Source organism: Nonomuraea sp. NPDC002799, from assembly GCF_053592075.1.
Genome location: NZ_JBSFVA010000015.1, coordinates 56,631 through 171,973, shown reverse-complemented (window position 1 = coordinate 171,973; position 115,343 = coordinate 56,631). Strand labels below are relative to the sequence as shown.

The following is a 115,343-nucleotide window of genomic DNA, read 5'->3' as shown; positions in this document are numbered from 1 at the left end:
CTCGACCCTGGAGTCGCTGAAGCTGCTGGCCACGAAGAACCTGGGCATGGTCGGCGACGCCATCTCCTCCGACGCCATCGACAACACGAAGGTACGCGGTTTCGTCCGGGTGAATCCGCGGGTGAGCGAGCAGCTCACGCTGCTGGCCAAGTACGTCGGCGACGCGAAGCAGTGGCGCACCGCGACCCTCATCCACTCCGCCAAACCCGGCGACTTCTACGCCGACTCGCTGGCAGCGGGATTCAAGCAGCACGTACGGAAACTGTGGGACGCCGGTGGCAACATCGCTTACCCGTTCAGCGACCCACCGGGCAATCAGTGGCAGATCATCATGAGCAATCTCTGCGCCCGCAAGCCCGACCTGATCTTCTATGCCGGACGAGGGAGCGATCTCGGGGCCTTCGTCAGGTCGCTGAGCGAGACCGGTGAATGCCTGCGACCGGTCACGATAGTCACCGGCTCCGACACGGTACGGCTGAGCGCCGAACAGCTCCCGGCGGGCACCTTCGACGCGATCCAGCTCATCTACGTGCCCTTGGCCGAGCCGTCGCTGCTCGACTGCGCGGCGAACCAGTCGTACCAGCGGCTGCTGGAGACGTACCGGGGGCTGGGGTTCGACAAGGAGCATCTCGGCACCGGCTGGGGGATCATGGCGCACGACGCGGTGCTCGCCGCCGCGCAGGCGGTGCGGCGGGCCGCCGGCCCCTCGGGGAAGGATCCCGTCACCCCTGGCGACGTGGCGGGGATTCTGCGCCTGTTCGCCCAGCCGAACACGGCGGTGTCCGGGGCGAGCGGGCGCGTCATGTTCGACTCCGCGACGGGTAACCGGCTGGGGTTGCGGCTTCCCGTTCTGCGCTTCCGCCAAGGGGGCACGCCTGACGTGCTGTCCGACCCGCGCCGGCATGAGGACCATCCGTGCCACCGGGAGCAGGCCGCCGCCCCCTGATCAGTGACCGTCGGCGAAATAGCTGAGCAGACGGTGGTGCACGAAGTGATATTGGTGCGGTGCGAACTGGCGGAGCAGCCCGACCCGGGTCAGGTCCTCCAGCGCCTGCCGTACCTGCTGACCGACCTTGTCGCCCTGCCGGAAGAGGGCCCGGATCTCCCGGCTCTCGTTGTCGAAGGTCGTCTGCCCGCGAGAGAGCAGGTGCTGCGCGAGGTCGTGCAGGATCTTCCGCAGCATGAGCCCGTCATCGAGCGACGCCAGTGCGCGTTCCGCGTAGAGCTCGACCAGGTCGCCGCTCTCCGCCGGCACCTGGCTCAGCCACGACGACTCCGTCAGGTTGGCCAGCAGCGCCGGCGCGCCCGCGAGGTCCGCGAGGTCCACCCGTGTCCCCTTCCACGAGGCCAGCAGGCGCGCCGCCTCCGCCTCCGTGACCCCCTTCACCCGCACCTGGAGGAAGGCGGAATGAGCGGCCAGCGGATCGCGCGGGGAAAGGCTGCGATCGGTCACGGCGATCCTGGCCCCGGTCAGCTCGTGCCAGCGCAGCACCTCCTGGGCGATCTTGTCGCGGTCCGCCGCGTCGGGCACCTCGTCCAAGCCGTCGAGCACGTACACCAGCCGCTGCCGGTTGACCATGGCGACGGCTTCGGCGATCGGCGTGCGGTACTGCTGGACCAGCGCGTGCGTCATCCACAAGTCGAACCCGCGACGGCTGAGCTCCAGCGACCCCAGGCTAACGAAGACCGGAACGGAGCCGCTGTCCGCCATCCGCTCCAGCAGACGCAGCACGATCCGGGCCGCGAGCACGGTCTTGCCGGTGCCGGGCGCTCCGACCAGGACCATGCCCGCGTTCCAGCGGGTGAGGAGGTCGTCCAGCGTGATCGCCCGGCCGTCCACTTCGAGATCCGGTGCCAGCACGGCGCCCCGGTCCGGGAGCAGCAGCCTGACCTGCCGGTCCACCCGCTCGGCGAGCACCGCGAGACCTTCCTCCAGCTCGCCTCTGGCGGCGGCGACCAGCGGCGGCTCCACGGCGGGCACCATTCTGGACTCCTCTTCGCCGTGCTCCGCGAGGGGGGTGGATCGCACCAGGTCGATGTATCCGCTCACGTCCACGGGCACGGCCCGCCGTGACTCCAGGAAGCGGGAGACGAGCCGCAGCGGCAGCGGGCTCCAGGTGAGCTGCTGCCCCTCCTCGGCCGTGCCGAGATCCTCCTCGATCCGCTGCAGCAGGGTCGGGTTCTGGGCCAGCTCGGCGTAGAACGTACTGTCTCCCTCTCTGATCAGCAGGATCGCGGCCAGGATGGAGACGTCATAAGAGGCCAGGCCCCGGGCCTTGGCGATGCGGTCCTGCAGGATCAGCACGTTGAGGAAACGTTTGATCGCCCGGGGGTTGCGCGCCAGCGCGATGCTGAGCAGGTCGCGCGTGGGCTCGATCTCCTCCGGCAGCAGGCTCACCAGATAGTCGTCGAAGGCGGCGGCCGACAACCTCGGCATCTCGAACGGGAACTGAACGATCTTGTCTAGATAGTCGTCGACCTCCAGGTCCTTGTACTTCTCCCGTACCGCAGCGAACAACGGCTCCTTGGCGACGGCCAGGAAGAAGACGCAGTTGTCGCGGTTGAAGTGCAGCTTGAGCGCCTCCAGCAGCCCGGTCACCTGGTCGCCGGTGCAGCGGTCGAGGTCGTCGATGAACACCACGAGCCGCTTCTTGCCCGTCGCCGCCAGGGCCTGCGCGATGAGGTGGGTGAGGTGCTCGTCCAGCCGCACCCTTTCCGTACGAAGATGGAAATGTCGCTCGTCGTAGGCGTTGAGGCTGCTGCGCACGTCCGCCAGGTTCACCCGGACCGTCGAGGAGAGCACCAGCGACCCGAGCACCTCGGAGATGGTCCGCAGGGTACGCGCCACCTGCTGTTTCGTGGCCAGCCCGAGATCCGCGACGATGGTGTGCAGCATGGGGAGCACCGGGTTGTCGTCGTACTGGTGCCGCCAGGGGTCGAACCAGACGTGGGCGCAGTCGTCGTACTGCGTGTCGATCACCTGTCTGACCTGCTTCAGCAGGGAGGTCTTGCCGATCCCCCACTCGCCGAAGACCCCGATGACCATGGGCGGGGTGGCCGAGTCGGCCAGCAGCGCCAGCGCCTCCGCGTACTCCCGCCGCCCCAGGCTGTCAGCGGTCGCGGGCTCGTCGCTGTGCGTGAATCCGGCCCGCTGGGACTCCTCCCCCTGAACCGGACCGACCGCCTCGCCGCGAGACCGGCGCCGGCGGCGCCACACCACCCAGGCGACCAGCGCCAGCAGGACCAGCCCGCCCGCGATGAAGGGCCACAGGCGCAGGAGCAGATGACGTGGCACCACGCGCAACTCCCGCCGTGCTACTCCGGTGTCGGCATAAATGACCAACTGGCCGGTCGTCTCCCGCAGTCGCGGGCCGGGCACCAGGGTGACGGTCGCCGTCCCGCCCGCCGGCAGCCGCACGATCTCGCCACCCTGGACGCTCACCGCGCTCGCGGCGGGCCCGGCGACCTGCACGCGGGCCGTCACGGCCGCGCCCGGGTTCAGGACCGTGACCTTGACGGGCACACGCGGGAACGTCTCCAGCGAGATGGACAGCGCGGCATTGTCCAGGAACTGGGGAGCACCGAACCCCATGCCCATGGCCATGACCACCACGACGACTAACCGCGCGATCGGCATCCCCTGATTATTCCGGTTTTCCGCGCGCCGGCGCAGTGCGGTCGTCAGCGGGTGGGGGTCTCGGCCATGCTCAGCCGGTCGGCCTCGGCGGCCAGTCGCGGGGGAAGCAGCGGGCTGGTCGTGCTCTGCCGTGCCCGGCGGGCCAGCCGCGCCGCCTCGTCGTGGTCGCCGGCGGCCTCCATCACGCGAGCGGCGCGCAGCAACGTCGAGCCGTCCTGCACTGCCTCCATGGGCGGGATGGCCAGCACCGCCATCCGCACATCGCCGCTCAGCGCCAGCGCCAGCGCGTAGGCGGCCCGGGTCGAGGTCTGCTGGAGGGGGCGGACGCGTTCCAGATCACGCAGCGCGCGGTCGGGCCGTTGCAGGTCGGAGAGGATTTCGCCCCGGGCACGCAGGGCTTCGGGCGCGTTGCCGGTCAGCATCAGCGCGCCGTCCAGGATGTCCACGGCGCCGCTCTCGTGGCCGCCGTACCAGAGGGCCCAGGCCAGGTCGGTCTGGATGGCGGAATCGGACGGACTGCGCCGCGCGGCCGCCCGCAGCTCGCTGACGGCGGCGCTCGTTCTGCCCTGGCTGAGCAGGATCCGGCCCACGGCGGTGAGCGTGGTCGCCGCGAGCACCTCCGCACCCGGCTCGGCCACGTACAACTGAGCGGCCTTGCGGTAGTGGGTCAGCGCCTCGTCGAGGTCGTCGTTCAGGTAGGACACGTCGCCGAGCAGGGATTCGATCGCGGCGCTCAGCCGGCCGTCGTGCCGCGCCTCGCCTAACGCCAGGTGTGCGTGGCGGGCGGCCACCTCGAACTCGCCGTCCGCCAGCGCGGACTCGGCGCGACGCAACCGCGCGTCCGCGCCGGACGGGACGCGTACGCCGGTCGGCTCGCCGCCCTGGAGCAGCGGAGCGGCTAATCGTTGATGCCAGATCCGCCAGCTCGAACGGCCGGGCGTCTTCGCGAGCAGATAGCGGTCCGCCAGCCCCTTCAGCACCGGCGCGGGAAGCCCGGCGGTCTCCGCCGAGTCGTACGTCTCCCGCAACCGGGCGCGGAGCCCATCCGAGTCGGCCTGGAAGTAGTCGGCCGCGACCTCGTCCAGTTGCCGCCGGCAGTAGACGGCGATGGCCTCGTCGGGACTGCCGAGCTCGGTGATCAGCTCAGGCTGCGGCGGATTCAGCAGCGCCGCGCAGGCGATCTGCAACAGCAGCGGCTCCACTTGCCCGGTCGCGTCGGCCAGGTCGTCGACCAGTCGCTCGGCCACTCCGGGAGCGAAGGTGTGGCCCAGCTCCTCCATCGGTTTCCGGCAGACGGCGATGGCCTGCTCGCGCCCGAGCGGACCCAGCCGGTACGGCGGCGTGGTCACCCGGCCGCGCCGCACGACCTCGTCCACATGGTCGTCATCCACCACGATCAGCAAGCGGACGGGCAGGTCGTTGTCGAGTACGGCGAAGAGCTGCTCAAGCAGTTGCTCGCCATGCCGATCGTGGCCGGTGAACAGTTCCTCGGCCTGGTCCACGACCACCATGATCGGCACCGGCTCGCCCGAGGCGTCCAGCCGCAAGGGCCGTCTTCGCAGAAAAGTGCTGACCGTAAGTCCGGACAGGCTCGTCGGCGCCTCGCCCGGCGCCCACGAGGACAACAGGGTGAGCAGGAGCGGGTTCCGGCCGCCGTCGGCGAGCGCGGCGGGCACCGACGATCGGCGGGACACCCGGCCGATCGGCAACACGTCGGCGCTGTAGGAGTCGAGCAGCGGCAACACTCCGGCGGCGATCAGCGAGGAGGTGCCGACGCCACGACGGCCGTGCACGATCGTGACCGGATCGGCGCGCCAGCGGGCGGCGACCTCGGCCGCCTCAGCCTCGCGGCCGAAGAAACGGGCGTCGTCCTGCCTGGTGTAGGCACGCGTGCTGACGTACGGCCCCACGTCCTGGACCGGCCTGCCGCTGAAAGCCATCACGTGCCTCGCCCCATTGACGCGATTCTGCCAGGAATTCGCGTGCCATCCGATGGCAGATGGAGAATTTTCGCAATCGATACGATTATATGGCTGAGCTCCAACCGGCTACGGTGAGGTCATCCGGATCTTCGGCCAGCCGCAGGTAGGCTCTCCTGAGTGCGGGCGATCGCAGGCTCTTGAGCGCGTCGAGGTCGATGGCGCTGAGGTCGATAATCCCGGCCGAGCTCTCTTCGTCCATACATTCTCCCGGTTTTCGGACAGCCGTAATTAGTCGCCGTACGATTTGCTTCCTTACGGGATTCTGCGTCGGCATTTCGCCGGAATCAATCTATAAGATGTCGGTACTGAGCTTCATTGCCGGAGGATCACGTGAGCGAGCAGGTCAACGAGCACGGGCCGATTCGCATGCCCAATGTCTGGGGCAAGATCCCCGCGCGCAACCGGAACTTCACCGGCCGCGATCACCTGCTCGACCAGCTGAGAGCGAGCCTGCGCCTCTCGACCACCACCGCCGTCGTGGCGCACACGCCCACCCCGCAGGCGTTACACGGCCTGGGCGGAGTCGGCAAGACGCAGCTCGTCACGGAGTTCGCCTGGCGTTTCCGCGGATCGTACGACCTGGTGTGGTGGGTGTCGGCGGACCAGCCGGCGCTGGTGCCCGCCGCCCTCGCGGGGCTGGCCGCGGATCTCAGTTGCCCGCCCGCCAGCGCGGTGGGCATCGAGGAGGCGGCGACCTCGGTACGCAGGGCGTTGCAGCGCGGCGAGCCGTACAGCAGATGGTTGTTGATCTTCGACAACGCCGACGAGCCTGAGGCGATCAAGGACTTCCTGCCGGACGGCGGGCCTGGACACGTACTGATCACCTCGCGCAACGTGCGCTGGAGCGGGGCCAGCGAGAGCGTCGCGGTGGACGTCTTCGAGCGGCAGGAGAGCATCCACTTCCTCCGCAAACGCCTCGAACGCCCCATTCCGGACGCCGAAGCCGACAACCTCGCGCAGGCGCTCGGCGACCTGCCGCTGGCGCTGGAGCAGGCGGCGGCGCTGCAGCTCACGACCGGCCTGTCCACCGAGGAGTACATCGACGCCCTGCGCGAGCAGACGCGCCGGCTGCTGGCTCTGGGCAAGGCCACCGAATACCCGCACTCGATGACCGCGGCCTGGCAACTGTCGGTGCAGGCGATTGAAGAACGCCTGCCGGAAGCCGCCACCGTGCTGCGCTGCCTGGCCTTCTTCGGCCCTGAGCCGATCCCCCGCGACCTGTTCCGCCGCGGCAACAAGACCCAGGGCGCGGCGCGCATCGGCCCGATCCTGTCGGACCCGCTGCTGCTGAGCCGGGCCTTCGGCGAGCTCAACCGGTTCGCGCTGCTCAAGGTCGACTCCGCCGCCGGCACCGTCCAGGTGCACCGCCTCATCCAGGCCCTGCTGCGCGACTCGGTCGATGAGGAGGAACGCGGCGAGATCCGGCACGAGGTGCACCTGCTGCTGGCCGGCGGCGCCCCCGTCGATCCTGACGACACCGCCAGGTGGCAGGCGTTCCGCGAGTTGCTGCCCCACTCCGAGCCGTCCCTGCTGGTCGACTGCGCCGAGGCCGATCCCCGTACGTTCTGCATCACGCTCGTCCGCTTCCTCTACCGCGCCGGCGACTACCGCTCGGCCAAGAACCTCGCCGAACGTCTCCGCGACACCTGGACCGCGACTTCGGGCCCGGACAGCCCGGACGTGCTCCGCGTCCGCCGCCACCTGGCCAACGTGCTCTGGCAACTCGGCGAGTACGACGAGTCCCGCCTGCTCAACGCGGAAACCCTGACGATCATGCAGCGCGTACTCGGCCCCGACCACGAGGACACCCTCGGCGTGGCCAATTCCTACGGCGCCTCCCTGCGCGCCGCGGGCGACTTCGCCGCCGCGCAACAGCGGGACAAGGAGTCACTGGCGGCCTACGAACGTGTCTTCGGCCCGACCCACCCGGTGACGCTGCGCCTGCTCAACAACCTCGCCCTCGACCACGCCCTGCTCAGCGACTACATCACCGCGCGCGACCTGCAGAAGCTGGCCTACCTGGAAATGAGCGGCGCCACCCAGGGGATCGGCAAGTGGGACGTGCAGAACGCCTGGAACGGCCTGGCGCAGGTGCTGCGGCTCTGCGGCGCCTACGAGGAGGCGTGTGACCTGGGCGAAGAGGTGTACGCGTACGGGCTCAGGGAGCTGACCGCCGAGCATCCCACCGTGCTCAAGACGGCCAAGGACCTGTCCATCGCCAAGCGCGGCGCCGGTGACATCACCGCCTCGCTGGAGCTGGCCAAGGACACGTTCACCCGCCTGGAACGGCTCTTCGGCCGGGACAATCCCGACACCATGGCCACCGCCATCGCGCTGGCCAACAGCCTGCGCGAGGCCGGGAACCTGGACGAGGCGCTCGCCCTCATCAAGGACACCCTGCCCAGGTACCACGCGATCTACGGCTCGCGGCACCCGTACACCTTCGGCTGCCAGGGCGACCTCGCGCTCCTGCTCCGGCTGCGCGGCGACGCCGAACGGGCGCGGGATGAGAACATCCAGGCACACGAGGGCCTGATCGCCCGCCTCGGCACCGATCACGAGTACACGCTCATGGTGGCCGTCAACCTGGCCTCCGACTACGCGGCGCTCGGCGACAGCCACACCGCGCGCCACCTGGGCGAGGGGAGCCTGGCGCGGCTGCGCGGCTGCTTCGGCAAGGAGCACTTCCTCACCACGTTCGGCGCCGTCAACCTGGCCATCGACCTGCGCGACAGCGGAGCCGAGACGGAGGCGGAGGCGTTGCGGGCAGAGATTCTGACCAACGTTCAGCGCTTCTCCCGGATCGCTACGCCTGACATGGCGCGGGCGCTCAAGGGCGAGCGAATCGACTGGGACTTCGACCCGTTGTCGCTGTGACGCCGCCTTTTGCCGCGCCGTGCCTGGTTTCCCAGGTCGCCCGATGCTCGTCGGCTTCCCGCGCCGCCGCGATCGCCGCTGTTGGTGGCACCGGCTCCTCCATCCAGGCGGACAACGTACGACGAAGCCGTTCGGTGAAGCGCTCACCGGTGGGCGTCAGCTTTCCGCTGTCGAGCAGGGTTCCCGTCACCGCCAGCGCGGCCGATCGCCAGCGGGCGAACTCGATGTGTGGACGCAGGTCCCGCTCGAACTCGCGCTGCCGGCGCCAGAATCCGGCCAGGCCGAGGTGCGCGTACGCGCCGTGCAGCAGTCCGGACAGTGGGCGCGGGTCGCCACGCCAGGGTGCGTAGTAGTGCCGTTCGTCCGGAAGGGTCAGATCCACCAGGTCGAGGACGGCGTTGAGCTTGGCGTGCTGGAGTTCGTGGGCGAAGGTCGAGGCGAGCCAGACGTGGTCGGGCGGGGTGGACAGCGCCACGGTGCCGAACGTGCCGCGCGACGTCGCACTGTCGCGGCCGCTCTGTGCTGCCTTGATGGGGGTGAGGACCCGGGTCATCGCGCGAAGTTCGGCGGCGATCGTCCAGTGGTGCTCGCGCAGCAGTGCCCAGGCGGCGACGACGTGAGTCCGCCATCGGACCAGGTCGCCGGGTGATAAGCGGCCCTCGATCACGGTGGGGCCCGGCCAGCGGTACGGATCCAGGTCGTCGACCACCAGCTCGATCGCGCCATCGGCGGAGGCGATCCGCTGGAGCGGAGCCCAACCTGCGAGCTCCTCACTGCTGGTTTCCATGTCGACGAGCCGATCGCCGTCCGCTGCTGCTTCTGGCAGGGTGAGCTGTCCCAGCGAAGGCAGCGTGATCACTCCGCCCGGCGCGGGGACCGTGATTCGCCGCCGTAGCCCTGCCCGGTATGCCGCCGCTGCCGTGACCGCACCAAGCTGCGCCACGGCCGGCGGTTCCGCCCGTCCGGTGCCCAGGTCCCGCAGTGTTTTCTTCGCCCACGCGCCGACCGCGGGATAGCTGACCAGATATCGGACCGCCTCGGGTGCCTGGCGGGCGATCTCCGCGAGCTGGTCGTACGCCTCCTCAGCCTGCCCTTCTTCCGCCACCCCTCTGATGAGCAGCAGGTTCTTGCTGTATTGCGCCGCAGCCAGATACTCGGCGGCCTCCGCGCCGCCGCTCCCGCGCGCCAGCCTGTCAAGGAGAGCCTGCGAGATGACGTACGAGTCGAGCTGCATAGCGCTCCCCCTCAACGAGCCGGACCGCTGGGCGGTGCCTGTCCCGACTGACCCGACCCGCGAAGATCGGCGATGAGGCGCTCGCGAATGTGATCGATCAACCGATACAGATCATCGCAATAGACCGACGGATTCTTGAAGCCCTCACCCGACCGATACCGATGCGTGTAGAGCCCACCCCCACATACCCGCCCGAACCTGCACCCTTTACACGTGTCACTCAACGCCGCCCAGCCAAGTTGCCGCGCCACTATGCCGGGATGCCGGAGCGCCTCGTCGAAGGAGTGGTCCACGATGTTCAGGCCGGTCATGGGCGCGCCCTGCCGTACCGCCTTGAGCGAATCGGTCTGCTCGATAGTGCCGTCGGTTTCGATCACCACAACTGTAGACGGCGTCAGCCCGACTGACTCACTGGCCGACCCACCCCCGAGCAACCCACTCACGATTTCCTGAAATATCCGTACAACGCTCTCACTGCCGCTGTCGTACCACCGATCAAAAATCGGAATCAACCAGTCGGCGTACGGAGTTCCGGGCCGGCGCAACCCCGGCGGCGGCGTGTCCCAGGTCGCATGCGGCAACAGAAAATCCATGGTCGGCGGATCGAACGCGCTCAACGCCTCATAGGTCTCGATGGGATCGTTCATCAAATCCACCGTGCATAACAACCCACTGAACAGATGACGAAACCGCTCACCGGCAAGCCACGTCAGCCCCCGCACGACCGACTGATAGCTACCCCGCCCGTCGGCGAACCGCCTGTTGAGATCGTTCTCCCTCGGACCCCCATCCAGGCTCACCCCCACCCGCACATCCATCTCATCGAACGACGTCAGCGCGGCCTCGTCCAGCAACACCGCGTTCGTCTGCAGCACCGCCTCGACCCGCAACCCCGGCCCCACCTCCGACCGCACCACATCCACGATCTTCGCCAGGTAGCCGTGCCCCGCCAGCAACGGCTCACCCCCATGCAGAACCACCCGCACCGATGAAAGGTGATGATCAGCCGCATGCTCGGCGATCCGCTGAGCGGCGATGGAGACCAGCCGTGGATCCATCACCATCGGCCGGCCCCGCCAGCTCTGGTCGGCCAGCGTGTAGACATAGCAGTAGTCGCAAGCCAGGTTGCAGCGGCTATGGACCTTAAGCAGAAATTGCCGAAAAGGCCGCGCCCGCCACCCGCCGCGAAGCAGTCCGTCGACATCGAGCGCTGCGGGCCATTCCCCTGATTGATTCGCTGCGTTGGAGGCCAACCCGGAAACCACCCCGCTTCAAGCGTCGCCCAATTCTAGACGAACCGACCCCAAATCGGGGAGGCGTAACCCACCAACCCCAATAGGTCTGACTCGGCGGGTTGAACCCCCGATGACCTCGGGGGCTCCCCTACCTCTAGGAACTATCTTTCTTCAGTAACTGATCGATCATGGCCGCCAGGTGGAGCATGTCAGTCCGAAGAGCTTCGAATCCCGCATGGATCTGAGCCTGCGCACCCCTGAAGTGCTCGTCACCCTGCCAGCGAAGGCCCGCCACCTCGACAGCAATGGCCGCCAGGTCATCGGCCATCCCATTCTGAACGCCGGCAATCGAAACCTGCGCCTCATAGACGCCAATCAGCATCGCCGCAATGCAGCCACCGGAGTGCACAGCCTCTTCGAGAGCCTCCATACGGAGCTTCAAGCCGAGGATCTCCGCCTCTACGTCCACGAACCCTACCTCTGCGGTAGCTAGAAGGGGCCAGGTGCCCTTATCGCCCTGACCACCACGGACTGCAAGCACATGATGGCAAGACGGTCCAGCGCACCGCGATCCCCCAACGACCCGGGGGGCGGAATTTCCTACCGCCCGGTCGTATCGACCTTCCAAAGTACGTCCCCATGCATCCCTAACTAGCCCACCTTCTCCGGGAGAGAAAAACAACCCCGCGTGACCGGCAAGGCACAGTGGCACGGAGGATCGACCAAGACAGACGGTCTCCAGTAGACGAGTCGGCGACGGCCAGCTGGCCACACCCATACTCGGCTGAACGACATCCAGGCACTCGACCAGGCAGCAGAACTATCCAGCGAATCTCGGGTACACCCCGGCGAACTCCTGCGACCAGTGCGGAGAGTGGGTAAATGACGCGGAGCTCCCCGGTGGACAACGACTGCCGCGACTTCCTTGCGGCAGTTGCACGTTCAGGCGTCGGTCAGCCTCCGCCGCCTGCCGTGCCGCAACTGCTGGCCCAACGCCCTCAGCCGGTTCAGCTTGCGGTCCATCGGATCGCCTGCGGCCACCTCAAGCAGGTAAGACTTCAACAGCGCTTCCGTGTCGCGTGTCATGTGAAGCCGATCAAGCTTTTCCTTAAGAGAAAGTGCCAGCGACCGTGCACCGGCATCGTCGGTGGAAGCGGTCGTCCCCTTCTCCACCTCGTTCAGCAGCTTCCCAACGGCTTGATGTGACATACCCAGCAGGTAACCGATATCGCGGTGCACGTATCCTCTTCGCGCTAGATCAGCCACTGTTGCTTGCGTCGCTATGGCAGCCTTCTGTTTAACGAGGGTCGCCGCGAGGCGTGTCACAAGCGTGGCCTCCAGTTCTGTGGCCACTTCATCGTCGGCCACGGTCAAGTCGAAGTCGGCGTCAACCTGGGAGATGGCCACATCCAGCATGGTGGAGACCAGGTCACGAGCCATTTCCTCAGCTTGCTCCAAGCGCTTCACCTGTGTGTGGTAGCTGCGCTTCAGGCCGGGTCCAGAGATAGTCAAAGCCCACCAGTCGTCGCTCCTGCTGGCGGTGATGGTGTACGTGTCGCGCTTGCTCACTGCTCCTCCTGCTCCTTCACGACCTCAGCAAGAATGCTCTCCCAGTTATCCAAGATGCCTTTTGCTGTGCGTTCGTTGACCTCTGAGTGGCGAGGCACAGGCATCGCCTCCGAACCGGCATGCCACTTGGTGTGGCTCCCGCCTTCGGTGGAGTGAACGGGAACGCCGTACTCCTTGGCGAGCTTGCGCATCCGCCGCTCCAGATCACGCTTTCTCATCATCAGTGTAGGCTACCTAGGTTGCAGAGACTTAGGCAACTTAGGTTGCAGATTTAGGGACGAAGCGTGTCCCAATGCAGGACTCCTGTGCCCAGTGTGGTGAGTAGGTAGATGGGGCGAGGCCCTCCGGTGTACAACCAGTTCGGCAGCTCCCTCGCAGAAACCGATCGGCCGACTTCGTCTTCCCAAGGGGGAACGACATGCGACCCGCACCCTCGGCAGCCTGACCGTGCCCATCTTCGAGGAAAGCCCCGTCCGGTCGGTGGTGGCGCATGACCGCTCACTCGACCTGTTCGCGAACCGCTTCGAACTGACCCGGCACGAGGTGTCGCAGATCAACAATGATCCCCCGGCCGAGCAGATCCTCTACCTGTACGGCCTGGGCGGCAACGGCAAGTCCTTCCACGATCGAAGAGAACGTGATCATTCGGGCAGAGGCAGAGGATGTTGCTCGGCTCGTCGGGGCCGTTGTGCGGTTGGCCGACGGGGCGGATGTGGGCGCCCTCGGCGTACGAGCCGTTGGGGAGGAGAAGCCGCACACCGCAGATCTGGCAGTGTCGACGGAGATCGGAGAGTCCCACGGCGACAGCTTGTGCAGTGATTTGTCGCCCGAGCAGCCGCACAGGCTTCTCGGCGACCTCACCAGGAAGTACGGCCACTGCGACAAAATCCAGGCTGCCGCACTACAAGGCGGAGACCTACGGTGAGATCAGCCGAAGAGCTGGTGCAGTTCCTCGCTGATAGGGCCCGAGGTGGGAACCCGGTCCCACCACCAGGCCGTGCCGGTGAGGTCCTCGTTCAGCAGCAGGCCGATCACACGGCGACCGCCGGACCGGGTGGCCGCCAGGAACTTCTCGTCGGCGGCGGTCACCAGTTCACGCGCCCCCCACGGCACGCCGGGCTCGGCCAGCGCCCGCTCCACCCGGTCACGGATGTACAGCGCAGCAGGCAGATCGTGGGCGCCCCAGACGCGTCCGTCCGCGAGAACCGCAGGGTCGGCGTTCGACAGCGACCGCTCGGCGTCGATCTTGTCGACGTGCAGGCGCCACGCCTCCACTTCCCTGGCATCGTCGTCCGTCCACGTCATCGTGTGCCACCGATCTTGTACGCAGTGCTGCGAAAAGGCAGGTCCCGGTTGATGATGACCCGTACACCCTGATACTCGTACTTCACCGCATTCTGCCCCGGCAATTCAGTCGGCCGACCCTTGGTGAGCGTCTCAAGGATCTTGCCGGCGGCCGGCCGTCCCGCCACGTCGCCCGCTCCGGCGTGCTGGTAGACGATCTGCGCCATCTCCTCCCGGCTGAATCCGGTGCCCTCGAAGTTCTCGACGGGAGCCCCCTGCTCTCCCTCACCACCTTCCGAGGACTCCGGGCTCGCCTGCGACAAAACGATCCCCGTCAGCCCCAACGCTCCCAGCCCCACGAACCCGGCCGAAATCGTGGGCACCAGCGCAATACCTCCACCGGCCAACGCCACGGCGCCCACCGGCGGGAACCATAGGAACGCCAGCAACAGCAGCGCGAGCCCGCCGTACAGCAGGAGTTCGTCCAGAGCCTGCAGCACATGCGCGTTGGAGATGACCTGCTGGTCGGGACGGGCGCCGGTGACCCAGGCGGTGACGGCCACGGCGCCGAGGAGCAGTGTTCCCGCCCCGGTGAGCAGGCGTAACTGCACCCGGGTGGCACGCTCGGCCAGCGGTTCGCGCCAGGCCACGACCAGGGCGCGTACGGCGATGACCAGGCGCCACGCCATCAGCACCAGGCCAAGCCCGGACAGAGCCGACAGCACGAAGAACACCACCGGTCCCGCCAGCGCCTTCTGGATGGCGGCCAAGCCTGGGGTGGTGCCGAGCAGGAAGTACGCCAGCACGGGGAGGGTGAGAACCGCCCAGATCAGGAGCAACCACGGCCATCCCCGCCCACGACCGGACAAGCGCTGCGCCAGGCCGGCGCGGAGGCTGACCCCGTACCAGGACATGAAGGTGCGGCTCGCCGCCATCCTGGTCCGCACCGCGCCCGCCACCTCGCGCTCGGCGGCGCCGCCCGCGTACCAGGCAGTGCGGCGCAGCAGCAGATAGCGGTGGGCGACCATCGTGGTGTACGGCGGGCGGATCATGGCGTACCCGCCCAGAGCTGACAGGGCCGACAGACCGGTGGGGCGCTCGCCCGGCAGCAGGAGGCCCGGGTCGGCCGCTTTCGCCCGCCGTAACGCCCTGCCGTCGGACCAGACCGCGAAGGCGAGCGCGAGCAACGGCCAGAGCCCCAGCAGCGGCTCGGCCGTGACGAACGGTTGCGACAGTGCGGCGCCCAGGGTGTCGTGCTCGCCGAGCGGCGCGTCGTAGTTGTGCGCGGCGTGCGTGGCCGAGACGAGCACCAGCGGCAGGAGTCCGAGCAGCCGTACGGGGCCGCGCCAGCGCAGCAACATCCCGACGCCGATCCCCGCGAGTGCCGACCAGGCGATGTGGAAGCCGGTGTCGGGGCCGACGGGTGAGAGCTCGGACACCGAGTACGGTGCGGGCAGCCAGGAGGTGAGGGCCTGTTCGAGGCCGGGTATGTACGGGGGCTTGAGGCTGATCGGGATCACCCAGCCGTCGGGGAAGCGGAGTGCCTTGCCCGCCTCGCGGCCGTAGTAGAGCAACGCCTCCAGCAGTCCGAACCCGGCCCCGAGCGCCGCGCCGAGGAGCAGGTGATCCGTGAGCCGCCACTGAACCCTCGCCCGCCGGCGGCAGCCGATGAGCAGCAGTGGCGCGATCTTGATGATCTCTTCGAGGACGGGATCGACCGAGTGGCCGGCGGTCGTGACCACGTCGCTGAGGTTGTCGCCGGTAAGGGCGGACAGGGTGCGGGTGTAGGCGAGCTGCAGCAGGACGGCGATCATGGCGCAGCCGTACATGCCTGCCCCGATCGCGAGCGCGAGCGTGCCGAGCCGGACCGTGCGCGTTCCCCAGCCCAGCAGGGCGAGTTGGAGCACGCTGCAGCAGGTGGCGAACACCATGAGCAGGGCCAGCATCGCACCCCCAGGCGGATTAGGGCGGGCCTGACCCTACTTCGCCTCGGGCGGCGCGCGTGCGCAGGTGTGCCAAGCCGGTATGGCCCGCCATCGCGAGCCGTCCCGAGGTGTCAGTTCGGCGTGAGCCCAGCGCGGTCGAACCGTTCGATGAGGCTCGGTTTGCGGAGATGCCGGGTGCGCAGGCTCGTGACCCGTTCCGTGAACGCGGTGCTCGCGTCGGCGCCGTACGCCACCGCTTCGAGATCCTTGAGCAGCTCGACCGCCAGGTCATAGTCCTTGGGCCGCTTGGTCGCGATCAACGACTCCACCCGCTGCCACGCCCCTTCCTCATCCCGGGCCAGCTCCGCCAGCCGGCGCTCCCGGGCCAGGGCCCGCTCCCGTTCGCGACGGGCTTCCTCCTCGGCGCGCTCGGCAGCGGTCCGGCGCTCGCCTTCCGCACGTCGTACGGCGGTCGCGTCCAGCAGGGCGGCGACCGTACGGCGAGGGCCTTCCTGCGCCGGGGCCACCGGGGCGCGGAAGCGGCGCAGCAGCTCCATCCGCACCTGGGCGGCCTGGTCCTTGGCCACTCGCAGCAGCAGCTTGTTCTTCTCGGCCGCCGGGAGGGCGGCGATCCAGGCCGCCAGTGCCGCCGGATCGTCCTTGGCCGCGGTCGCCGGCGCGCTGCCCTCGGCCGCCACCGCCAGCAGGTCGGCGTCCAGACGGAGGAAGTCGGCGAGCGCCCGCTGGGAGCCCGTCAACGAGCCGAGCCCCGGCGGGACAGGGGGTTCGAGCTCGTCCTCCTCCTCGTAGTCGAAGGCGTCCTCGTCGTGCTCCCACATGCCGTACGCCGACAGCCAGGCCAGGTAGAGCGCCCGCAGATCACCGGCGGCCAGCTCGGCCCGGACCCCGACCATCGCTGCCAGGGAGAACTCCTCCCAGTACTCGTCCTCGGCTTCGCTGGACAGGTCGAGGATGAGATGTTTGCCGAAGGACCGGGCTGTGACTGGTCGCCCACGCAGTACTGCTGCGCGGTTTCCACGTTGAGAACCGTGCGCGGCAGGCGAAGCGTCAGCCGGCGCGTCCCCCAGTTCGCGAAATACAGGTGGGCGTCGTAGTAAAGCTCCACCAGCCGGGCCGGGTCGCCACGGAAGTCGCCCCACTCGTACTCGTTAGTGAAGCTTGTCGCGGTGATTTCGGCGCGCGTGGACAGGGCTCGCACCTGGGACTGCTGATCATCGTCCAGCGGGCGGTCGATGGCGAGGAACTCGTAATACTGGTACTCGCTCATTCCTCATCCCTCCCAGCGGCGGAATGCCTCGATCCACTCGGCGCCGGCGGGCGGCGGATCGGGCAGCGGGAGGTCGAGTATGCCGATCGCCTGCCGCTCTTTTCCTCGTACGCAGATCGCGACGATTCCCGACCCAGGACTCCAGTCGACCTTCCGTACGGTCACGTCTACACCGAGCACCTGCGTCTGGAACGGAACGGCCAGGTGGTTTTCGATGGCCGAGTGGAACCCGGCGAGCTGCTCATCCTCGTCATAGGCGTCGACCGTGGCCTGCTCGATGAGCGCGTCGAGGTCAGTGCGCTCGGGCTTGGACGGCATAGCCGGTCATGCTAGCGGCTGCGCCACGGACGATGAACGGGACCGTCTCAACGCCTTCCGAGAATCGTCAAGAGCGCTCAGCAAGCTACGAATCTTCAGTATTCGAACTCCCTGGCAAGCTGAACCAGCCTGTCAAGGTAGTCCAGGACTGCCTGTCGTCTATACACGCTGTCGGGAAGGGCGGCCGCCGCAGCAGGGATGAGGTCGTCGCGCAGCTTCTGAAGGACCGTTTCCCGCAGGGCCTCCGGGAGGAGACGGATGTTCAGAAAGCCGAAATTCTTCTGCAAGAGCTCGTCCACAGTCGCGGTCAACTCTGGGTCGTCCACTTCGCGCGCGATAAACCGCAGAGTCCAGTCGAAGAGCCAGCCGGCCGATGTCCAGATCCTGCCCGGGGACAGGCCGATGGCTCCGGCCATCATTCACCTACCAAAGAGAGGCCGGTTCGCGGCATAAATAGTCGCCATCCGGTGGCGAACAACGGTGGGCCAATCCTATGGGGAGCCGTCAGGCCAGGTAGAGGCGATTCTGGAAAGCGCCGCGTTCTTCACGCTTGACTTCCGCCGTCTTCTCGATCGTCTGCCAGTCGTGGCCATAGTTAGCGGCCAAGGCGCGAAGGACCTCGTACACGTCGGCGATTTCCCCGGCCACATCGGCCGGGGAGGCTTCCTTGAGCTCGGTCGCCTCCTCGAACAACTTCGCCATCAGGGCCGAGCGATAGTCGCTGTCGTCCAGGACCGTCACCACCGGTTCCCGGCCGTCCTGGCGAATGATGTCCGGAATCTTGTCCCGCACCAGCTTGCCCATGCCCAGACGTCCTCCATCCTGCGATCTTCCTGAGCCTACTTGGGCCGCAATAAACCACGTCGTCGAGCTAACAGGGCGGCCGGTACGCCAGCCCCGGCAGATAGCGCCCCCACTCCGCCTGCGTGATCGCCGGGAACACCAGCGCGCAGACGTCCCGGGCGGCCCGGCCCGGGTCGGTGTCCCAGAGGCGGACCGTCGAGTCCTCGCCGCCGGTGGCCAGGACCGCCTCGCCGGGCGCGAAGGCCACCGCGTTCACCGTGCCGGTATGGCCGGTGAGCGCGGCCGAGACGAGCGGCCGCGCCGGGTCGGCCACGTCCCACAGCCGGGCCGTGCCGTCGTGGCTCCCGGTCGCCAGCACGCGCCCGCCGGCCTGGAACGCCACCCCGGTCACGCTGTCGGTGTGCGCCCCGAGCGTCGCCTCGGGCGCCGGGCGGGACGTGTCGTCGACCCGCCACAGCCGGGCGGTGCGGTCGGCGCCGCCGGAGGCGAGGATTCGCCCATCGCCGCGGAACGCCAGCGCGAGCACGCTCTTGTCGTGGGCCCGCACGGTGGCGAGCGGGCGCGGGCGACCCGGGTCGGCCACGTCCCACAACCGCACCGTATGGTCGCCGCCGCCCGAGGCGAGCACCCGGCCGCCCGGGGCGAACGCCAGCGCGTTGACGGCGTCGCCGTGCCCGGTGGCGCGGGTGAGCAGCTGGGGACGGATCGGGTCGGCGATGTTCCACAGGCCGATGTCGAACTTCTCGCCCGCGACGGCGAGGGTGCGCCCGTCGGGGGCGAGCGCCACGGCGAACACGTTGCCGGTCCCGGCGTCCCACCGCTTGAGGAGTCGCGGCCGGGCAGGATCGTGCACGTTCCACAGGGCCACGGTGAAGTCGAGGCTTCCGGTGACCATGAGCCGGCCGTCCGGGGAGAAGGCGATCGCCGTGACGGTGTTCGGCTGGGCGGCCAGGACGGCGAGCGGGCGGGTGCCTCCCGCGCCGGAGACCTCCCACAGCCTGGTCTTGCGGTAGCTGCCGGTGGCGAGGACGCGGCCGTCGGGGCGGTAGGCGAGCGCGGCCACGTCGCCGTTCTGGCCGGCCAGGATCGGCCGGCGCAGATCCCACAGCCGGATGGCGTCGTCCCCGCCGCCGGTGACGAGGGACGCCCCGTCGGGGTGGAAGGCCACCGTGTAAACGGTGCCGGAGTGCCCGGTCAGCACGGCGGGGTTGCGGTCATCCGCGCCCTCGGGGTCGGATATGTCCCACAGCCGTACGGTGCGGTCGTAGCTGCCGGTGGCCAGCGTGCGCCCGTCGGGGCGGAACGCGATCGCGACGACGCCGTTCTCGTGCCCGGTCAGCGTGGCGAGGTGGCGGACATGCCGGGGGTCGCTGAAGTCCCACAGGCGCACGGCGTTGTCGAACCCGCCCGTCGCCAGCAGCCGCCCGTCGCGGCTGATCGCGGCGGCCAGCACGTTGCCGGTGTGGCCGGTCAGGTCGGGCAGGCGTCGCGGACGCCGCGGGTCGGCGACGTTCCAGACGGACACCCGCTCGGCGAAGGCGGTGACGACCATGCTCCGGCCGTCGGGGCTGAACGTCACCGCCGACAGGGGCGCGGGGCCGGCGTCCAGCGTGGCCAGCAGGCTGGGGCGGCGCGGGTCCGTGACGTCCCACAACCGGGCCGTACGGTCGTAACTTGCCGTCGCCACGGTCCGCCCGTCGGGGGTGAAGGCCACCCCGATGATGCCCTCCGTGTGCCCGGCCAAGGTCGCGACCTGCACCGGGCCGCCGGGTGCGGTCATGTCCCACAACCGGGCGGTCTTGTCGTTGCCGCCGGTGACGAAGGTCCGGCCGTCGGAGCTGTAGGCCGCCGCGGCGATGCCGGCCTGATCGCCGGTCGCCGTGGCCGGCGCGGACGGGCGGAGCCGGTCGGCGACGTCCCACAGCCGCAGCGTCCCGTCCAGGGCCACGCTGGCCAGGCGTCGCCCGTCGGGGCTGAACTCAGCGGCGTAGACGGCGTCGGTGTGCGCGCCGATCACCGTGGCGTACGGGCCGGCGAGCGCGCTGAGCAGGGCGCCGCGGGACTCGGGGGTCGGCATGGTCCGGTGGGCGACGAGGGCGAGCTGCGCGGCCAGCGCCGGGTTGCCGGCCCGCAGCGCGACGGCGTTGTCGACCGCCTTGCCCGACAGCACCATGTCGCGCTGCTCGCTCGCCAGCACTTGCTGGCGCACCGCGACCACGACCGCGGTGCCGGTGAGCACCAGCAGCACGGCCAGGACGGCGGCCAGTAAGCGCAGGCGGCGGACCCTGCGGCGCTCGGCGTCCGCCTCCGCGCGTTCCAGAGTGAGAGAGGCGTCCAGGAACTCGCGGGCCAGGCGGCCGGGCGCGGTGTGGCCGCCGACCCGCTCGGCCCAGTCGCGGGCGCGGGCCAGGCGCGTCCCCCGGTACAGGACGTCCGGCGTGCGCTTGGCCCGGTCCCAGGCGGACGCGGCGGCGGCGAGGTCGCGTCCGACGGCCAGGCCGATCCGGTCCTCCTCCAGCCAGGATCTCAGCTCGGGCCAGGCGGACAGCAGCGCCTCGTGGCTGATCCGCACGCTCTGCGCGTCGGCCGTGATCAGGCGTTCAGCGACGAACCGGTCGAGCACGTCCTCGATCTCGGCGGCCTGCGCGCCGTCATCCGCCCCCGGGAGCAGCTCGGCGAGCAGCTCAGCGAGCGGGAGGCGGCGGCGGGTGATCGCGGTGTCGGGCGCGATGTGGGCCAGCGTGAGGAACAGCCGCCGCGCCAGGACCTGTCGCGGCTCGGTCAGCGACCCGTAGACCTGGCCGGCGGTCTCGGCGACGGCGCCGTTGATGCCGCCGGCCTCGTTGTAGGCGGCGATGCTCAGCCTGCGTCCCTGGCTCTTGCGCCAGGTGGACCACAGGGCGTGGGACACCAGCGGGAGAGCGCCGGCTTCGTGCGCCTCGCCGTTGCCGCCGCCGGGCGGCGCGACCTCGCGCAGCATCAGCTCGACCAGGCCCTTTTCGAGCTCGACGCCGGCCTTGAGCGCCGGTTTCTCGATGGCGTCGCGTAGCTCGCGCTCGCTCATCGGGCCGATGCTGACCTGCCCCTCCTGCAGCGCGGCGAAGAGCGCCGGGTGGCGCATCGCGTGCTCGTAGAAGTCGGCGCGCAGGCTGAGCACCACCGGACCAGCGGCGGTGGCCGCGCACACCGCGTCGATGAACCGGCGCCGCTCCGCAGCGTCTTCGCAGAGAGTGAAGACCTCCTCGAACTGATCCACGATCAGCACGGCCGGGCGGGGATCCTGCGCGGAGGTGCGCGCGGCGAGGGCGTCGAGCGGGCGAGCGCCGGGGGTGAACGTCTCAACCCGCCGCCCGGTGCCGGCTAGCTCGGCCGCCACGCCCGCTTCGAGGAGCGAGGACTTGCCCGAACCCGAGGCGCCGACCACGATCAGCGGCCGGGCGGGCGCGGGTGATCGGGTCAGCTCGGCGACCAGCCGCGCGGTCACCGTCTCGCGTCCGAAGAACCACTCGGCGTGCGTGCGCTCGAAACCGTCCAGCCCCCGGTACGGCTCCGGGCCGGCCGGACGGGGCCCGGGCTGGCGGCGAACCCGTGACCAAGCCGCTGTCCACTGCTTCAGAGCGACGTCATCGGTGACCCCACACGCGCGCAGCACCTTGACCAGCAGCTTCTGTGAGGAGGCGCCGGGCAGGCCGCGGCCCGCGAACCAGTCGCCGATGGTGCCGCTCTGCCCGCCGACGGCCGTGGCGAGGGCGCGCACCGAGATGCCGGCGCGTTCGCGCAACCGGCTGAGCGCCGCGGCGAACTCCTCGCGGGTGGTGATGAGGGCGGGGCCGGGGGGTTCGTCGGGGGCGGGCGACCGCTGCTGCATCGAGCGTCTCCTGAAGTCCTTGCTAGGGGCCCTGTACGGAGTTGTACGGGTAATTCAACGCCGCCACACCAAGCGCCGGGTGCGATGTTGAATTTTGGCATGAAGACATTTCTCCGGGTTGCGGGGCGCGGTCGCCTGGGGGGCATCGCGGAACATCTTCCGGCGAATGCGTGAACGGACAAAAAACGGATCATCCGGAAATGTCGGTAAACGCGGTTATATGCCGCTTGGCATAGCGCGAAGAAAGCGGGTGGGGATGGACATGGAAGTGCTGACCCTCGCCGGGGCGGCGGCACAGGCGCTGGCGCAGGCGATGGTCTCGGACGGCTGGACAAGCGCGCGAACCAGGATCGCCCGGATCCTGAGCGGCGGCGATCCGGAGCGGGTGCCGGCGGAGGAGGCGGAGCTGGAGCGGTTCGGCCAGGCCCTGCGTGACAACGAGCTCCCCGCGTCCGTCATGGCGGGCCACTGGCAGGGACGGATCACCGAGCTGCTGACGAGGCGGCCGGAATGCGCGGGCGAGATCGCGGGCCTGCTCCGCGAGCTCCAGTGCGGCGCGACGAACGTACGAATCGGTGGCTACAACAACGGCGCTCTGATCATCGGCGATCACAACATCTCCCGCATCGTCCACCGATCGGAAGGGCGATGACGCTGCCCGGCGGTGCAAGGGAACCATCTGGTGGGGAAATCAGAGGAAAAGTGGTAACACGAAACGCCGTCCAGATAAGCGTCGGCGGCGACAATAACGGTGCCGTGTTCATCGGCGACCACAACCTGTTCCATTACACCGATAAGCGGACGATCGTCACCGAGCGCGAGGGCGGCCCGGTCCCGGTGCGCAAGCGGAAGCATCCCGACCCACGCTGGCTGCCGCGGAGCGCCGGGGACGTCGTCGGCCGGGACCGCGACCTGGCGCGGATCCGCGGCTGGCTCGCCGAGCGCAGCGCGCCCGTGCTGGTCTACGGGCCGCCGGGCATCGGCAAGTCAGCCGTGCTGAGCCAGATCGCACGCGACGCGGCGGACGCCGGCGAGGACGTCGTGTACCTGTCGGGCGACGGGCTGGAGACCGAGGACATCATCCAGGAGTTGTTCGAGGCATGCTACGACAGCCCCGGCTACCTGCCGCCGCCCAAACGGCTGCGCCGGCTGATGGGCAAGGTACGGGCGCTCGTCGTGATCGACGGCTACGAGGGCTCGGCCGAGTCGGTGGAGAAACTGCTCGACGCCACCCCCGGCGTCGGCCTGCTCCTCGCCTCGACACGGCGGCTGCTGGGCGCGGAGGGCTACGTCCTCCCGCTCGGCGGTCTGGCCGAGGCCGACGCCATCACCCTGACCACGGCCGAGGTGGCCAGCACCGACTCGGACCCGGCCGGCACTCTGACCAGGGAGGAGGCCGCCGCCGTTCAGGAGTTGTGCCGGGCCGCGAACGGTCATCCGAGGACGCTCCTCCAGGCGGCCGCCCTGATGCGCGCGTCCGGCGTACTGTCCGTTGCGGCCGACCCGGACACCGCCGCCCGCGCCCTGGTCGCGTCCCTGGACGGCGACTCGTCCGCGGCGGCCCGCGCGCTGGCCGCGCTGCCCGGCGTGCCGGTCTCCGCGCCGGTGCTCGCCGCGCTGGCCACCCTCCCCTCCCCTGCCGAGGCGGAGGCCGCGCTCGCCGAGCTACGACGACTGCGCCTCGCCGAACCCACCGGCCCCGGCCACGTCCTGGCGGATGGCACGTCTGTCCCACGCGGCAGGCAGGACGCGGCCGGCTACGCCACCCGGCTCACCGCCTGGGTCCGCGCAGCCACCCGCGCCGAGGTGGCGGCGAGCGCCGCCGTCGTCGTCACCGTGCTGCGAGCGGCGGTGGATGAGGAGGCGCACGGCCCCGCGCTGGTCCTGGCCCGGGCTGCCGCGCCGCTGCTCGGCCGCTCCCTGCGCTGGGGCGCCTGGGGCCAGGTCCTCGCCCTTGGCCTGACAGCGGCGACGAACGCCGGGGCGGCCGACGACGTGGCCTACTTCGAGGATGAGGAGAAGGCGCGTAAGCGCGCCCTCGGCTTGCTCCTGGGGCTCGGCGGCGGCGGGTTCGGCACCGCGGGCGCGATCGCGTTCCTGGGCAAGGGCGGATCCGTCTTCAGCGCGCAGACCACGGCGCTCGCGGTCGCCACCACTGTGGTGGTGACGGCGACCGCCATCATCGGCGTCCGCGTCGCCAACCCCGGCACCGCAGAACCGCCGGCCACGGTCTTCACCCCGATCGCGGCTCAGCCGCAGCCCCCTGTCACCGTCCGCCGCAGCCCGCTCGGCCCGGGGCAGAGCACCGCCCGCGACGACCCGGGGCAGGGCACCGTTCGCGATGACCCGGGGCAGGGCACTACGCGGAATCAGGACCGCGACCCCGTCGCACCGCGTCTCGGGATACCCCGGCTGACCCTCTCGGACGACGACATCGCCAGCGGTGGTTCGGTCGACGCACGCGCCACGAGGTTCGAGCCTGGCGAGCAGGTCACGTTCTCCTGGGCCAGGGCGGGCGGCGGCGGTGGCGATCTCGGTGTCCGGACCGCCGACGGCAAGGGCGTCGCGACGCTGGCCGATGCCGTCCCCGCCGGCATCACAGCCGGTGCGTACACGATCACGGCCCAGGGGAAGAGTCCCAGCCGGCGCGACAGCGCCACGCTCACCGTACGGGAGCGCCCCGCCCCCCGGATCCGGCTCTCCCGGGTGCCGTCGTCGGCGGAGGTCGGGGCGGCGTTCGAGGTGGTCGCGACGGGATTCGACGCGAACGAGACCGTGCGGCTCACGCTCGGGAACACCTCCGTCGCCACGGCCGCCGCCGGCGGAAGCGGCGAGGTGACGCTGCGCGGCAACGCACCCGCCGACCCGGGCCTGTACACCTTGACCGTCACCGGCCGGGCCGACGACCGCTTCGCGAGGGCCCAACTGCGCGTCACCCCGAAGCCGCCCCCCGACCTGTCCGGCAGTTGGGGTGGATACCTGAACCTCCGGGACCTGGGCGGCGGTTCCTACGAGGGCACCCGGTACGGGTCCGACTGGGTGGAGCCCAACAGCGGGTGCACCTATCCCGCGGGCGGCCCGGAGGTGCACCTGTCCGGGCGGCCGCCGACGTACGAGGGCGAGATCCGCTGGATCTACGGCGTCAACGGCCAGAACTGCGCGTTCGAGTGGGGCGCGGCCACCTTCACACCCAGCGCGGACGGCGACAGCTTGGTGGTGCGCTCGGAGAATCCGCGCGACCCGGGCAAGTGGATGTCCCAGACGTTGCGGAGGAACTGACCTCGGCCGACCGTGCGTCCTTCGTCGTGTTCTCGCCGGCCGCACAGGCCGGCGGGGATCGCTTCATCCAGAACGTGCGCGTTCCCGGCTGACGCGGGCTCCGAACGCGATGGATTCTGTCGGTCTCGCTGCTCATACTCGCCATCAACACCGGTCTTCGGGAGGGGTATCGATGGCGCGGCGATCCGGGCGAGGCGGTAGGAAACGACGGAAATCGAGCGGTAACGAGGAGTTGTGGGTGCTGGGGGTCGGGGGCGTGGCGGTCGCGATCGCGTTCGCAGCCAAGTTCGTCTCGGAGCATCCTGGGCTGGCGATGGCCATCGCCTCCCTCGCGGTGGCGGCCTTCGGGGGCGGGCTGCTGCTGCGCTACCGCTTCATCCAGGCTCGGCGGCTGCAGTTTCTCGCGGCCAACGCGGAGTTGGAGAAGGTCGATGTCCTGACGGGGACGCAGTTCGAGCATCTGGTCGCCGAGCGGATGATCGTCGAAGGGTTCCGGCGGGTGAAGGAGCGGGGGCGCAGCGGGGACGGGGGCGTGGACATCACCGCTGTGGCGCCCGGCGGGACGCCGTACGCCATTCAGTGCAAGCGATACAGCAGGACGGTCGGCGCGCCGGAGGTCCGCAACTTTCTCGGGGCGCTGGCCAACACCTTCGCGGGGCATACCGGGGTGCTCGTCACGTCGGGGCGGCTCACCAGGCAGGCTCGTACGGAGGCGTTGAACGCGCGCCAGGCTCTGGTCCTCGTCGAGCGCGAGCGACTGGCGGACTGGCTGACCGGCAGGTTCACACTGCTCCCCCGGCGGGCGCCGTTGGTGGCCGAAGGGGATGAGCTGGCCAGTTGAGCAGGGGCGGTTACAACCAGCGCTGGATGAGATCTGGGGAGACCGAGGCGTCGATGTGCCACATCTTCCGGCCGTTGTCCCAGGTGTACTTCACCCCGGCGGCACGCATCTCCTGCTTGAAGGTCTCCCTGTCGTCGTAGTGGACGCGGATGTAGCGGCGACCGTCCACCACGCCGCCGGACTCCACTCCCGCACCGTCCGGCGCTCCCTGCCGCCAGGGCCGGGCTGGACGCTCCATGCGGGCGCGCTCGACGATATGGCGTACGCGCTGGCAGGCCGTCGGGTCCGTGATCCGCATCATCAGGTCAGTGGGACCGATGTTGGCCAGGAGGTTGAGCGAGCCGTGCCAGAGCACATTCTCGTCGATGATGAGGACCTTCTCGTGCATACGATCCCGGACGGCCACCCGGCACCCGGCCGCCTCCAGATCTCGCACGAGGCCCTGCCGGCGCGGGTCTTCCGACTGGTCACGGGTATGGACGGTGACCGCCACCCCGGCCTGGATGCGCGGGGCGAGCCGGGCGAGCCATATCTTCACGGGCCGCGGGTCGAGGAAGGCGCAGAAGACGTCGATGGTGCGGCGGGCCCGGTCGATGTCCCATGCGACGGCTCTGGGCACCTCGTCCGCCGGAAAGAAGGCCGGGCGGGCGAGCTCGTCGTCAGGAAGGGCCGCCAGGTCACCTGCCGTGCGGAACGGCACGAGGTCGTCGACCGACAGCGGGCGGGCATGACGTTCCAAGTGGTCAAGCATGCGGCCGGCCTCACTGGCCGGGCTCAGCTTCGTGCGCAGGAACTGGGTGTCCGCGACGACGACAAGATGGTCCTGGGCCCGGCTGAGCGCGACGTTGAGCAGGCGGCACGTGTGCGAGGCCAGGCCCGTGTGCTCGTAGAAGTAGCCGAGCTTGGCGCCGGCCCCAGCCACCGTGTCGATCACCACGAGGGGGCGCTGGCTGCCCTGGAAACGGTGGACGGTGTCGACCAGGCCCTCGTATTCCTGGCCGAAGCGGTAGTTGAGGCTGCCTCGAAGAGCTCTCACCTGATCCTTGTATGGGGCGATAACGGCCATCCGATCGGTCGGCTGCTGGTCGGCCCACTTACGGGCCTGCAGAACGTCGTCGTACTGCAGGCCGCGGATGAGCTCGTGGATGACCGCCTCATGAACCGAGTTGGCGGTGTGCGTGCCGTACGTGAGTCGGCGCGAGGTCGTGTCGACGAGGATCAGCGGGCTGTCGAGCAGCGGTGACGACGGAAGTCTGCTGACGTCGTCGCGGCCGGCGCGGAGCGGGGCGTCCGGGTAGGCGACGACGTTGACGACGTCGCAGATGGCCGGACGCATGCGGTACTGGGTGTCCAGGCACACCATCCGGGGGTCGTCGCGGCGGGCCGAGCCTGCCGCGTCCACCAGGCCCGCTGTGGCGAAGGCGTCGCGATCCATCCAGAGTTTGGCGTAGTCCCTGTCCTCGGATGTGGCCTCCCGGTCGCCGGAGCCGCGGGTCACGGCGGGGAGCTGGCGGAAGTCGCCGGCGATGATCAGACGCCGGCTCGCGAGGCCGGCGGCGCACCAGGCCGCAGGCAGGTTCACCATGCCGGCCTCGTCGATGATCACGACGTCTGTCTCGTCGAGAAGTTTGCGGGAGTGCACGGCTTTGGCGACCGTGGTGCCCATGACGCGGCAGCTCTTCCGTACCGCCTCAGTGAGTTTGTGCAGCTTCTGCTCCAGTGCGGTGAGCTGCTGCCGCATCTGCTCGACCGCCTTGCGGACCGGTCCGGGCGGCGGAATCGCGCGGACTTGGTCGCGTAGGACGGCGGATGCCCGTTCCAGCTCGCCGGTCCTGACTGCGTGCTGCTGGTGGGCGGAACGGGCGTCGCTCAGTTGATGGTCGAGTGCCGACATGGCGTTGCGGTGGTCCCAGTGGGCGCGGCTCAGGTCGTCGAGTTTGGCCTGTTTCCTCTTCGTGAAAAGGCCGGAAGGGGGGCCGATGTCCCTGATCCGCTGCTCGATCTCGGCGGTGGCCGCCCGGCGTGCCTGGAACTGTCCCTGGAGGGTCGCGATGTGCCGGCCGGCGTCGTCGCGCTGGGCGGACGCGATACGCAGCTCTTCACTGACACGTTCGGCCTCAGCGTGTACGGCGAGGATCTTCTGATCGGCTTCCAGACGGTCGCGGACGGCGGCGATCTGTACGGTCACCGTCGCCGACAGCCGCTCGGCGATCTTCGCCGGATCGATCTGGTCGCCGAACTTGGCGGCCAGCGAGGGCAACTCGATCTCGCCCGCTCGCTGGACGAGTCCTTCGCCGAAGGTCTCCTCGCCGGACAGAAGGTCGCAGATGCGTTCCAGCGCCTGGTCCACGGCGACCTTGGTGGGAGCGAGGAACAGCACCCGCAGCTTCTGCCGATAGCAGCCTTCCGCGATGGCGGCGACCACGTCGGTCTTGCCGGTACCTGGCGGGCCCCAGATGAAGGTCAGGTCGCTGCCGAGGGCTTGTTCGATCGCCTGCCGCTGTCTGGCGTTCAGGCGCCGGTCCCGGTAGTTGCTGATGAGGTGGTCTGTGGTGGTGTAGTGGGACATACGCGGTCTGCCCTGGCCCAGCAGCCAGCCTGCGGTGGTGAGGTTGACGGGGCTGTTGTCGTTTCCGTTCGCGCCTTCGAGCCGGTCCAGTACGGATTCCAGCCCAACTGTCTCGTCCTTGCGCAACTGAGCATTGCCGGGATCATGCCCCAGGTCAGCCGTGGTGCGGACTTTGACCTTGCCGTCGGGCATTCGTGTCGCCTCGGCGCGCGCCCAAGGGTCCTTCGAGCGGGACAACCGGATGACGAGCTTCTCGGAGGAGAGCGCGTTCTTCCATGATCTGCACGAGAACAGGTACTCGCGGATTTCGCCGGCGCCGCCGGTGCGGCGTCCAGCGGACAAGGCGATCTTCTCGCCGTCACCGTCGGCGCGGAGCTCGGCGGCGATCTCCAGCCGGACGGCCCGCACCAGCTCATCGATGGGGAAGGGCTTCTGCCGAGGGCCATGGCCGTCCATCGCGCTCCCTGGGGGTTAAGGAGGTCGGTGTAGCTGTGCGGCTTAGGAAACGTACCCTCGCCGACTACTCTCCGCAACATTCGGCCACCGCTGGGATTTCTGCGGACGCGAGCTCCACCTGCCGAAGGCTGAGCCCTCTAAAGGCGGCGGCTTTTGACGGCATCGTTATGGTTCCAGATCAGCGGCCAGAGTTCTGCCGGTTCACCAGCAGCAGGGTTCGTGGCGGTGAGCACCTCGCTGCGGGAGACCTTGGCGACGGACACGCGCTGGTGGTAGTCGAGGAACGTCTGCACCTCGCCGTCCGCCCGGCACAACCCCCACTTCGACCCGTCGAGCGCGGTGTACGACATGCCTCCGTAGACATGGTCCGCCATCACCGTCACGGAGACGGCCCAGCGGCGGAGCAGGGCCGGCGCGGCTTGCAAGCTGAGCAGCCCGCCGAGCTGAGCCACCTCGGCACGCCGGAGGTCCACCTCAGGCCGCCACCAGGTGCCGTCGTCCCGTTGGGTGCGCCACTCGTCGAGCGCCAGGTCGAGGCCCCAGGTATGCCAGCGGACCGTGCCGGACGGCGGGCCGGGGACGGCGCTCAGATGGGCGAGGTGGCGGGCGGTGCGGGTCGGTAGATGGGTCAGGTCGGCGGGGACCAGGACGATGGGGTCACCTGGTTCGGCGTCGAAGGGGTTGGGGTCGATGAAGCGCCGGTCGATGAGGACGACGGTGCCGGGTTGGCGTTGGTAGGACAGGCCCCAGAGCAGGCGGCTGAGCAGAAGGGCGCCGTGCGGGTCGGAGAGGATGTGCCAGGTCTCGTGGTAGTGGTTGGTGGAGAATCTGGCGCGGGTTCCGGGGCGGAGGGTGATCACCTGGTAGTCGCGGCCGTCGGCGCGGAGGTGGTGGCGGTGAAGCTTGAGGCGGTCGCCGGTCTCGCGGGTGCTGGAGGGGCGCGGGTGCTTACGCAGCGGCACGGCGCACCAAGATTCTCATGGAGCTCATGAAAGCGTGCCGCGCACGCCCTTCTCAACGGGATTTCCGGCAGATGGGGAGAGCGTCACTTCTCCTTGCGGACGTATCACCATGTGAATCGTGGGGAAGTTTGCGATGATGATTTCGAGGGCCGTGCCACGATCGGAAGGCGGGGGAGGCGATGTCCTACAGTCCGAAGCTCGCGGCGGCGTTGTCGGGCGCCACCCTTCGCCAGCTCGCGCACTGGCGTCAGGCCAGCGCGGGTCGTGGGGCTGTGCTCGTTCCGGAAGTCTCCGGGACCCGTCCGATCCTGTACTCGTTCCGTGATCTTGTCGCGCTCAGGGCCTGCGTGAAGCTGCGCAACGATGCCTCGCTGCAGAAGATCCGGCGAGCGCTGGACACGCTCCGTGACGATCTGCGGGAGCACGAGCACTTGTCCGCCTATCGGCTGGTGGCCGATGGCTCGATCATCCCCGACCTCCTGCGGCCCCGTGAGCATGTCACGGTCGATCCGGCGGTCAGAGGTGGCATCCCGGTGATCGAAGGCACCAGAGTGCCGTACGACGAGGTCGCGGCGCTGCTGCGCGACGGGGTCCCGGCCGAGCGGATCGCCGACTACTTTCCCAGTGTGACGGCCTCCGCGGCGCTGGACGCCATGGACTTCGCCGACTACGTCGACAGCTATGAACCCCCCAGGGAGCCGCGTGAGGCTGCTGCTGGATGAGAACGTCCCGAAGCCGCTCCATCGGGTTCTCACCACTTCCGTCCACGGGTGTTGCATGCAGAGCCCCCGAGAGGTCGCTATGCCACCGAAGTTCTGGCCGTCGATCTTTTAGGCATGGGTCAGGGTTGGAGGCGGTGGGTGAGGAGAGCGGTGCCTGGGCCGGACAGGTGCTGGAGAACCTCGTGTACGGACCAGCCGGGGCATAAGGACGCCTTCGTCCAGTCGCCGTCGTCCAGTTTGTCCAGGAAGTCGGCCAGTCTGAGTCGTTCGGCCGTCGTGGCGGTGTAGATGTCGTCATCGTTCACAGCCCGCTCCGTGTGGATGTGTACGTGGCGCCCTGGCCAGGTGCCTTCGCCATGGTGGCCGGTGACGGGCTTCGGCATTTCTGTCGGGCAGCCCCGTTAGGGTTGGCGTTCTGTTCCAGCGCCCCCCACATTGTTCCTGCACCCCCCAAGGAACCGCCAGTGCTCCGCCATGCCCTCGGTCCGATCGTCGTCGCCGTCTTCGCGGCTCTGCTCGTCGTCTCCGGCGGCGTCGCCGTGGTGACCGGCGACGTCTGGCTCCTCAGGCTGCTCGTGCATCGCGTGCTCGGCGACCGCCCGGTCCGCTTTGATGTGGACTGGCTCCTGATGCTGCTCGCCATGGGACTGCTGCAGGTCTGGGCGCTGTGGCAGATTCTGGCCGGGCGGCGGGCCGCCGGGAAGCCGGACCGGGACGGCCGGCTGCTGCGGATCGCGCTGTACGTCTGGCTGCTGGCCGAGCTCGCCGACCGCCTCTGGTGGGCGGACATCCCGGAGGAGATCGCCCAGCTCGCGGCCGTGGTGCTGTTCTACCGGACGATGCGCGGGGGCTCGCGGAAGTTGCGGCTGGTGGCGCTGGTGGCCGGGCTGTACTCCTCCTTACGGGTGCTCGCCGCGCTGCTGCTCCACCTCGCCGGGATGGAGGCCGAGGTGTTGTCGCGGCCCTGGCTGGGCAGCCTGCCGTGGCTGGTCTGGATGGTGCTGACCCTGGTGGCGCAGGCCAGGGACGGGCGGTGGGGGCGGACCACGTTGTGGACGGGCGGGTTGGTGGCCGCCCGGCCGTTGCTGATGCCGTCCCTACTGCCGCCTTTCGCCGGCACCTACCTCTGGTACGCGAGCGTCGGGCTGGTCGCCGACGTACTGCTGCTGGTGTGGCTCGGCCGGTCCGCGCGCGAGGTCGGGAACCCGCCGTCCGTCCCCCGTCCGGCCACGCCTGAGGAACGGCCGCCGATGCGGTGGCGGGCTCTGCAGGTCGTGGCCGTGGTGCTGCCGCTGGTGCCCGTCGTGGTCAACGTCGCGAACGGCGTGTTCCTGTGGGTGGGGCCGCGTGGGGCGATCGCGTCCTGGTTCTTCTGGCACGGATCGTTCCTGATGCAGGTCTGGTTGCCGCTCGACGTTCTGGTCGGGATCGGCGGGGGTGCGGCGCTGGTGCTGGTCGCGGTGATGCGGCGGACGCGGGCGCTGGTGTTCAGGACGATCTGGGCGCTGCTGCTCGCGGCCGTGGTGGGAGTGGTGAGCGCGACGACCGCGAGCTCGGGCCGGGCGCTCGACTATGGTGACGCCGGTTTCTCTTTGCGGATATTTCCGGATTGGATGCTCGACTCGCCGCGCGGCACCTCGCCGTTGTGGCACAGCATCGCGTTCTCGGTGTCCGCCCTGCTCCTGTTCCTCCTGTACGCCGGCAGGCCGCCGGTCCGGCGCAGGCCGTACCTGGTGGTGGTGGCGAGCACGGCCACGGTCGCGGCGCTGCTCGCGCTCCCGGTGTCCGATCATGCGCCGGGCCGGATCACCACAGCGAGCGAGTGCGAGAGGGGTGAGCGCAGCGGGGCGGAGACGTTCATCTGCACGGTGCGCCGCAGCACCCGGCTGTGGACCATCCGGGACATGCCCGACCAGCGGCTGGTGGCGTACGGACGGCGGCTCTGCGACGTCTACACCCGCGACGACCCGCAGGAGGCCACCGGCTTCCGTGAGCGGCACGGCATCGATCCGCGAGAGGAGGGCGCTCTCCTGGTCGGCATCTGCCCCAAGGTGGACGCCTACCTCAGTGCGGCGGCCGAGGAGGAAGAGCGGGAGTTACTCGCTATGGAGGCGGAGGAGCAGGCCATATGCGACAAGGCGCCCCGCCACCGGCCTCTGATCAAGCCGGTGCGAGCGATCAGGGAGAAGCGACCCATCTGGCCGGAGATTCCCCTGGAGGCCTACGGGGAGGAATGGCCTGACGACGAGCTGTGGGAGCGGGTGGGAGACAACGACCTGGTGGTCTCGGCGCCCGGTCACCTCATGATCATGCTGAACAGCGCCTTACAAGCGTGTGTCACCACCGAGTCCTACGACCGTCGCCCGCCGGTGGAGACCAAGGGCTGGCAGCGTGTCGTCGAGGCCGGCTACGAGAGTACGGACGGCAGCGTCGTCTTCGCCGAGCATCTGTCCGGCATCGTGCTCCCGGACCTCGCCTCCCGTGGCAAGGGGCACTATCGCGTCCGGGTGCACCACGCCTGGCTGCCGTGGAAGGGCGAGAAGCAGGCGGGGCAGCGACTGCTGATCATGGCCTATCCGGGGCGCGGCGACGACGTGGTCGTCCACCACGAGTGATCAGCGCATGGGCGGTGCGGCGGCCACGGGACCGGGACGGGGAGTGCCGGCGGAGCGCGGCCGATGGGAGCGGGCGCGTCTCGGCCGATCGCGGATCGACGCAACCGCGCACCAGGGACTCTGGTCGCCGGGCAAATGTGTACGGCGTGGTCTGTAGCGCGACGTTGTGGTGCGACATGGGTAGGAGGCAGGCGAGAGAGGATCCCACGCGACGGAGAGGCCGGCCGATGTTGTCCAAGGGCGAGCAGATGCTCAGTGGCCTGCTGCGCGCGAACCACCTGATCTCGATGGACGACCTGCCCAGAGTGGTCGCCGAGAACGCGGCCCGCGCCGGCTTCGAGCAGACTGTGATCTACGTGACCGACGTGCAGCAGCAGGTGCTGATACCGCTGCCGGGGCAGTGGGGCTCCGCCGGGGAGGAGCTGGAGCAGTTCCGGATCGACACGACGCTCGCGGGACGCGCCTTCCGCACCCTGGACATCGTGCGGGGGCGGTCGTCGGAGGGTGACGAGGGCGAGTCCCGGCGGTTGTACGTGGTCCTGCTCGACGGCACCGAGCGGGTCGGCGTGCTGGGGGTGACCGTGCCCGACGAGGAGGACAGCGTCGAGCTGGTCAAGGCGCTGGCCTCACTGATCGCGGTGCTCGTGATCAGCAAGCGGCCGCACAGCGACTCCTACGCGCGGCTGGTCCGCACCCGGCCCATGACGTTGTCGGCCGAGGTGCTGATAACGCTGCTGCCGCCGGGCACGTTCGCCAACGACGACGTGGTGGTGAGCGCCGCCCTGGAGCCCGCGTACGAGGTGGGCGGCGACGCCTACGACTACGCCGTCGACGGCGGCACGCTGCACGTGTCGATCTTCGACGCCATGGGCCACGACACCTCGGCCGGGCTGACCGCCACCGTCGCCGTGGGAGCCAGCCGCAACAGCCGGCGCCAGGGGGCGGACCTGCCCGCGACGGGCGAGGCCATCGACGCGGCCATCGCCGAGCAGTTCACCGGGCGCTTCGCCACCGGCATCCTGGCCGACCTGGACCTGCGCAGCGGCTGGCTGAGCTGGGTCAACCGGGGGCATCATCCGCCGCTCGTGCTGCGTGACGGACGGCTCGTGGCCACCTTGGCCAGCGAGCCCGACCCGCCGATGGGCTTCCGGCTCAAGCCGCTGACCGGGCTGCTCCGTTATCAGTTGCAGCCGGGCGACCGGGTGTTGTTCTACACCGACGGGATCATCGAGGCGCAGAGCCCGGACGGGGAGATGTTCGGGTTGGAGCGCTTCGTCAACTTCATCATCAAACGCGAGTCCGACGGCCTGACGGCGCCCGAGACGTTGCGGCGGCTGGTCCAGGCCATTCTGGAGCACCAGTGCGACCGCCTCCAGGACGACGCGACCGTGCTTCTCGTGGAGTGGCGCAGTCGCCGGCAGGAGCAGCTCGTCCTGTGAGGCCGTGAGACTGTACGACGTCAGTGGCCGGGGCGCAGCGACTGGTCGATGTACATCGCGGCGAGCATGGTGAACAGGTACGCCTGCAGGAACTGGATGAAGATCTCGAACCCGGTCATCAGGATCGTCATGACCACCCCGAGGATCCCCACGCCGAACCCCGGCACCGTCGGCTGCGCGATCATGAACCAGTAGCCGACGGCGCTGAAGAAGGCCAGGAGCAGGTGGCCGGCGAACATGTTCGCGAAGAGCCGGACCGCGTGGGTGAAGGGCGCGGTGACGAAGATGTAGACGAGTTCGAGCGGGGCGTACAGCGTGATGGCGAGGGCCCTGGGCAGCCCCGCCGGGAACAACGTGCGGCGGAAGAAGCCGGCGAAGCCGTGGTGCTTGAAGCCCAGGTAGAGCTTGAGCACGTAGACCACGGCCGCCAGCACCCACGGGAACGCGACGTACGCGGTGACGGGGAGTTGCAGCACGGGGATGACCCCCATGAAGTTCCACGCCAGGATGACGACGAACAGGCTGAACAGCAGCGGCATCCAGCGGTCGGCGTCCTTGCCCAGGAACGGCTTGGCGATCTGGTCGCGGACGAAGACGTAGGCGTACTCGACGACGTTCTGCAGGCCGCGCGGCACCAGCTTGGGCCGGGCGAAGGCGCGCCACACCACGGCGCACACCACGAGCGCGCCGGCGACGGCGAGGATCACCGGCTTGGTCAGCCACTCCGGTGCGCCGCTCCACAGCGGAGGGAGGTCGAATAACTCTGTTCCGGGAGCTTTGAACTCAGGCGCCATACGGCGTGCCTCCTATGACCGGATTATCAGAAAATCAGAGTACGTGGCCGGCTCATAGGGTCGTTTTGCGCCTGAGGTGGGTCACTTGGCGATCTGCTGCTCCTCGTACTCGATGGCGTAGTCGTGTTGCGAGCGGTCTTTCAGTGCGATCGCGGCCGCGATGCTGATCAGGCCGCAGACGGCCATGTAGACGGCGATGGCGAACGAGCTGTTGTAGGTGGCGAGCAACCAGACCGCGATCAGCGGCGCGGGCCCGCCCGCCGTCACCGAGGCGAGCTGGTAGCCGAGCGAGGCGCCGCTGTAGCGCAGCCGCCCGGTGAAGCTCTCGGCGATGAACGTGGCCTGCGGGCCGTACTGGATGTCGTGGATGGGCGCGGACAACACGATGGCCAGGAACACCAGCGCGGGGACGCGGGTGTCGAGCAGCGGCCAGTAGATGAACGACCAGACGACCATGAGCGCGGAGCCTGCGATGTACAGGCGTCTTCGGCCCACCAGGTCGGAGATGTAGCCCCAGAACGGCACGGTGAACAGGGAGACGATGCCGGCCGTGATGACATAGGGGTAGATGTCGGACGCGGTGAAGCCGAGGGTCCGGGTGGCGTAGGTCAGGATGAAGACGGTGAAGATGTAGAACGGAGCCTGCTGCCCGGTGCGCAACAACGCGCTGAGCACGATCTCCCGCCAGTTCCTGACGATGACCTCGCGTACGGGCACGCGCTCGACCTTCTTGTCCCGCAACAACTTCGTGAAGACGGGGGTCTCCAGGATGCCGAGCCTGATCCACAACCCGATCCCCGCCATCACGATGCTGAGCAGGAACGGGATCCGCCAGCCCCAGTAGGGGTCCACCGGCTGGAACACCTGCAGCGCCAGGTAGCCGAGCACGAGCCCGACCGGCACGCCGAACTGCGGCCAGCTCCCGAGGAACCCGCGCCGGCCGCCGCGCGACTTGCCCCATTCGGTGGCGAGCAGCACGGAGCCGCCCCATTCGCCGCCGACGCTGATGCCCTGCAGCAGGCGCAGCAGGGTCAGCAGGATGCCGCCCCAGATGCCGATCTCCGCGTACGTGGGCACCACGCCGACCAGCGCCGTGGCGACGCCCATGGTCAGCAGGGTGATGATGAGGGTGGCCTTGCGGCCGATGCGGTCGCCGTAGTGGCCGAAGATCGCCGCGCCGATGGGGCGGGCGGCGAAACCGCCGAAGTAGGTGCCGAGGGCGAGCAGGAGGCCCGTCGTCGGATCAGTCGTGGGGAAGAACAACTTCGCGAAGATGGTGCTGGCGGCGAAGCCGTAGAGGAAGAAGTCGTACCACTCGATCGAGGTGCCGACGGCTGAGGCGATCACCGCCCGGACCAGGTGCCGTCTGTTGAGCTGATCTGCGGGGTCGAGTCGCTGCTTGTCGGCCATCTACCGCTCCTCCGGTGGGCCACGCGCGTCCACCGTGACGGTACATCAAGGATCATCGACGGTCACCAGGCCAAGCCCTGGCGCCGGTGCTCAGCCTGGTGCAGATGGGGACCCTTGACGCATTGTTACTAGAATGCCCGGCATGTCTGTTTCTCCGCACTGGCGGGGCGGAGGGGCGTACCTGCGGTGGCTGGTACGCAGCCAGGCGCGCCGGATCGCCGGGGGCGCGGTGCTGGGCAGCGCCTGGATGGTGTGCCTGACGTTGCCGCCGTACGTGTTGTCGCGGGCCATCGACGACGGGCTCGTCCCCGGTGACTGGCCGGCGCTCGCCGGGTGGGCGGCGGCGCTGTTCGGCGTCGGGGTGCTGGACGCGTGGCTGGGCATCATGCGGCATCGCACGATGAGCAAGGTGCGCATGGACGCCGCCTTCCGCTCCGTGCGGGCCGTGGTCGCGCACGCCACCCGGCTGGGCGCGGAGCTGCCGCGCAAGGTCACGGCCGGCGAGGTGGTCACCATCGGGTTCACGGACGTCGCCGTCATCGCCCAGACGCTGACCGTCACCGGTCCTGGCGTCGGCGCCGTGCTCGCCTACGTCGTCGTCGCCGGGCTGCTGCTGACCGTCTCCCCGCTGCTCGCCGTGGTGGTGCTGGCCGGCGTGCCGCTGCTGGTGGCGTCGGTCGGGCCGCTGCTGGGGCGGCTGGGGAAGGTGGAGACGACGTACCGCGCGCAGCAGGGCGCCCTCGCCGCCCGCTTCGGGGACATCGCCGGCGGGCTGCGCGTGCTGCACGGCGTCGGCGGCAAGGAGGTGTACGCCGAGCGCTACCGGCGCGGCTCCCAGGAGTTACAGGCGGAGGGCTACCGGGTCGGAGCGGTGACGAGCTGGATCCAGGCGCTCGGCGTGGGCCTGCCCACGCTCTTCCTCGGGGCCGTGACCTGGCTCGCGGCCCGGATGGCCGCGCAGGGGGACATCACGACCGGCGAGCTGGTGGCCGTCTACGGCTACGCCGCCGTGCTCGTGGTGCCCGTCTCGTCCCTCATCGAGGGCGGGTACGACCTCAGCCGCGGCCGGCTGGCCGCCCGCCGGGTCGTCCGCTTCCTGAACCTGCGGCCCACGGCCGACGGCGGCACCCGGACCCCGCCCGCGCCCGCCGTGCTGTGTGATCCGGAGTCCGGGGTCGAGATCGTGCCCGGCAGGCTGACCGTGCTGGTCAGCGCCCGTCCGGCGGAGTCCGCCGCGGTGGTGGAGCGCCTCGGCCGGTTCGCGGCGTCCGCCGCCATCTGGGGCGGGATCCGCCTCGACGAGATCGACCTGACACGGGTCCGGGAGCGGGTCCTGGTCGCGGAGAACGACGCGGAGTTGTTCGCCGGGACGTTGCGCGAGGTGCTGTCCGGCAGATGGGACCCCTCCGGGGCGGCCATCGGGCGGGCGCTCGACGCGGCCGTGGCCCGCGACATCGTACGCGGACTGCCGGACGGGCTCGACTCGGCCATCGACGCGCAGGGCCGCAACCTGTCGGGCGGCCAGCGGCAGCGGATCCGCCTGGCGCGGGCGCTGCTGGCCGATCCGGAAGTGCTGCTGGCCGTCGAACCCACCTCGGCGGTGGACGCGCACACCGAGGCGGCCATCGCCGGGCGGCTGCGGGCGGCGCGCGCCGGACGTACCACGGTCGTCACCAGCAGCTCGCCGCTCGTGCTGGACCAGGCGGACACCGTCTGCTACCTGGTCGACGGCGCCGTCGCGGCCACCGGAACCCACCGCGAGCTCCTGGCCGGCCAGCCCGGCTACCGCCGCCTGATCTCCCGCGCCGCATGACCGCCCTGCCCTGTGAGACGCCCCGCATGACCGTCGGTTTGGTGAGGCGCGCCGCATGACCGTCCGTTTGGTGAGGTACGCCGCATGACCGTTCGTTGGGTGAGGCACGTCGCATGACCGTTCGTCCCGCATTGCCCGTTGCCGGGGGCGCTCAGGTGCGGCGGGCCGCGCTGCGGCTGATCCGGCGCGACGGCCGGGCCTTCGCCGCCATGATCGGGCTGAACGCGCTGGCCGCCGTCGCGGGGCTGGCCGGGCCCTGGCTGCTCGGGCAGATCATCGACGAGGTCAAGGGCGGCGGCGGGGTGAGCGCCGTGGACCGGCTGGCGCTCGGCATCCTCGCCTGCGCGCTGGCCCAGCTCCTCCTCGCGCGCTTCGCCGGCCTGGTGGGGCACCGGTTCGGGGAGCGGACGCTGGCGCGCGTGCGGGAGGAGTTCGCCGAACGGGCGCTGAGCGTGCCCGCCTCGGTGATCGAACGGGCCGGCACGGGCGACCTGACCGCGCGCGGCACCGCGGACGTCGCGGCGGTCGGCGCCACCCTGCGCGACGCCGGGCCCGAGATGCTGATCGCCGGGGTGCAGGCGGTGTTCATCCTGGTGGCGGTGTTCGTGCTCGATCCGCTGCTCGGCGCGTGCGGGCTGGCCGGGCTGGCCGGGATCTGGTTCGCCGTGCGCTGGTATCTGCGGCGGGCGCTGCCCGCCTACCTCGCCGAGGGGGCGGCCAACTCCGCGCTCGCCGAGCAGCTCGCGGCCACGGCGGCCGGTGCCCGCACGATCGAGGCTTTGGGGCTCCAGGAGCGGCGGATCACGACGGCCGACGAGGCGGTCGAGACGTCCCGGCGTACCCGGCTGCGGACGCTGTTCCTGCGGACCGTGCTCTTTCCCGCCATAGACGTCTCGTACGTCGTGCCCGTGGTCGGCGTGCTGCTGATCGGCGGGGTGCTGCACGATCGCGGGATGATGAGCCTCGGCGCGGTGATCACCACGGCGCTGTACCTGCGGCAGCTCTCCCAGCCGCTGGACGTGCTCCTGCAGCGGGTCGAGCAGGTGCAGAGCAGTTGGGCGTCGTTCGCCCGCGTCGAAGGGCTCGCGGCGGTGCGGCCGGCTCCCCCGGCCGCCGATGCCGTGCCGGACGGTGATCGCATCGAGGTGACGAACGCGCGGTACGCCTACGACGGCGGGGACGACGTGCTGCACGGGGTCGACCTGGTGGTGCGGCCCGGTGAGCGGCTGGCGATCGTCGGGGCGTCCGGGGCCGGGAAGACGACGCTGGGCCGGCTGCTGGCCGGGATCGATCGGCCGCGTACCGGGTCGGTGACGGTGGGCCGCGTCCCGGTCGCCGACCTCGCGCACCGGCAGCGGCGGATCGTGCTCGTCAGCCAGGAGCAGCACGTGTTCCTCGGCACGATCAGGGACAACCTGCTCATCGCGGCACCGTCGGCCGGGGACGCCGAGCTGCTGGCCGCGCTCGCCGCCGTCGGGGCCGGCGAGTGGGCCGCCGAGTTGCCGGACGGGCTGGACACCGAGGTGGGGGGCGCTGGGGCGTACCGGGTCGATGGGGCGCAGGCCCAGCGCCTGGCCCTGGCCCGGGTGGTGCTGGCCGATCCGCACACCCTGGTGCTGGACGAGGCGACGGCGCTGCTGGATCCGCGGACCGCGCGCGACACGGAGCGGGCGCTGGCCGCCGTGCTCGAAGGCCGGACGGTGATCGCCATCGCGCATCGGCTGCAGACGGCTCGCGACGCGGACCGGGTGGCCGTCATGGCGGACGGGCGGGTGGCCGAGGTCGGCGGTCATGAGGAGCTGGTGGCGGCCGGAGGGACGTACGCCGCGCTCTGGCGGTCCTGGCACGGAACCCAGGACCAACCCGCTCATCGTCACTCCAGTCCTGGCTGAACCCGGTCGTCATTGCTCCGAGGCCGGCTGAACCGGTCGAACCAACCCCTCGTCATCACTCCGGACCCGGCTGAACCCAGTCGGACCAACCCGCTCGTTATCGCTCCGGGCCGGGGCTGAACCCGGGGTGCGAGCGACCGCGTACACCCGGGCAATCGACTTCCCGGAGACCCGCCATGACCGTCCGCCCCTTATACCTCGTGCTCGTCGCACTCGCCCTGCCCGCCACCGCCTGCTCCACCGGCGCCCAGACACCGGCCTCGTTCGGCCGCCAGGTGTCGGCGACGCCGTCCGCGACGCGCGGCGTCGTGTCGGTGGCGGAGGCCAAGAACATCCTGGCCGAGTGGGACAAGGCGGGTAAGGCGGCCGAGCGTGCGGGTGGCAAGGACTGGACGGCCTCGGAAGCGGAGCTGTCCGGGGAGATCAGCACGGCGCAGAGCAAAGTGATCACGATGCTCGGCGAGCCCCTCGACGCCTACGAGAAGCCCGTCGTCAAGCCCAAGTTCGCCATACCGGGGAAGGTCGCCGGGGCGCCGTGGTTCATGGCCGAGTTCGCCCGCAAGGGCAGGTCCGGCTACACCCAGGCGATCTTCAAGAAGACGCCCGCCGGGTGGCGGGTGGTCGCCATGTCCGCCAACTCGGCCAAGGCCCGGCCGCCTGCCATCGCCCGCGACAAGAACGGCCTGGCCACCGCCGTGGCGCCGGACGACCGCCAAGGTCTCATCGCCTCCCCACGGCAGATCGCCCAGGGGCACGCGCGACTGCAGAGTACCTTCGGAGCGGACCGGCGCGCCGCGAAGATCTTCAACTCCGGCGCCATAGCCAGGACGAACGCCGCCGGCCGGCGCGCCGACCGCGACACGGTGCGGCCCGCCTGGACCATGACCGTCCGCACGCAGGCGGCGCCGGAGATCTACGCGCTCAGGACCGCCGCGGGCGGAGCGCTCGTCTGGTACGGGATCAGGGAGCAGCAGACCTTGCTCGCCCGCTCCGGCAACGACATCCGGCTGAACTTCACCACCCGCGCGACCGCCGCGCTGAGCCACGGCGAACGTTTCACCCGCAAGGCCGTGCACAAGAGCATCGCGCTCTACTTCGCCGTCGTGCCACGGTCACCGGCGCTGGTCCGGGTCCCCGGCGAGTGGTTCACCAGCATCAGCATCACCGGGTCGTAAACGGCACTCTCCGGTCGACGACGCCTCCCCGCCCCCAACATCCGCATCCGCCCGCCGTACCCGCGCCCTCCGCATCCGGTGGCAGGCGCTCCCGTACGTACGGGCTGAAAGTTTCACCGGCGGCCCAGCCACGACAGTCGCCATACGCTGGCCCTTCACCCGATCGGCGGGCACATCCTTCCGGCAGGCCCTTGTCATTAGTTTGGCTATACGCCAAACAATAGAGAGCCTCTGTGCCGCCACGCCTAAGGAGTGTTGCGCGATGTCGCCCGTCAGGACAGCACGTACGGCCTTGGCAGCCATCGCCGCCGTCGTCATGGCCGCCGCGATCCTCACCACGCCCAGCGCCCAGGCCGCCGTCGGCTGCCAAGTGACCTACACCGTCCCGAACCAGTGGGCGGGCGGCTTCAGCGGCACCGTCGTCATCAAGAACCTCGGCGATGCGATCAACGGATGGACCCTGCGCTGGTCGTTCGCGGCCGGGCAGCAGATCACCTCCGGCTGGCGGGGCACGTTCACGCAGAGCGGCAGCGCGGTGACCGTGACCGACGCCGGCTGGAACGCCTCACTCGGCACGAACGCCACCACCGACCTCGGCTTCAACGCCACCTGGAACAACTCCGCCAACCCCGCCCCCACCTCCTTCTCCCTGAACGGCGTGACCTGCACCGGCAGCACCACGCCCGGCCCCTCCCCCAGCCCGACCCCCACGACCACCCCGCCGCCCGGCCAGCTCTGCAACGCCTACGACTCCGCCACCATGGGCAAGTACTGGATCAACAACAACCTGTGGGGCGAGAGCTCCGGCACCGGCTCGCAGTGCATCTGGGCGGGCTCGACCAGCGGCAACACCATCTCCTGGGGCACAAGCTGGAACTGGTCAGGACAGAGCAACCAGGTCAAGTCGTACGCGAGCTCGGTGCTCGGCTGGCACTGGGGCTGGAAGCTCTCCAACTCCGGGCTGCCCGTCCAGGTGTCCGCCAACCGGAACGTGAACACGAGCTGGAACTACAACGTCACACTCCAGGGCGCCAACACCATGAACGTCGCCTACGACCTGTGGCTGCACACCATCGCCAACCCCACCTGGGAGAACAACCCGACGGACGAGGTCATGATCTGGACCTACCGGTCAGGCGGCGCCGGGCCCGTGGGCACCCGCCAGGCCACGGTCACCATCGGCGGCACGACGTGGGACCTCTACCGGGGGAACATCGGCTGGGAGGTCTACTCCTTCGTCCGGACGGGCAACACGAGCAGCGTGAATCTCAACCTGCGGGACTTCCTGAACGACCTGGTCTCGCGGGGCTGGCTGGCCAACTCGAAGTATCTGACCAGCGTCCAGGCCGGCACCGAGGTCTTCATCGGCACCGGCCGGCTCGACACCACGTCGTACTCGACGAACGTGAGCTGACCCATCCGCCCACCGTGCGGGGCACCACCACCCCGCACGTGAGAAGCCCGTACGCGCGGCCGGACGCCGTCCGCCCCGCGCACATGAGGAGCTCGTTCGCGCGCGGGACGACCCGCCCGGCCCGCGCGCGAACGTCAACCGGCGCCCCGTCCCTCAGCCGGCGCTCACCGCGACGAAACCCGAGCCCGCCCGGTAGTTGGGCGACTGGTGCCGGAAGTAGGTGTTGTAGACCTCGCAGTAGCGCCCCTCACGAGCCAGCAACGTGGCGTGATCTCCTTCCTCCACGATCCGCCCGTGATCCAGCACGATGATGCGATCGACATGCTCGATCGTCGACAACCGGTGCGCGATGACGATCGAGGTCCGCCCCGCCAGCACCAGATCCAGCCCCTCCTGGATCTGTGCCTCCGTCAGCGGGTCGACACTGGCCGTGGCCTCGTCGAGCACCACGATCGCCGGATCCTGGATGAGCAGCCGGGCCAGCGCGACCAACTGCCGCTGCCCCATGGACAGGGCCCGCCCGTGCTCGCCCACATCCGTGCGCAACCCGCCCGGCAGCGCCTCGATCCAGTCGCCACCGCCGACCGCCGCCGCCGCGGCGAGCACTTCCTCGTCGCTCGCGTCCGGTCGCGGATAGCGGATGTTGTCGGCGACCGTGCCGCTGAACAGGAACGGCGCCTGCGGCACCGCGCCGATCTGACGGCGGTAGCCGCCCAGCTCCAAAGTGCGGACGTCATGGTCGTCGATCAGCAGCCGCCCCTCCTGGAACTCGTAGAAGCGGGTGATCAGCTTGCTGAGCGTCGACTTGCCCGCGCCGGTGTGGCCGACGAGGGCCACGGACTCGCCGGCCTCGATGACCAGGCCGAAGTCGCGGAGCACGGGGTGCGCGGGATCGTACCCGAACGTGACCTTGTCGAATTCGATCCGCCCGCGCAGCCTGCCCACCGGCTGCGCGTCGCTCTGCACCACCCGCGGCTCGGCGTCGATCAGCGCGAAGACCCGCTCGGCGGCCGACAGGCCCTGCTGGAACTGCGACCAGAACGCGGCGATCGAGGTCAGCGGGAACCAGAAGAGCGAGACGCCCTGCAGGAACAGGTACCAGTCGCCGGCGGAGATCCCGCCGTCCAGCACCCTCGTGCCGCCGACCTGCACCAGCGCGACCGTGGCCAGCCCGGCCACCAGGAACAACACCGGGAAGATGCCGGAGAAGACGAAGCCCTGCCGGAGCGTCACCTGGTAGCTCTGCCGGTTGATGGGCCGGAACTCCTCGTAGACCTGCCGCTCCTGCCGGAAGTTCTTGGCCACGGCGATGCCGCCCATGGTCTCCTGCAGGTTGGCGTTGACCCGGCTCAGCGAGCGCTGCGCCCGGCGGGTGCCGGCCCTGGCCAGCCGCCGGAACAACAGCGCCAGGCCGACCACGATCGGCACCACCAGCAGCGTCAGCAGCGTCAGCTCGACGCTGCGCAGGAACAGCACGCCCGTGACGAAGCCGACCATCAGCACCTGGCTGATCAGGTCCATCGTCAGCGTGGAGACCGTGGCGAAGTCGTCGGTGTCGGACGTGACCCGGCTGACGATCTTGCCGGACGGCGTCTCGTCGTAGAAGGACAGGTCCCGTTCGAGTACGGCGTCGAAGGCGTCCTCGCGCAGGCGCAGCACCACGTCGCCGGTGACCCGGGCGCTGTATTTCTGCCGGAGGTAGTTGAACACCCACGAGAAGACGCCGGTGACCAGGATCGCGGTCACGAGCAGCCAGCCCACGTCGCCGATGGTGCCGTCCGCGATCGCGTCGACGGCCAGGCTGCCGAGCGTCGGAACGGCCGCCTGGCTGGCGGACAGCAGCACGATCATGGTCGCGACCAGGACCATGGAGCCCAGCTTCGGCCGGAAGTAGGACAGGATCCGGCGCAGCAGCTCACGGTCGTTGTAGGTGCGGTCGTAGTCCTCGGCGTCGAGGCCGTCCATGATGAAGCCCATCAGCGCGCCCCTCCCTGCTCGCTCGCCAGAACGGGCCCGTCGTCCCGCACCTCGTCCGCCCCCTCGGAGGACCCCTCGCCGAGCCCGTCGTCGCGCACCCCGTCCGGCCCTTCAACGGGCCCGTCGTCGCGCACCTCGTCGCCCAGCTCGACCTCGTCGTAGTGGGAGAACACCCGCCGGTAGAGCCGGCTGCGCGCGATCAGCTCGTCATGCGTGCCGAAGTCGACGACCTGGCCGCGCCGCAGCAGCAGCACCTTGTCCGCCCAGCGGATCTGGGAGAGCCGATGGGTGATCAGCAACGTGGTGCGCCCGTCGAGGATGCGGCCGATCGCCTGCTGGATCTTGTCCTCGGTCGCGGAGTCGATCGCGCTGGTGGAGTCGTCGAGGACGAGGATCGCCGGATCGGTCAGCAGCGCCCGCGCGATGGCCAGGCGCTGCCGCTGCCCGCCGGACAGCGTGACGCCGCGCTCGCCGATCACGGTGTCGTAGCCGTCTTCGAGCTCGGCGATGAACTCGGCGGCCTGAGCGTCCGCCGCCGCCCGCTCGACGGCCGCGCGGTCGGCCCGCTGGCCCAGGCTGAAGGCGATGTTCTCGGCCACGGGGCGGGAGAACAACACAATGTCCTGCTCGATCGTGGAGATCTGCGACCGCAGCGAGTCGAGGTCCCACTCGCGCACGTCCACGCCGTCGACCAGGATCCGCCCGGACGTCACGTCGTAGATGCGCGGCACCAGCTTGGTCACGGTGCTCTTGCCGGACCCGGTCTCCCCGACGATCGCCACCGTCTCACCGGGCCGCACGGTGAAGGTCACCCCGCGCAGCACCGGATCGCCGTCCGCCTGGTAGCCGAAGGTCACGTCCTCGAAGACGATCTCCCCGCTGATCGGCGCCTTGTGCCCGTCGGCCGGCTGGTCGATCTCGCTCTCGGAGGTGATGATCTCCAGGATCCGGCGCGAGGACACGATCCCGATCTGGATCAGCGAGAACGTGAAGATCGACATCTGCGTCGGGAACCCGAGCATGCCCATGAGCCCCATGAACGCCACCATCTCCCCGATGGTGATCGCCCCGGCGCCCTGCAGGTAGAGGCCATGCCACAACGCCCCCGCCATCGCGAACGCGAACAGCAGGGTGGGCAGATAGCGGGCCTGGACGAGGCCGTTGCGCACGAACGAGTCGCGATAGCGCCGCGCGTCGGCCCGGAAGCGCCGCCGCTCCTGCGCCTCCTGCGCGGTCACCTTGATCACTTCGATGCCGCGCACGGCCTGGTTGAGCCCGGCGTTGAGCTCCCCGAACTCCTCCCGCATCCGCGTCGCCACCGGGTTGAGCTGCCGCATGTAACCCCACAGCGCGGCCACGAAGACGACCGCGAACACCCCGGGCACCAGCAGCAGCCGCGGGTCGATGGCCGCGATGAAGAACAGCGGCACCAACCCGGTGAGCCCGGAGTCCACGATCAGGTCGGTGCCGGGCGAGATCATGATGGAGAGTTGCCGGATGTCGTTGGCGGCCCGCGCCATCAGGTCGCCGACCCGCTGCCGGTTGTGGAACGTCTGGCTCTTGCCCAGCAGGCTCACGTAGAGCTCGTCCCGGGCGTCGCGCTCCAGCCGCTTGGCCAGCACCTCGCTCGACAACCGGGCGACGAGGTCGAACAGGCCGCGCGCGGTCACGATCGCGAGCAGCGCCAGCGCGATCGACCCGACCGCGTCCAGCGGCTCGCCCCGCACGCCGAGCACGGCGTCGAAGGCGTCACCGGTGAACTGGGGGACCATGGCGTTGAGCACCACCATGACCAGCGACCCGCCGAGGAAGCCGAGCAGGTGCAGCGGATGACGGCGCACATGGGACCAGAGCCAGCGCACCGGACCACGCCGGTTGTAACGCCGGCCGGAGACGGAGAACTCCGAACTGCTGGTGGACACAGGGACCGCCCCCGACTGCGGCTAGAGAACTTCGAACCTGCTTTCTATCACCGGGCACCGACAGTTCCCATCGAATTTCACCCACCGCGCAGCCGTGGGTGTTCTTCGGGCCGGTGGTGTCGCACGTTACTGCGGGCGCACCGCGCTGATCTGCGGATTTCCGCGCGCCGATGGGGTTATCTTGGTGCCGGGCCGCCCACCTGCCAGTGGAGAGGCGACCATGACCGAGCACGTCACCGAGGAATTCGTGCGGGAGACCGCCGCGCTGCTGCCGGAGGAGTTCGGGCTGGCCGAGGTCGTGGCGCTGGTCGAGGGGCGGTTGCGGGGCCGCGTCGAAGCCGTGCTCCCGGTGGCGGCGGGCCTGATCCGCTACCTGGAGGTACGCGGGCAGATCGTCCTGTGCACGCCCCCCGACTACCTGCCGGGCCACGGCGTGGAGCAGAGCTACGGGGATCCGCGCTGGATCCGGGTCCCCGGCCAGGGCGGCTGGATCGCCTCTGGTTGATACGTTGAAGGCGTGACGGTCACTGCGTGGCTGGCCGTGGCCGTGTTCCTGGGCGCGTACACGCTGATCGCCACCGAGAAGGTGCACCGGGTGGCGGCGGCGCTCGGCGGGGCCGGGATCATGTTGCTGATCCACGCCTCCGACGCGGGTGCGGCCTTCTTCGACTCGGGCTCCGGCGTCGACTGGAACGTCATCTTCCTGCTGCTCGGCATGATGGTCGTCGTCGGCGTGCTGAAACAGACCGGGCTCTTCGAGTTCCTGGCCATCTGGGCGGCCAAGCGGGCCAGGGGGCGGCCGTACCGGCTCATGGTGCTGCTGATCCTGATCACGGCGGGCGTGTCCGCGCTGCTGGACAACGTGACCACGGTGTTGCTGATCGCGCCGGTGACGTTCCTGGTGTGCGAGCGGCTGGCGCTGCCCGTGGCGCCGTTCCTGATCGCCGAGGCGATGGCGTCCAACATCGGCGGGACGGCCACCCTGATCGGCGACCCCCCGAACATCATCATCGCCAGCCGTGGCGGGCTGACCTTCAACGACTTCCTCGTGCATCTGGCGCCGCTGATCGTCGTGCTAGTGGCCGTGTTCGCCGGGTTGTGCCGCTGGTTGTTCAGGAAGTCGTTCACCTACGATCCCGGCCGGGCGGCCGAGGTCATGGCGATGGACGAGCGTGCGGCGATCATCGACCACCGGCTGCTCCGGCAGTCGTTGTTCGTGCTGGCCGTGGTGATGGCGGCGTTCGTGCTGCATCCCGTGCTGGGCTACGAGCCCTCGGTCGTGGCGCTGCTCGGTGCCGGGGTGCTGGTGGCGGTCACCAAGGTGACGACCGAAGAGGCCATCCGCGAGGTCGAGTGGCCGACGCTGGTGTTCTTCGCGGGGCTGTTCGTGATGGTCGGGGCGCTGGTGGAGACCGGGGTCATCCGGCAATTATCCGAGGCGGCGGCGCGGGCCACCCAGGGGCAACTGGCGCTGACCACGATGGTGCTGCTCTGGGCCTCGGCCGGGTTGTCGGCCGTCGTGGACAACATCCCGTACGTCGCCACCATGAGCCCCCTCGTCGCCGACCTCGTCCAGGCGGGCGGCGGCAACGACTCCGCCCAGGTGTTGTGGTGGGCGCTGGCCCTCGGCGCCGACCTGGGCGGGAACGCCACGGCCGTCGGGGCGGCGGCCAACGTCGTCGTCATCGGCATCGCCGCCCGCAACGGCACCCCCATCAGCTTCTGGCAGTTCACCAGGTACGGACTGGTCGTCACGCTGGTGACCGTGGCGGTGTCGACGCCGTACCTGTGGCTGCGCTATCTGATCACCTGAGCGGCAGCGTCTCGTCGCCGTCGCCGCGCGGCCCGAAGATGCGGCGCTCGTCCGCCGAGATGCGCACGTCGTTGATGCTCGCCTCCCTGCGCCGCATCAGTCCCGACTCGTCGAACTCCCACTGCTCGTTGCCGTAGCTGCGCCACCACTGCCCCGAGGGGTCGCGGCACTCGTACTGGAAACGCACCGCGATCCGGTCGCCCAGGACCGCCCACAAGTCCTTGCGCAGCGCGTAGTCCAGCTCCCGGGCCCACTTGCGGCGCAGGAACTCCCTGATCTCGTCGCGGCCGGTCAGGAACTCGGCGCGGTTGCGCCAGACCGAGTCCTCCGTGTACGCGAGCGCGACGCGATCGGGGTCGCACGAGTTCCAGGCGTCCTCGGCGGCCTGGACCTTGACGCGGGCGCTTTCTTCGGTGAACGGGGGTACGGGCGGGCGGGTCATGGGGCCTCCTCGGCGGACGGAGAACGTACGTTCTCCAGATAGCCTAGAGAACGTACGTTCTCCCCAGCAAGCCGAGGTGCCATGGAACACGCGGACCGGCTCCTGACCGCCGCAGGAGAGCTCTTCTACCGGCGGGGTGTGCGGGCCGTGGGCATGGACGACGTCCGGGCCGCGTCCGGGGTGTCGCTCAAGCGGCTCTACCAGTGTTTCCCCTCCAAGGAGGCGCTGGTCGTGGCCTACCTGGAGCGGCGGGACGAGCGGTGGATGTCCTCGCTCACCGGCTACGTGGCCGCCCGGCAGGACAAGATCCCGGCCGTGTTCGACTGGCTGGAGCGGTGGTTCGGCGAGGACGACTTCCGCGGCTGCGGGTTCGTCAACGCCTACGGCGAGCTCGGCGCCACGTCGGAGGCCGTGCGGGAGGTGGTGCGGCGGCACAAGCGGCGGCTGCGCGACTTCCTCCGGGAGCTCGCGGCGGAGGCGGCGGACCCCGAGTCGCTGGCCGAACAGCTCCTCGTGCTGATCGACGGGGCCACCGTCACCGCCATGGTCAGCCCGCCGGGCACGGCTCCGGCGCGGGCGGCCAAACAGGCCGCCACGCTGCTGACGGAGGCGAGCCGCCGCTCACCGTGACGGTGAGCGGGCGCCCGGAGCGGCGATGAGCGAGCGCTCAGAGCGGGAGCAGCTTGTCGAGGGTGATGGGCAGGTCGAGGACGCGCCTGCCGGTGGCATGCCGTACGGCGTTCGCCACCGCGGCGGCCACCCCCGTGATGCCAACCTCCCCCACCCCGATCAGCCCCAGCGGCATGGTCGGGTCCGGCTCGTCCAGGTAGTGCACGTCGATGCGGGGAATGTCGGCGTGCACCGGCACGTGATAGTCGGCCAGGCTCGCGTTCACGATCCGCCCGGTGCGCTGATCGACCAGGGTCTCCTCCGACAGCGCCATGCCGATGCCCATCACGATGCCGCCGCGGAGCTGCCCGGCGGCCGTCTTCGCGTTGATCACCCGGCCCACGTCGAACACGCCCACCCAGCGCGACACGCGTACCTCACCGGTGTCCCGATCGACCCGCACCTCGCAGAACTGCGCCCCACTGGCCGCCTTCACCCAGCGCCTGCGGTCGCGGAGGGTCTTGGCCATGAACGCGAGCATGTTCGCCTTGACCACGGCCTCCACGTGGTCGCGGCCCGCCCTGGCCAGGATCGCCGCGTACGTCTCGCCGGCCCGGCCGTGGAAGAGCCCGCCGTCACGGGCCTCCAGGTCCGCCGGCCTGCGCCCGCGCAGCGGCGAGTCCGGCGCGCGCCGGGCCAGGGCGAGCACGGAGCCCTTCAGCTTGCGGCAGGCGGCCACGAGGCTCGCCGCCACGCTCGCGGTCTGCGCCGACCCGCCCGCCATCGGCCCCGGCGGCAGATCGGAGTCGCCGTACTCGAAGCGCACCGCCGCAAGCGGCACGCCCAGCTCGTCGGCGGCGATCTGGGCCTGCGCGGTCGCGGCGCCCATGCCCATCTCGTGCAGCCCGCAGCGCACCACGACCCCGCCGTCGGCGGACAACCGCACGGCGACGCTGGCCGGCATCACGAATGACGGGTGGTAGGCGCCGGCCACGCCCATCCCCACCAGCCAGCGCCCGTCCCGCATGGAGCCGGGCCGCGGATCGCGCTCGTGCCAGCCGAACCGCTCGGCCCCCTCCGCGTACGCCTCGCGCAACAGCCGGTGCGCGAACCGTTTGCCGTCCAGCGGGTTGCGCTCCGGCTCGTTGCGCATGCGCAGCTCGATCGGGTCCATGCCCAGCTCCCAGGCCAGCTCGTCGACCGCCGACTCCAGGGCGAAGGTGCCGATGGACTCGCCGGGGGCCCGCATGGAGGTGTTGGAGAGCAGGTCGAGCTGGACGAGGTTCTGGCGCAGGTGGATGTTCTGGGCGTCGTAGAGGTGCCCGGAGGCGGAGGTGATCTGCTCGGGGGCGCCGCCGATCCGGCCCGTCCTGGCCACGCTGGTGTGGATGAGCGCGGTCAGCCTGCCGTCGGTCTCCGCGCCCAGCGCGACCCGCTGCGTGCTCGCGGTCCGGCCGCCGACCGTGTGGTAGACGCCCTCCCTGGTGAGCGCGAGGCGTACGGGCCGGCCGGTCGCCCGCGCCGCCAGCACGGCGAGCAACGTGCCCGCCCAGACCATGATCTTGCCGCCGAACGCGCCGCCCACGTACGGGGCGAGCACCCGGATCGACGACTCCGGCACGCCGAACCGCTTGGCGAGATGCCGGCGCAACCACGTGACGGACTGCGTGCCCTCGTGCACGGTCAGCCGGTCGCCGTCCCACACGGCGGTCGTCGCGTGCGGCTCGATCGCGTTGTGATGGTGCGGCGGCGTGCTGAAACGCAGGTCCACCGAGACCGGCGCGGCCGCCAGCGCGGCCCGCGCGTCCCCCTTGTCGCCGCCGCCCGGCTGCAGCGCGTTGCCCTTCTGCGGGGTGGCGTTCGGCTCCTCGGCCGCGAAGTCCACCACGGCGGGCAACTCCTCGTACGTGAGCCGCACCAGGGACGCCGCGTACCGCGCGGCCTCCGGCGTCTCGGCGACCACGACCGCCATCGGCTGGCCGTTCCAGTGCACCTCGTCGGTGGCCAGGTAGTTCACCGACGTGGCCACGACGAGGGAGCTGAGGTCCAGCAGGCTCCTGCTGGGTGCGGGCTTCATCGGCGGGGCGTTCTCATGGGTGAGCACCTCGATGACGCCGGGCACGGCACGGGCCGCCGCGGTGTCGGCGGCGGTGACGCGGCCACGGGCGATCGGCGCGTGCACGAGCGCGGCGTGGGCGAGGCCGGGGTACTGGTGCTCGGCGGCGAACCGCGCCTCTCCGGTGGTCTTGGCGCGCCCGTCGAGCCGGTCGACGGGCCGGCCGACGTACTTGGCCGCGACGGCACTCTCGGTGGTGGTGGCCGTTTCGGCGTGGTCGGTGCTCATGACGCGTCCTCTCCCGTGCTCAGCTCGCGCAGCGTGGCCACGATCGTGGCGCGGGCCAGTCCGATCTTGAACGCGTTGCCCGGCCGTACGCTGGCCGGCGCCAGCTCGGCCTCGGCGGCCCGGCCGAACGCCTCCTCGGTCGCCGGCCCCCCGAGCAGGATCCGCTCAGCCTCCCGCGCCCGCCACGGCTTGGCCGCGACGCCGCCCAGGGCCAGGCGCACCTCCGCGACCGTCCCGTCCCGCACCTCCAGCGCCGCGGCCACGGAGACCAGGGCGAACGCGTACGAGGCCCGGTCGCGCACCTTGCGGTAGCGGGAGTGGGCCGCGACCGGCGCGGGCGGCAACTCGACCGCCGTGATCAGCTCGTCGGCGGCCAGCGCGGTCTCGATCTGCGGCGTGTCGCCCGGCAGCAGGTGGAAGTCCGCCAGCGGGATCCGCCGCGTCCCGCGCACGCTCCGCGCCTCGACGACGGCGTCCAGGGCGGCCAGCGCCACGCACATGTCGGAGGGGTTCGCGGCGATGCAGCTCGCGCTCACGCCCAGGACGGCGTGCGAGCGGGTGAACCCGTCGATCGCGTCGCAACCGTCGCCGGGCTCGCGCTTGTTGCAGGCCGCGGCCTGGTCGTAGAAGTAGCGGCAGCGGGTGCGCTGCAGCAGGTTGCCGCCGACCGTCGCCATGTTGCGGAGCTGGGCCGAGGCGCCGGCGAGGACGGCCTGCGACAACACCGGGTAGCGGGCGCGGACGCGCCGGTCGGCGGCCAGGGCGCTGTTGCGCACCAGCGCGCCGACGCGCAGCCCGCCGCCGGGCAGCTCGTCGACCTCGTCGAGCGGCAGCCCGGTGACGTCGATGACGGTGTCCGGCCGCTCGACGCCCTCACGCATCAGGTCGACCAGGTTGGTGCCGCCGCCGAGGAACTTCGCGCCGGGCTCGGCGACCGCCTGGACGGCCGCCGCGACGTCGGCGGGCTTCACGTACGCGAACGGCCTCATGACGCCCCCTGCCCGGCCACGTCCTTGATCGCGTCGACGATGCCGTTGTAGGCGCCGCAGCGGCACAGGTTGCCGCTCATCCGCTCCCTGATCTCGTCGTCGCTCAGTTCGGTGTCCGCGCCGGGGCTCGTCACGGCGCTGGGCATGCCCGCGGCGTGCTCACGCAGCATGGCGATCGCCGAGCAGAGCTGGCCCGAGGTGCAGTAGCCGCACTGGAAGCCGTCGTGGCGGACGAACGCCTCCTGCAGGGGGTGCGTGCCGCCGTCCTTGGCGATGCCCTCGACCGTGGTGATCTCCTTGCCGGCGTACTGCACGGCCAGGGCCAGGCACGCGTTGATCCGCACGCCGTCCGCGAGGACCGTGCACGCGCCACAGGCGCCCTGGTCGCAGCCCTTCTTCGAGCCGGTGAGGCCGAGACGGTCGCGCAGGGCGTCGAGCAGGCTGACCCACGGCTCGACGTCGAGGGACTCGTCGGCGCCGTTCACCCGCATCCGTATCTCTGTCACGTGCTTCCTTTCACCCGCCGGATCCCGATGCACTCCGTGAAGCTAACAGAACGGTGTACTCTTAACAAGAGAACGGTGTTCTTTAAGCTTGACCGTATGCTGACACCGACATGACGAGGTCCGCATTTCTCCGGGCCAGACGGCCGGAGCACAAGCAGCAGCGGCGCGAGGCGATCCTCACCGCCGCGCGCGAGCTCGCCCTCTCCTCCGGCGTGCGCAACGTCAGCCTGGGCGCGGTCGCGGAGGCCGTCGGGCTGGCCAAGTCCAACATCATGCGCTATTTCGGCAGCCGCGAGGAGATCTACCTGGAGCTCGCCGGCGAGGAGTGGGCGGGCTGGGCGGAGGCGGTCGTCACCCGGCTCCACGACACCGCCCAGCAGGACGGTGTCGCCCGGAAGGGTGACCTCTCCCGCGAAAGCTCCCGGAAGGGCGACCCCTCCGAGGCGGCGGGCCGCGTCGGAGGGGTGGTGGCGGCGCTGACGGAGACCATCGCCGACCGGCCGCTGCTCTGCGACCTGATCAGCCACTCCGCCACCAGCCTTGAGCACAACGTGTCGGTCCCGGCGGCCCGCGCGTACAAACGGGCGGCGCACAGTGTGGTCGCCGAGCTGGGCGCGGCGGTCGGCCCCGCGTGCGGCCTGACGGAGAGCGAGGGCGCGGAGCTGGTCTCCGCCGCCGTCACCGTCGCCGGCATCCTCTATCCCATCTCCAACCCCCCGCCGACGATCGTCGAGCTCTACGCCCAGGACCCCGACCTCGCCGCCTCCTGCCCGCAGTTCCTGCCCACGATGACGCGCATGCTCCAGGCCCTCGCGATCGGCCTGCCGGCGCTCAGGCAGGCCGATCGCGAGTGAGAGCGCCGCCGGGGAGCGCCAGCTCGGCGAACGCGGTGGCGGCGGGCAGCGGGTCGGCGGGCAGGGCCAGCAGGACGGTGCGCTCCGCCGCAGGCCGAAGCGGGATCGCGGCGACGCCCGCGAGGTGCGCGGGCAGCGACAACTCGGGCATGATGCTCACGCCGAGCCCTTCGGCCACCATGGCCAGGATGCTGCCCGTGTCGCGGACGCGGTAATGGCAGCGAAGGCGCACGCCGGCCGCCCCCGCGAGCGCCGTGATCAACGGCTCGCAGCCGCCCGTGGACATGATGAACGGATGCCGGGCCAGCTCGGTGACCGGCACCGCGGCCTCGACGCTCAGATCGTGGCCGCTGGGCAGCACGGCCAGCAGGCGGTCGCGGGCGAGCGGCGCCGTCACCAGACCGGGCGCGGCGGAGCTCACGGTGCCGACATCGGCGGCGCCGGTCTGGAGCCATTCGACGACCTCCTGATCGGAGCCCTCGATCACGGTGAGCCGCACGCGGGGATGCGCCGCACCGTAGGCCCGCAGGATCCCCGGCAGCAGCCGCGCGTTGGCGCTGGGGATGACGCCGACGCGCAGGCTGCCGCCGTCCTGCCCGCGCGCCGCGGCCGCCTCCTGCTCCAGGGCTTCGAGCTGGGTGAGGATGAGGTTCGCGCGGTGGCAGACGGCCCGTCCCGCGGCGGTCAGGCTCACCCCGTGGTTGCCCCGGACGAACAGCGTGACGCCGAGCTCGCCCTCCAGGCTGCGCAGGGCGTGGCTGACGGCGGACTGCGTGGTGTTCAGCTCCTGCGCGGCGCGCGTCATGTTGCCCATGCGCGCCACCGCCCGCAGGATCCTGAGCTGCGTGAACGTCAAAGCGCCGCGCGCAGCAGACCGGTCACGAGCGGGTGCGGCGAGCCCGGCCGCGACCGCACCTGCGGCACGAAGAGCGTGGCCAGGTAGAACGGGTGCGCGGGCAGCTCCAGCACCCGGGCCGCGCCGTCGCCGTCGACGCCCGTCACGAGCAGGCCGCCGTCGTGCAGGGTGCGCTGGTGGGCCGGATCGATGCCGAAGTTGCAGTAGTAGCGCTCCTCCGCCTCCGTGCCGCCGTACAGGCTCGCCACCCTGGAGCCCGGGGTGAAGGTGACGGGCATGGTCTGGCCCGCGAGCGAGCACGCCAGCTCGGAGACGAACAGGGTCGAGGCGTAGGGGTCGTACTCGGCGTGCTGCGCGTCCTCGAACCCGAGCGCGTGGCGGGCGTACTCGATCACCATGTGCTGGCAGCCGCCGCACGTTCCCAGGGTGGGGACACCCTGCTCGCGGCCGTGCCGGAGCGCGGCGAGCGCGCCGCGCATGCTCCGGTACGGGCTCCCGGGCGCGCACCACAACACGTCGGCCGCGCGCACGCCGGACAGGTCGGACACGAGCGGCTCGGTCGCCAGCCAGCGCACCCGCACCTCGACGCCCAGGTGCGCGGCGGCGTGGCCGAGCGCGTCCTCAGTGGCCACATGGGGGGCGAATGTCTTGTCGTAGTCACCGATCACAGCGACCGTCAAAGCTCGGCTCATGGCCCCCACTATGCGCAGCCCCGGGCCTGCGCGCCAATGCCGGACCACGCGCCCGGCATGAGCGAACGCTCATGCCGGGTCACCGGGCCGATGGTGACGGGCTGACCTCCGGGGCGTCCAGGCGGGGCGCGGCCGGGAGCGGCAGCATGACCTCCACCTTGGTGCCCGTTCCTGGCTCGCCGCTGACCACGCAGATGCCGCCCAGCTCCGCCGCCCGCTCGCGCATCGAGCCGAGGCCCACGCCGGCGCGGTGGCGTTCGGGCAGGCCCACACCGTCGTCGGCGATCAGCACGCGCAACACGGAGTGCTCCCGCTGCAGGACGATGCCGGCGGAGGAGGCGCGGGCGTGCCGCCGGACGTTGGTCAGCGCCTCCTGGACGATCCGGTAGACCGCCACCTCGACGGCGGCCGGCAGGTCGGCCAGGACGCCCTCCACCGCCACCTCGACCCGGGTGTCCGGCGACGACTGCCCGGCCAGGTCGCGCACGGCCTTGGCCAGGCCCAGGTCGTCGAGGGCGGGCGGGCGCAGGCCGTACACGAGCTCGCGGATGTCCGAGGTGACCGCGCTCATGCCGGCGTGCAGCTCCCGCAGCAGCTCGTCGGCCGCGTCCGGGGAGTTCTTCAGGCTGAGGCGGGCCATGTTGATGGTCATCGCCATCCCCGACAGGGTCTGGCCGAGCCCGTCGTGCAGGTCGCGGCGCAGGCGGCGGCGCTCCTCCTCCCTGGTGGTCAGGATGCGCTCGCGCGAGCGCTGCAGGTCCGCGGCCATCCGTACGGCGTGCGCCACGTCGGCGGCGTACGGCGTGAGCGTGGCCAGCACCCGCTCGTTGTGCGCGGCGGGGAAGCGGCGCGGCCCCGGCGGCCCGACGAGCAGGCGGCCGACGCGTTCGCCGTGCCAGACCAGCGGCACCTCGCGCGGATGGTCGCCCACCCGGCCGCTCTCGACGTAGCGGGGCTCGCCGTCGGCCACCTCGACGGCCACGCCCTCGACCGCCAGCCCGTCGCGCAGCACGCTCACCACCGAGGTCAGCGCCTTGGCCGGATCGCCGCGGCGGACCGCCTGCGTCAGGCGCTCGGCCAGCACGCCGGGGTCGCCGACGGCGCCGTACAGGAGCCGGTCCACGGCCCGCTGCAGGAGCCGCCGCAGGGGCTGGAAGAACACGCCCGCGAACAGCGCGGCGGCGATCCCGGCGACCTCGTCGTAGCCGGCGACCAGCACGCTGGACAGCGTGCCCGCGCCGAAGTAGACGGCGCTGACCACGACCACCAGCCCGGCCGCCACGAAGGCGCGGCTGATCACCGTGTCGATCCCGTAGAGCCGGTAGCGCATCACCGCGAACGCGATCGCGAACGGGATGGCCGCGGCCCAGGCGACGGCCAGCCACAGGGCCTCCGGCACGAACACGGTCGCGACCAGGAACACGATGTAGCCGGAGAAGGCGAACAGCGGCCAGCCGATCTGCCGCCGGCCGACCGGGTCGGCGCGGCGCAGCCGCAGCGCCAGCGAGAGCGCCGCCAGCGCCATCGCGGTGTAGATGCCGACCCAGCTCGCCACCCCGATCAGCTCGGCGTACGGCTCCAGCGCCGGGATCTGCAGCGGGTTGGGAATGATCCGCGGGTACGGGTAGCCCGCGGCGGGCGGCGGCATCCGCGTCACCGTGCGCACGAACTGGAGCAGGAGGGAGCCGACGCCCAGCGCCAGGACGAGCCGCCAGCGCCGGGAGGGCAGGCGGCCGTCCGGGGAGTACAGCGGCAGCACCATCGTCAGCGCCACGCCGCAGACCACCCAGCCGAGCTGGATCGGCACCCGCATGAGGCTCGCGGTGACGACGTCGCCGTCGGCGGCGAAGCGGAACATCAGCGAGTGCGCGAAGTCGCTCAGCCCGGCGCCGAAGCCGCCCGCGCACATCAGCCAGGCCAGGTTCTGCCTCGGGCGGTGGAACAGCAGGAAGGCGCCGACGGCGGGGAAGGTCAGCGCGACCGCCGACTGCGGGGTCACCGTCCTGGACGGCGTCCACTCCGGGGGCAGCCCGGCCCAGACGATCAACGCGGCCACGCCGAGGACCGGCGACGCCACCGCCAGGACGACCGAGCAGATCCGCGCGAACGTCACCTTTCCGACTGCTCCGGTGAGCTTGGCGAATCCAGCCATGGTGCCCTGCGCCCCCCGATCTCCGGCACGCCATCCGTCGAACAGGATTATGACGCCTTACCGGGATGTGTCGGGATGGATGCCGGCAGCTTTTCCAGGCCGTTACCGCCGAGTCCTGTCCTGACCCGGGTGCGGGCCAGGACAGGACGGGCGCTATTCGACGGTGACCGTGGCCTCGGCGGCGACGGTCGTGCCCGGCACCTGCCCGCGCACCGTGAACGTGCCCGGCTGGGCGTACCGGTCAGGACCGATCGCCTCCCAGGTGACGGCCACCGAGCCGTCCCTGGACCCGTCGTTGTACGTCGCCACCACGGTCCCCGGCAACACGGGCGCCACCCCGGCCCTGGTGGTGACCGCCTCCCCGGCGATCGAGGTGATGGTCACCGCCGACGTCGTCCTGACGTACACGCTCGCCTGGACGGTCCCGCGCACACCCTCGGCGAGCCCGGCGACGGTGAAGCTGGTGCCGCCGGTCCTGACCTGGTCGGCCGTCACCTGCTGCCAGGTGACGGCGGCCCGGCCGCGCCCGCCGTCGGCGTACCGGGTCTCCACGGTGGCGGGCAGCGCGGGCAGCGTGCCGGCCAGGGTGGGGACGTGCACGGGACGCACCGAGTCCGGCGGCACCGCGTACGCCTTCCACTCCAGCAGCCCCACCGACGCCCCGCCGGATTCGAGCTGGACCCGGAGCTTCGAGGTCGTGACGGTGTCGAAGGAGACGGTGTTGTAGGCGTCGGCCGCGGCCGGATAGGAGGCGGCACCGGTGACGTCCTCGAACGAGTCGCCGTCCCACTGCTGGATCTTCCACGAGGCGGGGACGCGCACGCCGCCGCCGTCGTCGAAGAAGTACACGTCGGCCTTGTTCACCCGCACGGGAGCCGGCCAGTCGAGCTGGACCCACTGCGTGCCCTGCTGCGGCCAGGTGCCCCAGCGCGGGTTGGCGCCGTCGTTGGAGCGCGGCGGGTCGATGCCGTCGTTGACCGCGCTCACCTTCTCCCACGGCGAGGTGTAGGAGGCGGTGGGCGTGGCGTAGGGGGCCACGTTCGCCTGCTCGCCCTGGGCCGCGGCGGTGACGGTCACGGTCGCGGCGGTGCTCTTCTGCCCGTCGTCCGCGGTCAGCTTCAGCGTGTACGCGCCCGGCTCAGAGAACGCGATCACCGTCGTCGTCCCGGCCGGCTCGGTGAAGAACGCCTCACCGGGGCCGTCCACCTTGGACCACTGCGTGGTGAGCGTCCCCGACGGCAGCCCGTCGTCCTTGACCACGGCCTCCACCCGGGCCTGTCCGGGCCGGCCGAACGCCGGGTCGGGCACGGCCAGCACGTACGGCGCCCGGTTGGCCACCGGCGGCGGCTTCGCCCCGGTCGCGTACGCCTGCACCTCCTTCAGCCCCGTCGCGTGGCCTGGCCGGTGGGTGACGAGCACGCGCAGCTTGCCGGCCGTGATGGCGGGGAAGGCGACCTCGTTGAGGTTCGCCCGGGGGTAGACCGGCGTCCTGGCCTGCTTCGGCACGTCCTTCCAGGTGCCGCCGTCGAGCCGCTGCACCGTGTAGAAGGCCGGCTCGCTGTAGCCGCCCGCCTTGCGGTCGTTGACGAAGTACAGCTTGAGCCGGTCCACCTTGCGGGCCGCGCCGAGATCGACCTCCAGCCAGTCCTGAGCCTGGCCCGAGCCCGCGCTGCCCCAGTACGGCTCGTTGATGGTGAACCCGTCGGCCGCGCCCGCCGCGTCGCCGTGCGAGGCGGTGACGGACTCGACCAGGTCGGGCCGGGATGAGCGCAGGTCCACGCCGGCCTTCTGGAACAGATCCTCGACCCGGTCGCCGGTCAGCTCGACCTCGGCAGGCGCCTTCATCGCGGCCTTCTCGGCGTGCAGCACCGTGCCGCCCTCGACCCGGCCCGTCCGGGGATCCCAGACGGCGTGCGCGAGCCCCGCCAGCGTGACCTTGCGCTTGCCGTCGACGAGGATCGAGTAGCCCTCGGGCACGCCGGCGTAGTGCCGGGTCCCGTCGCCCGGCTTGTCCCAGACGATGGTGAGGTCGTCGCCCCGGTAGTCGACGCCGTTGACGGTGAAGTGGTCCCAGCCGATGTCCACCGGCCAGAGCTCGACCTTGCCGTCCGAGCGCGGGCGCAGGCCCATCGCGTCCTCGATCACCGTCCAGTTGCTGCTGCCCAGGATCGTGTGGTGGATCCAGGAGCGGTAGCCGATGCTCTTGGTCGCCGGGTTCCAGTCGGCCCAGAACTCGTTGGCGTCGGGGTAGCGGGTGTCGCCGCCGACGAACTGCGACCAGGCGTTCCAGTACAGGAGCTGCTTGTACTGGGCGGCGGTGACGTACGGCGAGGCGTAGTCGCGCAGCGCCTTGGAGAACAGCGCGAAGTTCCGGGTGGAGTTGATCTGCGAGAAGTTGTTGGAGCCGGGCTGGCCGGCCGCCGCGGCCTCCGCCTTGTCCTTCTGGTTGGCGGTATAGGCCGGGAAGATCGGATATTCAGCGGGGTCGGCCCACAAGCGGAGCGCCTCCCGATATTTCGGGTCGTCCGTCGGCACCAGTCCCGTCGCGTACGGGATGTAGTTGTTCGACTCCTTCCACGGGATCAGGTTGCCCGTCTGCAGGTCGCGGTGCTTGAACAGCTTGGCCTGCTCGTCCCAGAGCAGGGTCAGGATGCCGCTCTTCACCTTCTCCGCCACGCCGCGCAGCTCGGCGGCCTTGGCCGCGTCGCCCGACAACTCGTACGCCTGCGCCGCCGCCATCGCGTTGGCGTAGACGTAGGCGCCTTCGAGCCGCTCGTTGGCCCGGTCGTAGTAGTGGAACGACACCGCGTCGGCGTCGTTGCCGGTCATCGCCTCCCAGTCGTACTCGATGACGCCGTTGTCGTTGGAGTCGTAGGCGTCGAGTTGCCCGTGGACGTCCTTCTCGGCGTAGCGCGCGAGGTTGCGCAGGATCTGCGGCTGCCCGCCGTGGATCTGGTAGCTCTCCAGGGCGGCGGCCGAGATGTACTGGGTGTAGCTGTTCGACCAGTTCTCCGGGTCGCCCGGGTTATCCGTATATTTCGAGTTACGCGAGACCTCGCCCGCCGACACCCACGGCCCGTACGAGTAGATCGGGTCGCGCAGATACTTCAGGTCCTGCACGAACATCGGCACGGTCAGCACGATCGCGTTGTTGTAGCCCAGCGCCCCCTCCACCGACGTCGGGAACTGGAAGTCGTTGCCCGGGATGTCGGCGTCGAGGAAGTTGAAGCGCATGAGCCACCAGCGGTAGTACACGAACTTCTTGATGTTCTCGTCGGGCACGTCGATGTAGGGCAGGTTCTCCGCCCACCAGGCGTTGTAGTCCTGGAGCTGGCGCCGCAGCGCCTGCTCGGGCGAACGCCCCTGGTAGCCGTCGTACTCCGCCCGCGATCCGGCCAGCTCCTCGGTGACGAACCCCATCTGCACCTTGGCCCGCACGGTCTTGCCCGGCTCGACCGTCACCGAGCCTTTGAGCGCGCCGTCCGCGGCCTTCAGCCCGTCGCCGCTGAGTCTCGGGAAGATCGTGGTCAGCTTGTTCTTCGCCGCCATCACCCCGGTCAGCTCACGGTCGCCGGCGGCCGTCCTGGCGTAGGGCGAGGTCACCGTGATGGGCACCGACCGCGCCGCCGCCCCCGTGTTGGTGATCTCCAGCGTCGTCACGGCCACGTTCTCGTGGGTGATGAACTTCTTCACCCCGACCGCCAGCCCGTCCCCGGCGTACTGGCCGGTCCAGTGGCTGGGCATCTGCAGCCGCTTCGGCACGTCCTCGGTCAGGCCGGTCCCGAGCGAGATCGCGTAGGCGTCCCGGTTGTCGACACTCTCCCAGTACGCCACGTACCCGCCGAACCCGATGACCGACGGATCGTGCTCCTTCATGAACAGCGCCCGCCCGCGCGACATCAGCCACGTGCCCGCCGGGTCGGCACCCGGCCGGGCGAGCATGCGGTCGATCCAGTACGAGTCGCCGCCCTTCTCCCGCTTGTAGATCTCCGCCATCATCCGGCGCGGCTGGTAGCCCACGGGCTCGGCGGGCACGGGATCGGCGCCGGTGAACACCGGCAGGCCGAGGTCGTCCTGCGCGGCGTGCGAGGGTGCGGCCGCCAAGGACGTTGTGAGCGCTAACACCGCCAAATACACCAACGATCTCCGCACGTGCCTCTCCTAGATCGGTAGCCAGACGCGCATGGTGGCGGGACCCCGGTTGCCCCACCGGTGGTAAGGAATGAGCCGCAACCGCAGATCCGTGTCCGCCGCGTGGCCGTTCGCCCCGGACGAGTACGGCCAGCCGCCCCCCTCCTCCGGGCCGAGCGACGCCGCCACCTCCAGCTCCACCACGCCGTCCACGTCGTGCTCCACCGGCGGCTCGACCCGCGCGGTCAGATCGCCGAGCGCCGGCTCGTCGGCCACCGCCTCCGCGCAGTAGACCAGCGGCCCCCGCTCCACCGCCGCGCTCCCCCGCAGCGCGTCGATCCGCCGGTCGGGGAACGTCCACCGCGGCGCCATCGGCAACTCCAGCCGGATCTCGTCGCCGGCCCGCCACGGCCCGTCGACGTGGGCGTACCCGGGGCCGACCGGCCGGATGACCGGGCCGTCGGGCAGCGGCGTCTGCGGCGAGGACGCCGGGACGTGCGCGAGCGTCGCGTCGGCGGCCCAGGCGGGCACCCGCAGCCCGATCCGTCCCTCCCCGTCGGCCAGCACCCGCACGCTCACCGAGCCCGTCCACGGATAACCGGTCTCCACCCGCACCGCCAGCCCGCCGTGCCTGATCTCACCCGGCGTGTAGTGGTGGATCCTGATCCCGTCCGGGGTGGCGGCCGCGACGTAGGCGGGCAGCGAGGCCAGCGTCCTGGCGATGTTGTTGGGGCAGCACGACACGTCGAACCAGGGCGAGCGCAGCCCGCCCTCGGCGGCGTGGTTCACGCCGTCGAGCGGCACCGCGGGCACCCGCACGCGCAGCGGGTTGGCATAGAAGAACGACCGCCCGTCCAGCGCCGTGGCCGTGGCCAGCACGTTGTAGAGCGTGCGCTCGGCCACGTCGGCGTAGCGCACGTCGCCGGTGGCCAGCAGCAGCCGGTGCGCCAGCATGATCGAGGCGATGCCCGCGCACGTCTCGGAGTAGGCGCGGTCCGGCGGCAGCTCGTAGTCCTCGCCGTACGACTCGTCGGCGTGCCGCGACCCCATGCCGCCGGTCAGGTGCGTGCGCCGGGCGATCGTCCGCTCCCACTGCGACTCGACCGCCTTCAGCAGCTCCTGGTCGCCGGTCTCGACGGCCACGTCCACCACGCCGCAGGCCAGGTAGAGGGCGCGCACGGCGTGGCCGCGGAGCACCTGCGCCTGCCGTACGGGCACGTCGTCCTGGAAGTAGCCGCGGCCGAAGTGGATCTCGCCGAGCGCGGGCAGGCCGCGCCGGTCGACGAAGCGGCGGGCCATCTCCAGGTAACGCTCGGTGCCGGTGGCGCGGTAGAGCTCGACGAGGGCCGTCTCGATCACCGGGTGCCCGCACGTCCGCGTGCCTTCCATGAACCGGCGGCACACGTGGTCGGCGGCCCGCACCGCGACCTCGGTGAGCGCGTCCGCGCCGTGCATGCGCAGCCGGGCGACCCCGGCCTGGATGAGGTGGCCGTAGCAGTAGAGCTCGTGACCCCACTCGAAGTCGGTGTAGCGGCTGCCGGCCCAGCGGGTGTTGAGGTAGCCGTCGCCCTCCTGGGCCTGCGCCACGATGCCGGCCAGCTCGGGCAGGCCGGGATGATCCGCCCAGGCCATGGCCTCCAGCAGCTTGTAGATCTCCGAGTCGCTGAACTCCCGGCCCCGGCGCGGGCGCTCGCCCCTGAAGTTGCCGATCCAGCCTTCGCGTTCTTCCCATTCCCGGCAGTGCGCGATCGTGATCTCGCGGTTCAGCGCGACCCGGTCGCCCCAGAAACCGGGTGACAGCCGTACGGCGTCGAGGCCGAGAGGGGACAGGACGCCCGATGAGGGCAGGACAGGATTAGCCACGCAGAGCTCCCGACATGAATCCGCGCACGTAGTGGCGCTGCAGCACGATGAACAGGATCAGGCAGGGGATGGCCATGACCATGACGCCCGCCTGGAGCATGCCGTAGTCGACCGCGCCCATCGTGCGCGACGTCATGCTGACCACGGCCACCGGCAGGGTGAACGACGCGCCGTCGTTGAGCAGGATGAGCGGCGCGAAGAAGTCGTTCCACGAGGCGAGGAACGCGAACAGGCCCACCGTGACCAGCGCCGGCCGCACGGCCCGCAACAGGATCCTGGAGAAGGCCTTGAACGTGCCGCACCCGTCCACCAGCGCGGCCTCCTCCAGCTCGCGCGGCACCGCCTCGAACGCGTTGCGCATCATGAACAACGCGAAGGGAAGCTGGAACATCACGAACACCAGCGAGAGCCCGACCAGGGAGTTCTGCAGGCCGATGTAGCCGAGCAGGACATAGAGCGGGATCAGGATCGTCGCGTACGGCACCATGAGGATCGCCAGCGTGGCCAGGAACAACAGGTTCTTGCCCGGGAAGTCGAAGCGGGCGAAGCCGTAGCCGCCGAGCGCCGAGACGATCAGTGTGCCCGCCACGGTCATCCCCGACACCAGCACGCTGTTCGTCGCGTACGTGCCGAGCCCCTCGCCGAAGGCGGCCATCTCCAGGTAGTTGCCCGGCTCCTCCAGCGAGGCGTACCCGCTCCAGACCAGCGGGAACAGGAAGAGCACCGCCAGCGCGGAGAGCGTCAGATACCGGCTCATCGCAACCTCCGCATCATCACCGTGTTGAGCCCGACGAGGGCCACGAGCAGGACGACCGAGAGCGCCGCCGCGCCGCCGAGGTCGAAGCGGAAGAACGCGTCGCGGTAGACCACCATGACCATCGAGACCGTGCTGTTGTCCGGGCCGCCGTTGGTGAAGACGAAGAACTGGTCGAAGGCCAGCAGCGAGCCGGTGACGCTGAGGATCAGCATGAGCGCCAGGGTCGGGCGCAGCAGCGGCAGCGTGACCCGGGTGAGGATCTGCCAGCGGTTCGCGCCGTCGGTCCTGGCGGCCTCGTAGACCTCGGTCGGGATCGCCTGCAGGCCGGTCAGCAGGATGAGCATGTTGAACCCGGCGAAGCGCCAGAGCACCAGCGTGATCGTGGAGAACAGCGCCATGTTCGGCGTGCCGATCCACTTGACCGGCTCGCTCGTGATGCCGAGCGTCTGGAGCATGGGGTCGATGGGGCCGAAGTCGTTGTTCAGCATCCCGTAGAACAGCAGCCCGGCGGCGGCGAACCCGACCGCGCCCGGCAGGAAGAACGCGGTCCTGAAGAAGGTGATGCCCGGCTTGCGCTCCTGGACGAGCAGCGCCAGGCCGAGTGCCACGCCCGACAGCAGCACGGTGGTGATGGCCGTGTACTTGAGCGTGAAGAGGATCGCGTCGACGAAGAGCGGGTTGTCGGCGATCTTGAGGTAGTTGGCGGGGGCGTTCAGGGTGGCCGGGCCGAGCAGGGGCCAGCGGTTGAGCGACATCCAGACGACCAGCACGAGGGGCGCCAGGAACAACACGCCCACGATGACGGCCGTCGGCGCCGCGTACAGCCAGCCCTGAACCTTCCTGCTCCGCCACCGGGCGGGCGGCGCGGTGTGCGCCGGCCGCCGCCCGGATCGGGTGATCGTCAAAGTCATTGTTGCAGCGACTTCGTGATCTCGGCGTTGAGCTGGGGAACCTTCGCGGCGTCGCCGAACACGGCCTCGCGGGCCAGCCGCAACCACGGGCCCTGCGGGTCGTTGAAGGTCTGGCCGAAGCGCAGCGCGTACGGCGTCTGGCCCTTGGCCACCAGCGAGTTGATCATGACTACGCGCGGGTCCTCGGCGGAGTACTTGTTGCTGGCCAGGTCGGTGCGGGCGAGCACGTCCTTGTTCTTGGCCATGACCTCGACCTGGGCCTCGTCGCCGACCGTCCAGGACAGGAACTCCCAGGCCGCGTCCGCGTTCTTGGTCGTGGCGGAGACGCCGATGGAGTCGCCGCCGACGAACGTCGACTCGCCGCCGTCGGGGCCGGCGATCGGGGTGACGCCGATCTTCATGTCCGCGGGCATGGTGCCGAGCGTGGTGGAGGGCATCGGCATGACGCCGATCTCACCCTTGGGGAAGAAGCCGGTCCAGGTCGGGCCCTGCTCCTCCTTGGCGGTCGGGCCGGTGGCCTTCTTGGCGTACAGGTCGTGCCAGATCGCGAACACGTCCTTCATCGCCGGCTGGTCGTTGAGGGAGGTGGTGCCCTCGGCGTTCATGACCTGGCCCCCGGAGGCCCAGACCGACGGCCAGAACGTGAAGACGTAGCAACCGCCGCAGTTGCCGCCGAAGAACGTGCCGTGGACCTTGCCGTCCTTGCCGAGCTTCTCCTGGATCGTGGTGGCCTGCTGGGCGAACTCCTTCAGCGTCTTCGGCCCCTTCTCGGGGTCGAGGCCGGCCTTGGTGTAGAGGTCCTTGTTCCAGAACCAGACGGACAGGTCGAGGGTGTGCGGCAGCGTGTACTGACGGCCGTCGAGCGTGCCGAGCTTCATGTGCGACGGCGCGAGCCCGTCCTTGTACGGCAGCGCCGCGATCCGGTCGGTCACGTCCAGGAACAGGCCCTGTGAGGTGTAGTTCGGGACGAAGATGACGTCGGCCGCGAAGACGTCGGGGAGCTGCTTGGCGCCGGCCGCGGCGGCGATGCGCGGCTGATAGTTGTCGGTCGGAATGACGGTGAGCTTGACCTGGTTCTTGTGACTGCTGTTGTAGGCCTTGACCAGCCGCTCGCTCTGCGTCTGGGTGGCCGCGCGGGTCCACATGGTGATCGTCACGGGACCGTCCGCCGGCTGCGTGCTCCCACCACCACCGCCGCCGCCGCCGCTGCTGCCGCAGGCCGCCGCTGTGAGCGTTAACACACCGAGGAGGGAGATCCCGGCCAGCCTTCGTCTCATGGTCTACTCCTGGACTTAAAGGTTTTCGGAAACGTAGAAGAAACATGAGCCCATGTCAATGGGTGCTAGGGTGCTAGACAGTTCTCAGATGACCGAAAAGGGTTTCGAAGTATGGCGAGTAAGCGGGCGACCATCAACGATGTGGCCTCGCTGGCGGGGGTTTCGATCGCCACGGCGTCCAAGGCCATCAACGGGCGCCAGGATGTGCGGGCGACGACGCGCGAGCGCGTGCTCGCCGCCGCGGCGGAGCTCTCCTTCCAGCCCAACGCCCTGGCCAGGGGGCTGCTGTCCGGGCAGACCCGCACGGTCGGGCTGCTGACCTCCGACAGCGCCGGCCGGTTCGGCATCCCGGTGCTGCTCGGCGCGGAGGACGCGTTCGGCGCGGGCGAGATGGCCGTGCTGCTCTGCGACGCGCGCGGCGACGCGATCAGGGAGCAGCACCACCTGCGGGCGTTGTTGTCACGCCGGGTGGACGGGCTCATCGTGGTGGGCGAGAGCACGAACCCGCGCCCGTCGGTGAGCGACGACCTGCAGGTCCCCGTCGTCTACGCCTACGGCCCCTCCGAGGACCCCTCGGACGTGTCGTTCGTCCCCGACGACGTCGGCGCGGCCGCCATGGCCGTCAACCACCTGCTCGCCATGGGCCGCCGCCGGATCGCGCACGTCACGGGGCCGATGCACTACAAGGCCGCCCGCGACCGCGAGGAGGGCCTGCTGGCCGCGCTCGCCGAGGCGGGCCTGCCGCAGGCCGGCCAGACGCTGTCCGGCGCGTGGTCACAGCGGTGGGGACGGCACGCGGCGGAGATGTTGCTGATGTCGGAGCCGGAGATCGACGCGGTGTTCTGCGGCAGCGACCAGATAGCGGCCGGGTTCGTGGAGACGGCCAGGGAACGCGGGCGGCGGGTGCCGGACGACATCGCGGTGATCGGCTACGACAACTGGGAGGTGCTGTCCACCGAGACCCGGCCGGCGCTGACCACCGTGGACATGAACCTGGAGCTGCTCGGCCGGACGGCGGCGCAGCACCTGTTCGCGGCCATCGACGGCAAGGCCACGCCCGGCGTGCACAAGATGCCGTGCCAGCTCGTGATCAGAGACTCGACCTCACCGCCCGGCGTCTCGTGATCAAGGACTCCACCTCGCCGCCCGGCGTCTCGTGATCACCCGGCGTCTCGGGACGCCGGGCGTCATGATTGTCTGTACGCATGCCTGATCTGGTCGTGGACGGCGGCGACAAGTTGTGCGTCCAGTTGCTCATCGAGCTGCGCCGCCACGTGCGCGCGGCCGGCCCCGGCGCGGTGATCCACCTGATCGCCGCCGATCCCGCCGCCCCCGTTGACCTGCCGGCCTGGTGCCACCTGACCGGGCACTCCTACCTCGGGCCGGTGGCTGGGGCGGAGCGGCCCACGTACGCGCTGCGCGTCGCCGCCGGATCCCAGGAGACGCAGGACGCGCGGCCCTGGCACGCGACTTAAACGGTTAACGCTCTTACCGCACGGCGACGCCGCCGCGCGGCACCGGTGTCCTACAGTATGGAGGGTTATCCGGTTCAGAGAGGGAGTTCGTGAAGCGACCGACGATCGCCGACATCGCCAGCCTGGCAGGAGTGTCCAAGGTGGCGGTCTCCTACGCGCTCAACGGGCAGCCCGGGGTGTCGGAGGCGACGCGGGCCAAAATCGTCGCCATCGCCGACGAGCTCGGCTGGCGCCCCAACAGCGCCGCGCGGGCGCTCAACGGCGCCCGGGCCAACTGCGTCGGCCTCGCGCTCTGCCGGCCCGCGCGCATCCTGGGCGTCGAGCCGTTCTTCATGGAGCTGATCAGCGGCATCGAGGGCGTGCTCGCGAACCGCTCGTACGCGCTGCTCCTCCAGGTCGTCACCAGCCACCAGCAGGAGAGCGAGGTCTACCGGCACTGGTGGGGCGAGAGCCGCATCGACGGCGTGTTCCTCGTCGACCTGCACTACTCCGACGCCCGGGTGGCCGAGCTGGAGCGGCTCGGCATGCCCGCCGTCGTCATCGGGCACCCCTCCGAGGCCGGCTCGTTGTCGGCCATCTGGTCCGACGACGGCGAGGCCGTCCGCGAGACCGTCGGCTACCTGGTGGCCCTCGGCCATCGCCGCGTCGCCCGGGTGGCCGGGCTGCCCGAGCTGGTCCACACGACCGTGCGCGACCAGGCGTTCGCCGCCGCCTGCGCGGGTGTCGCCGAGCACGTCATCGTGCACACCGACTACACCGGCGAAGAGGGCGCGCGGGCCACCCGGCGGCTGCTCAGCTCGCCCGACCGGCCCACGGCGATCGTCTATGACAACGACATCATGGCCGTGGCGGGGCTGTCCGTGGCCCAGGAGATGCGGGTGGACGTGCCGCGTGACCTGTCGATCGTGGCGTGGGACGACTCGCCGCTCGCGCAGGTCGTCCGGCCGCCGCTCACCGCGCTGACCCGGGACATCCCGGCCTATGGGGCGCACGCGGCGCAGCGGCTGCTGGCGTTGATCGCCGGCGAGAGCGTGCCCCCTTACCAGGACCGGGCCGCCGTCCTCACCCCGCGCGGCAGCACCGGCCCATCCCACCTCGACTCGTAGCCGTTTCCGGCAGGTGCAGCGGGTGAGGGCGGGCGGCTGGCAGACCGCCCGTTCCGACCCGCGGCACCTGCCGTCCCCTCCTTCGCGGCACGTCCGCTCAGAGCCGCCCCTGCGTCCCCACGCCGGGACGACTCCACCCTGACGGAGTGAGAGCAGGGGCCCCTGAATACCTCCGAACATCAACAAAAGCGAAATCTTCCGCGAACGGTGAAGCCCGGCGGCTTCCGCGCAGCTCAGGGCCCAGCTCGGCTTGGCTCAGAGCGCGGTTCAGAGCGCGGTTCAGAACGCCACGAGGGCGCCGCGAAGGCGCCGCAGCGCGGCATGAGCGGGTGGGGCGGGGGTTGGCGGGCCAGGTGCGTAACGTCGGAGCCCACGGGTAGGCGGCCGGTTATGACTGAGGAAGTTGACATCGGCAGGTTGTGGGAGGACTTCCACCGGGGCGTCAACATGACCTCCGAGGAGCTCCGGGCGTACCTGCTCGCGGCGGCCTCCGACGAGGAGGGTTTCCCGCCCGACCCCGACCTGGGCATCGACGAGCTGGGGCGGGCGGTGCTGCACGTTCTGAACAAGCGCAAGACGGATCTCACCAAGACGGACATCGAGGTGATGCAGCAGGTCGTGGAGCTGGTGGAGACGCTCGACAGCAGGACGGACGACGACTCGCGGCGTGCCCTGCTGACCGTGGGACACGATCCGCTGAGAGGATGAGCTCATGGTCGAGCCACGGCCCTGGATCGAGGGATACGTACGCGCCTGGAACTCCAATGATCCCGACGACATCGCCGCCCTGTTCACCGAGAACGCCGTCTACTACACCGAGCCCTACAGCTCACCGTGGCAGGGACGCGACGAGATCGTGTCGCAGTGGCTGGGCCGGCAGGACAAACCGGGTGAGGCGACGTTCGAGTGGCATCCGGTGAGCGTGACGGACGACGTGAGCGTTATCCAAGGAGTTACTACATATCCGGACAAAACGTACAGCAACCTCTGGGTGGTCCGCTTTGAGCCCGACGGGCGATGCCAGGAATTCACCGAATGGTGGATGAGACACGACGTCAAATGATGCAATGGGCCGAGCCGTCTTCATCCGAGGAGATCCGTTGAGAGACAACCTCGACCTCGCCGCGAGCGCCCAGCAGTTGGCCGACGCCGCCCCGACGGGATCGATCGACCGTGCCGCCGCCTCGTCCGTGGCCATCACCCTGGCCACGACGCGCGACATCACCCATGCCAGGAACACGCTGGACGGCCTCTCTCCCGAGGAGGTACGCCAGGCGGCGCTCGCGCTGTTCGACCGGTTGTCCACCGGCTGACCGGCCGCCGGCACAGAGCCCTGGCCGGCGCGGCACGGCCACGGCATCGACCGGCGCTCCCAGCTCGTTCTCCTCGACCGGCAAGGCATCCCGCCAAGCCGGCCTTCGTCATGCGCACGCGGAGGTCGCGCACCGGGCCGTCCTGCCGAGGGACGTCGCGCGGGAGGCGTGGCGCGGGAGGCGTTGCGCGGGAGGCGTTGCGCGGGAGGCGTTGCGCGGGGGGACGGAGGCGAAGAGGCTGGAGGCATGCCAGCCGTCGACACGCTGGACGGCCTCATGCGGGCCGTCGCCGAGTTCGGTACGGACGACTACGAGCTGCCCTTCGAGCCGGAGGCGCTCGACCGGGCCAGGCGCTCGGTCGAGGAGTCGGGGCTGGTGCTCCTCGGCGAGATGCACGGCGTCAGGGAGAACCCGCTGGTCATCGGGGCTCTCATGCGGCTGCTCGGGCTGACCTGCCTGGCCCTGGAATGGCCGGAGGACCTGAAACCGCAACTCGACGCGTACCTGTCCGACGGGGCCGCGCTCGACCACCCGCTGTGGTGGCTGGGCGACGGGCGCGTCACGGCGGGGCACCTGGCGGTGCTCGGGGCGTTCGAGGAGCTGACGGTCACGTTGTTCGACGGGGGGATGTTCACCGGCGACTGGTCGCAGCGCGACGCCTTGATGGCGGAGCGGGTGCTGGCGGCGCGCGCCGAGCCCGCGCTGGTCGTGGCCGGCAACGCCCACACGCCCACCTCGCCCAGCGATCTGGGGCTGCCGATGGGCGCGTGCCTGGCCAGCGCCCGGCCGGCGGTGACCGAGGTGCGGATCGACTACGGCACGGGGAGCTTCTACAACATGGAGCCACGGCATCTCCGCGGCTATTGCGCGGCGGCGGGGCTGCGGCTGGCGGAGAGCGGGCCGGTCGTGGGGCTGCCGGAGTTCGGCGAAGCGACGGTGCCGCACCTGCCGATCGATGTGCTGCGCCGGCGCCTCGACGGCTGACACGACGGGGGCGGGCCGGGCACGAGGGCGGGGTCAGGCCGGGGCGGGGTCGGGCTGGCACGGGGGCGGGCCGGGACGCGTACTGTGGACCCGGCGCTGGAGGGTGGATGCGGGTCGGGATCTTGGGGCCGCTACAGGTGGCGGGGAGCGATGTCGGCGGTGCCCGGGTACGGGCCCTGCTCATCCGGCTGGCGCTCGACCCGGGCCGCGTGGTCACCGCCGACCGGCTGATCGACGACCTGTGGCCGGACGAGACGCCCGCCCATCCGGCGGCGGCGTTGCAGTCGCTGGTCTCCCGGGCCCGCCGGGAGGCTCCAGGAGTGATTTCCTCCCATCCCGCCGGCTACCTGCTGGACGTGCCGCCCGGCGAGGTGGACGCGTGGGCGTTCGAGCGGCTGGCCCGGACGGGTGAGACCCGCAGGGCGCTGGAGTTGTGGCGCGGCGCGGCCCTGGCGGACGCGGCCGAGCTGCCCTTCGCCACCGCTCCCGCCGCCCGGCTGGAGGAGCTGCGGCTGACCGTGCTCGCCACCAGGATCGCCGCCGACCTGACCATCGCCGGCGGCCATCTGACCACCGGCGTCGTGGCCGAGCTGGAGGGCCTGGTCGCCGCGCATCCGTTGCGGGAGCCGTTCCACGCCCTGCTCATGCGCGCGCTGGTCGCGAGCGGGCGGCGCGCGGAGGCGCTGACCGTCTTCGAGCGGATCAGGGCGGCCCTGGAGACGGAGCTGGGCGTAGACCCGGGCCCCGAGTTGCGGGATGCCCACCTGGCGGCGCTCCGGGACGCGGAGCCCGCCCCGAAGAGCAACCTGCCCGCCAGGCTCACGACGTTCGTGGGCCGGTCGGAGGACGTCGCCAGGCTGAGCGGCCTGCTGGACACCTCGGGAGCCAGGCCGGGCACCTCAGGAGCCAGGCCAAGCACCTCAGGAGCCAGGCTGGTCACGCTCGTCGGTCCCGGCGGCGCGGGGAAGACGCGGCTGGCCATCGAGGTGGCCGCGGGTCTCGACGTGCCGGACGGCGTCTGGCTGGTCGAGCTGGCCGCCGCCACGGAGGTCCGGGCGGCGGTGGAGGCCGTGCTCAAGGCCACCGACCTGGTCGCCGCGCTCCGGGGCACCGCCCCGCTGATCGTGCTGGACAACTGCGAGCACGTGGTCGAGGAGGCCGCCAGGGTGGCCCAGTGGCTCCTGTCGGAGGTGGCGGGCCTGCGGATCCTCGCGACCAGCAGGGAGCCGCTCGACATCCCCGGTGAGAGCCTGCACCCCGTGCTCCCGCTGCCGGTCGGCCCGGCGGCCGAGCTGTTCAGGGACCGGGCCACGGCCGCCAGGCCCGACCTCGACGTCAGCCGGGCCGACGCGGCGCGCATCTGCCAGGAGCTGGACGGCATCCCGCTGGCCATCGAGCTGGCCGCCGCGCGCCTGCGGACGATGCCGGTGTCCGTGCTCGTCGAGCAGCTCGGCGACCGCCTCGCCTTCCGCGGCGGGCGCACCTCCGAGCCGCGCCACCGCACCCTGCGCGCCGTCATCGACTGGAGCTGGAACCTGCTGTCCGAACGCGAGCGCGACCTGCTGCGCGGCCTGACGGTCTTCTCCGGCGGCGCCACGTACGACGCGATCTCCCGCATCTGCGGCGGCGACCCCGGCCTGCTCTCCTCGCTGGTGGACAAGTCGCTCATCGCGGTCTCCGGCGACCGCTACACGATGCTGGAGACCATCAGGCAGTACGCCGCCGCCGACCTCCCGGAGCTGCGCCAGGCCCACGCCCGCTACTACACCGAGCTGGCCGAGGCGGCGGAGCCGTACCTGCGGACCGGCGCGCAGCTCACGTGGCTGGCGATGCTGGACGCCGAGCAGGGCAACCTGGACGCGGCGCTGCGGCACTCCGACGATCCGCTGCGGTGCGTCCTGCCGCGGTTCTGGCCGTGGATCATGCGGGGCCGGCGGCGTGAGCTGAGCGAGCAGGCCGCGTCGGTGCTGCGCCGGGTCGGCGACGTGCCTCCGCCGGGCCGGGAGCTGGCGCACGGGCTCTGCCAGGTGCTGTCCGTGGGCACGGTGGCCGAGGTGGTCCTCGGGTCCGACCATCCGGCCGCACTGAACTCCTGGGCGCTGGGCAGCGTGGCCGGCCCGCCCGCCGACGTCGTGAGCCTCACCGAGCGGGCCGCCGAACGGCTGCGCGCACATCCCGACCTCTGGACCAGATCGGCGGCGCTGCTGGTCGCGGGCATCGTCCGGTTCGAGTACGGCACCGTGGCCGGGGCCGAGGAGCTGCTGGAGCCGGCGCTGGCCGGGTTCCACGAGACCGGCGACCGGTGGGGGCGGTGGGCGTCCCTCTACTGGCTCTCGCTGGTCGCCGAGAACCGTGGCGACTTCGCCGCCGCCGTCGCCCTGGCCGAAGCGCCGGAGCGCCTCGCGGCCGAGCTGTCGGGGCTCGACGCCTCTCTCGGGCCGATGACGTTCCTGCTGCGGGCCGGGCAGCTCAAGGGCCGGGCCGGCGACCTCGAAGGGGCCGCCGCCACGCTGCGGCAGGCCGGGGAGGCCGCGGCGCGGACGCAGGACCAGGAGCTGGCCGCCCGGGTCATGCACGCCAAGGCGGAGCTGGCCAGGCGGGCCGGCGACCCGGAGGCGGCCGCGCGGCTGCTCGAAGCCGCCCTGGCCATGGACGTCGACACGAGCCTCCAGTTCAGGGCGTTCATGAACGTCGAGCTGGCCCGGGTGAGCACCGAGCCGGGCAAGCCGCTGCGCACGGCCCTGGAGCTGATGGACGGCTGCTCCGACCGGACCGCGCGGGCGACCGTGCTCGAAGGCGTGGCAGGGCACCTCGATCCGGTGCGGGCGGCCGAGTTGCTCGGCGCCGCGCGGGCGCTGCGCGGGATCACCGGGTCCGCCGATCCCTACGTCAACGAGCTGGAACGGCGCTGCCTGGCCGCGCTGGGCGCCGACGGCTATCGCGCGGCGTCGGACAGGGGTGCGGCGCTGCCGAACCCGGAGAGGTACGCGCTGGGCCCGCTCGCGGCCCTCTGACAGCCGATGGAGGCCCGGAAGTGGCCGCGATCTTTACCGCGCGCCGCGGCTGGAGGCCCGGAAGTGGCCGCGATCTTTACCGCGCGCTGCGGCTGGAGGTCCGGAAGTAGCCGCGATCTTTACCACGCGCCGCGGCTGGAGGTCCGAAAGTGGCCGCGCGCTGCGGCGGCCTCCGCAGAATACGGCGGGCGAGTTCGGCGGCACGCGTCAGTCCGGTCGATCCGGCACCTACGATGAGAGTGTGTGTCACATCAGCAACGATGCCTGGACACGCTGCCAGATCTCTGTCACGGGCTCTACCGGGACAAGGCGGACTTCCGGTTTCACCGGAGATACGCCAGGGTTAGGGCAACTTGCACCGCGAGGTAAGGAGACCTGTGGCCAGTCCTGGCAGCACCGAAGTTCGGGGCAGTGATTTCGCCCGACTAGCCCGAAGGATCTCAGACGCCGGCCTCCTGGACCGGCGTCCCTTTTATTACGCAGTGAGACTCAGCTTGATCGCCGTCGCCTTCGTCGGGTGCTGGGCACTGTTCGCCTGGGTGGGCGATTCCTGGTGGCAGCTTGGCGTCGCGGTCGTGATGGCCCTGGTCTTCACGCAGATCGGGTTCGTCGCCCACGACCTCGGGCACCGGCAGGTGTTCAGGACGCGGCGACCGGGCGACATCGCCGGGCTGATCATCGGCAACCTGTGCGTCGGGCTCGGCTGGGGCTGGTGGAACACCAAGCACAACCGCCACCACGCCAATCCCAACCACGAGGACCACGACCCTGACGTCTCCCCCGCCGTCCTCGTCTGGTCCACCGAGCAGGCCACCCGCAGCCAGGGCCTACCGCGATTCCTCGCCAGACATCAGGCTTTCTGGTTCTTTCCGCTGCTCACCCTGGAGGCCTGGCACCTGCACATCGCCAGCTTCAAGGCGATGTTCGAGCCGACGGCCAAGCGGCCCTGGGTGGAGCTGACGCTCCTCGCCACGCACTTCGTCCTCTACTTCGGCGCGATCTTCACCCTGCTGCCCGTCGGCAAGGCGCTGCTCTTCATCATCGTGCACCAGGGCCTGTTCGGGCTCTACCTCGGCAGCACGTTCGCGCCCAACCACAAGGGCATGCCCGTGCTGACCAAGGAGGACAAGCTCGACTACCTGCGCAAGCAGGTGCTGACCGCGCGCAACGTCAGGGGCGGCTGGTTCACGGACGTGGCACTCGGCCAGCTCAACTACCAGATCGAGCACCACCTGTTCCCCAACATGCCGGCCCCCAACCTGCGCCGCGCCCAGCCGATCGTCGAGGAATACTGCCGGGAGATCGACGTCAGCTATCTGGAGACAGGTCTCTTCGAGTCATACGGGCAGGCTCTGCGGCACCTGCACGAGGTCGGCGCCCCGCTGCGCTGATCCGGGCCTCTCACCTGCCCTTCTTGTTCTCCAGCCGCTCACTCAAGGTATCCCTGCGGCGCTCGAACTCGGCGATCAGCCCGTCCAGCTCATCCGCCTGGGTGATCATGGCCGAGATCTCGATCTGGTCGGTCGCGCCGATCTCGGGGATCTGGTTCCGGATGTCCTGGCTTTGGGCTCGCAACCGGGCCAGGTCCTCTTCGACCTGGCGCAACTCTTCCTTAGTACTCATCCAACAGCTCTACCCACCGTGTGCCCGTGCGCACGTCGCGGCGGCCCGCCACGTGCGCACGGTGAGCGTTGCCCTGGAGGGAGCCCGGCCATGGTCGGCGGGTGGGCCCTCCCGTGCGCAGCCGTAAAGACTAGAAGACGGGAACCCCGTCCCTGGTCAGCTTCCAGTTCGGGGCGGAGAAGTCAGACGGGTCGATGGTGCCCTTGGCCGTCGCGTACTCGATCAGCGCCTGGCGGATCTCCACCTGCGCGTTGTAGAGCACCTCGGCCCCCGTGACGTGCGGGAACCCGCCGCCGCCCGACTGGCGGTAGTTGTTGATCGCGACCACGAACTCCTTGTCGGCGGGCACCGCCGCGCCGTCGTAGGTCAGGTTGGCGATACGCTGCCCGACCGGCTTGGCGATGTCGATGTCGTACGCCACCCCGGAGAGCTGGTCGTAGTTGTAGTCGGGGGTGCCGGCGGCGTTCGTCAGCTTGGCGACGTCGACCGGGTCCGCGGGGCCGAGCTGGTTGAAGTACTTCGCCGAGTACTCCAGGTAGTCCTTGATCTGCGCGCCGGTCAGCTTCACGGCCAGCAGCGTGTTGTCGAACACGTAGAGGCCCGCCACGTCACGCACGCGCACGTCGCCGGCCGGGAAGACGGCGGTGCGGCTGAACGGCGCCGCGATCGACAACACCGGCAGCGTGTTGTCCGGCAGCGCCTGCTTGACCGTCTCCACCTGCACCTGCTGGATGTAGTCCAGGATCGGCGTGTCCTTGTACGGCGACTCCGCCGCCGACAACTCCTGCGCCGACTTGGCCACGACCTTGTTCACGTAGCCGACCGTCGTGTCGTGCTGCGGCTTGAGCAGCGCGACGATCTTCGGGTCCTCCGCGACCGTGTTCGTGTTGACGGTGGTCGAGGACTTGCCCGTGACCACCCACCGGCCGCGCTCCTTGGCGAGCTGGAAGTCCAGCCGCGACAGGCGCTGGCCCCACTTGCCCGGCTCGGTCAGCAGCACCTGCTGCCCCGTGACCTTGTTCGTCACGAACTTCTGCGCCACCTCGTTGTGCGCGTGCCCGAAGAGCACCGCGTCGATGCCCGGCACCTGCTCGGCCACCATCGCGGAGGCGTTCTCGATCGGCAGGTCGCCGCCGTAGGACGACATGCCGTTGTCGCCCGCGTGCGCCGTCACCACGACCACGTCCGCGCCGAGCCCGCGGATCACCGGCACCCACTTCTTCGCCGACGCGACCAGGTCGGTGAAGCGGAGCCGGCCTTCGACGTTCGCCTTGTCCCAGATGGCCACGCCCGGGTTGGTCAGGCCGAGCACGCCGACCTTGATCGGCTTGTCGCCCTTGACCTTCATGCTCTTGATCACGAACGGCCGGTACGCGGGCAGCCCGGTCTTGTCGTAGACCGCGTTCGCACCGAGCACCGGGGCCTTCATCTGCTTGATCCAGGTGGCCAGCAGCGGCAGACCGTAGTTGAACTCGTGGTTGCCCAGCGTCACGGCGTCGTACCCGATGGCGTTCATGGCCTTGGCCATCGGGTGGACCTGCCCGGTCCGGGTGATCGGCTCGACCTTGGCGTAGTAGTACGCCAGCGGCGTGCCCTGGATGGTGTCACCCGAGTCGAACAGCAGCGTGTGATCCGCTCCGCGCTCCGCCCTGATCTGCTTGACCAGCGAGGACACCTTCGCCAGGCCGACACTGTTGCCGGCGCTGTCGGCGTAGGCGGTGTCCTTGAAGTAGTCCCAGTTGACGGCGTTGCTGTGGAGGTCGGAGGTGCCCATGACCGTGACGGTCACCGACTTGGCGCCGGCTTGGGCGGGGAGCGCCACCAGAGCCAGCGCGCAGGAGGCGGCGGCTCCGATGAGGGCGAGCTTCTTGGTCTGCATGGGCTGGAGAGTAATCAGGATAAATCACTCATTGGTTACTTTCATGATGAAATCCCTGATCAGGGTGGTGACTTCGGCGGGACGCTCGTGCACGACGACGTGGCCGCTGTCGAGCTCGGCGTACTCGCTGCCGGGCAGCGCGGCGTGCAGGGCACGGGCGTGCTCGACCGGGATCAGGTGGTCCTGGGTGTTGCCGACGACCAGCGTCGGCACGGTGATCCTGGGCAGCAGGTCCCTGATGTCGACCCGCAGGTCCAGCTCGATCTGGCGCACCGTCCCGTGCGGCGCCTCCCCCGCCATCAGGGCCTCGGCGCCGGCCCTGCTGACGAATCCCGGGCTGAAGCCCACCAGCGGCCCGTACGCGGCGAAGCTCTCCGGGTCGGTGGCGGCCAGCCTGGCCCAGGTCCGCAGGCCGAGCTCCAGGCGGCTGTCGGCGAGGTGCGTCCAGCCGGCGATCAGCACGAGGCTCCTGACCAGCTCGGGCCGCTCGGCCGCGACCTTGGCGGCCACGACCGCGCCCAGCGAGAAGCCGACGAGGTCGGAGCGTTCCTCGAAGGTGGCCGCGACCTGGCCCGCGAGCAGATCGAGCGAGAGATCGCCGCCGGGGTCGGCGGTCTGGCCGCTGCCCGCGTAGTCCGGGGTGATGACGGTCCGGATGTCGCTCAGGCCCGGCACGAGATGGGCGTAGTTGCTGACGGCGTCGCCGCCGCTGCCGTGCACCATGACCAGGCCGGGGCCGCTGCCCGCCCGGTGATAGTGAACGACGCCTGAGTTGTGGGTGACCGTGGGCATGAGGTGCTCCTAGAGGTTTCCGCCGCCGGTGGCGTCGATGGTGGTGCCGGTGATGAAACTCGCGTCGGGCGAGGCGGCGAACGCGACCGCGGCGGCGATCTCGTCCACGTGGCCGATGCGGTTGAGCGCGTGCCGGCCGGCCGCGTACGCCGCCGCGCCGGGGTCGCGCAACCAGGAGGCGTTGACGTCGGTGTCGATGATGCCCGGCGCGACGTTGTTGACCGTGATGCCCCGGGGCCCCAGCTCCTTGGCCAGCGCCAGGGTGAACACCTGCACCGCGCCCTTGGTCATCGCGTACGTGATGCCCTCGGGGAAGGCGATGCGGGCCACGCCCGAGGTGATGTTCACGATCCGGCCGCCGTCCGGGATCAGCGGCAGCACCTGCTGGGTGAGGAAGAACAGGCCGCGCACGTTCACCGCGAACAGACGGTCGAACTCCTCCTGCGTCGCCTGCCCGATGGGCTTCGACATGCCGATGCCCGCGTTGTTCACCAGCACGTCGAGCACGTCCGTCTCGCTCCTGAGCCGGTCGGCGAGCCGGTGCACGTCCTCCTGCGCGCCCAGGTCGGCCTGGACGGCGAACGCGCTGCCGCCACCCTCCTCGATGAGCCGCACGACCTCCTTGGCCGCGCCCTCCTCCCTGGCGTAGTTGACCACCACGCGGAAGCCGTCGCCGGCCAGCCGGAGCGCGACGGCCCGGCCGATCCCCCTGCTCGCGCCCGTCACCAAGGCTGTCCTCATCTGCGCCATCCATTCTTTAGCGATCGATACAGAAACCGTAGCATAGCGATCGCTATAGAATGGACGCATGGCCAGACAACGGGCATTCGACAGGGAGGCGGCGCTGGAGAGCGCCATGCGGGCGTTCTGGCGGCACGGCTACGAGGCGACCTCGATCGCCGAGCTCACCGCCGCCATGGGCATCCGGCCGCCCAGCCTGTACGCGGCCTTCGGCGACAAGCGGCGGCTGTTCGAGGAGGCGGTGCGGCGATACCAGGAGACGTACGGTGCCTTCACCACCCGCGCGCTCGCCGAGGAGCCGACCGGGCGGCAGGCCATCGGGCGGGTGCTGCGCGAGGCGGCTGCCGTCTACGCCGACCCGGAGCATCCGGCGGGCTGCCTGATCATTTCGGCGGCGGTGAACTGCGGGCCCGAGTCGGCCGAGGTGGAGGCGTTGTTGCGGAGCTTCAGGGAGGAGGCCAAGGCGGCGCTCAAAAGGCGCATCGACGGCGATCTGGCGGCCGGACTGCTGCCGGCCGGCACGGACACGGGTGGTCTGGCCGCGTTCTACGCGTCGGTGATCCAGGGCATGTCGACGCAGTCGCGCGACGGGACCAGCGAAGCCGACCTGCTCAGCGTGGCCGACCTCGCCATGTCCGCCTGGCCCTTGACCGGGCCGTCACCCTCGTCCGGGGCGCTTACAGGGCCTTGACCGAGGCGCCGCCCTCGTCCGGGGCGCTTACAGGGCCTTGACCGAGGCGTCCTCCGGGAGCACCTGCGGCGGCGCCGCGCGCAGCCAGCGGCACCCGTGCGGATCCATCGGCAGCTTCGCCACGCCCTTGTCCGACACCTCCAGTGTGCCGTCCACCAGCAGGTCCGTCAGGGAATAGTGCTCCAGGCCCTCCAGCGTCAGCTCGACGTCCACAGCCTGGTCGCTCAGGTTGTGCGCGACCACGACGGTGGCGCCGTCGGCGTCGCACCGATGGGCGAAGATCGCGCCGTGCCCGGTGTCCAGGATCGTGCAGTCCCCCCATGCCAGCTCAGGACACTCCCGGTAGCGCTCGATCAGCAGCTGGAACCAGCGCAACAACGAGTTCGTGTCCCGCTTCTGGTCGGCCACGTTGACCCGGTCAGGGGCGAAGGCGCCCTCGGGGATCTCGCGTACCGGCTCGGCCTGGCTGAACCCGCCGTCCGCCGACCACTGCATCGGCACGCGGACGGCCATCCGGCCTTCCTCTTCGAGGTTCTCCCCCATGCCGATCTCCTCACCGTAGAAGATCACCGGCGTGCCCGGCAGCGAGAACATCAGGCTGTACGCCATCTTGATCCGCCGCAGATCGCCGCCGAGCATCGTGGGCAGGCGCCGGCGCAGCCCCCGGCCGAAGATCTGCATGTCCTTGCTCGGCCCGAACGCCTGGAAGACCTCCTCGCGCTCCTCATCGGTGAGCTTGTCGAGGGTGAGCTCGTCATGGTTGCGCAGGAACACGGCCCACTGGCAGTCCTTCGGCGGCTTGGGGCGCTCGCGGAGGGCCTCGTTGAGCGGGGTGGCGTCGTTGCGGGCCAGCGACAACCAGGTGCGCTGCATCCCGATGAAGTCGAAGCACATGGTGACCTGGTCACCGAGACCTTCACCGAAATACTTGACCAGGTCGGGATAGGGGACGTTGACCTCGCCCAGCAGGATCGATCCGCCCATGCGCCGCGTCATGAAGGCGCGCAGGTCCGCCAGGAACTCGTGTGGGTCCGCGAGCGGCGGGTCGATGTTCTCGATGAGGAACGGCACCGCGTCCACCCGGAACCCCGACAGCCCGAGCTCCATCCAGAAGCCCAGGATGCGCGCGATCTCATCCCTGACCTGGGGGTTGCCGACGTTCAGATCCGGCTGGTGCCGGTAGAAGCTGTGCAGGTAGTACTGCTTCGTCTTCTTGTCCAGCTCCCAGACGCTGTCCTCCTTGTCGGGGAAGACGACCTGCGAGGGGTCGTCCGGTTCGGGGGTGTCGGACCAGACGTACCAGTCGCGCAGCGGCGAATCCTTGCTCGACCGCGATTCCTTGAACCAGGGGTGCTGGTCAGAGGTGTGGTTGACGACCAGATCGGCGATCACGCGCAGGCCCCGGTCATGCGCCGTGCGCATGAACTCCACGAAGTCGCCCAGCGTGCCCAGTCGAGGATCAATGCTGTAGAAGTCGGTTATGTCGTATCCGTCGTCCCGGTTCGGCGTGGGGAAGAACGGCATCAGCCACAGACAGGTCACGCCGAGCCCGGCGAGATAGTCGATCTGCTGCGTCAGCCCGCGGAAGTCGCCCACGCCGTCGCCGTTGCCATCTTTGAAGGTTTCCACGTCGAGGCAGTAGACGACCGCATTCTTGTACCAGACGTCGGAGGTGTACGTCAGTCGCATACGCCCCCGCTACCCCTATCCGGCCCTCTCAGACCCCGGCCACCGGGGTGGTCATGCGGCTTACGGAAACTCCCTTGCCCATTCCGCTGAGTAGTCGTACGGTTACGGCGAATCGGTGAGCGGGCAGGAGGCCACGTGGGCAAACACGAGGGTGAAAAGCAGAGCGACAAGCCCTTCAAGCCCGAAGAGCAGGGCCCGGACAAGGCCCAAGGCGGGAACGGCCGGCACAGCAGCGGCGACAGGAACAGCGACGGCAAAGGCAAGAAGTGACCGATGTCGCCGGGCGGACGGAGGCGCTGATCAGCGAGGTCAGCGCCCTCGTGCCGGACGCGGCCCGGGTCTGGGACACCATCCGGGCCGTGCCACGCCACCCCTACATCCCCCGCGTGGGCCAGGCATGGGGTCCTCTCGGCGGCATCCGGGTCATCGACCGCGGCCGCGATCCCGGCGACTGGTGGACCGCCGTCTACTCCGACACCAGCATCGTCACCCAGCTCGACGACGGCGCCACCGACCTCGCCACGGGCGCCGGTGACTGCACGTCCTCGGCCTCGGCGCCCAGCACGGTCGTCCACCTCCTCAAGCTCCTCGACCCCGAGCCCGGTCACCGCGTGCTCGAGATCGGCACCGGCACCGGCTGGACGGCGGCGCTGCTCTCCCACCTGGTCGGCGCGGCCAACGTGACCTCGATCGAGGTGGACAAGACCGTCGCGGACCAGGCCGCCGGAAACCTCGCCGCCGACGGCGTCCACCCCCACCTCATCGTGGGCGACGGCGCGGACGGGTGCCCGTCGCGAGCTCCGTTCGATCGGGTGCACGTCACCTGCGGTATCCAGGCCGTGCCGTACGCGTGGATCGAGCAGTGCAGGCCCGGTGCCGTGATCGTGCTGCCGTACCGGCCGGGGTTCGGCACCGGCCACGCGCTGCGGCTCATCGTCGCGCCGGACGGCAGGGCGCACGGCCGCTTCCCCGGCTACGCCGACTACATGATGATGCGCTCCCAGCGCAGAGCCCCCGGCCAACCCGCGCGCACCCCCGAGGACAAACACCACCTGACCACGAGCGTCGACCCGCGCACCATCGCCTACGCCCCCGCCGGCGCGGACCTCGCCATCGCCGCCCTGACCGGCCTGGCCGCCCACGGCAGCGCCGAGCCCGACGAGGACGGCGAGCTGTACCGGTTGTGGCTGTCCGACCCGGCCGATTCCTACTCGTGGGCCGTGGTGGATTGGCGGCCGGGCGAGCAGGAGTACGAGGTGTACCAGGTGGGCGACCGGCCGCTGTGGGACGAGGTCACCGACGCCTACTTCCGCTGGGTGTCCTGGGGCGAGCCCGGCCGCGATCGTTTCGGCATGACCGTCACCCCCGACGGCCGGCACATCTGGCTGGACAGCCCTACGACCGGGAGCGTCTCAGCAAGTGTGAGGTGAGCCTTTCCGCGCAACAGATGGGTCCGGGTGTCGTGATCGGCCGGCGTCGCCCGGACTCTCGGTCAGCTGGGTCTGCCGGCGAGGAAGTTCTCGATGCGCCGGGCGAGAGCGGCGGGCGCTTCGAGCATGGGCAGGTGTCCGCTGTCGAGGGATTCATGCCAGCTCGTGTCGAGGTTGCGCGCGAATCGTTGTTGCAGTCCGATGGGGAGCTCAGCGTCTTGGCTGGTGGAGAGGTAGCCTCGACGTTCGGGAAAACCGCCGCCCTGCGGCGTGTCCAGGTAGAGACGCAAAGACTCGGGGTTGAACTCCGCCACGATGCGGTCGGCCGTCTCCGTATCGACCCGGCCGGCCACGCCTCGCCGGATGGCGCCATCCGGGGGCCGGGTGCCGGCCAGTCGCATCGCCAGGCTCAGCACGAGCCGGTTCGGCAACGGCATCGACGCGACAAAGCTGCGACCCGGCTTCGGCACGACTGCCGTGACCGCCAGGAACGCGCTCACCCGGTCAGGTGCGAGGGTGACTACTTCCGCTGCGACGGTCCCGCCACTGGAGTGCGCGACGACCGCGAACCGCTCCCACGGTGCCGACTTCAGTGCCGCGGCGGCGTACTCCGCGAGCGAAGCGCGATCATGACGCGGTCGCTCGGCGACCACCGTCTCGTGCGATGCGGCCAGTTCGGCGCGCACCTGGTCCCAGATCCAGACGGGAAGACCGGCACCGCTCAACAACAGGATCGGTTCTTTCAACTGTGTCATGCTGCCACTCTGGACGCTCTGCATGTCACCGTTATGGCACCATTCACGCATGAACCGCACCGACCGGCTCTACGCGATCCGCGAAGAGCTCCGCCGTGCCGGTCCCCGAGGCCGTACTGCCGAACAGCTCGCCACCACATTCGAGATCAGCGTCCGCACCGTCAAACGCGACATCTCCGCCCTGCAACAGGGCGGGTTCCCGGTCTGGGCGCGTACGGGCCGGATCGGCGGATACGTCGTCGATCGCGCCGCCACCCTGCCACCGGTGAACTTCACCGCCGCCGAAGCCTCCGCGCTCGCTGCGGCGATCGTGGCACACCGTGGACAACCATTCGACAGGCAGGCCCGAGCTGCCCTGGCGAAGGTGCTGGCGGTGATGGACCCGCAGGCGCGGCAGCACGCGGACGCCTTGACCGAGCGGATCTGGATCGACCACAGCACCGCCGACGCAGCTGACCCGCGCCGACGCAACGCGATCGAACTTGCCCTTCAGGAGCGCAGGGTCCTCTCGCTGCACTATCGCGATCGTCACGGTGCGCCGACAACGCGCCGGGTTGACCCCCAGCTGCTCGCGTTCACGGCGGGGCACTGGTTCCTCGTGGCGCGCTGCCACCGGCGCGAGGCCATCCGGTGGTTCCGCCTCGATCGCATCGAACGCGCGCGTCTCACTGCCCAGCCGGCCATCGACGTACCCGTCGAAGAGCTCGGAACACCTCCCCCGACGGCGGCCTCCGTCCAGAAACGACTTGCGACGTGATCCCGGCGAGTCGCTGCCACTGAGGCCATTTCCCGCCAACGGTCTGACTGGGCAGCGGATCTAGCTGGACAGCCCTTCGACCCGGGAGCATCTCAGCACGTGCGAGCCGAGTCAGTCGAAAAGCTGCTCCGCACTGGTCACATGCAGCGACTTGGTGAGCCAGCTCCGAAGCAGCGGGATGTCCACGCAGGACATGACACGCTCACGAACCGGCTCAGAGATGACGATGCCGCGCTCCTGCAGAACTTGCAGAACGGCATTAGCCTCACCGATCGCTTCACCCCTCGCCTCACCGATCGCTTCGCCTTCGGTCCGGAGCATCTGCGCGAATTCCGACTTGTACCGGTAGTTCTGCATGAGGATCAGCCATCTCCATATCTGCCGGGCTTCAGTGTCCCCGAGGCCTATTTCCGTTTGTTCGGCGAGGTAACCGGCGGTGCCGGTGTCGATGGTGTTCAGCGCATCGGCCAAGGTGCGATTCGTCGCACCGAGCAGCCATGACCAGGAGCAGTCGGAGCGAGCCACCTGCGCAGGTGGCTGCGTCCACAGAGCGTAGAGGTGATCGCTCCTGACGATGTCCCAATCCTCGATGCTGCGCTGGGCTTTCGCCCGAGTTCGCCGCTTTTACGGTGTTGTATGACGGCTTTCTAGAAAGGTCCTGTGACTACGTGGACCAGAAGGCCCGTGGCTTCGTAGGAGCTTGACCGCGCCGGCTCCACTCCTCAGCTCAGTGAAACTCTAGGCCGTCAAAAATATCTTTTCACGGGCTCATCCACATTGCAGAAACAGCGATCCGAATCAAATGGAAAACATTCTGTTACGCTCCCCGTCGCGCCAGGAGATCATTGTTCGGCGGCACCTTCCGCTTCTTCTGGCTTATCCAATGGCGATTCGGCGGCTGAAGGGTCGTGGTGAGGGTGGGTATTCGGTGGGGGGCAGGGTCCGCGGCGCGGGCCGGCCGGCGGTCGGGCACCGCGTTGTGCCTGATGATCGCGCTCGTGATCGGGCTTGTGGGAGCGGGCGTAGGCACGGTGAGCGCCGCCGCCGTGCGGGGGGCCCGCGCTCCCGGGTCCGAGGTGTTGACCTGGGGGCGCAACCAGTTCGGCCAACTGGGAAATGACTCTACGGAGCACAGCAGCGTGCCGGTGACGGCGTTGCTTCCCGCAGGAACCGCGATCACGCAGGTCAGCGGAGGCTATGGGTTCAGCATGGCACTGACCTCGGGCGGGCAAGTGTGGGCCTGGGGCGAGAATCCCAACGGTCAACTCGGGGACGGCACCACGAACAGCAGCCCCGTACCGGTGCAGGTGGCTTTGCCCGCGGGCAGCACCGTCACCGCCATCGCCGTCGGTGACGACCACACCCTGGCCCTGACCTCCACAGGAGAGCTGCTGGCCTGGGGGTACAACGACTTCGGTCAGGTCGGCGACGGAACCACCACCGACAGGGACGCTCCGGTCGAGGTGGACCTCCCGAACGGCACCACGATTGAGGCGATCGGCGCCGGCGCCGGCCACAGCCTGGCGGTGACCTCGGACGGGCGGGTGCTGAGCTGGGGATACAACAACACCGGCCAGCTGGGGATCGGCAACAATGACGACAGCGCGGTGCCCGTGGAGGTGCCCCTTCCCGACGATGTCACGGTGACCGCGGTGGACGGTGGCTCGGCCCACAGCCTGGCGCTCACCTCAACCGGTCAGATGTGGTCATGGGGCTGGAACAACTATGGCCAGTTGGGTAACAACAGCACCGCTCAGAGCAACGTTCCGGTACGGGTGCAGTTGCCGGATGGGACGACCGTCGCCGCCATCTCGGGAGGCCACGGCTGGTTCAGCCTGGCAGTGGAGTCCAGCGGGCGACTGCTCGCCTGGGGAGACAACTCCTACGGTCAACTGGGCAACGGCACCACCACCCGGAGCACCGTTCCGATCCAGGCCGAGCTGCCTGCCGGCACCGCCATCACGGCGATCGCGGCCGGTGATGACCACGTTGTGGCGCTGACGTCCGCAGGACGCGTACTGACCTGGGGATACAACCGCTACGGCCAGCTCGGCGACGGGACCGTCATCAACAGCAGCCTGCCCGTCGAGGTGGACCTGCCTGCCGACGTCACGGTCCAGGTCATCGGCTCCGGTTCGTACCACGGCATGGCCGTCGTGCCCTTGGCACTCGAGGAGACCACCACCACGCTGTCGGCCGCACCGGAAGAACAGGTTTACGGCGAGCCGGTGACACTGACAGCAGAGGTGCTATGTCCGGCCGAAACCGCAACCGGCACCGTTGTCTTCAGCACGAACGGCACCGAACTGGGCACCGCCACCCTTGAGGACGGCCGCGCCACGCTCGTCGTCACCTTTCTCGCCGTCGGCCAGCACTCCATCACCGCCGACTACGAAGGCGACGACGCATGCCCCCCGTCCGCCTCGCAGCCGGTAACGGTGACCATAACGTCGGCGCCCGCGATCGGCGAGACCAAGACCAAGCTCAAGGCCATACCGGCTAAGCAGGTCAAAGGCGGCTGGATCAAGCTGGCAGCGGACGTGAAATGTACGGAAGGCACCGCAACCGGCACCGTCGCCTTCTTCACCCGCACCCGCAGGATCGGCACCGCCACCCTTGAGGACGGCCGCGCCAAACTCACCGTCCGTGTGAACACCGTCGGCCGGCACACCTTCAGCGCCCGCTACCGGGGAAGCGCCTTCTGCGAGCCGTCCACCTCAGCCCCCGTAACCGTCGTCGTACGACACCACCACGACGGCCACCACGGCCACCACGGCCACCACGGCCACAACAGCCACCACGATCACAACGGTCACCACCACATGCCCATGGCCGACTGATCCAGGTCCAGGTCCAGTCCAGGTCCAGGTCCAGGTCACGCTGGTCCTGATCGCCATACCCCGCCGATGTCAGCAGGGTGCAGGTCGCGGCGGCCGGTGCGGCAGGCTGTTCGAAGCAGTCTGCCGCCCGGGCCGTAGTGTTCACACTCTCAAGTACACGGTCTGGCGGACCTCGACATGGCCGGAGATCGGGACCCGAGCCCGACGCTGAAGAACTCACGGATCCTCACAAGCTCCGCCGAGTGTCACGGCTCCAGTAGGGTTCCCCAGCCACGCTCGGCCGCACGTCGCACGACCGCGCTCGCCACCGCAGCGTCCTGTACGCCCACTCCGGTGAGGTCGGCGATGGTGATCTGGTCGTCGTCGGTGCGGCCCGGGTGGGTGCCCGCCACCAGCGCGCCGAGTGAGATCACCGAGTCACGCCGGACCACGCCGGCCTCCAGCGCATGGTGCAGCTCGCCCTGGGTGGCGGCCTGCGCGATGTCGTCGGCCACCAGCACGTCCGCGCGGGCCAGCAGGCCGGCGGCCAGCTCCTGTTTGGCCGGCAGGTCGGAGCCCATCGCCGTGATGTGGGTGCCCGGCGCGATCCAGGCGGCCTGGAGCACCGGCTCGCGCGCCGCCGTGGCGGTGATCACCAGTGTCGCGTCGCGGACCGCGGACTCGGCCGAGTCGGCGACGTCGACGGTGACGCCGCACTCCGCGCTCAGGGAGGCCGCGCGCTCGGCCGCCCGGCCGCTGTCCCGGCCCCACAACACGACGTGTTCGACCGGCCGTACGCGCAGGACCGCCTCAAGCTGGAACTGTGTCTGCTGGCCGGTGCCGAGGATCGCGACCCGGGCAGGGCCGGGCCGGGCGAGGAGCTCCGCCGCGAGCCCGCCCGCGGCGCCCGTGCGCAGTTCGGTCAGCCATCCGTTGTCGAGGATCAGGGTGTCCGGCAGGCCGGTCCGTGCGCTGAGCACCAGGGACAGACCGCCGACCACGGGCAGGCCGAGCTTCGGGTTGTCGGCGAACCCGGTCGCCGCCTTCACCGTCCACAAGTCGTGTCCCGGCCCGAGCCAGGCGCCCTTGACGTGCACCTCACCGCGCGTGTCGAGGAAGTCGAAGTGCATGACGTCGGGCAGCACCGCACGTTCCTCGGCCAGGGCGAGGAACGCGCCGCGCACCGCCTCCCGCGCGCCGTCGGCGTCCAGCAGCGCGCGTACGTCGTTCTCCCGCAACACGCGAATCGTGCCCGGCTTGCCACCGCTCACCGCGCCAACGCCTGTCGTGTCACCACTCACCGTGTCACCACTCACCGTGCCACCACTCACCGTGCCACCACTCACCGTGCCACCGCCCTCCGTGCCACCATCCGCCGCGTTACCGCTCACCGTGTCGTCGTTCACTAGGCCGCCGTTCACTGGGCCTCCCTGCCGATGACGCTGCCGATCAGCTCTGCGGCGCCGCGCAGGTGTGCCCGCAGGGCGGCCTGTGCGGCAGGCGCTCCGCCGGTCCTGAAGACGTCGAGCAGCTCGCGATGCTGGACGACCTGTTTCTCCACCGCGTCGTAGGCACGATCAGTGACGGCGAAGAGCATGCGCAGCTCGCTCAGCGCGCGGCGTTGCGTCTCGATCAGCCGCTGGCTCTCGGTCCCCGCCGAGAGCGCCAGGTGGAGAGCTATGTCGGCGTCGGCCACCGCGGCGGCCGAGCCGCGCTCGGCCGCGCTCGCCATGCGCTCGAACGCCTCCTCCAGCGGCTCCAGCGCCTCGGCGCCGCCGTCGAGCAGGCGGGCGAGACCGGCGCTCTCGATCACCTCACGGGCGGAGTAGATGTCGTCGAGGTCCGCGGCCGTGAGCCTGCGCACCTCGATCCCGCGGTTGACGTGGTGGGTCAGCAGACCTTCGCGGACGAGCATGGTCAGTGCCTCGCGGACCGTCGTACGGGCGACGCCGGCGCGCTCGGCGAGCTCGTTGTCGCGCAGGGACTGGCCCGGCGTGAAGGCTCCCGCCAGGAGTTCCTCGCGCAGCGCGGCGGCGACCCGCTCGGCCGTCGTCCTGCGCTCGACACCCAGCCTGCGCTGCGTGCCCTCGCTCATGCCACGGCTCCCAGCGCCTCGGCCACGCGTACGGCGAGCAGTTCGTCGTCCGCCGGGTCGACGGTCTCCAGGCACAACACGAGCTGACGCCCCTCCGGGACGGCGCGGATGCTGGGCGTGCCGGCGGCGAGGTGGCCGGCGAGCGCGCCGGCGTCGCCGGCGGGATCGATCAGGGTGAGCACCAGGGAGTTCACGGGAGAGTCCACGATCCGTTCGTCGAGGGTGAAGCAGGCCGGCGCGACGCGCGCGACGTCGGTCGCGGCACCGCTCACCCGCTCCGCCAGGTGCTCGGCCCGCGTGCGGTAGCCCTCCCAGCGGGCGTCGTGGTCCATGGCCACCCACTCCTGGAGCGCGACGGTCGTCGCGACGACGGTCGCCCGGTCGAGCTTGAAGACCCGGCCGAACGTGAGCCAGCGCCCGGACTCGTAACCGGTGAAGTCGATCGCGCGCACCGCGGCCATCAGGTCGGCGTCACCGCACACGAAGCCACCGGCGTTCGGACCCCAGAAGTACTTGGCGCTGAAGCAGGTGAGGTCGGCGCCGACGGCAGTGTACTGCTTGAGCAGATCGACGGGGTAGCTCATGTAGGCCGCGTCGACGATCACCGGCACGCTCCGGTCGTGGGCGATCCGCACGACCTCGTCGAGCGGCAGCGTCCCGTTCGCGGCGTCCAGGTGGACCGGCAGCAGGATCGCCGCGGTGCGCGGCCCGATCGCCGCCGCCAGCTCGTCAGCCGTGGTGCCGTCCGGACCGCCCACCTCGACCAGACGCGCGCCCGCCAGCGTCGCGCACCGGGCGTACTTGTAGCGATGCCCGTGCTGCAGGAGCACCTCATCGGGGGCGTCGTCGGTGTGCGGGAGCGTCTCCATCCGCTTGCCGTCCATCCGGGCGATGCAGGCCGCGACGGAGAGCGCGATGGCCGCCGAGGCTCCTGGGACCACCCGTGCCGCCGGCGCGTCGACCAGCTCGGCGATCAGCTCGCCCGACCGGTCGAGCAGGTCGGGCAGCGACGCGAACGCGGCGTTGGCCGCCGTCGCCGCGGCCCACACGGTGGGCGACAGGACGGAGCCGCCGAGGTCGGTGTAGATGCCGCAGGCGTTGATGAGGGGCGGGACGCCGAGGGGCGCGACCGCTGAGAAGGGAGCAGCGTCGGGGAGCGTCACAAGGACTTCCTTCAGGTCTTGGATTGTCCGATCAGCGGATTTGCCGATTGACGGATTGTCGGAAAGTTTGCCATTCTGGCGACGCTGTTTCAACCGAGCCCGCAGCACGGCACCACCCGAGGAGCTCTCGTGTCCGACTTCCCCCGCCTCCGGCCTGCTCTGACGGGACTCACCACCGTCGCGCTGCTGGCTCTCAGCGCCGCCTGCGGCGGCTCCGCCGACCCGGCGCCGGCCACCGCGAACAAGCCCGCCGCCGGCAGGACGGTCGCCGGCCTCCAGATCGCCGCCGATCCGGCGCTGCACGCCAAGCTGCCCGAGTCCGTACGTTCGTCCGGCAAGGTGCGGGCCGGCACCGACCCGACGATCCCGCCGTGGGAGATGCGCGACGAGGACGCCACGACGATCATCGGCATGGACGTCGACCTCGGTCAGGCGATCGGCGCCAAGCTCGGCGTCGACTTCGTCTTCACCGCGCAGCAGTTCGACGGCCTCATCCCGGCCATGCAGGCCGGCAAGCTCGACGTGGCGATCTCGAACATGGCCGACACCGCCGAGCGCCAGGCCGTCGTCGACTTCGTCGACTACGCCTCCGACGGAGCGTCGCTGATGGTCCCCAAGGCAGCCGCCGGCACCATCAAGGGGCTGACCGACGTGTGCGGCAAGAAGGTCGCGCTGACCGCCGGCTCCACGTACGAGAAGTTCGTCAGAACAGAGGTCAAGGCCCGCTGCACGGCGGCGGGACAGCCGGAGGCGACCCCGCTCGTCTTCCCCAACGACGCCGCCACCCAGCTCGCGGTCAAGAGCGGCAAGGCCGAGGCGACGCTCACCGACGGCCCGAGCGCCGCCTACATCGCGCGTACGGTCGACGGCGGCAACGCGTTCGCCGTCGTCCTGGACCCGGCCGCGCCGACCGGCTACCATCCGGTCCCGATCGGCATCGCCATGACGAAGACCAAGCCCGAGCTGCGCGACGCCGTCAAGGAGGCGCTCCAGGCGCTGATCACCGATGGCACATACCGCCGCATCATGGACAAGTACGGCCTGGCGGACTACGGCGTCAAAAGCGCGACCGTGAACGCGGGAGCCGCGGCATGAGCGACGGCCCCCTCGACGGCCCACTCGACGGCGCACTCGACGGCGCGGTTCCGATCCGGGCGGTCCCGGTGCGCCATCCGGGCCGGTGGACCGCGGCCGCCGTGCTGCTCGTGCTGCTGGCGGCCATGCTCGCCTCGCTGGCCGGCAACCCGCGCGTGGAGTGGGGAACGGTGGGCGACTACCTGTTCCGCGGGCTGACGCTGCGCGGCGTGCTGGTGACGCTGGAGCTGACCGCGCTCGCGATGGTCGTCGGGATCGTCGGCGGCGTGCTGCTCGCGGTGATGCGGTTGTCGGGCAACCCGGTGCTGAAGGCGGTCTCCTGGGTGTACGTGTGGTTCTTCCGTGGCACCCCGCAGCTCGTGCAGATCATCTTCTGGGGCTTCCTCGGCGCGCTGTACCCGCGGCTCTCCCTCGGCATCCCGTTCACGGACGTGGTCTTCTGGTCGGCGGAGACGAGCAGCGTCGTCGGCGCGTTCACCGCCGCGCTGCTCGGCCTCTCGCTCAACGAGGCCGCCTACGCCGCCGAGATCGTCCGGGGCGGCATCGTCTCCGTGGACCACGGCCAGCGCGAGGCCGCTCAGTCGCTCGGGCTGGGCTCCATCCAGACCATGCGTGTGATCATCCTGCCCCAGGCCATGCGCGTCATCATCCCGCCGATGGGCAACGAGGTGATCACCATGCTCAAGACCACGGCCCTGGTCTCGGTCATCGCCGGCCAGGACCTGCTGACCAACCTGCAGAACGTCTACGCCCAGAACTTCAAGGTCATCCCGCTGCTGATCGTCGCGAGCATCTGGTACCTGGCGCTGACCACGGTGCTCAGCCTCGGGCAGACGCTGCTCGAACGCCGCTTCGGCCGGGGGGTGGCGGTCCGATGAGCACGCCCCTCGTGCGCGCGCAGGGCGTGCACAAGAGCTTCGGGCACACCCAGGTGCTCTGCGGCGTCGATCCGGAGGTCGCCCCTGGCCAGGTCACCTGCCTGCTCGGTCCGAGCGGCTCGGGCAAGTCCACGCTGCTGCGCTGCGTCAACCGGCTGGAGGCCATCGACGCGGGCCGCCTGGAGGTGGACGGCGAGCTGGTCGGCTACCGGCAGGTCGGCGACCGGTTGCACGCCATGCGCGAGCGCGAGGTCGCCCGGCAGCGCCGCAAGGTCGGCATGGTGTTCCAGCGTTTCAACCTGTTCCCGCACATGACCGCACTGGAGAACGTCATGACCGCCCCGGTCCTCGTCCAGCGGCAACCACGCGATCAGGCGCGCGAGCGCGCCGCCGAGTTGCTCGGCCGCGTGGGGCTGGCCGACAAGATGTCGTCCTATCCCGCCCAGCTCTCCGGCGGCCAGCAGCAGCGGGTCGCGATCGCCCGCGCGCTGGCGCTGCGGCCCAAGCTGATGCTCTTCGACGAGCCGACCTCGGCGCTGGATCCCGAGCTGGTCGGCGAGGTGCTGGAGGTCATGCGTACGCTGGCGGCCGACGGCATGACGATGATCGTCGTCACCCACGAGATGGGCTTCGCCCGCGAAGTCGCCGACGAGGTGCTCTTCCTCGACGGCGGGCGGGTGCTGGAGGCCGGACCGCCGGAGGCCGTCCTGGGCGCCCCGAGCCACGAGCGTACCCGCGCGTTCCTGTCGAGGATGTTGTGAGCGCGGCGGCCTTCGGTCCCGACCCGGTCGGGCTGACCCAGGCGCTGATCAGGATCGACACCCGCAACCCGCCCGGCGAGGAGCACCGCGCCGTACCGCTGTTGCAGCGGCGTCTCACCGAGCTCGGCGCCACCTGCCGCACCTTCGAGCCGCACCCGGGGCGCAGCTCGCTGATCGCCGAGGTCGGCGATCCGGGCGCGCCGGTTCTCGCGCTCTGCGGCCATCTGGACACCGTCGGCTTCGATCACGACGACTGGCGGCAGGACCCGCTCGGGGGCGTGATCACCGGCGACCGGCTGTACGGGCGCGGCTCGACCGACATGAAGGGCGGCATCGCGGCCCTGGTGGAGGCCCTCGCGGCGGTACGGTCACGCGGCACCCGCCCGGCCTGGCTGCTGCGTTTCCTGCTGCTGGCCGACGAGGAGGACGGCTCCGGCGTCGGCGCCGCGCTGCTGCCCGCCGACGTCCTCACCGCCGACCTCGGCATCGTGACCGAGCCCACGGCGCTGCGCGCGACGACCTCCGAGCGCGGCGCCGCGTGGTTGCGCTTCGACGTCCGCGGCGTCAGCGCCCACGCGAGCCAGCCCGAGTCAGGACGCTCCGCGATCTCGGCCGCCGCCGAGCTGGTGACCCGGCTGGACACGGCGCGGGCGGCGAACGTCGGGCGCATCGAGGGCGGCACCGAGCCCAACATCATCGCCGAGTCCTGCCGGCTGCGCGTCGATCGCCGGCTGCGCGTGGGAGAGTCCCGCGACGACGTGCTGGAGTGGGCGTACGGTCACGCCGACGCCGTCTCCCTCGCCCGTGACGTCGCCATCGAGGTCGCGCTGGAGGATCTCTGCCTGGCCTCGGCCTCCGACCCCGCCGAGCCCCGGGTCACCGCGGCCATCGCGGCACTCGACCCTGACGGCGACGGGCCCAGGCAGTTCGGCGCCACCACCGACGCGCGCTTCCTGCGGGCCGCCGGGACGCCGACCATCGTGTGGGGCCCGGGAGACCTGCGCCGCGCGCACACCGTCGACGAGTGGGTGTCGGTCGCCGAGCTGGAGACGGCGACCGCCCGGCTCACCGAGCTCTACCTGGGCAGCCGTTAGAGCAGGGTGCCGCCGGTGACCTCGAACGTGGTGAGGGCGGCGTCGATCCTCGCCAGGGTGTCCGGGTGCAGGGTGAGGCCGGCGGCCAGGAGGTTCTCCTCGATGTGCGCCGGGGTGCGGCTGCCCGGGATCGTCACCACGTGCTCGTCCTGGTGCAGCAGCCAGGACAGGGCGAGCTGGGCCGGGGAGATGGACAGGTGGGTGGCGAGCGCTCTGATCGGGGCGTACCGGTCGTTGTTGGCGGCCAGGTTGCCGGCCGAGAAGCGAGGGGCGTTGTGGCGGAAGTCGCCCGCCCCGAGCGACTGCACCGTGCCGGTGAGGAAGCCCGTGCCCAGCGGGCTCCAGGCGACGATGCCGACGCCGAGCTCCCGTGCCGTCGCCAGCAGGTCGGCGTCCACCGGCCGCCACATCGACCACTCGTTCTGCACGGCCGTCACCGGGTGGACGGCGTGCGCGGCGCGTAGCTGGGCGGCCGTCACGTTGGACAGGCCGACGTGCCTGATCAGGCCGTCGCGCACCAGACCGGCCATCGCGCCGACCGTGTCCTCGATCGGCACGCCCGGGTCCGGGTAGTGGGCGTAGTACAGGTCGATCACGTCGGTGTCCAGGTTGCGCAGGCTGCGTTCGGCGTAGCGGCGCACGAGGGCGGGGTCGGCGTTCACGCGGAGCTCGCCGAACGCGTAGCCGACCGGATGCGGCCTGCTCGGCTCACCCTGCGGGATCGCCAGGCCGAACTTGGTCGCCACCACCACCTCGTCCCGCCGGCCCTTGATCGCGCGGCCCACCAGGCGTTCGTTGTGGCCGTCCACCCCGTAGGCGTCGCTCGTGTCCACATGGGCCGCGCCCGAGTCCAGCGCCGTCTTGAGCGCCGCCTCGGCCCGGGTGTCGTCGATGTCCCCGTAGACGCCCGGCGACAACACCATCGCGCCGAACCCGATGGCGGGGACCTGCAGGTTTCCCAGTGAGCGTGTCTTCATGCCCTCGATCCTGCTGCGCGGGCGGGGGCGGCGTCCAAGACCTGTTGTGATAACCAGTGGTTATGGATGTGCATCTGCGGGAGTTGCGGTATTTCCTGGCGGTGGCCGAGGAGCTGAACGTGACGCGGGCCGCCGAGCGGCTGTTCGTCTCGCAGCCGGCTCTGTCCAAGCAGCTCAGGGTGCTGGAGCGGCAGCTCGGGTTCCGGTTGTTCGAGCGGGTGCACAGCGGGGTGGTGCTCACCCGGCAGGGCGAGGCGTTGCTGCCGATCGCCCGTGACCTGCTCGAACGGTGGAACGCCGGACTGCGGAGCGTGCGGGCGGCGGCGCCGGCCGGGACGCTGGTGATCGGGATGCAGACGGCCGTGGGCAGGGGGTTGCAGCAGGAGGCGTTGCGCCGCTTCCGTACGGCGATGCCGGGGTGGGAGGTGTCGCTGCGGCTGGTCGGCTGGGACGATCCCAGCGGCGGACTGGCCGACGGGTCCTCCGACGTGGCGTTCATCTGGTTGCCGGTGCCGCCGGGGTTGCGGACCTACGTGCTGGCCACCGAGAGCAGGGGTGTGGCCATGCCGTCGGGGCATCCGCTGGCCGCGCTGTCGCAGGTCCCGTTCGCGGCGCTGCGCGACGAGCCGTTCATCGCGCTGCCCGCGGCGGCGGGCCCGCTGCGGGACTTCTGGCTCGCGCTCGACGCGCGCGACGACGAGCCCGTCGTCGGGGTCACCGCGAACACGCCGGAGGAGGTGTTCGAGGCCGTGACCAGCGGACTCGGTGTGGTGCTCGTCGCCGAGGGGAACGCCGCGCTGTACAACCGGCCGGGCCTGACCTACCGGCCGGTAATCGGATTGCCTCCGGGGGAGTTGGCGATCGCTTGGCGGGAAGGGGGTGAAAGTCCACAAGTCACGGCATTCATCGACGCACTACGACAAGTCACTACTAAGGTCTGACGCGATATCAGATCTCGCAGAAGGGCGACACATGAGCGACCACGCGATCACCTTCAACCTGATCGACGCCGACAAGGACGGCCGGATCTCGGCCGTGGAGCTCGTACGGCTGATGGAGGTGCTCGGCCAGCCCGTGACCCTGGAGGCCGCGCAGGCAGGTGTGCAGAAGCTCGACAAGGACGGCGACGGTCTGATCGACATCGACGAGTTCGCCGCCTTCGTGGGGAAGTGAGCGTTCCGCCGGACAGATTTGTTCATCCGGATTTGACATGAAACAAGCATTTGCTACACAACTTCTGTCGCCTGGTTCACAATGGCGGCAGGAGGGACGATGGCCATCAAGAGTGACAGCAGCGAAAGCCGAACACCCGCGGACATCGTGAAAACGCTCAGGGCGGGCATCGGCCGAGTCTCGGAAGAGGTGATCGAGGAGATCCAGGCCAGGATCCCCGAGTACGCCCGCCCGTCGGACGAGTTGTACATCAAGGTCGTCAGGATGGCGGTCGAGCAGGCGATCGAGGGCTTCCTCGACCGCGTCGAGAACCCGGCCGCCACCTGGGACCCCGAGCCGTTCCGCATGATCGGCAAGGGGGAGGCGGCCGAGGGCCGCAACCTGGAGCCCCTCCAGACGGCGATGCGGCTCGGCGCCCGGGTCGGCTGGCGGCGCCTGACGGAGATCGCCGACCCGCTCGGCCTGTCCCCACAGTCCCTGTACGACCTGGGCGAGACCATCTTCGTCTACCTCGACCAGCTCGCCGACGCGGCGGCCGAGGGCTTCGAGGAGGCCAGGGCGCACGCCGCCGGAGAGATCGAACGCCGTCGCGGCCGCCTCCTCGACCTCCTCCTCAGCCGCCCGCCCGCCGGCGCGGAGGCCATCGCCGACCTGGCCAAGGCGGCCGGCTGGCGGTTGCCCAGGAACGTCGCCTGCGTGGCGCTCGACGACCGCCCCAGCACCCCCGCGCTGCCCCCCGACGTGCTCATGGGGCTGGAACGGCCCGCGCCGTGCCTGCTGGTGCCCGATCCGCGCGGGCCCGGCCAGGCCCAGATGCTGGACCACGCGCTGCGCGGCCACCGGGCCGCCATCGGGCCCGCCGTGCCGCTGTCCGCCGCCGCGGCGTCCCTGCGCTGGGCGAGCGAGGCGCTGGAGTTGTCGCGGCGCGGTGTGTTGCCGCGCGGGCTGCTGCGGTGCGAGGAGCACATGGCGACGCTGGTGGTGTTCAAGGACGAGGAGCTGGTCAGCACGCTGGCGGAGGCGCGCCTGGCGCCGCTCTCCCATCTGCGGCCGACGCAGCAGGACCGGCTGGCGGAGACGCTGCTGGCGTGGTTGCGGCATGGGCGGGGCGCGGGCGAGGTGGCCGCCCGGCTGCACGTGCATCCGCAGACCGTGCGTTACCGGCTGCGGCAGCTGGAGGAGCTGTACGGCGACCAGCTCGCCGATCCGGACATCCGGTTCGAGCTGGAGATCGCGCTCCGCGCCCGTCAGGCAGCACTCACCGACCGCTGACCGCTTCCCTCACCCCGCGCCCTCACCCCGCTGACCTCACCCCGCGCGGAACAGTCGCAGGCGGTCCTCGCCGATGCGTTCGCGCAGCTCGGGGTCCTCGACGCCCAGGTCCTCGGCGGGCGCGAGGGCGAGCACGCCGACCTTGCCCACGTGCTGGTTGAGCTGGACGCCCCGCGCCGCCTCGGCCACCTCGGTCAGCGGGTACACGGCCGAGAGTGTGGGGTGGACCATGCCGAGCGAGATGAGCCGGTTGACCTCGTGGCATTCCTGGTAGTTCGCGCCGTGGGAGCCGATGATGCGCTTGAGCTTCATCCACAGGTGCCGGTTGTCGTAGGCGTGGTCGTACCCGCTGGAGGATCCGCACGTCACCACCGAGCCGCCGCGCCTGGCGACGTACACCGAGGCGCCGAACGTCTCCCTGCCCGTGTGCTCGAACACGATGGCCGGGTCCTCCCCCACCTGCCGTCTGACCTCGGCGCCGAGCCGCCGCCACGCCTTCTCGTCGGCCAGGTCGTCGAACTGCGACCGGTTCACGACGTGCGCGCAGCCCATCCGGCGTAACAACTCGGCCTTCTCCGGCGAGCTGACGACGCCGACGGGGATGCCGCCGCCGTTCTTGACGAGCTGCACGCCGTACCCGCCGAGGCCGCCCGTCGCGCCCCACAACAACACCACGTCGCCCTGCTTCATGCGCGCGCCGCGCTCGCCGACCAGCATCCGGTACGCCGTCGACGCGCACAACATGTTGCACGCCGCCTCCTCCCAGCTCAGATGCCGGGGTTTGGCGAGCAACTGGGTGGCCTTGACCACGGCGAAGTCGGCGAGCCCGCCGAAGTTCGTCTCGAAGCCCCAGGCGCGCAGGTCGGCGGCCAGCATGCCGTCGTGCTGGATCACCGGATCCTCGCCGTCGACGTAGGCGGGGCTGGTGACCACCCGGTCGCCGACCCGCCAGCGGCGCACCGCCCGGCCGGTCCTGACGATCACGCCGGCGGCGTCGGAGCCGAGCACGTGGGTCGGCAGGTCCTGCCTGCGGTCGCTGCGCCCGAACCGCTCCAGGAACGCGAACGTCGGGATCGGCTCGAACATCGCCGACCACACCGTGTTGAAGTTGATCGCGCTGGCCATCACCGCGATGAGAACCTCGTCCTGGGCCAGCTCCGGCATCGGCACCTCGCCGACGTGCAGCGTCCTGCGCACGTCCTTGTCGGGGTCGTTCTGGGCGAACGTCCCGACCTCCTCCTTGCGCAGGTGCGCGGCCCGGTAGGCCGAGGGCACCTCCAGGCGCTCCAGCTCGGCGGGCTCCGCGCCGGCCACCACGGCCTGTGCCAATGTCATAGCAGTCCCTCTAGGTGCTCGGCGATGACCTCGACGTGCGGGGGGTCGAGCAGGTTGAGGTGGTGCGATCCGGGGATCTCGACGATCTCCAGGTGCTCGGCGTACGGCCCGAAGCCCCTGGCCGGGTCGTCGTCGTGGGCGTAGCGGGGATCCTCGACGGCCCAGGGGGCCGGGGCGGTGGAGCGGTAGAGGACGACCCTGCCCTGGTACGGGGTGCCGGGGCGGTAGCCCTCGATGGCCATGGTGTCCTCGTGGGAGGTGATCTGGTGGCGGAGCACGGCGGGGCTCAACCTGGTCAGGACGCCTGATTCGGCCATCCTGGCCTTGGTGAGGTCAAGCTGGTCCTGCTCGCCGAGTGCCAGCAACTCGGCCAGGCCGAGGTGGAGGTCCGTGCCGTAGGTCTCGCCCACGTATCGCGAAAAATCGACATATCTCCGGGCATGGATTTCGCGTCTCTCCGCCTCGTCCACCTCCTCGGGCAGGCCCGAGTCGATCATCGCCACCAGCTCGACGTCGCCGCCCAGCCGGCGCGCGATCTCGAACGCCAGGATCCCGCCGAACGACCACCCGCCCAGCCGGTACGGCCCCGCGCCGGTTTCCCTGATCGCCTGGGCGTAGCGGGCGGCGCGTTCGGGGATGCCCGGGGCGTCGTCCAGGCGTTCCAGACCCAGGACGGGCACGGGGAGGCGGGCCGCCAGCAGGGCGTAGACGCCTGTGGTGCCGCCGGCCGGGTGGGCCAGGAAGAGGGGCGGGCCGGTGCGGCCGGCGTTCAGGGGGCGGACGATCCCGTGCTGGGCCTCCGCCTCGTCCACCCGCCTGATGGCGTCGGCCAGATCGGCCACGGTCACCACGGGCCCGGGGGCCGGGAGCGGGCCGCCGACCTCGTGCGCGAGCAGGCCGAAGGCCGTGGCGAGCACGCCGGGGGCGATGGGCTCGGCGACGGACGGCGCACGGCCGAGCAGCCCGCCCAGCACCCGCACCACCTGCCGCTCCGCCGCGTCCCTCGGCTCGATCGGCTGGAGGTCGGACAGGCCCAAGGAGCCGGCCACCGTGTGGGTCAGCGCGCCCAGCGTGCCGCCTCTGAGGAGTGGCGCGGTGGGGACCATGATGCCGAAGTCATGCTCGATCGTTCCCCGGAGCCGGGTCGCCGCCAGGGAGTCCAGCCCGAGGTCGGTCAGCACGCTGCCGTCGTCCAGCCGATCCGGCTCGATGCCGAGCACGGCGGCGGCTCGTTCCCTGATCTTCCGGTTGACGGCGGCCGGCGTCAGGTCGCCTAGGTCACGGACGGTCCCCGGGGCGGCCTCGACATTGCGTGCCGTGCCTGCCAAGTCGGCCGCGCCCGCTGGGCCTGCGATTTCCGAGAAATACGGGATGCGAGCTATGGCCGGATATATCGTGACGGCTTGTGCCGGGTCCAGCTTGATCACGCCGGCCGACAGGTTCCGCCGGATCAGCGCCTCCAGGGCCTCGACGCCCTCCGCCTCGGTCAGCGGCTCCACGGCGGGCAGGGTCGCGGCCCCGTCCCATGGCCCCCACCCGATGCTGACTCCCGGCAGTCCTTCGGCCCTGCGCTGCTCGCACAGCGCGTCCAACCAGGCGTTGGCGGCGGCGTAGGCGGCCTGGCCAGGGGAGCCGAGCAGCCCGGCGGCCGACGAGAACGCCACCCACCAGTCCAGGTCGACCTCCTTGGTGGCCTCGTGGAGGCGCAGGCCCCCGGTGACCTTGGCGGCCCAGACGCGTTCGAGACTCTCCGCGTCAAGGCCGGCGATCAGGCGGTCGTCCAGGACGCCGGCCGCGTGGATCACGCCGCGCAGCCGTACCCCTCCTGCGGTCGCCGCCGCCACCAGGCGCTCGGCCGTGCCGGGCGCCGCCAGGTCACCCGCGACCACCTGCGCGACCCCGTCGGCGGGGCGGGGCGAGCGGCCGTTGAGAATGACGCGGGTGGCGTCGTGGCCGGCCAGCCAGCGGGTGACGATCCGGCCGAGCCGGCCGTAGCCGCCGGTGACGATGTACGCGCCAGGCCCGCCGGCCGAGGCCGGAGCCGCCTGCGGGAGGGTCGTGCGGCGCAGGCGGGCCGCGTATCGGGATCCGCCTCGCCAGGCGACCTCGTCGTCCGGCTGGTCGCCGGACAGCTCGGCGGCCAGGTCCCGCAGGTCGTCGACGTCCACGAGCGTGGCGTGGGCCTCGGGGTGCTCCAGCGCGAGGACCCGTACCAGGCCCCGCAGCGCGGCCGGCCCCGGATCCGGCGCCTCTCCTTCGCGTACGGCCTGCGCCCTCTCGGTCGCGATCGTGACCCGGCACCCCTGCCGAACCAGGTCCGCCACCCGAAGCAGGACCTGCCGGGCCCCGGCGGGGTCGAGGCGGCGCGGCGGAAGAAGGACCACGGTGGCCCCCGGCCGCGCGCCACCCGACACGAGCGACCTTTCCGGGAGGAGTGCGGCGGCCGACGCGAGGGAGCTGCCGGGGAGGAGGGAAAGGAGGCGGGCCGCTCGCGCATCCCCCTCATCGGCCAGGATGAGCCATGCGCGGCGCGGGCCCGCCTCCCGTGGTGGGGCGGGAGTCCACGTTCGTACGACCAGTCTGTCGTCCAGGGCGGCCGAAAGCGATACCGGGGGCAGGCCGTGGGAGGCGGCCCAGTGCCGTACGTGCTGCCAGGGTGAGTGCGGGACGTCCACGACGCGGCCAGTGGTCCGGGGCACGACGGCGGTGGCGACGGTCGCCACCTGGGTGTGGAAGTCGCCCTCGACGACCGGGCCCGGCAGCGCGCCGGCCAGCAGCGCGCGCGGGCTCAGCTCCGTGAAGAGGGTGCGGCCGTCCTCGACCGCCGCCTGCACGGCCTGCATGAACCGTACGGGACGGCGCACCCCGGCGGCCCAGTACGCGGCCTCGAACGTCGGCGTCTCCCGAGGATCATCGAAAACCGGTGAATAGTACGGAATGGCAGGCTTACCGGCGACGATCCCCGCCAGCTCCTCCCTGATCACCGGCAACAACGGCCTGACCTGCGGCGAATGCCCCGCCCCCTCAGCCGTCAGCGTCCTCGCGAACACCCCCTTGCCCGCCAGCTCGGCCGCGAACGCCGCCACCCGCTCGGGCGGCCCCGTGACCACGGTCTGCCCCGGCGCGGTGTAGACGGCGACGTGCAGATCGTCCGGCACCTCCTCGGCCCCGGCCGCCACCACCGCCATCGCCCCGCCACCGCACAAGCCGCCCAGAAGGCGCGCCCGCACGCAGATGACCTTGACCGCGTCCGGCAGCGAGATCCCGCCCGCCACCACGGCGGCGGCGACCTCCCCCATGGAGTGGCCGATCACGGCAGCCGGCTCGAACCCGTAGGCCCGCCACGACGCGGCCAGCGCGTACTGGACGGCGAAGATGATCGGCTGAATCGTGGCGACCCCCGTGGGCGCCGGATCGTGCACGTCGATGCCCGCTTCGGCTTTCAGCAGCGGGGCCAGGGCGTCGATCGCCTGTTTGAAGGCGGGTTCGGTGTCGTAGAGGGCCAGGGAGGGCGGCTGCGGGCGGTAACCGCCGAAGACCCAGACGGGGCCGTCCGCCGCTGTCACCGGGACGGGTTCGATGGTTCGCAACCGCTCCGCCAGCTCCGCGATGTCTCCGGCGACCACCGCGGCGGCCACCCGGCCGCGCGGCGCCCGCCTGGCCAGGGTGTGGGCCAGATCGGCGGAGGGAGCCAGGCCGGTCAGCGACCGCGCGTACCGCCTGACCCGCTCCGGCGTGATGTCGGTGAGCACGATCACCTGCTTGGCCCGGCCGCCACCGGAAACCGAAACCAGACCGGGGCGGCTCCCCAGGATCGAGCGCACGTCCGACGCTGGGCGGAGGTCCGGGGCTGGGGGTGCGTCCAGGGCGACGTGGGCGTTCGTGCCGCCGAAGCCGAACGCCGACACCCCCGCCCGCCGCGCCGCCCCCCTGGGCCACGGGGTGGGCGCGGTGACCACCTGGAGGGTGTCCCACGGGATGTGCGGGTTGGGCCGGCGGAAGTGCAGGCTCGGCGGGATCACGCCGTGGTGCAGCGCGAGGACCGTCTTGATGAGGCCGGCCACCCCGGCGGCGGCCTCCAGGTGCCCCAGGTTCGTCTTGGCCGAGCCCAGCAACACCGGCGTCGGCACCGCGGCGGCGATCGCGCGGGCCTCGATCGGATCGCCGAGGTACGTGCCGGTGCCGTGGGCCTCGATGTAGTCCGGGCCGCGCCCCAGCCCGTCGTACACCTGCCGCAGCAACGACTCCTGCGCCTCCGGATTGGGCGCGACCAGGCCGTTGGAGCGGCCGTCCTGGTTCACGGCGGTGGCGCTGATCACCGCCAGCACCCGGTCCCCGTCCCGCAGCGCGTCGGGCAGCCGCTTGAGGACCACCACGCCGCAACCCTCGGCCCGCACCATCCCGTCGGCCGAGGCGTCGAACGCCTTGCACCGTCCGTCGGCCGCCGTTCCGCCGCCACGGTCGAAGGCCACGGTGACGAGGGGGGAGAGCAGGAGGTTCACGCCGGCGGCCAGCGCCAGGTCGCACTCGCCCGTGCGCAGGCTGGAGACGGCGAGGTGGGTGGCGACCAGCGAGGAGGAGCAGGCGGTGTCCACGGCCATGGAGGGGCCGCGCAGGTCGAGGAGGTAGGACAGGCGGTTCGCGGCGATGCTGGGTGCGGCGCCCGTGGCCGTCCAGGCGTCGACGGTGGCCAGGTTCCGGCCGGTCAGGTGGGCGTACTCGGTGCCGGAGACGCCGGCGAACACTCCGGTGCGGGTGCCGGCCAGCGAGCGCGGCGCGATGCCGCCGTGTTCGAGCGCCTCCCAGGCGGTCTCCAGGAGCAGCCGGTGTTGCGGGTCCATGGCCGCCGCCTCGCCGGGCGCGATGCCGAAGAACTCCGCGTCGAACCCGGCCACGTCGTCCAGGAATCCCCCGTGCCGGGTCGTGCCGGCCGGCACCGTGTCGCCGTAGAAGGCCTCCCACCGCCCGGCGGGCACCTCGCCGACCGCGTCCACGCCGTCGATCAGCATCTTCCAGTACGCCGACGCCCCGTGCGCGCCGGGAAACCGGCAGCCGATCCCGACCACGGCCACCGGCTCGCCGGGGGCGGGCAGCGTCCGTGCCGGACGATCGGACGCCGTGAACGCGCGGACCGGACGATCCGGCGAATCGGCACCGGGCAGCGTGCGTGCCGGACGTTCCGGCGAGTCGGGCGTCGTCAGCGCGCGGGCCAGGCGGTTGATCGTCGGGTGTTCCCAGACGATCGTCGGGCTCACGTCCCGGCCCAGCAGCTCGGCCAGCTCGCCCGCCAGCGCCGCCGCCTCGCGCGACGAGAGGCCGTGCTCCTCCAGCGGCCGATCCGGATCGGCCTGCTCGCCGATCCGGGCGAGGAGGAAGCCGCGGAGCTCGCTTTCGCCGGGTACGTCCATGGAACACTCCCATGCTGCCGGGGTGATCGGCCAACATACCCACCGGCGAAGGAGGCGTTGCAGGCCCGGACGGAACATTCTTCGAGTGCGAATTGTCACGGGAGTGACAACCACCGTGATTTATCCGGCCGCGCGCAAGGAACCGCGCGCTTTCGTTGCCTGCGGTCATAGCCGGACCGCCGCCGTACCGCCTACCCTCGCCTGCACCCACCGGCGAAGGGCCCTCTCATGCGACGCCTGCTGGCACTGGCGAGCACGCTGCTCCTCCTCGGCGCGAACGCCGCTCCGGCCCGCGCCGCCGATCCCGACTGGTCGTTCCTTCCCGACGACGCGCCGACGCGGCCACCCGCCCAGTCGTCCGCGCAGTCGTCCGCGCAGTCGTCCACGCAGTCGTCCACGCAGCCGCCCGCGCGGGACACCGGCTACGCCCCGGGACAGCGGGCGCTGCCCGGCACCGCCCGCGTCGTGCGCGAGCGCCGCCTGAGCCCGCGCATGCTGGACATCCTCATCTCCTCACCGTCCATCGGCAAGATGACGCCCGTCCGCCTGCTCCTCCCCCAGGGCTGGTCGAAAGGCGCGAAGCGGACGTGGCCGGTGCTCTACCTGCTGCACGGTGGCGCCGACGACTACACCTCGTGGACCCGGATGACCGACATCGCGGACTTCACCCAAGATCTGGACGCCATCGTCGTCATGCCGGAGGCGGGCCGCGCGGGCAACTACTCGGACTGGTACAACGCCGGCCGGGGCGGCCCACCGGCGTGGGCCACATTCCACACCGACGAGGTGCGCCGCCTGCTGGAGCTCGGCTACCGTGCCGGCACCCGCCGGGCCATCGCGGGCCTGTCGATGGGCGCGTACGGCGCGATGAAGTACGCCGCCCGCTACCCGGGGATGTTCCGCTTCGCCGGCGCGTACAGCGGCATCCTGGCCACCGAGCTGCCCGGCATCCCGGGGATCATCATGGAGGCCCAGTCCAGCGAGAAGCAGGACCCCCTGGCCCTGTGGGGCCATCCGAAGCGGAACAAGCGGGTGTGGGCCGCCAACGACCCCCTGGTCCTGGCCCCGAACCTCAAGGGCGTCAGCCTCTACATCTCCAGCGGCACCAGCAGCTTCAACGGCCCGCTGGACCCGCCCGGCTCCCCCTGGCATCCGGCCCACCTGGGCGAGCCGCTGTCCGCCTACACCGCCAAGGCCCTGAGCAAGCGGCTCAGGCAGCTCGGCATCCGGCACACACTGCACCTGTACGGGAACGGCACGCACACCTGGCCGTACTGGATCCGCGAGTTCAAGAGCTCCTACCCCATGATCCAGAAAGCTCTGGGGTGACAGAGGCAGGAGTGCAACCTCCGAGGTCACGGTCGTCGTCGGTGGCAAGGAAGGCAACCACTTCTACGCGGTCGACGTCACCACCGGGCGGGCGCGGCTCTTGGCCGACTACTCCGCCGCACCCAGGCATGGCGTGACTCTTCCCGGGGTCAGCTACAACTGGTGAGCGCCGGAACATAGCCGGCCAGGGCGCGCGCCGTACGGCGGGGGCCGGCGAGCACGCCCTGGCCGGCGTCATGCGTTACGGAACGTCGAACGTCTTGCGGTTCGTCGCCCCGATGACCTCGATCCCCTTGGTGCCGAGAATGCCGTCGAGCGGTATCGACACGGTGTAGGGCGCCGTGGCCGGCAGCCCGATGCCGGGCAGCGAGCCGATGACTTCGATGCCCCAGTATTCGGGCTGCTTGATGTAGACCAGCGGCGACAGCGAGACCGACATGTTGAGGTAGGGCTTGGTGCCGCTCACGACCAGGATGAACGTCTTGGGCACGATGCCCGGCCGGATCGTCACGTCCTCGAAGTCGATGAGACGGACGGACTGCGGCGGTGGCAGCTTGGTGAAGTCTTCCGCCATGGTGGATCCCCCTTCGTGAAATGGATGAACCCCTCACCCGTCACGACAATGCAAGAGGATTGCCGTGGCACCTCCCCGGTGCCAAAAAAAGCTCTCATGTCCGACTGCGGCGGGGCAACGGGCGGCCCAGCAGGGGGACAGGACCCTATCGGCGAGGTGACCAGGGCAGACCGATCACCATCGGCGCGCCGCGACAGGGCGCGCCGATCGCTCCGCGTCAGGCGGCGTGCAGGTACACCTGGCCGAAGACCTCCGACAGGTTCTTCAGGTCCGTGGCGACGTCGACCTCGGGGTCGGACGGGTCGTAGATGGTGGCCAGGCGGGCGCGGACGGTGCTGAGCTTCTTGAGCTGGTCCCAGGTGACGTTGGCGGCCCACTTCTCGCCGTACACCCGGCTGACCTGGCCCTGGTCGTTCTTCCAGCGGCTCCACAGGGTGACCGTCTCGGCGGCGTCGTCCTGGAGCGGAGCCGCGACGCGCTCGGTGATGGCCTTGACGGCCTGCTCCTCGGTGAGCCGGGCGGTTCCGGTGGCGGCGAAGGAGGCGTCCTCGGCGGCGATCTGGCCGTAGGCGTCCCAGGCGCGGGCGCGGACCTGGATCCACTGGTTGCGCTGGGCCTCGGCGGCGTCGATCTTCCAGGTGGCGTACTCGGTGGCCAGGCGGCCGCTGTCGAGGGAGAGCTGGTCGATCTGGCCCTTGGCCAGCCAGGCGCCGACGCGCTCGGGGTCGAGCAGCGGGTACTTCTTCGTCATCTCGGCCTTGCAGGCGTCGTTCGCGCCGCAGCCGAGCAGCGGCACCACCGTGTGCGCGGCCAGCTTCTTGCCCGGCACCAGGGCGCGCAGCGCGGCCGTGGCCTCGGTCACGAAGGCGTCGATCTCGTCCGCCGTGGCGAACGTCCGGGTGAAGCCGAGCTGCGAGGTGAACCTGATCCCCACGACACCGGGCTGCGCGGCGGCCAGCGCGGCGACCTTCTTGGCGGCCTCGGCGAGCTTGCCCGCCTTGTAGTCGTCGGCCAGCTCCGTCTCGATCCAGATCCGCATCTTCGCCGGCGACTCGGCGACGGTCTTGGCGGCCTGCCCGGCGGGCGTCTCGCTGGCGGAGGCCTTCTCGGCGGCGCTGATCCCGTTGGGATCGGTGTAGCACTCCTGACCGCTCTGGCATTCAGGCGTGCCGCCGTCCTCGGCGCCCTCGACGTCCGGGTCGCCGATCTCGTGCAGCTCACCGTCGCCCTCGGAGTCGGAGTCGGTCGGGCACTGCGCGCCCGCTTCCGAGCAGTCGATGGTGATCGGGTCCAGCGGGCCGGCCTCGATCATGTGCTCGCCGTCGTTGTCGAGCCAGAACTTCGCGATCTCCGCGGCCTCCTCGGGGGTGGCCATCCAGCGGCAGACCACGTACGCCGGGGTGTCGCCGGCCATGAGGTCGTTGCAGCTTCTGGGGTCGTCCTCCGACCAGGCCGGAAGCCCGATGCCCAGAACGGAGAGCGCTAGTCCGATGACGAAGAGCCGCCGCAGCCGCAGTCGCATGGCACCTGAACTTCCCAAGGGGTGATCGCTGGCATATCAGACCATATCCGGACGATCAACAACGTTCAATGACATCCACCGCTCTCTTCACGCCATCCTCAACGCGAAGTAGCGCCCCCAGTTGCGCCGCTTTTGCCCGATATTCCGGTACAGCGAGCAGTCGCGCGGCCAGCTCGTCCCTGGTGAGCCTGCCGATCGGCAGCGGCGCGGGCCCCGCACCGAGCGCGGCCACCCGGCGGCCCCAGAACGGCTGATCCGAGAAGAACGGGCACACCACGTTGGGCACCCCCGCCGCGAGCCCGGTCCCGGTGGTCCCAGCGCCGCCATGGTGGACGACCGCCGCCATGCGCGGGAACAGCAGATCGTGCGCCACCTCCCCCACCGGCCACAGGTCGTCGGCCGCCGCCACGGGCAGGCCCTGCACCACGCCCCGCAGCCGGGCCAGCCGCAGCCCGGCGACCACCTCCTCGGCGACCCGCTCAGGCGCGCCGGGCACCATGCTCCCGAACCCGACGAACACGGGCGCCGTCCCGGCCGCCAGAAAATCCCGCAGCCCGCTGTTCGCGCCGAACCCGCCGAGCCCGTCGTCCGCCTGAGCGGCTCCCGCCAGGTGCCAGAAGCCGGTGAGCCGCACGTGCTCCGGCCAGTCCCGCGGCCTGGGCACCACCAGCGGGCTGACACCGCACAACACCGGCACCCGCGCCCGCCGATCGGCCGCGAACGGGCTGCCGCGCACCGGCCCCAGCCCCAGCACGCTCGACCGCAACCGGTTCACCATCCGCCCGAGCACCAGCCAGCCGAGCCGCTCCACCAGGGCGTAACTGGCCCGGTTCGCGAGCGGGCCCAGCGTCCGCAACGGCACGAGCGGGTTGGGGAACTCGCGCGTCGGCTCGCTGGGCTGGAAGTGCAGGATCCGGTACGGGATGCCGTACCGGTCGTGGAGATGCCGGCCGAACGAGCCCAGCGCGGGAGCGAGGACCAGGTCCGCGCCGGCGCAGGCGGTGTCCACCTCGGCGACCAGCTTGGCGGCCAGCGGCTCGACCACGGTCCTGAACCCCCGGACGAACCCCGCAGGCCCGCTGCCCAGCCAAGCCTGCCCCTCCTCGCTCGCCACGATCGCCACCGGATCCACGCTCAGCGGCGCGGCCCGCACCCCTGGCCCCGCCAGCCAGGCGTAACGCCCGGCCGCGACCAGCGTGACGTCGTGCCCGCGCCGGGCCAGCTCCAGCGCGAGCGCCGCGCACGGCTGCGTGTCCCCCCGCGACCCGAACCCCAGCACCGCCACCTTCACGGCAGCGTCACCAGGCTGACCAGGGCTCCGACGAGGACCAGCCCCGCCGCCACCAGCAGCCCGGTCGCGTACCCCGTCGAAAAACCCCCAGCGCCGTGCACGATCCCCCCAATCACCCCAATCCCAAAAAGTCCTGAAATTTCGCGGCTCACTGAGAAGATGCCGCCGGCCACCCCGGCCCGCTCGGCCGGCACCGCCCCCAGCACCGCCGACCCCAACGGCATCGTCAGCGCGGACCCCACCCCGATGGCGCACACCGCGGGCAACAACCGCCCCCACCCGTCCCCCGGCCCCAGCGTCGCCGCGACCGCCATGCCGCCCGCCACGAGCACGAGCCCCGCCGCCACCGTGCGCCCGGCCCCCAGCCGCCGCTCCACCACCGGCGCCAGCGGCGTGACCAGCACCACCAGCAACGCCAGCGGCACGAACGCCAGCCCGGACTCCGTCGGCGTGAACGCGAGCACCCCTTGCAGGAACAACGCCGTGTAGAAGAACACCCCGTTGACGCCCAGCCCCCAGAGCACCTGGGCCACCACCCCGCCCGTGAAGCTCCTGACCGAGAACAACCGCAGCTCCACCATGGGATCCGCCGCCCGCCGCTCGACCACCGCGAACGCCGCCCCGGCCACCGCGCACCCCACCAGCGCAGCCACGACCGGACGCCCCCACCCGTGCTCGCCACCGTGGATGAGCGCGAACGTCCCGGCCGCCAGGAACACCACGGACGCCACCACGCCGGGCACGTCCAGGCTCCGCGGCAGCCGCCGGGCGCCGGGCACGGCCACCAGCGCCAGCCACGCCGCGACCACGCCCATCGGCACGTTGATCAGGAACACCCAGCTCCAGTGCGCGTGCTGGCTGAGATAGCCGCCCACCACCGGCCCGAGCGCCAGCGCGCCCGCCCCGGACGCCATCCACACGGCCACCCCCATGGACCGCTGCCGCTCCTCCCGCCCGGCGAGCACGGCCAGCGTCGCGGGCAGGATCATCGCCGCCCCGACGCCCTGCGCCAGCCGCGCCGCGACCAGGAGCGGCAGCGAGCCGGCCAGGCCCGCGCCGAGCGAGGCCGCGGTGAACACGCCGAGCCCGGCCAGCAGCGGCCGCCGGTGCCCGAACACGTCGGCCAGCCGTCCACCGGCCGGCATGAGACCGGCGAAGGTGAGGATGTAGCCGATGGCCACCCACTCCAGCGCGGCCAGGCTCGCGCCGAGGTCCCGCTGGATGCTCGGCAGCGCGACCGTGACGACCGTGTTGTCCAGCGTGGTCACGAACCCGGCCAGACCCACGACCAGGAACAGCAGCCCGGGCCCCCGCACGCGCGTGACGGTGCGGCTCACTCGTCCACCTCCGCCCAGGTCCAGCCGCCGCCGGGGCCGGCCCGCACCACCCGGGTACGCCCCTCGGTCACGCGCACCCATCCCGGCCGGCCCGGCTCCGGGGCCGTGAGCGGCACGGGATCGGTGTCCGCCCCGAAGACGGCCGGCCGCCCGCCCCGGGTCACCGGCCGGTAGGGCTCGATCGCCGCAGGAAGGACCTCCACCGGCTGTTCGCGCAGCTCGACGCGCCGGTGGAAGCGCCGCAACACCGGCGGCAGCCACCAGTTGGCGCCGCCCATGAGCCGCATGGTGGCCGGCACCAGCAGCGCCCGCACGAGCGTGACGTCCACCAGGATCGCCACGAACATCCCTACGCCGAGCAGCTTCACGATGGTGATCCCGGCCGTGGAGAAGGCCCCGATGACCACCAGCAGCAACAACGCCGCGCTGGTGATGACCCCGCCCGTCCGCTGCAGCCCGGCCGCCACGGCCGCCGTGTTGTCCCCGGTGCGCAACCACTCCGCCCGCACCCGCGACAACAGGAACACCTCGTAGTCCATGGACAACCCGAACACCACGGCCAGGATCAGCACCGTCACGGTGGCCTCGACGGAGCCCGTGGAGGTGAAGCTCAGGACGGAGGCCAGATGGCCGTCCTGGAAGGCCCACACGATCACCCCGAAGGAGGCGCCGATCGACAGGACGTTCATCAGCAGCGCCTTGATCGGCAGCACCAGCGACCCGAAGGCGGCGAACAGCAGCGCCCCCGTGACCGAGCAGACCACCAGCGCCATCCACGGCAGGGTGGCGGCGAGGCTGTCCATCAGGTCCATCTGCGCGGCCGTCGAGCCGCCGACCACGACCCGCCGCGTGTTCGGTTCGAGGGCCATGGACCTGATCGTCGTGACCAGGCGCCTGGCCTCGGCCGCCATGGGGTCGCCGGCGTAGCGGACGGAGAGCCGCACCGCGCCGGCGTCCCGCGCGAGCCCGGCCACGTCGACGCCCGTGACGTTCGGCAACCTCCGCAGCCGGTCCCTCAGCGGCTCGACGTCGGACGGCGTCACGGGCGTGACGGCGCTGATCGGCGTGTGACCCTGCCCGAGCGGCCCGCGGGCGGCCGGCTCCTCGGTGAAGGAGCGCTCGACGAGGACGTGGACGTCGATCGGCGCCATGGAGTTCCGGGCGAAGTCGCGGTCGACGGTCTCGGCGACCCGGCGGCTCTCGGAGGCGGCGGGCAGGACCCGGTGGTCCACGTTCCCGAAGGACACGTGCAGGAACGGCACCGCCAGGGACGCCAGCACGGCGGTCACCGCGACCAGGTACAGCAGGGGCCGGCGCATCACGCTGGACGCGACGGCGTGCCAGAACCCGCCGTCGCGCCGCGCGCCGCCGAAGTCGGGGGTGAGGCGCAGCGCGTTCACGCGCGGCCCGAGGATGCCGAGCGCGGCGGGCAGCACGATCAGCGCCGCGCCCATCGCGACCACCACCACGGCCGCCGCGCCGAGCCCGATCGAGCGCAGGAACATCTGCGGGAACAACAACAACCCCAGCAGCGCCGTGGCCACGGTCAGCCCGGAGAAGGCCACGGTGCGGCCGGCCGTGGCCATGGTCCGCACGACGGCCTGCTCGTTCGACGCGCCGGCCCCGATCTCCTCCCTGAACGCCTTGAGCACGAAGAGCGAGTAGTCGATGGCCAGGCCCAGGCCGAGCATGGTGACGACGTTCAGGGAGAAGACGGAGACGTCGGTGACCTCGGTGAGCAGCCGCAGCAGCACCAGCGCGCCGAGCACCGCGGCCAGCCCCACGACCAGCGGCAACATCGCCGCCACCAGACTGCCGAAGACCACGACGAGCAGCACCAGCAACACCGGCAGGGAGATGGCCTCGGCCCTGGCCAGGTCGGCGGCGGTCTGGTCGTTCAGCTCCGCCAGCAGCGGCACGGGGCCGCCGACCCGCACCTCCAGGTTCCGCACGCTCCGCAGCCGGTCGGCGATCGCCGCGTACGCGCGCTGCTCATCGCCTTTGAGCGTGACCACCGCGTACGTCGCATGCCCGTCCTTCGACACCATCCGCTTCGACCCGGTCGTCCAGTACGTGACGGACTTGCGCACGTACGCCCCCGGCAGCCCGCGCAGCGAGTCGTGCACCACCTTCTTGTACCGGGGGTCACGCACCTTGACCGTGGGGTGCCGGTAGAGGACGACCACGTCGGGGGCGTCGGCGGCGTACCAGTCGCCGGCCCAGCGGGCGGCGGTCGTGGAGTCGGCGCGCGGGTCGTCGAAGCCGCCGTCCGCCATCCGCCCGAAGAGCTGCAGCCCGAGCGGCGCGACGAGGACGGCCGCCGCCAGGCTCAGCACCAGCAGCGTCCACCTGCCGCGATAGACCAGCCGCCCGGCCCGCTCAAACAAGGGCGCCCGCCAGGTAGGCCCGCAGGCACGCCCGCCGTGCGATCTTCCCGCTCGACGTCCTGGGCACGGTCCCGGCCGCGGACAGCACGAGGTCGTACACGGATAAGTCGTGATGTCTCCGGACGGCGGCCCGCACCGCCCCGATCACCTCCGCCGGGTCGGCGTCCGCGCCCTGCCGCGACCGCTCGGCCACCACCACCAGGCGCTCGGTCTCCTCCCCCGGCACCGCGAACGCGGCCACCCGGTTCCGGCGGACCGCGGGATGGGCCTCCTGCACGGTGACCTCGATGTCCTGCGGATAGTGGTTGCGCCCGTCCACGATGACCAGGTCCTTGATCCGCCCGGTGACGTACAGGTGGCCGTCGTGCCGCACGCCGAGATCGCCGGTCCGCAACCACGTCCCGTCGGTCCCGTCGAGCACCGCGCCGAACACCTCCGCGCCGCGCCCCCGGTCCCGCCAGTAGGCGCGGGCCACGTTCGGTCCGCGCACCCAGATCTCGCCGACCCGGCCGTCGGGGAGCTCGCCGGACCCGCCGACGATCCGCACCTCCTGCCCGTGCGGCCGCCCGCAGGAGACGAGCGTGCTGCACGCCCCCGCCACGTACGGCTCCGCCCGCCCCGCACGCAGGGCGTCCCTGGAGAAGTCCGTCACCACAGGCACCTCGCCCGGCCCCATCGCGGACACGAACACCGTCGCCTCCGCCAGCCCGTAGGCGGGCGTGTGCGCCTCCGGCCGCAGCCCGCACCCGGTGAAGGCGGTGTCGAAGGCGGCGATGGCGGCCGGCCGGACCGGCTCGGCGCCGTTCAGCATGACCCGCACGCCGGACAGGTCGAGCCCGGCCTTGTCGGCGGCGCTGACGCGGGCGGCGGTGTATTCGTAGGCGAAGTTCGGCCCGCCGGTGAACACGTCCTCGAACTCCGACAACAACCGCAACCACCGCACCGGGCTCATGACGAACGCCACCGGATCCATGAACACCGCCCGGTTCCCGCCCATGATCGGCATCGCGACCGTGGCGACGAGCCCCATGTCGTGGAAGAGCGGCAACCACAACGCCGCCACCGACGTCCTGGGCCGGGCCTGGAA

General features: G+C 70.7%; 92 protein-coding genes and 1 pseudogene (2 of these 93 cut by a window edge). 38 read left to right on the top strand and 55 right to left on the bottom strand.

Translation table 11 applies throughout. The annotated features are described in order from the left end of the window. Nucleotides 1–946, top strand: the 3' portion of a protein-coding gene (locus tag ACWD0F_RS26600; RefSeq protein WP_449879872.1) for an ABC transporter substrate-binding protein. 545 nt of this gene lie to the left of the window's left edge; 946 of the gene's 1,491 nt are visible here — the last part of the coding sequence; its start codon lies beyond the left edge, outside the window; its stop codon occupies nucleotides 944–946. On the opposite strand, the gene ACWD0F_RS26595 is transcribed toward ACWD0F_RS26600, so the two are convergent. From ACWD0F_RS26595 to ACWD0F_RS26585, 3 genes are all read right to left on the bottom strand, one after another. Beyond that, on the bottom strand, nucleotides 947–3,637 hold the full coding sequence (locus tag ACWD0F_RS26595) for a P-loop NTPase fold protein (protein ID WP_449879870.1): 2,691 nt from the start codon (nucleotides 3,635–3,637) through the stop codon (nucleotides 947–949). A gap of 44 nt (nucleotides 3,638–3,681) precedes the next feature. Then, nucleotides 3,682–5,577, bottom strand: a complete 1,896-nt coding sequence (locus tag ACWD0F_RS26590) for an nSTAND1 domain-containing NTPase (protein WP_449879986.1) — start codon at nucleotides 5,575–5,577, stop codon at nucleotides 3,682–3,684. 85 nt (nucleotides 5,578–5,662) lie between these two features. Then, the gene (locus ACWD0F_RS26585; RefSeq protein ID WP_449879868.1) at nucleotides 5,663–5,818 is read right to left on the bottom strand and encodes a hypothetical protein; all 156 of its coding nucleotides are present in this window, start codon (nucleotides 5,816–5,818) and stop codon (nucleotides 5,663–5,665) included. Nucleotides 5,819–5,949: 131 nt separating this feature from the next. Here ACWD0F_RS26585 and fxsT point away from each other — a divergent pair, with 131 nt between their 5' ends. Further along, nucleotides 5,950–8,496, top strand: coding sequence for an FxSxx-COOH system tetratricopeptide repeat protein (fxsT, locus tag ACWD0F_RS26580; protein ID WP_449879866.1), 2,547 nt, complete (start codon nucleotides 5,950–5,952; stop codon nucleotides 8,494–8,496). On the opposite strand, the gene ACWD0F_RS26575 is transcribed toward fxsT, so the two are convergent. The 14 genes and pseudogenes from ACWD0F_RS26575 to ACWD0F_RS26510 form a co-directional block, all read right to left on the bottom strand. After that, complete coding sequence (locus tag ACWD0F_RS26575) at nucleotides 8,450–9,730, bottom strand: HEXXH motif domain-containing protein (RefSeq protein ID WP_449879864.1); 1,281 nt, start codon at nucleotides 9,728–9,730, stop codon at nucleotides 8,450–8,452. The two genes, fxsT and ACWD0F_RS26575, sit on opposite strands and share 47 nt — an antisense overlap. An 11-nt stretch (nucleotides 9,731–9,741) precedes the next feature. Then, nucleotides 9,742–10,983: an FxsB family cyclophane-forming radical SAM/SPASM peptide maturase gene (locus ACWD0F_RS26570; protein WP_449879862.1), complete on the bottom strand. Its 1,242-nt coding sequence runs from the start codon at nucleotides 10,981–10,983 to the stop codon at nucleotides 9,742–9,744. A gap of 136 nt (nucleotides 10,984–11,119) precedes the next feature. Continuing rightward, complete coding sequence (locus ACWD0F_RS26565; protein ID WP_449879860.1) at nucleotides 11,120–11,434, bottom strand: hypothetical protein; 315 nt, start codon at nucleotides 11,432–11,434, stop codon at nucleotides 11,120–11,122. Between the two features lie 473 nt (nucleotides 11,435–11,907). Continuing rightward, entirely contained in the window at nucleotides 11,908–12,534 is a 627-nt protein-coding gene (locus ACWD0F_RS26560; RefSeq protein ID WP_449879858.1) for a hypothetical protein, read from the bottom strand. Then, complete coding sequence (locus ACWD0F_RS26555; RefSeq protein WP_449879856.1) at nucleotides 12,531–12,755, bottom strand: hypothetical protein; 225 nt, start codon at nucleotides 12,753–12,755, stop codon at nucleotides 12,531–12,533. The genes ACWD0F_RS26560 and ACWD0F_RS26555 overlap by 4 nt, the downstream gene beginning before the upstream one ends. Nucleotides 12,756–13,032: 277 nt before the next feature. Continuing rightward, complete coding sequence (locus ACWD0F_RS26550) at nucleotides 13,033–13,179, bottom strand: hypothetical protein (protein WP_449879989.1); 147 nt, start codon at nucleotides 13,177–13,179, stop codon at nucleotides 13,033–13,035. A gap of 28 nt (nucleotides 13,180–13,207) precedes the next feature. After that, nucleotides 13,208–13,291: pseudogene (locus tag ACWD0F_RS26545) on the bottom strand (hypothetical protein); the annotation flags it as partial. A 170-nt stretch (nucleotides 13,292–13,461) separates the two neighbouring features. Then, nucleotides 13,462–13,839, bottom strand: coding sequence for a hypothetical protein (locus tag ACWD0F_RS26540; RefSeq protein ID WP_449879854.1), 378 nt, complete (start codon nucleotides 13,837–13,839; stop codon nucleotides 13,462–13,464). Next, nucleotides 13,836–15,764: a PrsW family glutamic-type intramembrane protease gene (locus ACWD0F_RS26535; RefSeq protein WP_449879852.1), complete on the bottom strand. Its 1,929-nt coding sequence runs from the start codon at nucleotides 15,762–15,764 to the stop codon at nucleotides 13,836–13,838. The genes ACWD0F_RS26540 and ACWD0F_RS26535 overlap by 4 nt, the downstream gene beginning before the upstream one ends. A 110-nt stretch (nucleotides 15,765–15,874) precedes the next feature. Next, entirely contained in the window at nucleotides 15,875–16,657 is a 783-nt protein-coding gene (locus tag ACWD0F_RS26530) for a hypothetical protein (protein WP_449879850.1), read from the bottom strand. 377 nt (nucleotides 16,658–17,034) lie between these two features. Continuing rightward, a complete protein-coding gene (locus ACWD0F_RS26525; RefSeq protein WP_449879848.1) occupies nucleotides 17,035–17,349 on the bottom strand; it encodes a hypothetical protein in 315 nt (104 codons plus the stop codon). Between the two features lie 95 nt (nucleotides 17,350–17,444). Next, on the bottom strand, nucleotides 17,445–17,768 hold the full coding sequence (locus ACWD0F_RS26520) for a hypothetical protein (RefSeq protein WP_449879846.1): 324 nt from the start codon (nucleotides 17,766–17,768) through the stop codon (nucleotides 17,445–17,447). A gap of 85 nt (nucleotides 17,769–17,853) precedes the next feature. Beyond that, nucleotides 17,854–18,153, bottom strand: a complete 300-nt coding sequence (locus tag ACWD0F_RS26515) for a nucleoside triphosphate pyrophosphohydrolase (RefSeq protein WP_449879844.1) — start codon at nucleotides 18,151–18,153, stop codon at nucleotides 17,854–17,856. A gap of 67 nt (nucleotides 18,154–18,220) precedes the next feature. After that, a complete protein-coding gene (locus ACWD0F_RS26510) occupies nucleotides 18,221–22,021 on the bottom strand; it encodes an nSTAND1 domain-containing NTPase (RefSeq protein WP_449879842.1) in 3,801 nt (1,266 codons plus the stop codon). 262 nt (nucleotides 22,022–22,283) lie between these two features. On the opposite strand from ACWD0F_RS26510, the gene ACWD0F_RS26505 reads away from it, so the two are divergent. The 3 genes from ACWD0F_RS26505 (at nucleotide 22,284) to ACWD0F_RS26495 (ending at nucleotide 26,141) form a co-directional block, all read left to right on the top strand. Then, nucleotides 22,284–22,673, top strand: a complete 390-nt coding sequence (locus ACWD0F_RS26505) for a hypothetical protein (protein ID WP_449879840.1) — start codon at nucleotides 22,284–22,286, stop codon at nucleotides 22,671–22,673. 104 nt (nucleotides 22,674–22,777) lie between these two features. Continuing rightward, a complete protein-coding gene (locus ACWD0F_RS26500) occupies nucleotides 22,778–25,300 on the top strand; it encodes a hypothetical protein (protein ID WP_449879838.1) in 2,523 nt (840 codons plus the stop codon). A 238-nt stretch (nucleotides 25,301–25,538) separates the two neighbouring features. After that, a complete protein-coding gene (locus tag ACWD0F_RS26495) occupies nucleotides 25,539–26,141 on the top strand; it encodes a restriction endonuclease (protein WP_449879836.1) in 603 nt (200 codons plus the stop codon). Nucleotides 26,142–26,151: 10 nt separating this feature from the next. On the opposite strand, the gene ACWD0F_RS26490 is transcribed toward ACWD0F_RS26495, so the two are convergent. Beyond that, on the bottom strand, nucleotides 26,152–29,166 hold the full coding sequence (locus ACWD0F_RS26490; protein WP_449879834.1) for an AAA domain-containing protein: 3,015 nt from the start codon (nucleotides 29,164–29,166) through the stop codon (nucleotides 26,152–26,154). Nucleotides 29,167–29,303: 137 nt separating this feature from the next. Continuing rightward, a complete protein-coding gene (locus ACWD0F_RS26485; protein WP_449879832.1) occupies nucleotides 29,304–30,128 on the bottom strand; it encodes a hypothetical protein in 825 nt (274 codons plus the stop codon). Nucleotides 30,129–30,307: 179 nt separating this feature from the next. Between ACWD0F_RS26485 and ACWD0F_RS26480 the strand changes: the two genes are divergently transcribed. Next, nucleotides 30,308–30,850 carry a DUF433 domain-containing protein gene (locus ACWD0F_RS26480; RefSeq protein ID WP_449879830.1) on the top strand — a complete coding sequence of 181 codons (543 nt, stop codon included), beginning with the start codon at nucleotides 30,308–30,310 and terminating at the stop codon, nucleotides 30,848–30,850. A 119-nt stretch (nucleotides 30,851–30,969) separates the two neighbouring features. Here the strand turns inward: ACWD0F_RS26480 and ACWD0F_RS26475 are convergent, their stop codons facing one another. Next, complete coding sequence (locus ACWD0F_RS26475; RefSeq protein WP_449879828.1) at nucleotides 30,970–31,155, bottom strand: maleylpyruvate isomerase N-terminal domain-containing protein; 186 nt, start codon at nucleotides 31,153–31,155, stop codon at nucleotides 30,970–30,972. Nucleotides 31,156–31,314: 159 nt separating this feature from the next. Here ACWD0F_RS26475 and ACWD0F_RS26470 point away from each other — a divergent pair, with 159 nt between their 5' ends. Further along, a complete protein-coding gene (locus ACWD0F_RS26470) occupies nucleotides 31,315–33,465 on the top strand; it encodes a hypothetical protein (protein WP_449879826.1) in 2,151 nt (716 codons plus the stop codon). A gap of 227 nt (nucleotides 33,466–33,692) precedes the next feature. After that, nucleotides 33,693–34,904, top strand: a complete 1,212-nt coding sequence (locus ACWD0F_RS26465) for a PP2C family protein-serine/threonine phosphatase (protein WP_449879824.1) — start codon at nucleotides 33,693–33,695, stop codon at nucleotides 34,902–34,904. Nucleotides 34,905–34,924: 20 nt separating this feature from the next. Here the strand turns inward: ACWD0F_RS26465 and atpB are convergent, their stop codons facing one another. Both atpB and ACWD0F_RS26455 read right to left on the bottom strand, forming a co-directional pair. Further along, nucleotides 34,925–35,698 (bottom strand): F0F1 ATP synthase subunit A, encoded by a 774-nt coding sequence (gene atpB, locus ACWD0F_RS26460; protein WP_449879822.1) that lies wholly within the window; start codon nucleotides 35,696–35,698, stop codon nucleotides 34,925–34,927. Between the two features lie 81 nt (nucleotides 35,699–35,779). After that, a complete protein-coding gene (locus ACWD0F_RS26455) occupies nucleotides 35,780–37,108 on the bottom strand; it encodes an MFS transporter (protein WP_449879820.1) in 1,329 nt (442 codons plus the stop codon). A gap of 142 nt (nucleotides 37,109–37,250) precedes the next feature. Here ACWD0F_RS26455 and ACWD0F_RS26450 point away from each other — a divergent pair, with 142 nt between their 5' ends. The 4 genes from ACWD0F_RS26450 (at nucleotide 37,251) to ACWD0F_RS26435 (ending at nucleotide 43,402) form a co-directional block, all read left to right on the top strand. Further along, nucleotides 37,251–38,921, top strand: coding sequence for an ABC transporter ATP-binding protein (locus ACWD0F_RS26450; RefSeq protein WP_449879818.1), 1,671 nt, complete (start codon nucleotides 37,251–37,253; stop codon nucleotides 38,919–38,921). A gap of 113 nt (nucleotides 38,922–39,034) precedes the next feature. Beyond that, nucleotides 39,035–40,813, top strand: coding sequence for an ABC transporter ATP-binding protein (locus tag ACWD0F_RS26445; RefSeq protein ID WP_449879816.1), 1,779 nt, complete (start codon nucleotides 39,035–39,037; stop codon nucleotides 40,811–40,813). 176 nt (nucleotides 40,814–40,989) lie between these two features. After that, nucleotides 40,990–41,988, top strand: a complete 999-nt coding sequence (locus ACWD0F_RS26440; RefSeq protein ID WP_449879814.1) for a hypothetical protein — start codon at nucleotides 40,990–40,992, stop codon at nucleotides 41,986–41,988. 262 nt (nucleotides 41,989–42,250) lie between these two features. Next, the gene (locus ACWD0F_RS26435; protein ID WP_449879812.1) at nucleotides 42,251–43,402 is read left to right on the top strand and encodes a GH12 family glycosyl hydrolase domain-containing protein; all 1,152 of its coding nucleotides are present in this window, start codon (nucleotides 42,251–42,253) and stop codon (nucleotides 43,400–43,402) included. A gap of 153 nt (nucleotides 43,403–43,555) precedes the next feature. Here the strand turns inward: ACWD0F_RS26435 and ACWD0F_RS26430 are convergent, their stop codons facing one another. Both ACWD0F_RS26430 and ACWD0F_RS26425 read right to left on the bottom strand, forming a co-directional pair. Beyond that, the gene (locus tag ACWD0F_RS26430; RefSeq protein WP_449879810.1) at nucleotides 43,556–45,379 is read right to left on the bottom strand and encodes an ABC transporter ATP-binding protein; all 1,824 of its coding nucleotides are present in this window, start codon (nucleotides 45,377–45,379) and stop codon (nucleotides 43,556–43,558) included. Further along, a complete protein-coding gene (locus tag ACWD0F_RS26425) occupies nucleotides 45,379–47,301 on the bottom strand; it encodes an ABC transporter ATP-binding protein (protein ID WP_449879808.1) in 1,923 nt (640 codons plus the stop codon). The genes ACWD0F_RS26430 and ACWD0F_RS26425 overlap by 1 nt, the downstream gene beginning before the upstream one ends. Nucleotides 47,302–47,521: 220 nt before the next feature. Here ACWD0F_RS26425 and ACWD0F_RS26420 point away from each other — a divergent pair, with 220 nt between their 5' ends. Together ACWD0F_RS26420 and ACWD0F_RS26415 are read left to right on the top strand one after the other, a co-directional pair. After that, nucleotides 47,522–47,806, top strand: coding sequence for a hypothetical protein (locus tag ACWD0F_RS26420; protein WP_449879806.1), 285 nt, complete (start codon nucleotides 47,522–47,524; stop codon nucleotides 47,804–47,806). A 12-nt stretch (nucleotides 47,807–47,818) separates the two neighbouring features. Continuing rightward, nucleotides 47,819–49,114, top strand: coding sequence for an ArsB/NhaD family transporter (locus tag ACWD0F_RS26415; RefSeq protein WP_449879804.1), 1,296 nt, complete (start codon nucleotides 47,819–47,821; stop codon nucleotides 49,112–49,114). Here the strand turns inward: ACWD0F_RS26415 and ACWD0F_RS26410 are convergent. Continuing rightward, nucleotides 49,107–49,556 carry a DUF1348 family protein gene (locus ACWD0F_RS26410; protein WP_449879802.1) on the bottom strand — a complete coding sequence of 150 codons (450 nt, stop codon included), beginning with the start codon at nucleotides 49,554–49,556 and terminating at the stop codon, nucleotides 49,107–49,109. The two genes, ACWD0F_RS26415 and ACWD0F_RS26410, sit on opposite strands and share 8 nt — an antisense overlap. An 81-nt stretch (nucleotides 49,557–49,637) precedes the next feature. On the opposite strand from ACWD0F_RS26410, the gene ACWD0F_RS26405 reads away from it, so the two are divergent. Next, nucleotides 49,638–50,186, top strand: a complete 549-nt coding sequence (locus ACWD0F_RS26405; RefSeq protein WP_449879800.1) for a TetR/AcrR family transcriptional regulator — start codon at nucleotides 49,638–49,640, stop codon at nucleotides 50,184–50,186. A gap of 37 nt (nucleotides 50,187–50,223) precedes the next feature. Here ACWD0F_RS26405 and ACWD0F_RS26400 read toward each other — a convergent pair whose 3' ends face one another. From ACWD0F_RS26400 to ACWD0F_RS26390, 3 genes are read right to left on the bottom strand one after another with little or no spacing between them, the layout of a single operon-like run. Continuing rightward, complete coding sequence (locus ACWD0F_RS26400) at nucleotides 50,224–52,509, bottom strand: xanthine dehydrogenase family protein molybdopterin-binding subunit (RefSeq protein ID WP_449879798.1); 2,286 nt, start codon at nucleotides 52,507–52,509, stop codon at nucleotides 50,224–50,226. Then, on the bottom strand, nucleotides 52,506–53,498 hold the full coding sequence (locus ACWD0F_RS26395) for an FAD binding domain-containing protein (RefSeq protein WP_449879796.1): 993 nt from the start codon (nucleotides 53,496–53,498) through the stop codon (nucleotides 52,506–52,508). Before ACWD0F_RS26395 ends, ACWD0F_RS26400 begins: the two co-directional genes overlap by 4 nt. Further along, nucleotides 53,495–53,989, bottom strand: coding sequence for a (2Fe-2S)-binding protein (locus ACWD0F_RS26390; protein ID WP_449879984.1), 495 nt, complete (start codon nucleotides 53,987–53,989; stop codon nucleotides 53,495–53,497). The genes ACWD0F_RS26395 and ACWD0F_RS26390 overlap by 4 nt, the downstream gene beginning before the upstream one ends. 125 nt (nucleotides 53,990–54,114) lie before the next feature. Here ACWD0F_RS26390 and ACWD0F_RS26385 point away from each other — a divergent pair, with 125 nt between their 5' ends. Then, nucleotides 54,115–54,858, top strand: a complete 744-nt coding sequence (locus ACWD0F_RS26385) for a TetR family transcriptional regulator (RefSeq protein ID WP_449879794.1) — start codon at nucleotides 54,115–54,117, stop codon at nucleotides 54,856–54,858. Here ACWD0F_RS26385 and ACWD0F_RS26380 read toward each other — a convergent pair. The 8 genes from ACWD0F_RS26380 to ACWD0F_RS26345 form a co-directional block, all read right to left on the bottom strand. Next, the gene (locus ACWD0F_RS26380; RefSeq protein ID WP_449879792.1) at nucleotides 54,836–55,714 is read right to left on the bottom strand and encodes a LysR family transcriptional regulator; all 879 of its coding nucleotides are present in this window, start codon (nucleotides 55,712–55,714) and stop codon (nucleotides 54,836–54,838) included. The two genes, ACWD0F_RS26385 and ACWD0F_RS26380, sit on opposite strands and share 23 nt — an antisense overlap. Continuing rightward, nucleotides 55,711–56,406, bottom strand: a complete 696-nt coding sequence (locus ACWD0F_RS26375; RefSeq protein WP_449879790.1) for a CTP synthase C-terminal region-related (seleno)protein — start codon at nucleotides 56,404–56,406, stop codon at nucleotides 55,711–55,713. The genes ACWD0F_RS26380 and ACWD0F_RS26375 overlap by 4 nt, the downstream gene beginning before the upstream one ends. Nucleotides 56,407–56,485: 79 nt before the next feature. Beyond that, nucleotides 56,486–58,558, bottom strand: a complete 2,073-nt coding sequence (locus tag ACWD0F_RS26370; RefSeq protein ID WP_449879788.1) for a sensor histidine kinase — start codon at nucleotides 58,556–58,558, stop codon at nucleotides 56,486–56,488. Between the two features lie 153 nt (nucleotides 58,559–58,711). Next, nucleotides 58,712–62,683 carry a galactose-binding domain-containing protein gene (locus ACWD0F_RS26365; RefSeq protein ID WP_449879786.1) on the bottom strand — a complete coding sequence of 1,324 codons (3,972 nt, stop codon included), beginning with the start codon at nucleotides 62,681–62,683 and terminating at the stop codon, nucleotides 58,712–58,714. A 36-nt stretch (nucleotides 62,684–62,719) separates the two neighbouring features. Then, on the bottom strand, nucleotides 62,720–64,552 hold the full coding sequence (locus ACWD0F_RS26360) for a glycoside hydrolase family 127 protein (RefSeq protein ID WP_449879785.1): 1,833 nt from the start codon (nucleotides 64,550–64,552) through the stop codon (nucleotides 62,720–62,722). Beyond that, nucleotides 64,545–65,309, bottom strand: a complete 765-nt coding sequence (locus tag ACWD0F_RS26355) for a carbohydrate ABC transporter permease (protein ID WP_449879783.1) — start codon at nucleotides 65,307–65,309, stop codon at nucleotides 64,545–64,547. Before ACWD0F_RS26355 ends, ACWD0F_RS26360 begins: the two co-directional genes overlap by 8 nt. After that, nucleotides 65,306–66,220 carry a carbohydrate ABC transporter permease gene (locus ACWD0F_RS26350; RefSeq protein ID WP_449879781.1) on the bottom strand — a complete coding sequence of 305 codons (915 nt, stop codon included), beginning with the start codon at nucleotides 66,218–66,220 and terminating at the stop codon, nucleotides 65,306–65,308. The genes ACWD0F_RS26355 and ACWD0F_RS26350 overlap by 4 nt, the downstream gene beginning before the upstream one ends. Beyond that, nucleotides 66,217–67,497: an ABC transporter substrate-binding protein gene (locus tag ACWD0F_RS26345; protein ID WP_449879779.1), complete on the bottom strand. Its 1,281-nt coding sequence runs from the start codon at nucleotides 67,495–67,497 to the stop codon at nucleotides 66,217–66,219. The genes ACWD0F_RS26350 and ACWD0F_RS26345 overlap by 4 nt, the downstream gene beginning before the upstream one ends. A gap of 111 nt (nucleotides 67,498–67,608) precedes the next feature. Between ACWD0F_RS26345 and ACWD0F_RS26340 the strand changes: the two genes are divergently transcribed. The 9 genes from ACWD0F_RS26340 (at nucleotide 67,609) to ACWD0F_RS26300 (ending at nucleotide 76,780) form a co-directional block, all read left to right on the top strand. Then, nucleotides 67,609–68,622, top strand: a complete 1,014-nt coding sequence (locus tag ACWD0F_RS26340) for a LacI family DNA-binding transcriptional regulator (RefSeq protein WP_449879777.1) — start codon at nucleotides 67,609–67,611, stop codon at nucleotides 68,620–68,622. An 80-nt stretch (nucleotides 68,623–68,702) separates the two neighbouring features. Further along, on the top strand, nucleotides 68,703–68,972 hold the full coding sequence (locus ACWD0F_RS26335) for a sulfurtransferase TusA family protein (RefSeq protein ID WP_449879775.1): 270 nt from the start codon (nucleotides 68,703–68,705) through the stop codon (nucleotides 68,970–68,972). 89 nt (nucleotides 68,973–69,061) lie between these two features. Next, a complete protein-coding gene (locus ACWD0F_RS26330) occupies nucleotides 69,062–70,078 on the top strand; it encodes a LacI family DNA-binding transcriptional regulator (RefSeq protein ID WP_449879773.1) in 1,017 nt (338 codons plus the stop codon). Nucleotides 70,079–70,468: 390 nt separating this feature from the next. After that, entirely contained in the window at nucleotides 70,469–70,786 is a 318-nt protein-coding gene (locus ACWD0F_RS26325) for a DUF3140 domain-containing protein (protein WP_449879771.1), read from the top strand. A gap of 4 nt (nucleotides 70,787–70,790) precedes the next feature. Continuing rightward, nucleotides 70,791–71,141, top strand: coding sequence for a YybH family protein (locus tag ACWD0F_RS26320; RefSeq protein ID WP_449879769.1), 351 nt, complete (start codon nucleotides 70,791–70,793; stop codon nucleotides 71,139–71,141). A 37-nt stretch (nucleotides 71,142–71,178) separates the two neighbouring features. After that, nucleotides 71,179–71,391: a hypothetical protein gene (locus ACWD0F_RS26315; protein WP_449879767.1), complete on the top strand. Its 213-nt coding sequence runs from the start codon at nucleotides 71,179–71,181 to the stop codon at nucleotides 71,389–71,391. Between the two features lie 246 nt (nucleotides 71,392–71,637). Then, a complete protein-coding gene (locus tag ACWD0F_RS26310) occupies nucleotides 71,638–72,375 on the top strand; it encodes a hypothetical protein (protein WP_449879765.1) in 738 nt (245 codons plus the stop codon). 107 nt (nucleotides 72,376–72,482) lie between these two features. Continuing rightward, on the top strand, nucleotides 72,483–75,389 hold the full coding sequence (locus ACWD0F_RS26305; RefSeq protein WP_449879763.1) for a BTAD domain-containing putative transcriptional regulator: 2,907 nt from the start codon (nucleotides 72,483–72,485) through the stop codon (nucleotides 75,387–75,389). A gap of 482 nt (nucleotides 75,390–75,871) precedes the next feature. Continuing rightward, on the top strand, nucleotides 75,872–76,780 hold the full coding sequence (locus ACWD0F_RS26300; protein ID WP_449879761.1) for a fatty acid desaturase family protein: 909 nt from the start codon (nucleotides 75,872–75,874) through the stop codon (nucleotides 76,778–76,780). Nucleotides 76,781–76,790: 10 nt separating this feature from the next. Here the strand turns inward: ACWD0F_RS26300 and ACWD0F_RS26295 are convergent, their stop codons facing one another. From ACWD0F_RS26295 to ACWD0F_RS26280, 4 genes are all read right to left on the bottom strand, one after another. Beyond that, nucleotides 76,791–77,012 carry a hypothetical protein gene (locus ACWD0F_RS26295; RefSeq protein WP_449879759.1) on the bottom strand — a complete coding sequence of 74 codons (222 nt, stop codon included), beginning with the start codon at nucleotides 77,010–77,012 and terminating at the stop codon, nucleotides 76,791–76,793. A gap of 130 nt (nucleotides 77,013–77,142) precedes the next feature. Then, nucleotides 77,143–78,891 (bottom strand): bifunctional metallophosphatase/5'-nucleotidase, encoded by a 1,749-nt coding sequence (locus ACWD0F_RS26290; protein ID WP_449879757.1) that lies wholly within the window; start codon nucleotides 78,889–78,891, stop codon nucleotides 77,143–77,145. 24 nt (nucleotides 78,892–78,915) lie between these two features. After that, a complete protein-coding gene (locus ACWD0F_RS26285) occupies nucleotides 78,916–79,683 on the bottom strand; it encodes an alpha/beta fold hydrolase (RefSeq protein ID WP_449879755.1) in 768 nt (255 codons plus the stop codon). A gap of 9 nt (nucleotides 79,684–79,692) precedes the next feature. Further along, nucleotides 79,693–80,424: an SDR family NAD(P)-dependent oxidoreductase gene (locus ACWD0F_RS26280; RefSeq protein WP_449879753.1), complete on the bottom strand. Its 732-nt coding sequence runs from the start codon at nucleotides 80,422–80,424 to the stop codon at nucleotides 79,693–79,695. A 67-nt stretch (nucleotides 80,425–80,491) separates the two neighbouring features. On the opposite strand from ACWD0F_RS26280, the gene ACWD0F_RS26275 reads away from it, so the two are divergent. Then, nucleotides 80,492–81,115, top strand: coding sequence for a TetR/AcrR family transcriptional regulator (locus tag ACWD0F_RS26275; protein WP_449879751.1), 624 nt, complete (start codon nucleotides 80,492–80,494; stop codon nucleotides 81,113–81,115). A 27-nt stretch (nucleotides 81,116–81,142) separates the two neighbouring features. Here the strand turns inward: ACWD0F_RS26275 and ACWD0F_RS26270 are convergent, their stop codons facing one another. Next, nucleotides 81,143–82,804: an alpha-amylase family protein gene (locus tag ACWD0F_RS26270; RefSeq protein ID WP_449879749.1), complete on the bottom strand. Its 1,662-nt coding sequence runs from the start codon at nucleotides 82,802–82,804 to the stop codon at nucleotides 81,143–81,145. 135 nt (nucleotides 82,805–82,939) lie between these two features. On the opposite strand from ACWD0F_RS26270, the gene ACWD0F_RS26265 reads away from it, so the two are divergent. Next, complete coding sequence (locus tag ACWD0F_RS26265) at nucleotides 82,940–83,074, top strand: hypothetical protein (protein ID WP_449879747.1); 135 nt, start codon at nucleotides 82,940–82,942, stop codon at nucleotides 83,072–83,074. Further along, a complete protein-coding gene (locus ACWD0F_RS26260; protein WP_449879745.1) occupies nucleotides 83,071–84,234 on the top strand; it encodes a methyltransferase domain-containing protein in 1,164 nt (387 codons plus the stop codon). The genes ACWD0F_RS26265 and ACWD0F_RS26260 overlap by 4 nt, the downstream gene beginning before the upstream one ends. Before the next feature lie 62 nt (nucleotides 84,235–84,296). Here the strand turns inward: ACWD0F_RS26260 and ACWD0F_RS26255 are convergent, their stop codons facing one another. Next, a complete protein-coding gene (locus ACWD0F_RS26255; protein ID WP_449879743.1) occupies nucleotides 84,297–84,989 on the bottom strand; it encodes an alpha/beta fold hydrolase in 693 nt (230 codons plus the stop codon). Nucleotides 84,990–85,038: 49 nt separating this feature from the next. Here ACWD0F_RS26255 and ACWD0F_RS26250 point away from each other — a divergent pair, with 49 nt between their 5' ends. Continuing rightward, entirely contained in the window at nucleotides 85,039–85,746 is a 708-nt protein-coding gene (locus tag ACWD0F_RS26250) for a helix-turn-helix transcriptional regulator (RefSeq protein WP_449879741.1), read from the top strand. Nucleotides 85,747–85,857: 111 nt separating this feature from the next. Here ACWD0F_RS26250 and ACWD0F_RS26245 read toward each other — a convergent pair whose 3' ends face one another. Beyond that, a complete protein-coding gene (locus ACWD0F_RS26245) occupies nucleotides 85,858–86,271 on the bottom strand; it encodes a hypothetical protein (RefSeq protein WP_449879739.1) in 414 nt (137 codons plus the stop codon). Nucleotides 86,272–86,732: 461 nt separating this feature from the next. Between ACWD0F_RS26245 and ACWD0F_RS26240 the strand changes: the two genes are divergently transcribed. Then, on the top strand, nucleotides 86,733–88,586 hold the full coding sequence (locus tag ACWD0F_RS26240) for an RCC1 domain-containing protein (protein ID WP_449879737.1): 1,854 nt from the start codon (nucleotides 86,733–86,735) through the stop codon (nucleotides 88,584–88,586). 245 nt (nucleotides 88,587–88,831) lie between these two features. On the opposite strand, the gene ACWD0F_RS26235 is transcribed toward ACWD0F_RS26240, so the two are convergent. The 3 genes from ACWD0F_RS26235 to ACWD0F_RS26225 all read right to left on the bottom strand — a co-directional run bounded on the left by ACWD0F_RS26235 (nucleotide 88,832) and on the right by ACWD0F_RS26225 (nucleotide 91,823). Further along, nucleotides 88,832–89,866 carry a hypothetical protein gene (locus ACWD0F_RS26235; RefSeq protein ID WP_449879735.1) on the bottom strand — a complete coding sequence of 345 codons (1,035 nt, stop codon included), beginning with the start codon at nucleotides 89,864–89,866 and terminating at the stop codon, nucleotides 88,832–88,834. A gap of 116 nt (nucleotides 89,867–89,982) precedes the next feature. Then, complete coding sequence (locus tag ACWD0F_RS26230; RefSeq protein ID WP_449879733.1) at nucleotides 89,983–90,660, bottom strand: GntR family transcriptional regulator; 678 nt, start codon at nucleotides 90,658–90,660, stop codon at nucleotides 89,983–89,985. Next, entirely contained in the window at nucleotides 90,657–91,823 is a 1,167-nt protein-coding gene (locus tag ACWD0F_RS26225; RefSeq protein ID WP_449879731.1) for an aminotransferase class V-fold PLP-dependent enzyme, read from the bottom strand. The genes ACWD0F_RS26230 and ACWD0F_RS26225 overlap by 4 nt, the downstream gene beginning before the upstream one ends. A 129-nt stretch (nucleotides 91,824–91,952) precedes the next feature. Here ACWD0F_RS26225 and ACWD0F_RS26220 point away from each other — a divergent pair, with 129 nt between their 5' ends. Genes ACWD0F_RS26220 through ACWD0F_RS26205 form a run of 4 tightly spaced genes read left to right on the top strand, consistent with a single transcriptional unit; the run spans nucleotide 91,953 to nucleotide 95,651 of the window. Next, nucleotides 91,953–92,918, top strand: coding sequence for an ABC transporter substrate-binding protein (locus ACWD0F_RS26220; RefSeq protein ID WP_449879729.1), 966 nt, complete (start codon nucleotides 91,953–91,955; stop codon nucleotides 92,916–92,918). Continuing rightward, entirely contained in the window at nucleotides 92,915–93,796 is an 882-nt protein-coding gene (locus tag ACWD0F_RS26215; protein WP_449879726.1) for an amino acid ABC transporter permease, read from the top strand. Before ACWD0F_RS26220 ends, ACWD0F_RS26215 begins: the two co-directional genes overlap by 4 nt. Beyond that, the gene (locus ACWD0F_RS26210) at nucleotides 93,793–94,557 is read left to right on the top strand and encodes an amino acid ABC transporter ATP-binding protein (protein ID WP_449879724.1); all 765 of its coding nucleotides are present in this window, start codon (nucleotides 93,793–93,795) and stop codon (nucleotides 94,555–94,557) included. The genes ACWD0F_RS26215 and ACWD0F_RS26210 overlap by 4 nt, the downstream gene beginning before the upstream one ends. After that, nucleotides 94,554–95,651: a M20 family metallopeptidase gene (locus tag ACWD0F_RS26205; RefSeq protein WP_449879722.1), complete on the top strand. Its 1,098-nt coding sequence runs from the start codon at nucleotides 94,554–94,556 to the stop codon at nucleotides 95,649–95,651. The genes ACWD0F_RS26210 and ACWD0F_RS26205 overlap by 4 nt, the downstream gene beginning before the upstream one ends. Here ACWD0F_RS26205 and ACWD0F_RS26200 read toward each other — a convergent pair. Beyond that, nucleotides 95,648–96,628 (bottom strand): aldo/keto reductase, encoded by a 981-nt coding sequence (locus ACWD0F_RS26200; RefSeq protein WP_449879720.1) that lies wholly within the window; start codon nucleotides 96,626–96,628, stop codon nucleotides 95,648–95,650. The two genes, ACWD0F_RS26205 and ACWD0F_RS26200, sit on opposite strands and share 4 nt — an antisense overlap. A 62-nt stretch (nucleotides 96,629–96,690) precedes the next feature. Between ACWD0F_RS26200 and ACWD0F_RS26195 the strand changes: the two genes are divergently transcribed. The 3 genes from ACWD0F_RS26195 (at nucleotide 96,691) to ACWD0F_RS26185 (ending at nucleotide 99,073) form a co-directional block, all read left to right on the top strand. After that, nucleotides 96,691–97,569, top strand: a complete 879-nt coding sequence (locus tag ACWD0F_RS26195) for a LysR family transcriptional regulator (RefSeq protein ID WP_449879719.1) — start codon at nucleotides 96,691–96,693, stop codon at nucleotides 97,567–97,569. A gap of 31 nt (nucleotides 97,570–97,600) precedes the next feature. After that, the gene (locus ACWD0F_RS26190; protein ID WP_449879717.1) at nucleotides 97,601–97,801 is read left to right on the top strand and encodes an EF-hand domain-containing protein; all 201 of its coding nucleotides are present in this window, start codon (nucleotides 97,601–97,603) and stop codon (nucleotides 97,799–97,801) included. Between the two features lie 99 nt (nucleotides 97,802–97,900). Beyond that, nucleotides 97,901–99,073 carry a PucR family transcriptional regulator gene (locus tag ACWD0F_RS26185; protein ID WP_449879715.1) on the top strand — a complete coding sequence of 391 codons (1,173 nt, stop codon included), beginning with the start codon at nucleotides 97,901–97,903 and terminating at the stop codon, nucleotides 99,071–99,073. A 36-nt stretch (nucleotides 99,074–99,109) separates the two neighbouring features. Here the strand turns inward: ACWD0F_RS26185 and ccrA are convergent, their stop codons facing one another. Together ccrA and ACWD0F_RS26175 are read right to left on the bottom strand one after the other, a co-directional pair. Further along, nucleotides 99,110–100,408 carry a crotonyl-CoA carboxylase/reductase gene (gene ccrA / locus ACWD0F_RS26180; RefSeq protein WP_449879713.1) on the bottom strand — a complete coding sequence of 433 codons (1,299 nt, stop codon included), beginning with the start codon at nucleotides 100,406–100,408 and terminating at the stop codon, nucleotides 99,110–99,112. Then, nucleotides 100,405–105,816 (bottom strand): beta-ketoacyl synthase N-terminal-like domain-containing protein, encoded by a 5,412-nt coding sequence (locus ACWD0F_RS26175; protein ID WP_449879711.1) that lies wholly within the window; start codon nucleotides 105,814–105,816, stop codon nucleotides 100,405–100,407. Before ACWD0F_RS26175 ends, ccrA begins: the two co-directional genes overlap by 4 nt. Before the next feature lie 228 nt (nucleotides 105,817–106,044). On the opposite strand from ACWD0F_RS26175, the gene ACWD0F_RS26170 reads away from it, so the two are divergent. Next, the gene (locus ACWD0F_RS26170; RefSeq protein WP_449879709.1) at nucleotides 106,045–107,145 is read left to right on the top strand and encodes an alpha/beta hydrolase; all 1,101 of its coding nucleotides are present in this window, start codon (nucleotides 106,045–106,047) and stop codon (nucleotides 107,143–107,145) included. A gap of 241 nt (nucleotides 107,146–107,386) precedes the next feature. Here ACWD0F_RS26170 and ACWD0F_RS26165 read toward each other — a convergent pair whose 3' ends face one another. The 6 genes from ACWD0F_RS26165 to ACWD0F_RS26140 all read right to left on the bottom strand — a co-directional run. Next, complete coding sequence (locus tag ACWD0F_RS26165; RefSeq protein WP_449879707.1) at nucleotides 107,387–107,719, bottom strand: hypothetical protein; 333 nt, start codon at nucleotides 107,717–107,719, stop codon at nucleotides 107,387–107,389. A gap of 217 nt (nucleotides 107,720–107,936) precedes the next feature. Beyond that, entirely contained in the window at nucleotides 107,937–109,241 is a 1,305-nt protein-coding gene (locus tag ACWD0F_RS26160) for a hypothetical protein (protein WP_449879705.1), read from the bottom strand. A gap of 55 nt (nucleotides 109,242–109,296) precedes the next feature. Continuing rightward, nucleotides 109,297–110,532 (bottom strand): glycosyltransferase, encoded by a 1,236-nt coding sequence (locus ACWD0F_RS26155; protein WP_449879703.1) that lies wholly within the window; start codon nucleotides 110,530–110,532, stop codon nucleotides 109,297–109,299. Then, a complete protein-coding gene (locus ACWD0F_RS26150; RefSeq protein ID WP_449879701.1) occupies nucleotides 110,529–111,869 on the bottom strand; it encodes an MFS transporter in 1,341 nt (446 codons plus the stop codon). The genes ACWD0F_RS26155 and ACWD0F_RS26150 overlap by 4 nt, the downstream gene beginning before the upstream one ends. Beyond that, nucleotides 111,866–114,256, bottom strand: a complete 2,391-nt coding sequence (locus ACWD0F_RS26145; protein ID WP_449879699.1) for an MMPL family transporter — start codon at nucleotides 114,254–114,256, stop codon at nucleotides 111,866–111,868. Before ACWD0F_RS26145 ends, ACWD0F_RS26150 begins: the two co-directional genes overlap by 4 nt. Beyond that, nucleotides 114,249–115,343, bottom strand: partial view of a fatty acyl-AMP ligase gene (locus tag ACWD0F_RS26140; RefSeq protein ID WP_449879698.1) — the 3' portion only. It continues 570 nt past the right edge of the window; 1,095 of the gene's 1,665 nt are visible here — the last part of the coding sequence; its start codon lies beyond the right edge, outside the window; it ends in the stop codon at nucleotides 114,249–114,251. Before ACWD0F_RS26140 ends, ACWD0F_RS26145 begins: the two co-directional genes overlap by 8 nt.

Bases quoted from the DNA above. Each gene is read 5' to 3' on its own strand.
- atpB (WP_449879822.1), bottom strand. From the start codon at position 35,698: ATGGCGCCTGAGTTCAAAGCTCCCGGAACAGAGTTATTCGACCTCCCT.
- ACWD0F_RS26230 (WP_449879733.1), bottom strand. From the start codon at position 90,660: ATGAGCGAGGGCACGCAGCGCAGGCTGGGTGTCGAGCGCAGGACGACG.
- ACWD0F_RS26215 (WP_449879726.1), top strand. From the start codon at position 92,915: ATGAGCGACGGCCCCCTCGACGGCCCACTCGACGGCGCACTCGACGGC.
- ACWD0F_RS26210 (WP_449879724.1), top strand. From the start codon at position 93,793: ATGAGCACGCCCCTCGTGCGCGCGCAGGGCGTGCACAAGAGCTTCGGG.
- ACWD0F_RS26585 (WP_449879868.1), bottom strand. From the start codon at position 5,818: ATGGACGAAGAGAGCTCGGCCGGGATTATCGACCTCAGCGCCATCGAC.
- ACWD0F_RS26435 (WP_449879812.1), top strand. From the start codon at position 42,251: ATGTCGCCCGTCAGGACAGCACGTACGGCCTTGGCAGCCATCGCCGCC.
- ACWD0F_RS26515 (WP_449879844.1), bottom strand. From the start codon at position 18,153: ATGGGCAAGCTGGTGCGGGACAAGATTCCGGACATCATTCGCCAGGAC.
- ACWD0F_RS26480 (WP_449879830.1), top strand. From the start codon at position 30,308: ATGTCCTACAGTCCGAAGCTCGCGGCGGCGTTGTCGGGCGCCACCCTT.
- ACWD0F_RS26465 (WP_449879824.1), top strand. From the start codon at position 33,693: ATGTTGTCCAAGGGCGAGCAGATGCTCAGTGGCCTGCTGCGCGCGAAC.
- ccrA (WP_449879713.1), bottom strand. From the start codon at position 100,408: ATGACATTGGCACAGGCCGTGGTGGCCGGCGCGGAGCCCGCCGAGCTG.
- ACWD0F_RS26540 (WP_449879854.1), bottom strand. From the start codon at position 13,839: ATGACGTGGACGGACGACGATGCCAGGGAAGTGGAGGCGTGGCGCCTG.
- ACWD0F_RS26340 (WP_449879777.1), top strand. From the start codon at position 67,609: ATGGCGAGTAAGCGGGCGACCATCAACGATGTGGCCTCGCTGGCGGGG.
- ACWD0F_RS26325 (WP_449879771.1), top strand. From the start codon at position 70,469: ATGACTGAGGAAGTTGACATCGGCAGGTTGTGGGAGGACTTCCACCGG.
- ACWD0F_RS26175 (WP_449879711.1), bottom strand. From the start codon at position 105,816: ATGGACGTACCCGGCGAAAGCGAGCTCCGCGGCTTCCTCCTCGCCCGG.
- ACWD0F_RS26550 (WP_449879989.1), bottom strand. From the start codon at position 13,179: ATGATCACGTTCTCTTCGATCGTGGAAGGACTTGCCGTTGCCGCCCAG.
- ACWD0F_RS26295 (WP_449879759.1), bottom strand. From the start codon at position 77,012: ATGAGTACTAAGGAAGAGTTGCGCCAGGTCGAAGAGGACCTGGCCCGG.
- ACWD0F_RS26350 (WP_449879781.1), bottom strand. From the start codon at position 66,220: ATGACTTTGACGATCACCCGATCCGGGCGGCGGCCGGCGCACACCGCG.
- ACWD0F_RS26355 (WP_449879783.1), bottom strand. From the start codon at position 65,309: ATGAGCCGGTATCTGACGCTCTCCGCGCTGGCGGTGCTCTTCCTGTTC.
- ACWD0F_RS26170 (WP_449879709.1), top strand. From the start codon at position 106,045: ATGCGACGCCTGCTGGCACTGGCGAGCACGCTGCTCCTCCTCGGCGCG.
- ACWD0F_RS26490 (WP_449879834.1), bottom strand. From the start codon at position 29,166: ATGGACGGCCATGGCCCTCGGCAGAAGCCCTTCCCCATCGATGAGCTG.
- ACWD0F_RS26595 (WP_449879870.1), bottom strand. From the start codon at position 3,637: ATGCCGATCGCGCGGTTAGTCGTCGTGGTGGTCATGGCCATGGGCATG.
- ACWD0F_RS26505 (WP_449879840.1), top strand. From the start codon at position 22,284: ATGGAAGTGCTGACCCTCGCCGGGGCGGCGGCACAGGCGCTGGCGCAG.
- ACWD0F_RS26280 (WP_449879753.1), bottom strand. From the start codon at position 80,424: ATGAGGACAGCCTTGGTGACGGGCGCGAGCAGGGGGATCGGCCGGGCC.
- ACWD0F_RS26190 (WP_449879717.1), top strand. From the start codon at position 97,601: ATGAGCGACCACGCGATCACCTTCAACCTGATCGACGCCGACAAGGAC.
- ACWD0F_RS26255 (WP_449879743.1), bottom strand. From the start codon at position 84,989: ATGACACAGTTGAAAGAACCGATCCTGTTGTTGAGCGGTGCCGGTCTT.
- ACWD0F_RS26250 (WP_449879741.1), top strand. From the start codon at position 85,039: ATGAACCGCACCGACCGGCTCTACGCGATCCGCGAAGAGCTCCGCCGT.
- ACWD0F_RS26185 (WP_449879715.1), top strand. From the start codon at position 97,901: ATGGCCATCAAGAGTGACAGCAGCGAAAGCCGAACACCCGCGGACATC.
- ACWD0F_RS26530 (WP_449879850.1), bottom strand. From the start codon at position 16,657: ATGGTCGGGGTCCGGGCCGAGCTGGCCGCCGGTGATCTGCGGGCGCTC.
- ACWD0F_RS26525 (WP_449879848.1), bottom strand. From the start codon at position 17,349: ATGCCGTCCAAGCCCGAGCGCACTGACCTCGACGCGCTCATCGAGCAG.
- ACWD0F_RS26345 (WP_449879779.1), bottom strand. From the start codon at position 67,497: ATGAGACGAAGGCTGGCCGGGATCTCCCTCCTCGGTGTGTTAACGCTC.
- ACWD0F_RS26305 (WP_449879763.1), top strand. From the start codon at position 72,483: ATGCGGGTCGGGATCTTGGGGCCGCTACAGGTGGCGGGGAGCGATGTC.
- ACWD0F_RS26440 (WP_449879814.1), top strand. From the start codon at position 40,990: ATGACCGTCCGCCCCTTATACCTCGTGCTCGTCGCACTCGCCCTGCCC.
- ACWD0F_RS26165 (WP_449879707.1), bottom strand. From the start codon at position 107,719: ATGGCGGAAGACTTCACCAAGCTGCCACCGCCGCAGTCCGTCCGTCTC.
- ACWD0F_RS26455 (WP_449879820.1), bottom strand. From the start codon at position 37,108: ATGGCCGACAAGCAGCGACTCGACCCCGCAGATCAGCTCAACAGACGG.
- ACWD0F_RS26310 (WP_449879765.1), top strand. From the start codon at position 71,638: ATGCCAGCCGTCGACACGCTGGACGGCCTCATGCGGGCCGTCGCCGAG.
- ACWD0F_RS26335 (WP_449879775.1), top strand. From the start codon at position 68,703: ATGCCTGATCTGGTCGTGGACGGCGGCGACAAGTTGTGCGTCCAGTTG.
- ACWD0F_RS26420 (WP_449879806.1), top strand. From the start codon at position 47,522: ATGACCGAGCACGTCACCGAGGAATTCGTGCGGGAGACCGCCGCGCTG.
- ACWD0F_RS26445 (WP_449879816.1), top strand. From the start codon at position 39,035: ATGACCGTTCGTCCCGCATTGCCCGTTGCCGGGGGCGCTCAGGTGCGG.
- ACWD0F_RS26285 (WP_449879755.1), bottom strand. From the start codon at position 79,683: ATGCCCACGGTCACCCACAACTCAGGCGTCGTTCACTATCACCGGGCG.
- ACWD0F_RS26390 (WP_449879984.1), bottom strand. From the start codon at position 53,989: ATGCGGGTGAACGGCGCCGACGAGTCCCTCGACGTCGAGCCGTGGGTC.
- ACWD0F_RS26240 (WP_449879737.1), top strand. From the start codon at position 86,733: ATGATCGCGCTCGTGATCGGGCTTGTGGGAGCGGGCGTAGGCACGGTG.
- ACWD0F_RS26395 (WP_449879796.1), bottom strand. From the start codon at position 53,498: ATGAGGCCGTTCGCGTACGTGAAGCCCGCCGACGTCGCGGCGGCCGTC.
- ACWD0F_RS26270 (WP_449879749.1), bottom strand. From the start codon at position 82,804: ATGCGACTGACGTACACCTCCGACGTCTGGTACAAGAATGCGGTCGTC.
- ACWD0F_RS26450 (WP_449879818.1), top strand. From the start codon at position 37,251: ATGTCTGTTTCTCCGCACTGGCGGGGCGGAGGGGCGTACCTGCGGTGG.
- ACWD0F_RS26320 (WP_449879769.1), top strand. From the start codon at position 70,791: ATGGTCGAGCCACGGCCCTGGATCGAGGGATACGTACGCGCCTGGAAC.
- ACWD0F_RS26520 (WP_449879846.1), bottom strand. From the start codon at position 17,768: ATGATGGCCGGAGCCATCGGCCTGTCCCCGGGCAGGATCTGGACATCG.
- ACWD0F_RS26385 (WP_449879794.1), top strand. From the start codon at position 54,115: ATGACGAGGTCCGCATTTCTCCGGGCCAGACGGCCGGAGCACAAGCAG.
- ACWD0F_RS26370 (WP_449879788.1), bottom strand. From the start codon at position 58,558: ATGGCTGGATTCGCCAAGCTCACCGGAGCAGTCGGAAAGGTGACGTTC.
- ACWD0F_RS26410 (WP_449879802.1), bottom strand. From the start codon at position 49,556: ATGACCCGCCCGCCCGTACCCCCGTTCACCGAAGAAAGCGCCCGCGTC.
- ACWD0F_RS26195 (WP_449879719.1), top strand. From the start codon at position 96,691: ATGGATGTGCATCTGCGGGAGTTGCGGTATTTCCTGGCGGTGGCCGAG.
- ACWD0F_RS26590 (WP_449879986.1), bottom strand. From the start codon at position 5,577: ATGGCTTTCAGCGGCAGGCCGGTCCAGGACGTGGGGCCGTACGTCAGC.
- ACWD0F_RS26160 (WP_449879705.1), bottom strand. From the start codon at position 109,241: ATGCGACTGCGGCTGCGGCGGCTCTTCGTCATCGGACTAGCGCTCTCC.
- ACWD0F_RS26510 (WP_449879842.1), bottom strand. From the start codon at position 22,021: ATGCAGCAGCGGTCGCCCGCCCCCGACGAACCCCCCGGCCCCGCCCTC.
- ACWD0F_RS26290 (WP_449879757.1), bottom strand. From the start codon at position 78,891: ATGCAGACCAAGAAGCTCGCCCTCATCGGAGCCGCCGCCTCCTGCGCG.
- ACWD0F_RS26535 (WP_449879852.1), bottom strand. From the start codon at position 15,764: ATGCTGGCCCTGCTCATGGTGTTCGCCACCTGCTGCAGCGTGCTCCAA.
- ACWD0F_RS26400 (WP_449879798.1), bottom strand. From the start codon at position 52,509: ATGAGCACCGACCACGCCGAAACGGCCACCACCACCGAGAGTGCCGTC.
- ACWD0F_RS26575 (WP_449879864.1), bottom strand. From the start codon at position 9,730: ATGCAGCTCGACTCGTACGTCATCTCGCAGGCTCTCCTTGACAGGCTG.
- ACWD0F_RS26430 (WP_449879810.1), bottom strand. From the start codon at position 45,379: ATGGGCTTCATCATGGACGGCCTCGACGCCGAGGACTACGACCGCACC.
- ACWD0F_RS26555 (WP_449879856.1), bottom strand. From the start codon at position 12,755: ATGATGAGAAAGCGTGATCTGGAGCGGCGGATGCGCAAGCTCGCCAAG.
- ACWD0F_RS26375 (WP_449879790.1), bottom strand. From the start codon at position 56,406: ATGAGCCGAGCTTTGACGGTCGCTGTGATCGGTGACTACGACAAGACA.
- ACWD0F_RS26275 (WP_449879751.1), top strand. From the start codon at position 80,492: ATGGCCAGACAACGGGCATTCGACAGGGAGGCGGCGCTGGAGAGCGCC.
- ACWD0F_RS26200 (WP_449879720.1), bottom strand. From the start codon at position 96,628: ATGAAGACACGCTCACTGGGAAACCTGCAGGTCCCCGCCATCGGGTTC.
- ACWD0F_RS26405 (WP_449879800.1), top strand. From the start codon at position 49,638: ATGGAACACGCGGACCGGCTCCTGACCGCCGCAGGAGAGCTCTTCTAC.